Origin of the sequence: Bradyrhizobium sp. WYCCWR 13022, assembly GCF_030435535.1 — a bacterium.
Taxonomy (GTDB): domain Bacteria; phylum Pseudomonadota; class Alphaproteobacteria; order Rhizobiales; family Xanthobacteraceae; genus Bradyrhizobium.
Window position 1 is genome coordinate 1 of the sequence record NZ_JAUIZJ010000015.1, and the last position, 113,354, is coordinate 113,354.

The following is a 113,354-nucleotide window of genomic DNA, read 5'->3' on the forward strand; positions in this document are numbered from 1 at the left end:
CAGTTCATGCCAGGCTGTATCGCAGCTCATTCGCGCGATGCCCAGGTGGGGGGCTCATGCCGGTTACAGAAGGGCAACGGTAGAAAACCGTTCTACCGCACAACACCGCCGATCGATCGGCGGATCGTGCTCGACACCTCCTGGCTCGCGCGTTGCCGCCCGGTGGTGTCGCTAGAGCATGCATACGAACGCGACTGAGGGGGCGAGTATGATCGTTTCCATCCGAGAGCTTGCCTCGCGCCTTGGTTGACTTCGAGATCCGAAGGCCTCCCGGCATGACATCCTGCGGCGCCACGCGACTGCCGTGACGTGACAGGCCTGCATATTAGAGCCCTACGCCCCGATTTCGGTGGCGTGCTCTGCTACTGGAACGGTAACACTGTCACCATCATCCCTGAGCTGAACAATGACATTGCCAGAGGCGTCCAACGTCATGCGGCTCCCGCGCGGCACAACTAGTGTTGATGATTGCTCATCCAAAAGGGCCGGGCCTTCGATCGATCCTGCAATCCCGAGTTCCGATCGTCGAAGAACTGGGACTTTAACCCAAGCGCGAGTTGCATCATCATACACGGGTCGATAGCGAGATCCCTCCGAGCGAGGAGGGTCTTCCATCCGACCAAGTTTCGCGGGTTCTCGTACTTCTTTCAGGGTTACACGGATGTTCATAATCTCAAGATCAAGATCGGGTATGATATCGCCGAAGATACCTTTATAGGTCTGGATGAACGCAGCGCGAATAGTTTCACGTTCGCTCTCGCTGTAGGGTCCAACGGGCAGTCCTGTTACCAGCTCCGACCCTTGGCCCACAAAGCGAATGTCGGCGCGGCGCTCCATCTGAAGTGTACTGTGCGGAGATCTGGCCTGCGCAATCACGCGCCTTGTGTCGTCTTCCAGGCGCCTGAAGGCTGCTTCGAGTTTCTCGATTTCCATCGATCCCAGCAGGGCGCCAAGCGTTCTCGAGCGATCAACACGCGCGGGTGCAATCAACAAGCCGAGTGCCGACGCGACGCCAGCATTCGGCGGACAGATAACCTGTTTGATGCCGAGACGTCTGGCGACGTCACAACCGTGCATCGGGCCGCCACCGCCCGTCACGATGAGCTTGTACTTAGTTATATCGTGGCCTCGCTCAGCAACATGGACACGCGCGGCGGCTGCCATCGTCTCGTTAACAATGGCCTGAATGCCATTCGCCACTTTGATGAATGGCATCTCTATGGCGTGCCCGACGCCTGTGAGCGCCGCCTCTGCAGCTCCGCGGCGCAAAACCATAGTGCCACCGGCAAAGTTATCAACGTCAATCGCCCCCGAAACAACGTTTGCATCGGTAACCGTTGGCGCAGTTCCGCCGTTCGGGTAGCAGGCGGGGCCAGGTCGCGATCCCGCACTTTGCGGCCCCACCTTGAGCATTCCTAGCTCATCAACATGTGCGATGCTCCCGCCGCCCGCACCGATTTCGATAAGCTCAACAGTCGAGATGTTCACCGGCAATCCGCTTCCTGGGGCGAACCGCTTCTGGCGAGCCGCTTCAAACTGATACGCGATCAGGGGCTCGCCGTTCTCAATCACGCCAAGCTTTGCAGTTGTCCCGCCCATGTCGAAGGCAAGCACATTGTCAAATCCGGAGCGTTTGCCGAAATACGCGGCCACCAATGTGCCAGCAGCCGGCCCCGACTCCAACAGTTCGATCGGCGTACGGCGCGCTTCCTCGATATGCGTCAATCCGCCGTTTGAGAGCATCATGAAAAGTGCTCCTGGTATTCCAAAGGCCTTTAGCTGCACCTCGAGTTCACGCAAATATTTGTCTGCAATGGGCTTGATATACGCGTTCGCGGCGGTCGTTGACGTTCGTTCGTACTCCCGGATTTGTGGGCAGACCTCGGACGAGATCGACAGTTGGACTTGTGGGAAATGCCGCTCGATTAGGCTCTTGGCTCGCAGTTCATTTGTCCCATTGGCATATGAATGCAAGAATGAAACTGCCAGCGAAGTGACGCCCCTGTCGAGCAGCCGGCGTGTTTTTATTAGAAGTTCGTCTTCGTTGAGTGGATGCTGGATGTGCCCGTTGAACAAGGTGCGTTCATTAACTTCAACGCGATCATCCTGCTCAATCAATGGTTTTGGCAATTTCAGAAATAGATCATACAGATCGTATTTAAACTCCCGCTGTAAGTCGAGCGTATCCCTAAAGCCGCTCGTTGTGATCAATCCGGTCCTTGCGCCACGACGCTCGATGAGAGCGTTAGTGAACAACGTTGTCGCATGGACCACGCGACCAATCTGATCGGGATCGGTGCCGCTGGCGTTAACGACCTGCTTTACGCCGGCGAGGGCTCCAATTGTTGGATCATGGGGCGTCGTCAGCTCCTTGTGTGCGACAACGCGACCATCATCAGTGCAATAGAGGACAATGTCGGTGAACGTGCCGCCAATATCGATACCAAGCGAGTACATATCGGATCTAACCCTTCTTATACAAAATCTTTGGCGCCATCGGCTTCGGCCAGCGCTTCCTGAGCGCGGATCGGAACACCAAATCCGCCAGCGCCAGGTGTGCGCAGCAGAACGCGGGCACCAAAGTCGATAGTGTGTTGTATCTTGGGATCAACCCGAACGGTGTTGATCTGGATCTCACCGGCAGCGCCGGGATCGCCGCCTGCTAAGCCATTCGCCACAGCTTCTGGCTTAGTTCGTTCAGCCATAAAGGAAATTATGGTAGGCCCTTTATTTAGATTCTCGAAGAGAAACTCCTGCCCAGCCCCCCCTGTGAACCGACCGCTGCCCGCTGTCCGCGATCGGATTCGGCGGTGGCAAATTCTGATCGGCGCGGTTCGTTCCAGCACCTCGACGGGCGTGGAGGAAATGTTGCTCGGCCAAGACAACACGCTTGCGCCGTCCGAGGCCGCGCTGGCCCCATAGCCTCCGTTCAGGAAGAATAAGTTAGCGAAAGTCTTTCCATCCTCTTTGACGCCGGCCAGGTTTACGCACCAGAGAGGTGAGCCGACGTCGGAGATGACTCTCTCCGGCACGACTTGTGACAGCGCACGCAAGACCATCGCCGGCAGGAAATGTCCGATAAGTGCGCGTGCCCCGCCCGCTGCGGGCGGCTTTGAATTAAGAATTGAGCCAAGAGGTGCATGAATATTGAGCGGTTCCAACGCACCGTCATTGTTTGGCGTGTCGGGCGTAAGAACGGCTTTGATTCCATAGGCAGTGTATGCCGTCGTATAAGCAGCGCAGACGTTGATGGAGCGCTGCACTTGAGGATCTGTACCTCGGTAATCAACCTCGATTTCATCACCATGAACTTTAAGCGCCATCCGCAACACGATGCTATTTTCAAATCCATCGCTGACGGCGGTGGCATGATAGACGCCATCCGGTATTGCGGAAATCGCACGCCGCATCGCGGCTTCCGTCCGACCGCGGATCTGTTGAGACACTTCGGAGAATGAACGGAGCTCCCACTCCTTTAGCAAAGAAATGAGGCGCACCTCCATCAGATGCAGTGCAGAAAACTGCGCATAAAGGTCGCCTACCGTCTGATCTGGCGTACGAACGTTCTGGCGAAGCAGGCTTTCAAATGTGCGGTTCATTCGACCCGCCTCAACCACCTTCATCATTGGGATTTGGAATCCCTCCTCGTACACCTCGCGTGCATCGGCAGAACGGATGCGTCCACCAATGTCAGGAGCGTGCGTGACCGACCCAGCGAACGCAACAATATTGCCATTCAAGAAAATGGGCTTGGCTACCGTGATATCGGGCAGATGGCCGGTGCCAAGCCAGACATCGTTGGTGATCAGGATATCGCCCTCGGAGAGGGTCTCATGTGGAAACTGTTTGAGAAAGCCACGAACCGTCCGCGGAACGGTACCGATAAAGGATGGAATGCTGTTAGCGGGTTGCGCTAACGAGCGTCCTTCGGCATCCATGAGAACGCACGCAAAATCATTAGACTCGCGAACGACGGATGAGAAGGAGGTACGCAGCAGCGTCGTAGCGGCCTCTTCAGTCAGAGAAATCAGCCTTCGCCAAATCAATTCAAGCTGGATTGCATCAAGCACGTGTCAGTCTCCTTGGAGCGCCCGCGGCCTTGCCCTACGGTCTTGCACTCGCCCACGAAGCGCTGCGCGACAGTCGCACCAGCTCGGGCATTCTGCGGGACATTAAGTCAGGCTAAACGCGTCAGCCAATTCTTCTTGCTGCACGCTCTATACGCGGGTGATATAGCATTGGGATTGTTTGGCGGGCACGTCGGCCCGCGAGAGTTGCCTAGCTCGATCCGAAATCCCGCTAGGGGGCTTACTCCGTGCAGTCGCCGCACTTCACGACATGGGGGTCGTTGTGCAGGAACGTTTCCTTCAAGCTACGCGTGAAACGCTGCGACAGCGATGACTTCACAAGATGTCCCGGAAAGATTGCGAACATCTTAACCGAGATTCTCGGCGAAATACGAACAAATCGAACGTTATCGGAAATAAGCGGTTTGATGTAGGGACTTACGACGCCGATGCCAAGGTCGGCGGCGGCGAGCGAACAGAGGATCGCCGAATAGGTGACCTCGATCTCGGACGAGGGTTTCACGCCGTGCTGCGCGAGTGTCTGACGCCACAAATCACTTAGATCGTCTCCACGATTGAGAGTGAGCAGCGTTGCCTCTTGAAAATCAGAGACCGCAACCTCCTTCTTCGAAGCAAGCGGGCTGTTTGCGCAGACCGCACATAGGGCCTCAGATTCGTCACACACCTCGATTTCGAACTCTCCTGTTCGGAAATGAGCTCCGCTCGTCGTCAGGCCAACATCATAAATGCCATTGAGGAGCCCGTCTCTGATCTGCAGCGACCCTCCCGTCTGAAGGTTGATGCTCACACCGGGGCTAGACTGCCGGAATGCCTTCATGATCGTTGGAATAACGCCCATAGCCAGGGACGGAGTGGCAGCGATGCGCAATAGGCCGGTGCCGGATGACCTGATACTTTCAGCGGCTTGCTGTATCGTTTCCAAGCCAAGATAGTGCTTTTGGACGATTTCAAAGAGCATTTTGGCTTCAGGGGTTGGAACCAAACGGCCCCGTCGATAATCGAACAGTCGAAATTTCACAGCGTCTTGCGCTTGCGCCAACAGCCGGCTCACCGACGGTTGCGTTGTATTTAGAATTTCGGCTGCGGCAAGCGTTGTCCCACATTGCATCATAGCCCGAAACGCATCGATCTCGCGGGAACTGAGCGCTCTAGCCATATGCCGCCCAAACAAATTTACATTTTAGATGCATAAGCCCGATTCGAATAAATCAAATGGTATTCTCGGCCATGCGTCAAGTCGTTCGACGGATGAACTTCAGCTCCCACAATAAGAAAGGCCGCGGCGCTTTGTTGCACCGCGGCCCTTTTGTATGCGCATTGAAAGGCTCGACAAAGGCGGCGCGCCACGAGATCTCTTATGGAACGCCTGTAGCTGGACGTTTCGTATTGACGTTTTTGGGATAGCGTAACCCGAGGTTTTCGCGAAGTGTCTTGCCGCGGTAGCTTTTGCGCATAAGTCCGCGTTCCTGGAGCACGGGGACTACCATCGACACAAAATCTTCCAGGCAGGTCGGCATGTAAGGGAACGTTATCATAAACCCATCTCCAGCTTCATTGTCGATCCAACGTTCCATCTCGTCGGCGATCTGGCTTGGAGTGCCACAGAAAATCTCGAATCCGCGTTCGTAGCGCTGTGCAATCTCCCTTAGCGTGAATTTACGCGATCGGATCATGTCCGCAAGTATATTGAAATAACCCTGATGAAGGTTTGAGGAAGTCGGGATCATCTGTTCGGGAACGAGTTCGTCCAGTGGCAGCTTCGACAGGTCGACTTCAAGGTCCGTACTGACATACGCGACCTTGGCTTCAATCGGCATCACACTGTTTAGTAGGCGAAGCTTTTCCTTCGCTTCTGCTTCGGTTGAACCGACCATCGCGCGGAAGCCGGCGAGTACCTTAAGTTCGGAAGGATCACGGCGGTACTTCGCCATCCTGCTTTTGATATCCTTGTAGAGGGACGCAGCCTCCTCAAGAGTTGCGCCCGTTCCGAAGACGACCTCAGCGGTTTCTGCGGCAAATTCCCTACCCACCGAGGACGCGCCCGCCTGGATAATGACGGGTTGCCCCTGCGGAGCACGTGCAATATTGAGTCCGCCTTGTACCTTGAAATGTTTCCCTTCGTATCGAACGTGGTGAAATCGGTTCGGATCGAAGTTCATAGCTCTTGCCTTGTCGAAGATGAAGGCATCATCGTCCCAAGTATCCCAGTAAGCTCGGACCACCTCCAGGGCTTCTCTGGCTCTGGCATAGCGCTCGTCGTGTGGCGGCATCGTCTTATAGCCATAGTTGCGGCATGAATACTGGTTTGCAGTCGTCACAACGTTCCACGCTGCTCGCCCTCCCGAAAGGTGATCGAGCGATGCGAATTGCCGGGCGATATTAAACGGCTCAGTGAAGCTCGCAGATACCGTGGCGCCGAGGCCAAGCTCTTCTGTGCTCGCAGCTAGCGCAGAGAGAAGCGTCAAGGGCTCAAGTACGTTTTGCCCGCGTGGCCATTGCGCCATTGCGTGGAGATTGTCGACATCAACGCCCGGACTGTCCGCTAGAAACATCAGATCGAAGCGGCCTGCTTCACATAGCTTTGCGAGCTCTGTGTAGTACTGAAGACTCAACGCCTTCTTTGGATCCGTATCTGGATGGCGCCACGCGGCACTTGCGCTACCGGCTGCATGTATGAGTGCGGCGAAAGCGATTTCCTTTGCCATTTCGTTCCTCAATTCCTCTCTGGTCGTATGTAGAGATGCTGCGTGTTAATCGAGCACCGCCGAAATGAACTCTTTGGTCCTTGCGCCCTTGGGGTGCATAAGAACCTCTCGGGCAGTGCCTTCTTCTGCGATTTGGCCTTGTTCCATAAAGATCACGCGATCTGCGACCTCGCTCGCAAATCCAAGTTCGTGCGTAACGACCACCATAGTCATGCCGGTGCGTGCCAATTCCTTCATCGCCGCGAGGACTTCGGCAACGAGTTCAGGATCGAGTGCAGATGTCGGCTCGTCGAAGAGCATAAGGCGCGGGTGCATAGCCATAGCCCGCGCGATGGCCACACGTTGTTGCTGGCCGCCAGACAGGCTGGAAGGGTACGCGTTACGCTTCTCGGATAAGCCTACGCGTGCTAGGAGGGCTTCCGCCTCACAAACGACGTCAGCCTTATTGCGCTTTAAGACACGCACGGGTCCCTCAATGACATTGTCAAGAGCAGTCATATGGGGAAAGAGATTAAATCGTTGAAACACCATCGCGGTCTTCGTCCGCTGGCGGGCGAGTTCCGCACCGCCTAGTGGCCGCAATTGCGACCCCACTTGGCGATAGCCCACGATTTCGTCGTCTATCCAGATATGTCCTGAGTCGACGGAAACCAGTTGATTAATACATCTCAAGAGCGTCGTTTTGCCTGAGCCTGATGAGCCGATCAAACACACTACTTCATTGGGCATGACGTCGAGGGAGACGCCGTCCAGAACTTGTAGATTTCCATACCGCTTCTTAACTCTTCTCATTGAGAGCAAAGGCTTGGTCATCGGACCCTCACGACAGATGTTCCCCGCGCGAACCGCCATTCGAGCAGCAACTGAAGCGGCGTGAGAATGGAGACAGCGAGGAGATACCAAGCGCCTGCTACGATCAGTAGCTCAATCACGCGCTGATTGACGAAGTACACGTTCTGTGCGCTGTAAAGTAAATCGGTGTACTGGATCACGCTGGCGAGTGACGTCATTTTTACCATTCCAATAAACTCGTTACCAATCGGCGGAACTATCACGCGCATTGCTTGAGGTAGGACGATTCTCCAGAGCGCGTGTAGACGGGTCATGCCAATCGACTGTGCCGCTTCGTGCTGGCCCGCATCAACCGAGAGGATTCCGGCGCGAATGACCTCCGAGGTATAGGCACCCTGATTGATGCCAAGGCCAAGCAGCGCGGCCCAAAAGGGCGTGATGACATCGACAGTCGGGGCCGTCCACAGACCGGGAATGCCGATGACTGGGATGATTAAGGCTAGATTATACCAAATCAGAAGCTGGAGGATTACCGGCGTCCCGCGAAAGAACCATTGGTAGCCAAATGCGACGATGACTAGGAGCGGATTATCCGACATTCGCATAATCGAGATAGCCAAGCCGAGCGCGACACCGACAATCATCGCCAGCACGGACAAGATCATCGTATGCCAGAAGCCCGCGAGAATTGTAGGCGCCGCTAAGTATTTGGCAACAACGTTCCATTCGATCTGCGCGTTAGCGAAGGCCCTTACAATAAGGACCAACAGACCAAGAACTAGTACGCCCATTATCCAGCGGCCGACGTAACGCGGCGGCACGATCTCGACCAACGACAGATCGGGCCGTGAAAAGAGAGTGGAGGAACCGCTGCTCGATCGTACAGGCTTGTTTGACACCGCGCTCATTTTCGCGGTTCCGAATTTAGATATACTTCCGAAATAGCGAGTTTGCTCAACTGATATCTAGCCAGGATCTTTGCATAAGTGCCGTCCTTAATCATCGCATCCAGAGCGTCGGCGATCGCGTCACGCAGCGCGACATCGCCCTTACGCACACCAATTGCCTTGAATTCTGGCGCGAAGGGCTCGCCGATCGTCTTGTAAAGGCCTTTGGACTCCGCAATCATGTAAGGAACCTCGACGAAGCCCTGCAGTGCTGCATCAATTCGGCCTTGCGTTAGCTGCAGCCGCGTATCTGGCGTTGATTCGGTGCCAATCAACTTCACAGCCGGCATTCCCTTCTGAACGCAGTCCGACTCGCTCTTTGCAAGCATCACTTTGTACCAAACAGTGGACCGAATGGCGCCGGCCCGCTTACCGCAAAGATCGGACAACTCCTTTAGCTGAGAATTGGAAAGTGCGTAGACCTGATAGAAATCCCTGAAGTAATCGACCATCTCCATAATGGAATGACGTTCAGGGAGGTCGCTAAGTCCACCCATGATGATATCGATCCGACCGGTCTGCAGTGACGGGATGTACTGCGCAAATAGCATTTCATTGAATTCGGCCTTGACGCCCAAACGTGCTGCGATTTCCCGGCCAATATCTACATTCATCCCTCTGAATTCGCCCGTCTCCGGATCCTTGAACTGCAGCGGTGGCAATGCATTGCTGAGACCCATGCGCAGGACTCCCGCCGTTTTGACTGCGTCGGGCACCTGGATCTCTGCTGCACTCACTACCCTCCAGGAGGCAATGGAAAGCCCTACAATTGCTGATAGGGCAACAACTTTCGCGATTTGACTGGTGAACCCGTTTACTCGCCACGGTCCCATCTATTTCTCCTCCCTATTGGTAGCCCTTGCCTTCAGGGGCACGTGTTTCACTCGGCCGCGTGCTGTTGAGGGTAGGAAATTAGACCTCAATGACGCGGCACCGACGTCTTCCATTGGCCAGCACGGCAAACCGCGAAGCGTGCTTGGGCTCGACACGGGAAGCTGGGCGGCAGTTTCGCAACTCGTAAAGTGTTGCTTTCCTGCCGCCACAGCTCGACGGTGCTAATTAGCAACGCTAAGGGGCGGGCTATTTTGGATCAAATTCATTCTATCAAGGTCAGTATGCATCCAAGGCATAGGCCGACCCTCAGCACAAAAAATGGCCCATGCTAGGACAAAACGCGCCATCCATTGATTGTGCGTTGCGGGGCCTCGCGAACCGCTGAGCGGCAGTCTCGATGGCGGTCTCCATTATTAGAGCTCCGGAGCGGGAAAGGGAGGTGCTCTTTCCGTGACACCTGCGCGATGGCAACGGCATGGGCGATGTCCTCGGAGTTGAAGTGTATCGAACGCACTTAAAGATGCTTGTCGCCACACGACCGGGCGAGATCTCGGTGACGCGAGCGCGAGATCAGTAAAGAACGGGGCTCAGCCCGCGAACGCGCAATACGCTGGCCTTGGTGGCATGATGGCTAGGGATGAAGAAAGCCAGGGCGTTCTGGAAAGGCGTAGTGGCCAGCGACCGACCAGACGTCAACCACGTAGCGGCGCGCATCGGCATTCTTGTCACGATCAGCCGTTTCACGTGCAGTGCCGCGCGCAGATTGACGTCGAGCAGCGCGTGGATTTCGTCAGACGCAAGGTCTAGGATGTTGCTACGCTGCGACTGACCGGCCTTGTTGACGAGAACGTCGAATGTGGTCGTACGCGCTAGCGCTCCAGGACGTCGAGATCGTTAATCTCGCGCCGACAGCCTCCGCATCCGGCTTGGCCGACAGCCTGGCCAGCGGCCGAACCTCGCGCTAGCGAGTAAATTAGAAGCCCTGAGGGCGGAAGCGGCGCCGAACCGTCGCAGCCCTGACTAACTCTACGCCGCCGGGAGAGCGAAGGAGAATATTGCCCCTCCCTCTGGTGCGTTGACAACAGTCAGTTCGGCACCATGTTCGCGCACGATTCCGTAGCTGATCCAAAGGCCGAGCCCGGTGCCCTCTCCAACGCGCTTGGTCGTAAAGAACGGCTCAAATATGCGACCTATGTTGTGCTGTTCGATCCCGGGCCCGTTATCGGACAAACGAATCAGGATCTCGTTCTGATTGCGGCGAGCCGATATCTTTAGCCGTGGCTCCTGAGTGCCGCGCGTCGCGTCAATTGCGTTTTCGACGAGATTTACGATAACCTGGTGGAGCTGCCCTTCATTCCCGCAAGTCCAAAGATCCGCCTCGATGTCCATGTGAATGTCGAGGCGAACCTGCTTCGTGCGGACTGCCCAGAGCACGGCGGTGTTGATCAGAGGCTCGATGTTGACGCGATCAAACTCCCCGAGCTTGCTGAGGGAAAGCCGGCGTAAGTTTTTTACAATTTCGCTAATGCGCACGGCGCCTTCCATTGTCCCGTCCAGGAGCGGGCCGAGATCCTCTAGAATGGCGTCAATGCGGAGGCTTTTCTTCAAGGCTGCAGCTTCGGAGCTTATCGATGTGCCGTGGACGGCATCAAGGTAGGATGTCAGCGCCGTGCGATAGCGCATCAAGGTGTGCACGTTTCCATAGACGAAGCTGATGGGATTATTAAGTTCGTGAGCGACACCGGCCACCAGTCGGCCGAGACTTGCCATTTTCTCCTGTTCTACCAATTGACGCTGCACTCGCTGTAGCTCCTGATGAGCCGTGTGCAATGCTTCATAGGCTCGGCGAAGCTCGCCGATAGGCCTTCCAGTCAGAACCACGCCAATGAAGCGGCCCCGATGGTCGTGTCGGGGCGAGCTGTTGATTGCGAACAGGTCTGAGCTGCCGCCTTCGGTCAAGAAACGGAGTTCGCCATCCACAACCTCGGACGGGCTCCGAGGCTTGAGGAGCGACATGAGCTTGGCGCCATCGGCAGCGTCAATGATGTCTGCCATCCTCCAGCCGACGATTTCGTCATTGGCGCGGTCAAGCGTGCGCTGTAAAGCGGAATTGACTTGCTGGATCTGGCCTTTCGCGTCGCAAACGATGAGGATATCAGAGACAGATTCGATGACGTTGGTGACAAATGCTTGAGCTTCCTCGAGCTCGGCATTCTTGTGTTCCAGATCGACCTCATAACGCAATAGGTCGGAATAAACCTCATCCATCTTGCGGATGACTTCGATCCAAGCGCCCTCACGCTCGTGGTCGAACTCGATAGCACCGCGATCGCTGATCAACTTGAGCAGCGAGTCGGATCCGTCAGGAGAATGCGTCGCCTTTGCCATTTTTTCTCAAATCATACCTGGACAGCTTGTTCCGCAGGCCTACCCGGGACAGGCCGAGCTCGCTGGCAACCCGGCTGATATTGCCCTCATACTTCTCCAGGGAGTTGATGATAACCGACTTCTCCAGATCCTCCACCCTGTCCTTCAGGCTCGCTGCGCCGTTCAGGTTCTGTATGACCCCCGTGGCGGTCCGCCTGCCGTTGCGCCGGCCGAGCAGCGTGGGAGCCTGCAATTCGTCCGAGTCAGCCAGCACGGCCATACGCTGGATCTCGTTCTGCAGTTCGCGCACGTTCCCTGGCCAAAGGTATTTGACGAAGCCCTCAAGAGCAGCGGAGGCAAAGCGCAGACCTGGCCGGTTGAAGGAAGTCTTGACTTGAGACAGTACTCCTTCTGCGATCAAGGGTATATCCATCGGCCGCTCCCAAAGCGCCGGCATGTGAACCGGGAACGCCGCCAGCCGGTAATAGAGATCACGGCGGAAGCGGCCCGCCTCCACCTCGGCCTCAAGATCCCGATTGGTGGCTGCCACCACACGGACGTCGACTTTCCTTACACGTTGCGCGCCCAGCGGACGGATCTCGCTCTCCTGCAGCACGCGGAGCAGCTTCACCTGAAACGCCGGCGAGGTCTCTCCGATTTCATCAAGGAAGATGGTACCGCCATCGGCAACTTCGAACAGACCGATGCGATCCTGGTAGGCGCCTGTGAAAGCGCCCTTCTTACACCCGAACAACTCGCTTTCGAGGAGCTCGTCAGGCAGCGCCCCACAGTTCTCAACGACGAAAGCCTTACCGGCTCGGGCTGAGCCGTAGTGGATCGCGCGTGCCAGCAGCTCTTTGCCGGTTCCGGATTCGCCCGTGATCAGCACGGAGATGTCGTATTCGGCCGCCCGCCGGCCGAGTTCAATGACCGCATGCATCGGGCTGTCCGGGGCGTGCACAATTCGGTTGAAGTCATAGAGATGCTTAGCTGCGCCGCGCTTGACCGAAACGACCCTCTTGATGTGCTCGGGCGTTGCTTTGACGTCGACCCCTGCGGTCTCTGTCTCCTTCTGAAGCCGATAGAGCTGGACCGCCTCCTTGACAATGTCGATCAGCCGGTCCGGCTGCCAGGGCTTCGTGATGTATTGATAGATGCCCGCCTCATTGAGCCCTGCGATGATGTCGTCCGATTCCGAATAGCCGGAGATGATCATGCGAACCGGATCGGGCCAGAGCTCGCGCACCCGCTTGAGGAAACTGACGCCGGATTCGTGCGGCATGCGCTGATCGCAGATGATGGCGTGGACGATCTCCCCTTCGAGCAGCTTTTCAGCGTCTGCTGCGCTGCCGGCGCAGAGTACCTCAAAATCCTCGTTGAGGACGCGGCGTAGCGCCTCCTGTGACCTGACCTCGTCGTCGACTACCAAAATAGTACCCTGGAAGCTCATATGCGCACCGCCATGCGGGTAGATTTGTCGAGCGCGCGAGGCGACCTATGGGGTGCGATTGTGAGTGGCGTGCGCGACTTCGGCACCTTGTGAATGAAGTTGTAGCGGGCGACGTGGTAACTCGGATCGAATCCGTAGAAATTAAGCCGCATCCGCCGCAGCTCCTCGTCGCGATAGGCCTGCAAGGGCTTGTGGGCTTCGTCCGCTGCGCGACGTCGCTGCTTGTCAGCAAGACGCGTCGCAAAGCGTTCATCCGCCGCCATGCTCGCGGCAAGGCTCATGAGGCGGCCCTCCGCCAGCTCCCCGCCCGACAGAGCACGATCGATGATGCCAAGGCGCCCCGCCTCTGCCACGCCCATCGGCAGGCGGCATTGCGTGATCCGGGTGGCGTTCGCTGCACCCGCGCGGCGCGGCAGCAGATAAGTCCAGTATTCCGAGCCGAAGAGATTGCCTATGTCCTTATAATGTGGATTCAGGACGACCTGATCGCTCGCCCAGACCTCGTCGGCAGCGAGACTTAAAAATACCCCTCCCGCCCCGGCGTTGCCGCGAATGACGGAAACGACGAGCCGATCGGTGGTCTCGATGACAGTGTGCGCAAGATCGTCGATCGCATTGATGTTGCGCCAAGACTCGTCCGCAGCGCTGTCAGCCGCCTCGATCTCGGCGAGGTGAATGCCGTTGGACCAGTAATCACGTCCACCGGTCAGGAGAAGCACCTTGGTTGGGCGGGCCAGCGCAGCTCGGTAGGCGTTCAACAACGCTTCGCAGTCAGAGGTCGCCATGGCGCCATTGTAAAAGGAAAACTGCAACTCGCCGACCTCGCCCTGCTCGCGATATCGTATGGGCGCATAGCCGCAATCGGGTCGGTACGGCAGGCGCATCGCCTGCTCCGCAAAGACCTTTGCTGCGGATCGTTTCAGGCTTTTCGGTACAAGCTGCCGCACATGGCCGATCCAGACGGCACCATCGACCGTGGCCCGGGCCAAGGCTCCATCGCAATGCGCCACAATGGTTCCGGGCACACCGGAGATGCCGCGCGCCTCGTGGGCGTCGAACAGCCTGACATCTTTGAAGAACAAGCTGTCGACCAAGCCCGGCATTCCGTCTGCACTGTGGATCTTGCGCAGGACGGTCTCGCTCGTGTCGTGCTGCCAATCGATCATCCGGTCGGCCTGCCGGCAGGGCCCGCGCACCCGAATGCGGGGATCATCGGCAGGCATCGGCGACGGTGTCGGCTGTCCGGCTTCGATTGCTGCAATGGCTTCGAGCACCGCCGCGACCGCGCACGTCGTGACCTCGTTGCGGTAGATGCTGGATTTAGCCGCGCACCGCATCGGGAAGGTTCTGAAAGCCCAGATCGGACCAGCGTCGAACCCGCCGTCGGCCTGAAGCACAGTCACGCCCCAATTGGAAACACCTTCCAGAATCGCCCAGTCGAGCGCCGCCGGACCGCGGTCGCCGGGCGGACCGGGATGGACGATCAGGCAGCGCACGCTACGCCAGACATCTTCGGGGATTGCGCGCTTGAGGAACGGCGCGATCACCAGATCTGGCTGATACAGCGCCACGCTTTCGCGCGTAACGTCGGGGTGGATATCCAGCTCGACCGAGACCTCGTGGCCGCCCTCCCTGAGCTCGACGTGGAGCCGTTGCGTCAGGCTGTTGAAGGAGTGCGTGAGAAGCAGGATGCGCATGACCGGCCTCAGCAGATCCTCGGCAGTTGTTCGCCCGACAGCCAGTCGACGATCCGGCCACCGCCAAAGCTCGTCGCCATCTGCACGAAATGGTGATCGTCGGCCACGGCCTCGCCGATGTCGGCCGCATCACAGCCGAGCGGATGCGCGCGCATCGTCGCGAGCACGGCAGCGGCCGCCTCCGGGGCCACAATTGCAACCAGCTTGCCTTCGTTGGCCACATAGAGCGGGTCGAGGCCCAGCAGTTCGCAGGCCGCGGCCACGCCCGGCTTCACTGGGATCGCCTCCTCCTGCACACGGAAGCCGAGGCCAGACTGCTGGGCGATCTCGTTGAGCGCGGCGGCTAGCCCGCCGCGGGTCGGATCGCGCATCAGGCGGATGCCCTCTCCGCCTGCGGTGACCATCTTTGCCACGAGATCATGCAGCGAGGCTGAGTCCGAGACGATCTCGGTCTCGAAGGCGAGGTTCTGCCGCTTCGACATGATAGCGACGCCGTGGTCCCCGAGCGTGCCGGAGATCAGGACGCGATCGCCGACGCGAGCCTTCTCGGCGGATAGATCGAGGCCATCGGGTACGACGCCGACGCCGGCGGTCGAGATGAAGAGGCCGTCGGCCTTGCCGCGCTCGACCACCTTGGTATCGCCCGTGATGATATGGACGCCGGCCGCGCGCGCCGCCTCGCCCATAGATTCCGCGATCATCTTCAGGTCGGAGAAGCGAAAGCCCTCCTCGATGATGAAGCTCGCCGAGAGGTAGAGCGGCCGCGCGCCGGCCATGGCGATGTCGTTGACCGTGCCGTGCACGGCGAGCGAGCCGATATTGCCGCCCGGGAAGAATAGCGGCGAGACCACGTAACCGTCGGTCGTCATGACCATGCGTCCGGCTGCGACATCGAAGGCCGACTGGTCATTGCCGCGCGCCAGCCATTCGTTGCCGAAGGCCGAGTGGAAAAGACCCGAGATCAGCTGTGCCATCGCGCGGCCGCCAGAGCCGTGGGACAGGTCTACGCAGCCGTTCTTGATGTCGAGCTTGCGTTGATGGGCCTTCATGATGCCCGCCTCTGCTGATGGTCGCGGAAGCGGCCATAGGTCCAGTGCGCAGCGCAGGCGCCCTCGGACGAGACCATGCAAGACCCTATCGGCGTTTCCGGCGTGCAGACCGTGCCGAACAGCTTGCAATCGACCGGTTTCTTCACGCCGCGCAGGATGGCGCCGCATTCACAGGCCGGATTGTCGGCAACGCGGAGCTCCTTCATGTCGAAGCGCGCTTCGGCATCGTATTTCGCGAAAGCGCGCTTCAGCTTCAGGCCGCTATAGGGTACCTGCCCGAGCCCGCGCCATTCGAACTGGTCGCGCAGCTCGAAAATGTCGGAGACCTCCTCCTTGGCGCGCAGATTGCCGTCACGCTTTACAGCGCGGCTGTACTGGTTCTCGACCTCGTGCCGGTTCTCATTGACCTGCCGCACCAGCATCAGGATCGCCTGCATCATGTCGAGAGGCTCGAAGCCCGAGATCACGACCGGCTTGCCGAATTCTTCCGCGAAGAACTCGTAAGGAGCCGTCCCGATAATAGTCGAGACATGCGCAGGTCCGACAAAGCCGTCGATCTCGACCCGGCCGATGTTGCGAATATCCGGGCTCTCCAAGATGTTCTGCATCGCCGGCGGCGTCAGCACGTGGTTGCAGAAGACGCTGAAATTGGCGAGCTGCTTCTTTTCGGCCAAACGGATCATGACCGCAGTGGGCGGCGTCGTCGTTTCGAAGCCGATGGCGAAGAATACGATCTGGCGCTGCGGATTCTCCTCGGCGATCCTGAGCGCATCGATGGTGGAATAGACCATGCGGATGTCGGCGCCTTTCGCCTTTGCCTTCAGCAACGAGGCGCCTTGCGAGCCCGGCACGCGCATCAGATCGCCATAGACGCAGAAGATGATTTCGGGCCGTTCGGCCAGTCGGATCGCCATGTCGATGCGCCCCGCCGGCAGTACGCAAACCGGGCAACCCGGACCGTGGATCATCCGCACGTTTTTAGGCAGCATGTCCTCCAGGCCATAACGCGAGATCGCATGCGTGTGGCCGCCGCAGAATTCCATGAAGCGATAGGGGCGCTGCGGATCTGCTTCGGACTGGATCGCGTTCGCAAGCCCGAGCGCGATCTCCTTGTCGCGGAACTCGTCGGCATACTTCATGGCATGGCTCCCAGGGCCTCGGCGCTAAGCTCGTGCAGCAATTCCAGCGTCCGTTGCGCCTCTTCCGGATCGATTTTGGTAAGCGCGTAGCCGACATGGATGATCACGTAGTCGCCGATGGCGAGATCCTCGATGAGCGCGACGGAGATCTCCTTGCTGACGCCGTCGATGGACACAATGGCCATGTCGTCAGGCAGGAGCTTTGTCACCTCGGCGGGTATGGCAAGACACATCAGGCGGTTCCTTCTAAGCCTTGGTGTTCGAGAAGTTGCAGCCCCGCGATCCAGGCCTGACCCAGGCTTAGGCCGCCATCATTCGGCGGCAGTTGGCGCGGCAAGAGCGGGGTGAGCCCGGCAGCGATGCAACCGCGCGAAATCCCGGTGCTGAGGCGGGCGTTCAGGAAGCAGCCGCCGCTCAAGGCGACGGTCTCAAGTCCGGTCTCACGAGCCGCTTGGGAGATCCAATCGACGCAAGCGGCAGCGAAGGTGCCGTGAAACAGCCCGGCCCCGTCGGTGGGATCCGGCGCATCGACCACCAGACGGTCGAGCAATGGGAGCAGCGACAGCACGCCATTCTCGATCACCCAGCCGCCGGACACAACGCGCGGCTCGCGGACCCGCGCCTCTAGCTTCATGGCAGCCTCGCCTTCGTAGGTTTGTACGGTGCAGACCCCGAGCAGCCCTGCGGCCGCATCGAACAGCCGGCCGGCGCTGGTCGTCGTGGGCATACCGGGTTGTTCGAGCAGAGCCGATAGGCGCGCGGCCTGCGGCTGTGCCGCAAAGCGAGACGCAATCGCATCGCCGCGCCGAAGCGCGTGCAGCACGCTGGCGGCCATCCGCCACGGCTCGCGCGCGACCCGATCGCCGCCCGGCATCTTCAGCGGCGCCAGATGCCCGAGCCGCCGGAACCGCGCGCCTTCACAGGCAAGCAGTTCGCCCCCCCAATTGCCGCCGTCGCTGCCGTAGCCGAACCCGTCAAGCACTAAGGCAAGCACCGGACCTGCGATGCCATGCTCCGCCATCACCGAGGCCGCATGGGCGTGATGGTGCTGGACCGCGATCAGCCTGGTCCCGCGTGCCTCGGCGAAACGGGTCGATGCCATGTTCGGATGCAAGTCGTGGATCAGGGCGACAGGCTCGACGTCGAGGGTAGACAGCAGATGGTCCACAGTTTCCTCGAAGAATCGGATGCCTTCTGCGGTGTCGAGGTCGCCGATGTGCTGGGAGACAAAGGCCTCGTTGCCGCGCGTCACCGCCACCGTCGACTTCAGCGCTCCGCCGACGGCAAGCAGGGGCGCCACCGAGCGCGCAAGCCGGACAGGCTCCGGGACATAGCCTCGCGCACGCCGAATGAACTGGGGCCGTCCGGCGACCACCGCAGCCAAGGAATCATCGGCGCGGGTGACGATGTCGCGGTCATGCGTGACGATGAGATCGGCGATGCCGGCAAGTCGTTGCTCCGCTTCGCGATTATCGATCAGCAGCGGCTCGCCGCTGAGATTGGCGCTGGTCGCGACAATCGCCCAGCTCTCGCCGACCGGCGCATGCGCCGCATTCAGCGCATCGAAAATCAGGTGGTGAAGCGGTGCGACCGGCAGCATGATGCCGATGCGCGCCAGCTCCGGCGCGATTGACTGCACAAGGCGCCCGCGCGACGTCAGCAACACGATCGGCCGCGGCCGTGACTCGAGCAGCGCAAGTTCGACAGCGTCGGCCTCGGCGAACTCGGCGACTGCCTCCAGCGTACCGACCATGACGGCGAAGGGCTTCTGATCGCGCTGCTTGCGCAGGCGCAGTTGCCGCACGGCCGCATCATTGTGAGCATCGCAGATGAGCTGATAACCGCCGAGGCCCTTGATCGCGACAATCTTGCCGCCCGCGACGGCGGCGGCGATCTCGGCGATGCCATGGCTGAGCCGCGGCCCGCATCGCGGGCACGCAATCGCCTCGGTATGGAAGCGGCGACTGCCGGGGTCAGCATAATCAGCGGCACAGGCTGCGCACATCGCAAAGCGCTTCATTGCGGTGGCCGGACGATCATAGGGCAGCCGCTCGGCGATGGTGTAGCGCGGACCGCAATGCGTGCAGTTGATGAAGGGATAGCGGTGGAATCGGCTTGCCGGATCGAACAGCTCGCTCAGGCATTCCCGGCAAGTCGCGGCGTCCGCGACGATGCGCGTCGACACCCTACCCTGCTCGCTGGTGCGAATCGAGAACTCCTCGGTGGCGGCGGCGCCGATCGGCTGAACCGAGATCTCGTCGATCCTGGCAAGCGGCGGCTTTTCCAGTGGCAGCGCGGCGACGAAATCGGACGCCCGCTCGCCTTCGACTTCGATAAGAACGCCGTTCGGATCGTTGGCGACGAAGCCGCCGAGGCGATAGCGGGTGGCGAGACCATAGACGTAGGGACGAAAGCCGACGCCCTGCACGGCGCCACGCACATGCAGGCGCAGCCGCTGTCCGTCCCGCGCTGTGGCCTTGTCGCTCATCCTCACTCCGCTGCCGTCATCTCGGCCGGCTTCGCCTTCGAAGCCCGCTTGCGGAGCCAGGCATAGAAGGCCAGGAAGCCTTCGCCGGTGCGCGCCGACACCGTCAGCACCTCGATCCTGGGATTGACCCGCCGCGCATATTCGATGGTCCTGGCGAGGTCGAAATCGAGCACGGGCGCAAGATCGATCTTGTTGATCAGCATAAGCGCGGAGGCAGCGAACATGTCCGGATATTTCAGCGGCTTGTCCTCGCCTTCGGTGGTCGAGAACACCACGATCTTGCAGGCTTCACCGAGGTCGAATGCCGCCGGACAGACGAGATTACCGACATTCTCGATGAACACGACCCCACCGTTCAGCCAGGGCAGCCGGTCATAGGCTTCACCGACCATGGCCGCGTCGAGATGGCAGCCCTTTCCGGTGTTGACCTGGATCGCCGGCACGCCGGTTGCGCGGATGCGCTCGGCATCGTTGGAGGTTTGCTGGTCACCCTCGATCACGCCGATCGGGAAACTGTCCTTCAGCTCACTGACGGTGCGGACTAGCAGCGAGGTTTTGCCGGCTCCGGGGCTCGAAACCAAGTTGAAGGCGAGCACGCCGTCGGCACGGAAGCGAGCGCGGTTGTCGGCGGCGAGTCTGTCGTTCTTGCCGAGAATATCGCGTTCGATCTGGATGATGCGATCGCTGCTCATGCCCGCGATCTGTTGGCCGGCGGCGTCTGCACTGCAGTCGAGCAGGCCCGTATCGCCAGGCCCATGATCGTGGCTTCCGTCGTGATGGTGGTGGTGATGGTGACCGGGGCCATGGTGGTGATGATGACCTCCATGAGCGTGCTCGTGATCCTGATTATGATCATGCGTATGTTCGTTGGACGCTTTGCCGTCGCTGCAGCCGCAGACCGTACACATCAGTCGACCTCCAGTTCCTTCACACGCATCTCTTCGCCGCCGGTGACCTGCAATTGATAGCTGCCGCAGGATGGACACGGCTCGTAGCGCTGCTTGATCTCGACGTTTTGCGAGCAGGCCATGCACCAGGCCGTGCCCGGCGTCGCGATGATCTCGAGTCTTGCGCCTTGCGCGATGGTCCGCGCCGCGACGGCCTCGAAGCAGAATTGCATTGCGTCCGGCGCGACATGGCTGAGCGCACCGATCTCTAAACACACCGCCTTCACTCGCAAGAACGAGCGCTTGCGCGCCTCTTCCTCGACGATCCCGATGATGCCCTCGCACAAGGCCATCTCATGCATGGCTGGCCTCGCGGAAGCTGACGCTGAATCCGACGCAGGGGTCGAACGCCCCGACAAGTGTCCGCACCGCGTCTTGGCCCTGCCGGCCGGCGGAGAGGAGCGCGCCCTTGAGGCTTCGCACCAGCGGTCCGCGTTCGTGAAAATTCCACTCGGTCGGAGCGATATATTCGAAGCCGACGATACGTCCTTCCTCATCGAGCTTAACCGCGTGATGGAGCCGGCCTCGGGCGCATTCCACTGCCGCTGCGCCCCGGCGCTCGCCGAGCCGATAGCTCGCAACGACGCCATTATCGGGAGCGTCCCGCCTGGCGTCCAGCCAACAGGTGAGCCGGGCGATCTCGTCGATGCGCGCTCTCACGCGCGCGGCGCCGCTAGCACTTAAGGACAAAATCTGTTCGCGCTGCGCCCGCCGCGCCCAGACGCCCGTTTCCGGAACCTTCCCGCAGAGTTCCGGCGCTTCGGAATAAGCCGTCCCTTCAGCCATGAGGCGCGTCACGATCTCAAGATCGTCAGCGGGGGTCAGAAAGAATTGGTCGGCCGCCGGCAATGACATCACCTCACGATCGCAGCGCGTCAGATAGGTGGAAAGTACGCTGCCTGGCGCCGGAGGCTGGTGTTCACCCGAAACTCCGAGCGCGCGGAGCGCAGCCTTGACGTGTGCAATGACATCGCGGCGCACGGTATCTGGCACGGTTTCAACCGCACCACTGAGAGTGGTGCTCGCCTGTATCATGCTTCGCACTGCGGGTGCGCTCTCCTGATCGAGTTCGAGGCCTGCGACGAACAGGCCGCGTATCAATTCAGTTAAGCGCTCGGCGACAACGGCCGTGAGACGATGCATCGCTATCGGCTTGATCGTCTCCAGCCCCTGCGCCGCCTCGATTGCTGAAAGGAAGGCCACTTGGTGGGCGACCGAGCATAAGGAGAACAGGCGCGGCAGCACAGGGATGAGCGCGCTTGCCGGCTTTCCGGCAAACAGCCTCGTCAGGGGAGGCCGGCTCCGTGGCCGGATAGCAACGTCCGAAATTGTGGTACCAGTGAGCCACACCATTATGTCAATTTCGTTTCGAAAGGGGCGACTCATCCCGGCCGCTCCGTCAAGGTACCGCGCAGGAAGCTCCGACGATCAATCGGGGTCGTCGGTGGTTCGCGCCGGCGGACCGCCTCCTCGCTGTCGGCCGGCAGCATCAGCTCGGCAAGAGCGGCGTCAGCCGTTGCTCGCGCCGATGCCATGTCCGCAAATTGGAACATTGGCGAGAACAGCGAGCAGCTAGCGATGCGGCCCATTTGCACCTCGCTGAGGGTAAATTCGATATCACCGGCTGGAAAGCGAATACGCACGGTCGCGCCCGACCTATCCCCAGCGGCGCTCGCCGGCATCACCACGTTCATGAACCAAGGAGTGACCATGATGCCGACAAACGTTCCCTCGAAGCGACGGAAACCAATGGCCTCAACATCGAGGGCCTCGTTGTAGATTGGCAAATCGCGCATCGCGCGCTCGCCGATCTGGCGATACATTCCTGCCAATAGCTCGCCCCATGTCACCGCGTCGGCGTCGCTGGGAGAGCTTGGCGCGCTGGCAGTCATGTTTCGATCGCCATGAACTTCGATTTCGGGGCGTCGCAGTTGGGGCATCGCCACTCCTCCGGCAGAAGTGAGAACGGTGTGCCGGGTGCGATCTGCGCCACCGCATCACCATCGGCCGGATCATAGACGGTCCAACAGATGCCGCATTCAAGCCGCGCAGCCTCAGTGACGTCTTGGCGCACGCCAAAGTTCTCAAAGGCGCTCATTTGAAATATGCCTCAATGATTTCTTGGAGCCGTTCGGCGGAATCCTCGAAATCTTCGTCTGCAGCAAGCGCAACCGTGGGTACCCCGCCAACTTCCAGCGTGTCGAGGATGATGGTGTCCATGGCGTTGAAAAACTGCACCGACCAGACATTGCGAATGCCAGTCGACAGCACCCGACAGGTGCCATAGCCGCGCGAGACAAGCTGGATCGGCCCGTTCCGAATAGTCTCCTGCAAAAAGCTCATATCCACCGGGCTCATCGGCAACAGAGTGAAATTGATGATCTGCGAGCGGATGCCAGGACGCCAGGCTAGCGCCCGCTCGCGGATCTCGGCGAGCACCGGTAGGACGTTCATGGCGCCTTCAGGGGCCTGTCCGATTTCGAAATCGGCGGCTGTCAGATCGGCTGCTGCGCGTCTGACGATCTCGGGAACAGCGCCTACTTCAATATATTCGGAAGCCGCGTCAGTTTCGATCCTGACACGCCAGATCCCTGCGAGCACCGATTCTTGAATCTGCGCCAGCGATCCGTCCGGCAGCGCTACGACGCCGCCGACCTCCCCCTCGCCGAGAACATCGGCGACGAGCTTGCTTTCGAGATCGTTGAGATTGCCGAGCCGGAACAGTTGCGAGGGTGCGTCCGCCCTTTGACCTGCAATGGCCTCCGCGATGTTGGAGAGCAGCGTGACGGCTTTGGGGCAGTTCTTAGCGAGCTCGACACTGTCTAATGTTGCGAGTCTTGCGAGTGCGCCGGCCGCCGTCAGGCTGCCACTTGAGGCATTGAGACTCTCTTCTCCGATAGGGAACACGCTGACGGGTTGCTCGGCGCCTTCCGGCGCATCCCAGAATCCGACCTTCATAGCTCGACACCTTTTGCGCGATGCTGGGGAACAATGGTAACGGCAATGGCTGCGCTTTGCCCGCGCGGGCGGTCGATCAGCTTAGTGATGCGGTCGACATAGACTGACCAATCCTGGATCTTGGCGATCAGCCCCAGCGTCTCGCCCTTGGCCACGAAGATAAGGGTCGGCTGCACTCGCACCCCGAAACGTTCGCCAAGCGCCTCTTCGGCATGGGGTGCAATGATCGCGGCGCGCAGGCGGCCTCCGAACGCCGTAACCAGCTCAGGCAGCACTACGGCGACATCAATGGCCTCCGGAAAACGGTTGGGATTACCCGCCGATAGCAGCACGGCGACAGCACCGGCTTGGTCGGCATGTTTAAGAAAATGATCGACGGTCGCGACATCGACCTCATTGAGGCCATGCCGACTGAGATCATGCCGTCCTACCTGGAATTCCATTTGACCTCCCAAAACAGACTTATCTTTCTGATCGGGATAGTGTTAGCAAGCTGCGTGCCAGGGACAGTCAGGATTTATGTAGTTGAATTCACTGATCTATTTTCAACGCCATCAAGCCGAGTGGATGCGAATGATAAGCTACTTTCCACTACAAACGAAAGCCTTCTTTCCAGACTAGAAACTTGTCTTCCGGCGAGCACCTCGGCCAGCGGCTGAGGTCAGCCGGCCAAGTCATTCTAGGATGACAACCCGCTTAATCAGTCAGGAGGTGCGCAGGCAATTGCGGTTCGCGGTCGATCAGATCGGCGAAGAAGCAGTCGAAATCGTTGCCGTCGAGCGCTGCACCGAGACCGTCGATGGCAGCCGCAATCAGGCACGCTTCTTCTTTCTCAAGTAGGCGGATCGCCGTGTCGATGTAGACCAGCACGTGGGCACCGGCCGGAGGATGCGAGAGCAGAAGCACGGAGACGCGGCGTTGCTCGCCGCGAAACTCGCACAAAGCCGAAATTCCATCGGTCTCGACGATAGTCATCGGCAGTCCAAGGCACATCCGTCTTCTCCGGCACGCTCCGGCGGTCAGGCCGGCCGCATCTCGTAACTCGCATGGTCGATGTCGTTGGCGAGCAGGCGCTCGGAGTCTGCCAACGGCGTATCGCGCAGCTTCACCTCGATGCCCCACTCGGCCAGAACTTTGCAGGCAAGCTCGATGGCCGGTGCGATCTGATCGCGTACGGACGCCGTCAATGGACCTCCCCAGTCTTCGAGATCGAGCGGTTGGCAGCCGATCAGGACGAGGTGCTTCGGGCAGCGGCCGAGCAGGTCGGCTGCGCTGATCACCTCCTGGAAGCCGGTTTGATGCAGACTCATCTTCTTCGCGCCGGTGAAGCGTGGCACCTCGTCGCCGCGCACGAGCTTCAGCTTGCCTGGCGGCAGACCATAATCGATGGCATCGAACACGAGCAAGCGATCAGCGTCCTCCAGATAGTTGACGAGATAGAGCCCCTGCGTTCCGCCATCGAGAATCGTGACATTATCAGGCACGGCGTAGCGGCGGTGGAAGTCCTCCACCGCGCGCACGCCAAAGCCTTCATCGGCCCACAGGATGTTGCCGATGCCGAGCACCAAGATGTGGTCGTCGTTTGGGGCGTTCAACATCGAGATCGTTCCAGTTTCAGTCACGGAATTGCCGTTCGCCCGAGATCATCGAGGAGATGATACTCTGGCGTGACATGATGTCCTCGCGGATCGCAGCGTAGATGTGTACCATCACGAACACGACCAGCGCCCACATGCCCAGATGATGCCAGGTGTGAACGTCCTGGCTGTTCGGCCAGATCGAGAACACCCAGCCGAACAGTTTGTGCTGCCAGCTATCGATGCCTTCTCCTTCCGAATAGAGCGCAAAGCCGGTCACGATCATGAAGGTCACGAACAACGTGAAGCCCGTGAACATCGCGGTCTGCGCCAGCGGGTTGTGCCCGACATACATCTTCGGCTGACGTTCCAGGAAGGCGTACCAGCGGATCTCGTGCCAGACTTCCTTCCAGAATTGCCGGCGATGCACCGGCAGATAGAAGATCTGCCGGGAATGGTGGTTGCCGGTGAAGGCCCACAGGATACGCGCGAGGAAGAACACCGCGAGCACCTGCCCCGCCGCGAAATGGGCGAAGCGCATATAGCCCATCACGAAGTTGGCCGACGCCTCCCCCTCGACCGCCGGCAGCGGCGTCCCGATCAGAAACCCGGTGACCATCAGGATGATGATCGAGAACGCGTTCACCCAATGGCAGATGCGCACCGGCGCTTCGTAGACATAGACGGTGGGCCGGCCCACCGCATGCTCGCCAGCAGCATCGGCCGCGATCGCCGTCAGGTCCGGCTCGCTTTCCACCGGGGGAGCAATTGCATCCATCATGGCCGCCTCCTACCTGACCTTGACCTTGGCGAGTTCCTGGCCGTCCGGGCTCATGACGTGCGTCGAACAGGCAAGGCACGGATCGAAGGAATGGATCGTGCGCAGGATCTCGAGCGGCTGCTCGGGATTAACCATCGGCGTGTTCATGAGCGAGGCTTCGAACGCGCCGATGTTGCCTTGCGGATCGCGCGGCGAGCCGTTCCAGGTCGTCGGTACCACGCACTGGTAGTTGTCGATCTTGGTTTCCTTGATCTTGATCCAGTGCGCGAGCGCGCCGCGCGGGGCCTCGGTGAAGCCAAAGCCCTTGGCTTCCTTCGGCCAGCTCTCCGGTTTCCACTTGTCGACATTCGCGGTCGAGCTGTCGCCGGCTTTGATATTGGCAACGAGCTTGTCCTGGAAATAGCGCATCTGGCGTCCGGCCCAAACAGATTCGAGCGCGCGCGCCGCGGTGCGGCCGAGCGTCGAGAACAGCGCCGACATTGGTAGATCGAGATCCTTCAGGAATTTGTCGACGGGATCCTTGAACTCCGCCTTGTTCTGCGCATAGCCGACGACCCAGCGCGCGAGCGGGCCGACCTCCATGGCATGTCCCTTCCAGCGCGGCGCCTTGATCCAAGAATATTTGCCGCCTTCGTCGAGCTGTTCGATCGCGGTCTTGGTACCCTTTGCATTGGGTCCGAGTTCGTAGTTCGGCTCCGTGATGCCATCCCAAGGATGAAGGCCCTTGGTTTCGTCGGGATACTTGTACCAGGAGTGGACCACGAACTCCTGGATCTCGTCGGGATTGGCGTGATCGACCGGAAGCACCTCGGAGAGATTGCCGTTGATGATGGCGCCTCGTGGCAGCTTCAGGTTCTTGGCTGAATAGTCGTTGGCATGTTCTGGCACGTCGCCATAGGCGAGCACGTTCTGACCCGAAATGCCTCCACCATAGAGCCAGTCCTTGTAGAACGAACCGATCGCGGCCACGTCAGGCAGGTAGACCATTTCGTTGAATTCCATGATGCGGTCGATGATCGAGGAGATCAGGTTCAACCGCTCCATGTTGATGGCACCGACAGCACCTGTCCCATCTACGTTGATCGGACAGGGCACGCCGCCGACGAGCCAGTTTGGATGCGGATTCTTGCCGCCGAAGATGGTGTGGATCTTGACGATCTCCTTCTGGAAATCGAGCGCCTCCAGATAATGCGCGACCGCCATCAGATTGGCCTCGGGCGGCAATCTGTAGGCTTTGCTGCCCCAATAGCCGTTCTTGAACGGACCGAGCTGTCCGGACTCGACGAACTTCTTGAGCCGGGTCTGCAGATCCTTGAAGTATCCCGGCGAGGACAGCGGCCAGCTCGAGATCGACTGGGCTAGCGTTGATGTCGCGCGCGGATCGGCCGAGAGTGCGGAGACGACGTCGACCCAATCGAGCGCATGCAGGTGATAGAAATGGACGACGTGGTCGTGCACCTGAAGTGCGAGCTGCATCAGGTTGCGAATCGAGTTTGCGTTTTCGGGGATGGTGATCCCAAGCGCGTTCTCGACCGCGCGCACCGAGGTCAGCGCGTGCGTGCCGGTGCAGACGCCGCAGATCCGCTCGGTAAATGCCCACGCATCGCGCGGGTCGCGGTTCTTCAGGATCACCTCGATCCCGCGCCACATCGTGCCGGTCGATACGGCATTGCGGATCACGTTGTCGGCGTCGACATTGACCTCGACCCGCATGTGTCCCTCGATGCGGGTCACGGGATCGACGACGATGCGTTTGCCGGAATTGTCGAGATTGAAGCCGTTGGGAGTCTGGATACCCATGATCGTTTCTACCCTAATGTGTCTTTTGATCAGCTGTTGTGGCCGGCGTCTTCGCGCTTGCTGGCAAGCCGCTTTACCGCAGTGACGGCGGCGTGCGCGGCCACCGCCGCACCCACGGCGCCCGCTGCCGCCATGCCGATCTGATCGGCGTTTTTCTCGATGCCGAACTGCTTGATGTTGGTGAGGCGATCGTAGAACGAGCCCTTGTCCCAAAAGCCGTCCTCTGAGCAGCCGATGCAGCCGTGTCCCGATTGGATGGGGAATGAGACCCCCCCGTTCCAGCGCACGGTTGAGCAGGCGTTATAGGTCGTTGGCCCCTTGCAGCCCATCTTGTAGAGGCAGTAGCCTTTGCGCGCCGCCTCATCGTCCCACTCCTCGACAAACTGGCCGGCGTCGAAATGCGGGCGCCGGTAACACTTGTCGTGGATGCGCTGCGAGTAGAACATCTTAGGCCGGCCCTGGCGGTCGAGCTCGGGCAGCTTGCCGAAGGTGGTGATGAAGGTGACGACGCCGGTCATCACTTCGGCGATCGGGGGGCATCCCGGCACCTTGATGATCGGCTTGTTGGTGATGACCTTGTCGATCGGTGTGGCCTGGGTCGGATTGGGCTTTGCCGCCTGTACGCAGCCCCAGGACGCGCAAGCGCCCCAAGCGATGATCGCCATCGCGTCCTCGGCCATCATCTTCAGCTTTTCGACGAATGGTTTGCCGCCGTCGATACAGAACATGCCGCCCTCGTTGAGCGGCGGATTACCTTCAACGGCCAGAATGTACTGACCTTTATGCTTGGCACGGGTCTCCTCGAGGATCGCTTCCGCCTGATGGCCCGCGGCCGCCATGATCGTGTCATCGTAGTCTAGCGAGATCATCGACAGCACCGCATCCTTCACCAGGGGATGCGCGGAGCGGATGAAGCTCTCGGAGCAGCAGGTGCATTCGAGACCGTGCATCCAGATCACGGGCACACGCGGCTTGGTCTCGAGCGCATTGGCGATGCGGCTCGCCGCCAGCGGGCCGAGGCCGAGGCTCGTCGCGGTCAGGCTGCAGAACTTGTGAAAGCTTCGACGCGTGATGCCTTGCCGCCTGATCACGCTGTAAAATGTTTCCGTCGCCGTGCCCATAAATCCTCCCGCCGTCAGCTTTGGCTTTCAATGACGCTTAGGGACAGCAAGAAGCAGGCCAACTGCGTGGCGCAAAATGAAATTAGAGGAATGTCAAAAGGTTGCGAGATCTGAATTGTGCAAGACGCGAAGATCGAGCGGCACTGCACGAAAGAAGCGGAAACAATTCGATTTGCAGGCGGTAACGAGGTTTACGCCGCCGAGCCCGTTTCAATGCGCAGTGCACACCATGCAAGGATCGAACGAGCGCACGACATGCTGAACCGCAACGGAACGTGCGCCAGCCTCGCCCACATCGGTGCCGACCAGCGCCTGTTCCAGAGGGCCTGCCACGCCGAGGGAATCGCGCGGTGAAAAATTCCAGGTGGTCGGCGCGATGATCTGGTAGCGCTCGATCTTTCCACCGCGCACCGCCACCCAATGCCCGAGGCTGCCGCGCGCGGCCTCGACGAGACCGACATATGCCCCGTCGGGCATCTCCTGCGAGGGAGCACAGAACGGTTCCGAAAGTCGTAGCGCGCGGGTCCACTGCTCCATCGCAAGTGCGATGCGCGCAGTCTCGATCAGCCGGGCGATCACACGGTTGCGGACATTGGTGCCGCTTGGGGCGACGAGATCGGCTATCAGCGCTTGCCCGGCCACGGTCTGGCGCGCAATCGCCCCGACCTCGACCGGCTGGCCCGAAAGCCGCGGCGCCTTGCACCAGCTATAGGCGCCTGCCTTGTCGGGATCAGGTACGGTGTTGCTGTGCGCAGGATCGGAGGAGCAATCCCGCATCCATGCATGGGAAACGTCCTCGCTGATCTGACTCAGCGGCAACGGCTCCACAACCATGTCTGGACCAACAATGCCGCGCGGGAACAGTCCGCAATCGGCGCCTTGATAGGCGCCATAGCTCATCAACACGCCCGGTCCCTTGCCGAGCTCACTGAGCGCGAGGCTGTCGGCAAGCCTGAGGAAATGAGCGAAATCACCGCTGCGCCCCGCGCGCCAGCGGTCGAGCTCGTCTGCGGTCGAGAGCGACAGCATGTTCTCTAGAGTATCGGCGAACACTGTACGTTCAAGGAACGTGCGAAATGAGGTCACGATCGACAACAGCCGTACGCGCTCGCCGAGTTCGATCGCGCGCGTCGCGCCGCCCGGCTGGAAGGCAAGGCTGTGTGGCCATTTGCCAGCAATGATTCCCATAGTCTCGAGCAGCCGCGCCCGCGCCGGCAGCGCATCGCGCGCCGCACTGCCGCGGGTGGCCGCAAAGCGCTCGCGAGTCTCCTGGTACCAATCCTGCGAAGCGTAGGCTTCACGGGCGAAGTCAGGCATGAAGAAGATGTAGAAATGCGTAAGATGATCGGCGGCATTCTCTGCCGCGTGCGCGATATTAGTGGCGAGCAGACCGTTCGGCGCCGCCTCGGTTCCCATCGCATGGCGAAGCGCGGCAGCGGCGGCGACCGACTGCGAGACCGAGCAGATGCCGCAGATGCGCGGCGCCAACACCAGCGCATCAAGCGGTGGCCGCCCCTCCAGAATTTGCTCGAACCCGCGATAGAGCGGCGCCGTCACTTCGGCGCGCTGGACCCGGCCGCTTTCGACGTCGAGGCGGACTTCGAGATCGCCCTCGACGCGGTTGAACGGGCCGATCGTAATCCTCGTCATGGCGTGCGCTTGGCCGTGGTGCGGCCGGGCGGCACCACCACATGATCAGCGGTCGCATTCAGCCTCACGCGCCGCGGAGTCGCCGATTTCGACAACGCCGCGAGCGCGACGAACCAGGCTTTTGGCATGTCGGTCGGCAAGCCGACTGGGATGCCGGCAAGCTTGGCGGTCTCCAGGAAATTCTGCGCGTCTTCGAAGCCAGGTGACGTGCAGGCGATGCAGGCATAACCGCCCTTCGTGCAGGAACCGCCGCCGTTCCAGGAGCGCTGGTTGCAATCGCCGACAGCCTGAGTCGCCTTGCAGCCGAGATGCTCCATGAGGCAGCCGCGCTCGGACATGGTTTCGGCGCTGGCCTTGAACTCATAGAACTCGTTGCGGGAGCAGCCGTGATGAGCAAGATGGTTGGCAACGAATTTCGGTCGGCCATAGGTGTCGAGGTCAGTCGCTGACAAGTCCTTGGACGTCAGTGCCAAAATGGTTTCCATCATCCAGCCCGGATGCGGCGCACAGCCAGCCACATTGATCACCGGCAAGCCGAGCCGGGAGCGGAAGCCTGCGCCGAGCGCGCCGCCAGCATCGGCGCCCTCGAATTGCAGCCCGACCGCGTCGGTTGGATTGGCGCCGGCGGCTGGCACCCCGCCATAGGCGGCACAGCTTCCGACCGCAACGACATAGTCCGCCCGCGGCGCGAGATCTAGCATCCAGTGGTAGATCGAGCGGCCCGTGCCCGCGAGCATGTTGAAGCGGCCGCTATCGTTCGGGCCGCGGGCAACGGAGCCTTCGAGGAGCAGTAGGTCGAGCGGCACCCTGCCCTCGCGCACGGAGTTGAGCACCTCGGCCGCTTCCTCGCCTGTCTCCTCGCTGACCGAGGGATGCCACAGCAGGTTGATGCCGAACTGCCTCAGTTCGTCGAACCAGCCGGAAGAGCCGCTTTCGAGGATCGACATGGTGCAACCGCCGCAGCTCGCGCCTTGCAGCCAGAGCAGGTTGGTCATTCCGTTCGATTGGCTCATCACTTGCCCTCCAGCTCCACCAGCTTCGGCCGACCCGGCTCGAATGGCAAGCCCTCGGCGCGAAGGAACTCAGTCATGATCGCCCGGCGCGCCTTCATGTTTAAGGTGCCTCTGGCGGATCCGGTGCGTGATGATCCAAATTAGACCGACGGCAAATGGTACGAACAATGCTGTCGCGAGTGACGGCTCGACATGCAAGCCGCCGTCATGTGCGCCCTTAGCGAGGTAGCCGAACAGGCTGACGACGTAATAGCCGATCGCCGCCACGGAGAGGCCTTCGACGGTGCTCTGCAGGCGCAATTGCAGCTTGGTGCGCTCGTTCATTGAGCGCAGCAGGTCACGATTCTGCTCCTCCAGTTCCACGTCCACCCGCGTGCGCAGGAGATCGGCGGCGCGCGCTAGCTTGATCGATAAGTTGGCCTGGCGGTCCTCCATCGCGGCGCAGGTGCGCATCGCCGGCGCCATCCGCCGGGCAAGGAAGGACGACCAGGTCGGTCGCCCTCCGATCTCGCTTCCTTCGATCACGCCAAGGCGGGCCTGCACGATGTCGTAATAAGCCCGGCTCGCGCCGAAGCGGAACAGGCTACCCGCTGCGCCGCGCTCCAATGAGGCGGCCAATGCGGTCAGCTCCGTGAGGAGGTGATTGTTGAGCTTGAGGTCCTCGGCGCCCTGCATCTCCTGGAGCACTTCGACCAGCCGCCGCCCAATGTGATCGACCGAGGGCGCGAGCTCGAGCGCGGCCGGCAGGCCGAGCAGCGCCAGCGTGCGATAGGTCTCGATCTCCAGCACGCGCTGCACAAGAGCGCCAAGCCGGCCCGGCGACAGGCCGTCGTTGCAGATGAGAATGCGGACAAAGCCCTGCGCATCCGCACGAAAGTCGGAAGCGACGACCGCAGGGCCGCTGCGGACTGTCGCCATTGCGAGGCTGCTCTTATCAAACAGCTCCTCAGCGCGCGCGACGGCCGCTTCGGTCTGCTCCACCTCGAGCCTCACCGCCACAAGCAGCTGTCCCGTTTGCGGCAGTGCCCGGATCAATGCGGTAAGTTCGTCACCGATGGGAGCGAACGCCAGCGCGGATGCCTCATTACTCCAGATCCAGGTGAAAGTCGTGAATTCGGAATGCTGTTCCCAGCGTAGCGAAACTGCTCCGATTGACACCTGGTGGTGCTTAGCCGACACCTCGGGTGCCGCCAAGCCCTGCGCGGTGCAAAAGCCTACAAAGGCCTGCCGGTCGGCGGCCGCCGCTTCTCCCTGGCCCAAAAAAGCAAATCGCAGCACTGCGAGAGGCGCGGAGAGCCGCGTGAACGGACGCGCATGCACCTCACCCAACACTGCACCGCGTTGCGGGTGCAACGCGAATCCGGCCAGATCCAGACCATGCTCCATCGACGATCCCTAGGATACCGGTTTGCCCACGCGAGGGTGCCGGCTTGTCCGTTGACTAGCGCAGGTCTCTGGCACTTGCGCAATGGTAGTCGCAGGCGTCTCGCATTGCGAGCCAGACTACGCCGCGACGACGTTGGCCATGAAACGGTCAAGCTCCGCGCGCAGGCGGTGGCTCGCCTCGGTTAGTCCGCGCGCTGATTGCAGCACGGCGGAAGCCGCCGAGCCGGTCTCGCTTGCTTCGCGATTGACCTGCTCGAGATTGGATGACACCTGCGCGGTGCCAGAGGCCGCCTGCTGCGCGCTCTGTGCGATCGCCTGTGTCGTCGCGGTCTGCTGGTCGACGGCGGACGCGATCGAACCCGAGATGGCGGAGATATCGCCAATGATGCCGGCGATCGACTTGATCGCGGCAATCGAATCTCCGGTCGCTTGCTGCATACCTTCGACGTGAGAGCCGATCTCCTCCGTCGCACGGGCGGTTTGGCTTGCAAGCGACTTCACCTCGGCTGCGACGACGGCAAAGCCGCGGCCCGCCTCTCCGGCGCGGGCTGCCTCAATGGTGGCATTGAGCGCGAGCAGATTGGTCTGCTCTGCGACCGCTGTAATCAGCTTCACGACATCACCAATCCGGTGCGAGGCTTGCGCGAGCGTCGCGATGCGGGCGTCCGTGCTCTTGGCCTGGGCTACCGCATTACCGGAGATCGCATTCGAGTTGCGGACCTGGGTGCGAATATCATTGATCGACAGCGACAGCTCCTCGGCCGCCGAGGCGACCAAACCAATGCTGCTCGACGATTCTCGCGCGGCGCCGACCACCGCGTTGGTCAGGCCCCCTGTCGCCTCCGCATTGCGTGACAGCGTTGATGCTGCTGCTTCGAGTTGCTGAGCAGAACCCGAAATGCCGTTGACGATGTCACCCACCGCGGCCTCAAAGCCGCCAGCGAATTTAGCGAGCTCAGCGCGCCGCAGCTCGGCCGCCGACCTGTTACGCTCTTCGATCTCCGCAGCTTCGCGTTCGGCGCGCTCAATGGCTTGCCGCTTGAAGCTCTCGACCGCGCCAGCCATCTTGCCGACCTCGTCGTGCCGACCGAGCCCCGGCAGCACGATCTCATAGCGGCCGTTTGCCAGCTCGATCATCGAGCTGCACATCGCGATGACAGGTTTTGCGATACCGCGTCCGATCGCAAAGGAGAGCACGAGGCCAATTGCAATCGAGGCGAGCGCAAGGGCAACCACTACCGATTGACCGTGGATGATTTGCACCGCGGTCTTTTTCTCGGCATCAGCCTGCTCCGCCAAAGCCACTCGCTTCAGAGAGGCGGCCGCCCCGGATAGTCCGTGACGCAGCTTCCACATGTCCGCCATCAAACGATCGATCTCTTGGCCTGCGGCCTCCACTCGGGCGAACCCATCTCGGTAAGACGCGACGAGCTCGTCGAGCGCCTGTCCGCCGACGTCCGGCGAGCGACGCTCTCGCACGATCGCACCTTTAAACCCTTCTATTCTCTGTAAGACGTCCCTCGCGAGGACTTCATCGTGGAGCTTCAATTCTGTCGTTACGAGGCGATCGATCGTATCGAAACGCTCAATGATATTTTCTGCTTGAGCGCCCGGCGCCTTCACCTGATCGAGCGCGGTCCGGATGACGTGCGCCTGTCCGCCCATCGTGGCTGCCGAGCGATCGATCCCGGCGCGCAGCGCCAACACTTTGTTGAAGGAATCGGTATAGGCGCGGTAGGCTTCGAACAGTTCCTTTATCGACTGCTGCCAGCTGAGAGTTGCAGTCTCGGTTTTGGCTGCCGTGATCGTTCGCTCGAGCAAGCGTCGCGCCTCTTCCGCGGCAGCTTCCGCCTCCTTTATGCCCGTCAGGGCGTAATAGCGCGCGTTGCTCTGGTATGCCGAGAGCGAGCTGTCGATTTCGCGCGCATAATCCGATTCCGACATGCTGATACGATAAACGTCGAAGCCGTCGAGGATCGCCTCATAGCCAAACCAGGCGCCCGCCATGGTGCCCGCCGACAGCAGCAGAACGATAGCAAATCCCATCATGATTTTCAGGCGAATTGACAGGTTGGCGATGACTGGCTCGCTTTTCGGCAAGCTCATGGCCGCTGCATTCATCCGGCCCTGTGTCTGGAAGACGCCTGCCCGGCGCGATGCGCCGCCGCGCCGAATGAAGCTCAAATCCATATCGCAAATACCCGGTTCGCTGGAGCTGGAAATGAGCAAACGATGTGCCGTCTCTCCTAATCATCGGTAAATTGCAGCGAGCTGCCGCGCAGCAAGTGTCGTGCGCCGGGTAAGGAAGCTCGCTGCTCATGCAGGGAAAAAGACCGCGAACCCACGTGGATGCAGCGGAAAATAGCAAAGAGGTTCAATAAAGATATGAAAGCAGGATTTCCACCTGCGGTTAAAGCGGGTTTCCAATTCTTCGTTGCGTAGGGCCGCTGAAGCGTGAAGAAAAAAATTGCAGGGCGGTGATTTCGCGCCGGCATGCGCGCGATATTCTCGATGGCATGCGCTGATTCGTTTGTTCGCTGCGTCGAATCACTCTCAATGCAGGAGCATGCGATGACGAAAATCTCGGAGATTCCGGGTACGCTGGACGCCGTCGGCGCCGTCGGCACGGATCGCCAATCAATCTATGTCTATGAGGCACCGGTACGGATCTGGCACTGGTTAAATGCGCTAACGATCTCTCTTCTGGCCGTTACCGGTTATCTAATCGCCTCGCCGCTTCCCTCGATGCCTGGTGAAGCTAGCAATTGGTACACGATGGGCTACATCCGATTTGTTCACTTCGCGTCGGGACAGGTGCTCGCCTTCGCGTTCCTTTATCGCGTCTACTGGGCGTTCGTCGGCAACCAGTATGCCCGCCAGTTGTTCGCGTTTCCGATCTACAACCGGATCTGGCGCTGGGGCCTTTTGTACGAGCTGCGATGGTACCTGTTCCTAGTGCGCTACCCGAAAAAATACGTCGGCCACAATCCTTTGGCCAATACTGCGATGTTCTTGTTCGTGATTGTGATGATCCTGATGATGCTGACCGGATTTGCACTTTACGCTGAGGGCGAAGGTCGCGACAGCTTATGGTATGCGCTGTTCGGCTGGTGGTTCTCGATCTTCCCAAACAGTCAAGACGTGCATACAGTGCACCATCTCGGCCTCTGGTTCATTGTGACTTTCGTCATCCTGCATGTATATGCTGCCGTGCGCGAGGACATCGTGTCGCGTCAGAGCATGCTATCGGCCATTATTACCGGCGAACGGACGTTTCGCGACTCGCGACCTGACTGATATCAGAATGTGCCCGCTAGGGTCACTCGGACGGTCAAGGGTTCGACCGGGTGAAGCACATAGTCCATCACACCAATGGCACAGACTGGCGCAGGGGCGGCATTGGCGGCACAGAGATTGTAAAGTTTGTCCGTCTTCAGCAGGGAGCCATAGGCATAGGTGATCTGGTTCGCCTTGCTGTTGAGGAGGTTGAGCAAATCGAGCTGGAGGCGCCAGCCCTTGTCGGTGCGGTAGCCGATCCGCGCGTTGAAGATGCCGGTAGGTTGCGATCGGAAGGCGTTGTCTTCCGTCAGCGGACTGGAGGCGAGATAGCGCCAACGCAGGGCGCCGAACCAGCCCGTCTTCGCGCCGAGCGAGATGCCGGCGGACGCCATCATGGTCGGTGCGTTAGGGATATAGTTGCCGGGCGCGTTGCCGATCTGCGCGGCGGGATAGCCGGCGAGTGAGGCATAAACCTCCGCCTGGTCGCTGTCGTAACCGCGAAAGCGCGCATGGGTCATCGCGAGATCGGCGTCGACGTCAATCCAAGACCGTGGGCGGTAATGGTTGGTCCATTCGAATCCATAGCGGCGGCTCGCGCGCGCCGTCGTGGTATCGCCGGCATCGCCTGAGAACAGGATCTCGGAATCCTGGTCGAGGACGAAGAGGCTGAGCGAGGTGTCGAGATCCGGGACGATCCTCGAACGCACGCCGACCTCCGCGCCCCTGGTGCGGACCAGCAGCGGCGAGCGCGGCAGCTTTGTCCCGGGATCGCTCGGATCTTCCGTCGTCGTCGCACCCCGCGCGTCGTTCGAGTGCATGCCATAGCCGGCGCCGAAAAAGAACTCGGTCTTGTTAAAGGGACCGACCACGATGCGAAGCTTGGGACTTCCGATCGTAGCGTTGGCATGGCCTGAGTTGTTCGCATCGAACAGCGACGTCACGTCGGCCGCGTAATAGTCCCCGCGCCAACCGACCGTGGTCCTCAGCCAGTCCGAAAAGTGCAACGTACTCTCGGCGTAAGCGCCGATGCTGCCTTCCCCGACCTTATCGCTGCGTACGTTGGACAGGAAACTGCGCCGGTGGGTGTCGGTGAGCGCGAGATCGATGGCGTCGTAACGGGACTGCAGGCCGAAGGTCGTCTGCATCGGCAGCCCAGCGAATGAGCCATCCATCGTCCGTGCGATGTTAGCGCCGGCCATTAGGCGGCCGTCGTGCTGGTGAAATTGGTCGCCGACAACGGGATTGGCCAGGAAATAAGTGAAGTTATTGTAGAGATCGAGCTCGCTCTTGACGACATAAGCGTTCGCCTTCCAGGCCCCGGAATTATCGCTCTGCGCCACGCGCGCCGACAGGGCAAAACGGTTTGCGTTGCCGCCGTCAGTCGGGTCTTCAGATCCAAACCGATCCATCAATCCGTCCGTCATGGCGCGCTGCGGCACCTGATCGGTCGAATTCCATCTGTTGGCGTAAGCCATGCCCGTGACCGACACGCCGTCGGTGGCCGTGCCCTGACTGTAGCGCAAGAGCCCATTGAGCTTGCGGAGGTTGTCCGGGTTGTCCCAGGGGCCGTTGTAGGTCCCAGCCTCGCCGGCGAGGAGCAATGTCCCATCGCCGAGCCTCGTCGAATCCATGCCGAGGAAGCGGCGATATCCAAAGCTGCCGGCGGTCATCTGCGCTAGCCCCTTCACCGTGCGGTCGATCAGGCCGATATGCACGGCGCCGGCCGAGGAGAAGTCGCCTTCATCGGCGAAGTAAGGCCCCTTCTTTACCTCCATGGCGGCGATCGCTTCAGGAATCAGCCAATTGAGGTCGGCATAGCCCTGGCCGTGGGCGTGAGTGCGCATGTTGGCAGGCACATCATCAACATAGATCGCGAGATCCGTGCCATGATCGAGATTATAGCCGCGCAAGAAGTACTGGTTCGCTTTGCCCTCGCCGGAATGCTGCGTCACAATGAGCCCCGGTACAGCTTCGAGCACTTCGCCCGGGCGCATCACGGGCCGCGCGTTGACGTCTTCGCCTGATACTGTGATCTGGCTTGCCATGCTCGACGCGGGAGCCAAGGCCGCGCTGCTCTTGGCCGATACCGCTGAGGCTTGCCCGCCCAGCTGGCTACTGGACCCTATGCCGAGCGCTCGATCCGAGCGTGGCGTTGGAGCTCTTCGCGGTCGCCGTGGGATCTCCTCACGAGTGACTATGACTGCAGGCAAGGTGTAGCTAGTCTGGATATTGTCTCCAGAGCTAGGTTCAGCGTCGATCATGAGGGCGCAGATGCTTAGTGCTGCAATGCTCGTCCAGCGGGCAAAGACGGCAGGCTTCGAGCGGCTCGACAGCATCGCTGCAGCCGCTAAGTCGCGCGTGATGTCGGCAAGGCGGTTCGAGTGGTCTTTCCCTTCCATGCAACGCGATACAGCAGGAGAGATGCTAGCCAGGCGAGAGCGAACAATGACATCACGCCGAAGCCTAAGATGGCTTGTGATCCCTTGAGGCGATCGACGAGGCTCGAAAGGGCACCCGTGAGCTCAAGCTGATCGCTGATCAGGCCAAGCGTTTCCACGCTGCCGATGAACAGCGCAATCGCGACTGAGGCACCTGTGATTGTCAGATTGTACCAAAGCTTTCGGGCCGGATCGACGAAAGCCCAGCGATAAGCGCTGGCCATAAATGCTGAATCCAAGGTATCAACCAGGGACATTCCGGCAGCGAAAAGTGCAGGAAAGACTATGGCCTGCCAGAGCGACAGGCCGCGCGCAGTCTCAGAGGCAGAGAGGGAGAGCAGGCCAATTTCGGTCGCCGTGTCGAAACTTAATCCGAACAGGAATCCGAGCGGATACATGTGCCAGCTTTGCGTCACAATTCGGAAGATCGGGCCGAGCAAATGCGAAAGAAGACCGCTTCCGGCTAGGGGCGCATCGAGTAATTGTGCACCGTAGACGCCGCTGGCCTGCGCTGCACGCATTGTGCGCCACAAGTTTGCGAAGATCGCAAAGTTGACGGCGGCCACGCCGAGCAGGAAGACGGCTGAAACCGAGGTTCCGAGAAGGCCGCCCAAGTTTTTGAGCAAACCCTCTCCGCCGAGGGTCATGACGCCGGCGGCAAGCAGGATCATTGAAGCGAGAACGATCGTGGAATGGCCGAGCGCAAAGTAGAGACCTGCAGTTTCGGAGGCGCGGCCGGCATGCATCAGCTTCCGCACGACATTGTCGATTGCCGCAATATGATCGGCATCCACGGCATGGCGCAGACCGAACACCCAAGCGAGCAGCGCGGTTGCCATTACCGACGGCTGACCGGCGAACAGCGCAACGGCCCAGCCCCAGGCTGCAATGTTGGTCAGCGTCAGCCCTGCCAGCAACAAGACAGTTCTCAACTTAAGGCCTTTCAAGAGGCCACTTCGTGACGTGACCTGCCCCATGCGGCGCCACTCCCCTGGTATGATCTTTTTGTCGAACTCTCATACCCTGAGCAATATTCAGGCCAAGTAAGACCATGGCGTAAAAGGGCGCCAAGCGATTGCACTTGCAAAAGAATCCCTGTCGATAGCGAGTTACGCCTTAAAATAGGCGATGCCGCTCGCAAACTAACTAACCATATTCGGCAAGGTACTTCCCATCCCTGAAGAAACGTATTCGTAGTTCAGCAAAGGCTCGCAAGGGCGCAACTGGCTTGGCCAATGGTCCGCCGTGCTTTGACCGGATTTTCTTCAGCTTTGAGGCTTGAGCGGGCCGCAGCAGAGACTGCTGACAGGTGAATGTGGCTCATCGGTGGTTGCAAAGTTCTCATTTGCCGGCCGCTTCCGCCTCACAGCAGAGTGACGCCAAAAGCAAATACATCGAGAGCTTTTGGGGGGAAGGCGTGTTTTACCAAGGCGAAATCGCGTTCGTGCCTATCGGGCAGCGCGGCCTGAGCGCGGATGGCCATCCCCAGAAGACACTCATCTGTTCGTTCGACAGCCCTCCGACGGTGCGGCAGTCGACGTCCAGCATGGGTAACCGGTCGACGCGCCGAGGCAAAAGCTCCGGGGCCACCTTGGCGGCTTAGGATTGCTCAAATGAAGAGGAGGAAGGCATGAAGTTCAGGACATTGTTGGGCGTGGCCGCTATCCTTGCGCTCACAGGTGTATCGGCTCCTGCCGCTGATAAGGATGCCGCCGACATTGCTGTCGAAGCAGCAAAGAAATATGCGGGCACGACGATCAGTATCGTCTGGGAGGCGGGCCTTCAATCGCTCGACCCGCTCAACTATTCGGGTCCGAAATGGGAGAAGCTCACTGGCATCAAGGTGAAGGTGGTCGAGGTGCCGACCGACCAGATGTTCACCAAGATCATGCAGGATTTCAAGTCGGGCGCCGGGGCCTATGACGCACTGAACGTCATTCCATCCTGGATGCCCGACCTGGCCCGGGCCGGAGCGCTCGAGCCCCTGGACAAATATGTCGACAAGTTCGGCTATCGCGACGAGTTGCAGGACATCGCCGCAGCCTATCGCGACAACCAGATGCAGTATGACGGCAAGATCTTCGGCTTCCCGGACGACGGCGATGTGATGCTGCTCTACTACCGCAAAGACATTTTCGAGGATCCGAAGATGAAGGAGGGGTTCAAGGCCAAGTTCGGCTACGAGCTCGCTCCGCCCAAGGATTGGAAGCAGCTTGACGACATCGGACAGTTCATCACTGACAAGATGGCGCCCAAGGTCTATGGCGCCGGCTTCTTCCGAACTGCGCCTTATCCGCAATACATGTTCCAGGAACGTTTCCGCATGGAGGGCGGCAAGTTCTTCAATGCCGATACGATGAAATCGACGGTGAACAGCGATGTCGGCCTGAAGGTCTTCAAGCAGATGTTGGCCGAGAACAAGTTCATGCCACCAGGCGTGGAGCAATGGAATTTCGTCGACAACTTGGCCGCGTTCCTCCAGGGCACCACCGCCATGACGATCTCCTGGCCCCCTTATGGGCGTTGGGCCGCCGGCTACGGCTCGGGCGAGGAAGCGCTGAAATGGGTACCCAAATCGCAAGTCGCCGGCAAGGTCGGGTATGCGCTCACGCCCCTCGGTCGCCCGGAGCTTGGCGTCGGTTTCGACCTGTCCGTCTCGGCCACGAGCAAGAACAAGGAGGCCGCTTATCTCTTCATCCAATGGCTGAACAGCAAGAAGACCAGCCTTGAGCGCGTGCAGCTCCCCTATACGCTCCGCGATCCCTTCCGCCTGTCGCACTACGCGAGCGAGAAATACCGTGCGCTCTGGCCTGATGCTCCTGCCTATCTCGACACGATCAAGACATCTGGCGAGAAGGGCCTGCTCGATCTCTCCCTGCTGCAGCAGGACAAGTACGACGAGGCGATGACCAAGGCCATTTCGAGCCTCTGGGCCGGCGAAGATCCGAAGACCATTCTCGACCGCATGGCGCAGCAGTTTGATGCCATCACCGAGAAGGTGGGCATTGAAAACCAGAAGGCGGTTTATAAGGTCTGGGCAGCAAAACCAGGCGCTTATCCGCAATAGTTGGCTTGGAGGGCGCGCGGGAGGCACCGCCTCCCGTGCGGCGCGATTCCTGGATTGATGATGACGTTCTCTTTAAGCTTTAATGGCACTGAACATCGCCGCCCGAGCCGGCTCGGGCGTGTGCTCGAGGACCGCCTACCCTATCTCATCGTTGCGCCCGCAATATTGGTTCTTCTCCTCGTCGGCCTCTTTCCCCTCATCTACTCGTTGATCGTGAGCTTCCAGCGCATCACGATGACGGACAATGATACGTCTTTCGCCGGCTTGCTGAACTATGCGGAGTTGTTCAGAGATACCCGTTTGTGGGCATCGCTCGGCCACACCGCGATCATCACAGCAATCGCCCTGCCTCTCGAGCTACTGATCGGCTTCCTGATGGCGCAGCTCTTCATCGACCGCATGCCCGGGCGCCAGCTCTTCGTCGCGCTCTTGGTGCTGCCGACGGTGATCTCTCCGATTGTTGCTGGTGCGACCTGGCGCCTGTTGTTCGACGTCCGCTTTGGTCCCATCGGTGAGATACTCAGCTTTTTCGCCGGCGAACCGATCCGGATCCTGTGGACCGTCAACCCTGCTTACGTCTATCCGGCGATCATCATCTGCGAAGTTTGGCAGTGGTCGCCGTTCATGTTTCTGCTGCTGCTCGCTGCGTTGTCCAATGTCGATCAGTCTCAACTGGAGGCTGCTGAGATCGATGGGGCATCGTATCTGCGCGTGCTTCGCGCGATCATTCTGCCGGCGATCGCGCCCGTGATAGCTGTTGCATGCCTTATCCGCGGCCTCGACCTCGTGCGCATCTTCGACATCATCTGGGCCCTCACCGAAGGCGGGCCGGGCTCGATGACCGAGACGATTTCACTCTACACCTATGTGCAGGGCTTCTCGCAATTCGAAACCAGCTACACCGCCGCGATCTCCTTCCTGGTGATTGCGCTGCTCACTCTCATTACCACGCTTGTCCTCAAGCGCATGGAGATTGCGCGATGAGGCTGATGAAGCTGCCCACCAGGAAGGGGCGCGTTCTGGTGCTACGCTATATCGGCGCCGGCGTCGTCACTTTGCTGTTTCTATTTCCGGTTTATTGGCTGTTTATGATTTCGTTCAAGACGCCGGACGAGATCTATCACGTGCCGCCATTGTGGATGCCTGGGCAGATCCAGTTCTCGAATTATTATGTCCTATTCAAGGATGGTGACGTCATGGCCATCCTGAACAGCCTGATCGTCGCCGGCGTTAGCTCCGCCATTGCCATCATTCTTGGTACCCTATGCGCCTACAGCCTCGCCCGCTTCGGCACGGGTGGCGAGAACCTTGCGATGTGGATCATTTCCCAGCGCATGATCCCGCCGATTGCGGTCGTCTTCCCGATCTTCCTCATCTACGTCTATTTCGGTTTGGTTGACGGCTACTTCGGCCTGATCGTGCTCTATACCGCGTTCAATCTGCCCTATGTCATCTGGATGATGCGGGGTTATATCGTTGATGTTCCGCTCGAGCTGGAGGAAAGCGCCCTCGTCGACGGACTGAACCGATGGCAGGTCATCTGGAAAGTCGTCTTCCCGATGGTGCGCCCGGGGCTCATGGCGACTTCGGTCTTTACTTTCGTGTTCGCCTGGAACGACTTCCTCTTCGCGCTGGTGCTCACGCGTACCGAAGTGATCACTTTTCCGGTCATGCTGACGCACTATTTCGGTGGCCAGTCGAACTTCTGGGCCAAAATCGCGGCGATGTCCGTCCTGGGGACTTTGCCGATCTTCGTCGCAGTTACGGTAATGCAGCGCTATCTCGTGCGCGGCATCTCGCTCGGCGCCGTCAAAGGTTGAGGAGATTAGAGTGGCCGACGTCAAGTTGACCGGAGTGCACAAATACTACGGTAACGTGCATGCCGTTCGGGGACTAGACTTAACCATCAGCGATGGCGAATTCGCTGTGCTCGTGGGTCCGTCAGGCTGCGGCAAGAGCACGCTTTTGCGGACGATCGCCGGTCTCGAAGATCCGGACGACGGCACGATCGCGATTGGCGGCGCTATCGTCAACGATCTGCGTCCGCGCGAACGCAACATTGCGATGGTCTTTCAGAACTACGCACTCTATCCCTATTTAACCGTCAATGAGAATATCGCGTTCGGCCTGCGCGCCCGCAAGACGCCAGAAATCGAGATCAGGAAGCGGGTCAGCGAAGCCGCCGAGATGCTCGGCATCGGCAATCTCCTCCAGCGTTATCCACGTCAGCTCTCCGGTGGACAGCGTCAACGCGTCGCGATCGGACGGGCCATCGTTCGCAAGGCGGATCTTTTCTTGTTTGACGAGCCGCTCTCGAATCTGGACGCCCAATTGCGTGACGAAATGCGAACCGAGATCAAGCGTCTGCATCACGAGATCACCACCACAATGATCTACGTTACACACGATCAGGTCGAGGCGATGACGCTGGCGGATCGTATCGTGCTGCTACGCGATGGAAAAATAGAGCAGCAGGGAGCTCCACTCGAACTGTTCGAGCGGCCGCGAACGGGCTTCGTGGCGGGCTTCCTCGGCTCTCCTTCGATCAATCTCATACCGGCAACCCTGACGGCGATGAATGGCGGGCTTTCTGTCGTTTTCGGTTCCGGAGAGTCCCTGACTGTGCCGCCTGCGAAGGCCACTGCCCTTTCTAGCGTGGCGGGACGTGAGGTCATTGTCGGCATTCGGCCTCAGCATTTCGGCCGAGCCGGCGACGGACCATTGCGCGATGGGGTGGTGCCCTATTCAGCGGTCGCCGATCTCATCCAGCCTACAGGTACTCGTACCTTCACGACCATCAAGATCGGCGGAGTAGACGCAGTCGCGGAGCTGCAAGCACATGATGTTCAGAGCCATGGCGAGCGAATCCAGCTCGCCATCGACCTCAATCGGATGGTGCTGATCGATCCGGCCACAGGCTCGGTCATCGCCTAAGCGCAAGAGTTCGCAAACCCAACAACGGGATGCAGGGGGAAAAGCATGGCATCGAGACTTTTTGCTAGCGGAATCGGAGCGCCCGAGGGGCCAATCTGCCTCCCCGACGGATCGATGTATGTCACGGAGATGTCCGCATCGACGTTGTGCATCACGCGGCTCGATCAGCGAGGCAATCGCAGAGTGGTTCGCGCGACGGGCGGCCGCCCGAACGGACTGACGACGGACGGCCACGGCCGCATCTGGATCGCGGAAGCGGGCCTGCGGGCGCTGATTTGCATCGACCAAGCCGGAAACGAGATCCGGCGCATGCAGGGCGAAGGCGCCGATCGCTTTCTATTTCCGAATGACCTCTGCTTCGGCCCCAACGGACTACTCTACATGACTGATTCAGGCATGGCGGCTGAGGATTTCATCAACGGGCAGGCCTTCGTCGAGGGCTATATGGACCTTGATTGGGACGGCCGCGTCTACGAAATCGATCCCGCGGCCATGAAGGTCCTTCGCGTCCTCGATCGCAAGATCCGATTCACCAACGGGATTGCTTTCGGGCCCGACGACCATCTCTATGCCAACGCATCGTTCACAGGCGAAATCTACCGCTATGACGTACTCGGCAAGCCAATGCCTGAACGTGTTGTTTTCGGCAATGTGCTGCAGCCCGACTCCAATCCTGACTTCAAGGGGCCCGACGGGATGGCTTTTGGCACCGACGGCCGGCTCTATTGCACAGTCTATAATCAGAAGAACGTCACTGTGCTCGACCGCGGCGGCAACGTCGTGGACCGGCTCATGCTGGATGGGCCGCAACCGACAAATTGCGCCTTCACGATTGAAGGCAAGAAGTTGCGCGTGACAGAGGTCGGCAAGGGCCAGGTTGAAGAGCTCGATGTGCCCTGCGAAGGGGTGCCTCTACATCTGCCTAAATTCGGTTAAGGTTGGAAACTCGTTTCCGGTCGGCACGCGGCACTTGGCACAGAGCAACTAGCTGGTGCAGGCCGCAGATGAGTTGGCGGCAGCTCGCGGTCTTAGCATTTCGCGACGGCGCGCCTGGGGCGGATACATACGAGCATGAACAGTTCAAAACAGGAGCTAAGACAAGTGGGGCCGCTGGCTTGCCGAGGATTATGGCCACCGGCCCCGGCGTCAGCTACTTGAAATTGCCCTGCCCCAGGTGCAGTAGCGATAGCTGACAGGCACGAGATGGCCCGGCGGCGGCTCCTCCGCAAATCTCGGCTGCAGTTAACGTAAATGGCAGGGCGCGAGGTGATGTTATGTTTTGTTTTGGTCAGCATGGCGGTGCCGCCAGTTGAAGTGCCGTGATCGTCGCCCACCAGGACGGCCTATGTCGCGGAGCCGCGAACGGAAGTTGGGCAATTACTCGTCCGGCTACGACGCGAGTTGAGTGATTGGTTAGGTCGGAACTCCTTGCGAGCCGTTAGTTGATCGCGAGCGGAGCTCAAACTCTAGCTCTGTCAGCTTTTTGATCAGCTGCTCAATAACCGCCTCGTAATCAGAACGCGTGAGTGAGTTCACGCCACGGGAGGCGAGCTCGTGCTGCAGGATTGTTGCCATCACGGCCTTGACGCTCATAGGACCTCATCTGAAATGATTTCGCATCAAATCTCAAACCAAGGAGACAATCAACAAGGAGGAGGATGGAGCTGGAAGTGTCGCTGCATTCCGATCGATTATCAGCCCCAGGGATGCATACGTACCCAAAAGACTTTGAGCCTGGATATTCGATGCTCCTCCACCAGTTGGCCGATTTGCTGACTCCGCTTCCCGTCTTTGCTTTATGAGCTGGTCAAAAAGCCACCATCAGCTAGCACGAGAGCAGCTCTTGTGGTAATTGCAGTCCATAGGTCCATAGTTTGTTTTTGAAGAGTTTCATTTCGAGGACGATTTGTTCGTGACGATGGTTGCCGTGCTTTGCCAATTTGCATCCGCCGATTGCGTTGATAAGATCGTGACGAGCTCTGCATTCGACAGCACGCTTACTTTCCAGGGCTGCGTTATGAACGGCCAGACAGGGCTGGCCCAGTGGAAAGAAGCGCATCCAATTTACCGCTCAGATACTTGGCATATTCAGCGGCACAAATGCATGCCGGGAGATTACAATATCGCTCACCACAAAGCGTAGAGATCAAAGAAGCTACGCAACGCCCGCCACCGCGGTGTCAGCGAGAGCGTATGCGGTTCATCTAATGTCCCCAGCGCAACGCGCGGACGGGGCTTGCCGGGGCTCTGTTCGCTCGGAAGCATTTGAGCTAAGCCGAGTGGCTACAGGACGAAGAAAGTACAGCGAGAGGCCAGGGTTCCGTTCGCAAATCCTCTTTAATGCGTCGGCCTTGATCCAGAAAAGCTCCAAATCGCTGGCCGCTCGAGCAGATTGCGTGCGGCGGCGTCGATCCACGGCGAACAGCCCAACCTCACCAAAAACCTCTCCTGGATACAAGAGCTTGTCTATTTCGGGAAGCTCGACTTGTCCTGATCCGATGAGATAGAGTGCATCGGCGTGATCCCCTTTCTCGAAGATTGTCTCTCCAGCCTTGATCCGCTGTGTGTGCATGAACGGCTGAAGCCAGTTCGGAGAAAGATCTGTATTAGCGGCGAGCTTGGCGCGGCGTAGTACCAAGACCATGCGGACGAAGTAGGCAGCGTTTAGTGGAAGCAAAATAAAGTGCAGAATCAGCACAGGGTAGATACCGGCGCCAGTGGCATAGACGATGAATGCGAGATTGCTGCAGATGGCGACGGCCCGCAGAGTCAGCATGGTGTGCATGCAGAATGTCACGAGGACGAGCGAAGAGGCCAGATAGCCACAAGCTTCTATCCACGTCATGGCAGCCTACTTTGCTGCTTTAGGCGCAATGAATCACCTGCAAAGCGCGGGCCAAGCGTTCATCAGAAGACGAACGGCTGACGTACCGCCTCAGCCGAGCCGGAGCCTGCTTCGCTCTGTTGGTTATCCAAGGCTGCACGCCGCGCATATGAACCAGTTCACACGCTGATCGGGGCGCTTCGCTTCGCCAGCGTTATAAACTGCTGCCGGTGCCAGCAAGTTCTATCCGCTCGCGTCACTTAAGGTGGCAGCCGATCGCGGTCCGGTCACGGGACCGGATAGTCTTATTTCAGGAAGCCGATAGACAGCCAGGGCACCGCGGCGACGATCAGCGTGCCAATGAGCAGCGCAATCATGTATCCCACGATTGGTCTCATACCGTCGTCCGGGTTAATGCGGCTGATAGCGCAGGCCGCGTAGTAGCCGACCCCAAACGGCGGTGCGAACAGGCCGATGCCCATCGCGAGAACCACGACCATTGCGTAATGGACATCGTGGACCCCAACCTGCCGCGCGATCGGGAACAGGAGCGGACCGAACAAGACGATGGCTGGGATCCCCTCCAGCACGCTGCCTAGAATCACGAAAGTTACGATCGTCACCGCTAGGAAGACGGGGACACCGCCGGGAAGGCTGGTCATGAACTTGGCAAGCGAGGCTGAAAATCCCGACTGGGTCAGCGCCCAGGCCATTCCTGTCGCGGCGCCGATGATGAGCAGAATCGCGCCCGACAGGGAGGCCGTCTCGACCAGCATAGGATAGATGCGTCGCCAGTCGAACTGGCGGTAAATGAGGAGACCGGCGCAGGCCGAGTACAAGATGCCGATGGTCGAGACCTCCGTTGCCGTTGCAACGCCTTCGACGACGGCGGTCCGGATCACGAAAGGCAAGGCGATCGCAGGAAGAGCAATGACAAAGGCTCGGCCGATCTCCCGCCCAGTCGCCCTTTTGACGTGAGAGAGGTCCTCGCGCCGGTAGCGCCACCACACGATCGCCCCGAGCATAACTGCGAGCACCACGCCCGGGAGCAATCCGCCGGTGAATAGCGCGGAGATCGACACGCCCGTCACCGAGCCGATCGTGATCAGAACCAGCGACGGCGGAATCGTTTCGGTTTGCGCCCCCGTGGCGGCCAGCAACGCAACGAGGTCGCCGGGTTTGGCGCCACGCTGCCGCATCTCGGGAAACAGCACAGGGGCCACGGCCGCCATATCTGCCGCCTTGGACCCTGAGATACCGGAGACCAGATACATAGCCCCGACCAGGACGTAGTGCAGCCCGCCGCGGACGTGGCCGAGGAGACTTGCGAGGAAACCGACCATTGCGCGAGCCATGCCCGTCATCTCGATCAGCAGGCCCAGGAAGACGAAAAGAGGCACGGCGAGCAGGATCAGATGGCTCATCCCTTCATCCATCCGCCCGATCATCACTACGTCCGGCGTGCTCGTCGTAAGCGTGAGATAACCCACGGTGGCGAGACCGAATGCAAAGGCAATCGGAACGGCGGCAAAGACCATCGCACCGACAACAAAGACGAAGAAGATCAGAAGGTTCAGATTGCCGAGCGGCTTAAAAACCGGCGCGAGCAGCACGAACGCAAGGATGAGACCGGCGACGATCGCTAGAGAGGCCAACAAGCTGCGTAGATTGGCAATTCGGCAGAGCCGGAGGGCCGCGGCGATCAGCATCAGCCCAATTCCGATCGGTAGCGCCGCCGCACGCCAAGTGTTGATGATCTCCAGCGCCGGCGTGGTGACGAAGGCCTCGTCGGCGGCAAATTCATAGGCCGGCCAAACGACGAGCAAAAGAAACGCCAGCGAGGCTGCGGCCGCCACCACGTCCAAAAACGCACGCACCTGGGCACTGAGCACGCCGACGATGGCTGTCATACGCATGTGCTCGCCGCGCTGGAAAGCAATGACGGAGCCGAGCATGGCAAGCCAAAGGAAGAGAATACCGGCGAGTTCGTCGGACCAGACGATGGGGGAGCGGAATACGTATCTGCCTACGATTCCTGCGGCCAGGATTGCGACTTCGGCCAGGACGAGTAGCGCGGCTGGGACCGCGACGAGGTGGCCCAACATCGTGTTCGCTGTTACCGCCCAATGTCGGGGACCCCGTTCAGTCGAGGCGGTCGCTCCACCGTCATCAGCATGTGGAGCGTGGCTCACGCTGCTCATGACAGCTGACCCGCCGCTTTTTCGAGCTGCGACCACGCCTCCTCGCCGAATTTGCCCTTCCAGTCGGAGTAGAAGCTAGTCTTGGACAAGGCTTGTCGGAAGGCGGCGCGATCGACTTCGATAAATTTGAGACCTTTGGCCGACAGATCGGTGCGCAAGGACTGGCTGAGCTTTGCGATATCAGCCCGCTGATCGACGGCGGAGCGATCTAGTTCGCGGGTCACGACCTCCTGAACATCCTTCGGTAAGCGCTCGAATGCGCGCTTGTTGGCGAGGATCCAGTATCCGTCCCAAACGTGCCCGGTCAGGCTGCACGTGCTTTGCACTTCGTAGAGGCGGGCGGTTGCAATGATCGGCAACGGATTCTCCTGGCCGTCCACGACTTTGGTCTGTAACGCGGAGTAGACCTCGTTGAAGTTAATAGGCGTCGGGCCGGCTCCAAGCGCCTTGAAAAGCGAGGTCAAAAGCGGCGCCGGGGGGACGCGGATCTGGAAATTCTTTAGATCGTCAGGGCTGCGGATCTCACGTCCGGAAGAAGTCACCTGACGAAAGCCGTTATCCCACGCTTTGGAAACCGCCATGATCGGAGTTTTGGCAATCTGCGTCCGGATGTAGGTTCCGAGATCTCCGTCCATAGCTTTCCAAACGCTATCGTAGTCAGTAAACGCGAAGCCGGTGTTCACCAGGCCCGCACTTGGGACCAGGGTGGCGAGGATCGAAGAGGACTGATTAAAGAATTCGACGCCGCCGCTGCGGACCTGGGTCATGAGCTCGGTGTCGGACCCGAGCTGGTTGGCCGGAAACAGCCTGATCTCGAGCCGGCCACTGGTAGCCTCTAGAATGCGTTGGATGGCTTCCTGCGCGCGGACGTTCACCGGATGCGTCGGATCCTGGCCGGTTGCAAATTTATAAACGAATTCGGCCGCAGATGCCGGTCGAGTGAGAATTGCGCAGAGAGGTACGGCCGTTGCAGCTTTCAACAGGGAACGCCGGCTGATATCTCTGCGTTTCGATACGCTCATGTCTTCCTCCTCGTTCTATTTACCTAGCGGTGGCGATCTCAGCGCAGGCGGCGCAGCCGTTCCGCTCATTCGTGTGCCCGCGTCTTGAGTGCCGGCATTTGGGCAAAAGCCAGCGTTCGCCGCTGCAAGGTGCGGCGGGCAACGTTGAGTACAGCTTGTTGGACCTCAGCCCAGCGGCGCTAAAGCCACTGTTTGATTTGCCTTGCGACCTCTGCGGTGGAAATCCCGTAACGGTCGTGCAGCGTTGGAAGCGCGCCGGCGTCGAGAAATTCGTCCGGCAATGCGATCTGGCGGAAAGGCGGATGTGCCCCAGAACGCAAGAGGAGTGCGGCAATTGCTTCGCCGAGGCCACCAATGGTCGTGTGATTTTCGGCAACGACGACAAGCCGTGCCGGCTTGCTGGCCTCACGCAGGATAGTCTCTGCGTCGAGGGGCTTGATGGTTGGAACATGCAGCACCGCTGCATCCACGCGGTCATCCTTCAAAGCTTGGACGGCCTCGAGTGCCCGCATGGTCATGATGCCGGACGAGATGATCAGGACGTCCTTGCCATCACGGATCAGCTTGGCCTTTCCAAGCTCGAACTTATAGTCGTATTCATCCAGAACGACAGGCACCTGGCCGCGCAGCAGGCGCATGTAGACTGGACCTTGATGCGCGGCTATGGCTGGCACCACCTGCTCGATTTCACTGGCATCGCAGGGGTCGATCACCGTCATATTTGGCATGGCCCGAAACAACGCGAGATCCTCGGCGGCTTGATGACTTGGGCCATAGCCCGAGGTCAGGCCGGGCAAGGCGCAGACGATTTTCACGTTGCGGTCTTCCTCCGCAATGGTCTGATGAATGAAATCGTAGGCGCGCCGCGATGCGAACACGGCATATGTCGTCGCAAAGGGCATGAAGCCCTCTGCGGCGAGTCCGGAGGCTGCTCCGAACAAAAGTTGCTCGGCCATGCCCATCTGGTAATAGCGGTCTGGAAATTCCTTGGCGAAGATGTGCAGGTCGGTGTATTTGCCGAGATCGGCGGTCATGCCGACCACCTCTGGCCGGCTCCGTGCCAGTTCGACGAGTGCATGTCCGAACGGCGCTGGCTTCGTCTTTTGGCCCTCGGCCGCAATCGAGGCGATCATGGCAGAGGTGGTTAGGCGCGGCTTGCCCGCTTGCGGTGCTGATCTGACGGTCTTCATGCCTGCCTCCCGGCTTCCAGCGCGGCAAGGGCAAGTTGCCATTCGTGCTGCTCGACGCGAATGAAATGGTTCTTCTCGCGCTGCTCGAGGAAAGGAACGCCCTTCCCCATGAGGGTGTCGGCGACGATCATTCGCGGCTTCGGCTCGGGATGCGACTTTGCACGGTCGAATGCTGCGAGCACGGCATCGAGATCATTGCCATCGATACGTTGTACGAACCAGCCGAATGCCTGGAGCTTGTCGACCAAGGGTTCGAAGGCCATGACTTGCGTCGAGGGACCGTCGGCCTGCTGGTTGTTGACATCGACAATGCCGATCAGGTTGTCCAGCTTGTAGTGGGCCGCCGACTGGATGGCCTCCCACACGGAGCCCTCGTCGAGCTCGCCGTCGGAGAACAAGGTGTATACCCGCGCCTCGGACCTTTTGCGTTTGAGGCCAAGGCCCATGCCGACAGCAATGCTGAGCCCGAGGCCGAGCGAGCCACCCGACATTTCCATTCCGGGCGTGTAGGAGGCCATGCCCGACATTGGCAAGCGGCTCTCGTCACTGCCATAGGTCTCAAGCTCTTCCTCGGGGACGATCCCCGCTTCTATCAAAGCCGCATAAAGCGCAATAGCGTAGTGCCCGTTTGAGAGCAGGAAGCGATCGCGTTCCTCCCAGGTCGGATCCTCCGGCCGATAGCGCATCGCGTGAAAGTAAGCCACGGCGAGAACGTCGGAGATATCGAGCGCCTGAGCGATATAGCCTTGGCCCTGAACTTCCCCCATGCGCAGCGCATTGCGGCGAATGTTATAGGCGCGGTCCGCCAGCTTGGGCGTGTTGGTCAACGTTTTGGTCGGCGCTTCCATCGATCTGGACCTTCTCTTGCTGGCTCAGTGGATGAGCATGCCGCCATTGACGTCGATCACGGCACCAGTGACGTACGCGGAGAGATCGGAGGCCAGAAAAGTGTAGATGCCGGCGACATCTTCTGCGGTGCCGAGACGATTGAGTGGAATGCCTTCCAGAATTTTCGCACGCATTTCATCAGTCAGCTTGCCGGCCGTGATATCGGTGCCGATCAGGCCAGGCGTGACGCAGTTGACGCGGATGTTGTCAGGACCGAACTCGCGAGCCATGGCCTTGGCTAAACCAAGAACGCCGGCTTTCGCTGCCGAATAGTGTGGTCCCCCAAAAATTCCGCCGCCACGCTGGGCCGACACCGACGACATGCATGCGATCGATCCGGACTTCCGCGCACGCATATGCGGGATCACGGCCTGGGAGAGGAAGAGAACGCCTTTGAGATTGACGTCTTGAATGCGATCCCAATCGGCGGCTGATATGTCCAGGAGCTTCACCGGCTGGGTAATGCCGGCATTGTTGATCAGTATATCGATACCACCGAATGCCTCGACCGCGCTTGCAACTGCCCGCTCGCAGGACGATTTGTCAGCGACGTCGCAGCGCAAACCGAGGTGTTCCTTGCCAAGAGTGGCTGCTGCCCCTGCCGCGGCTCCGGCATCGATATCGAGGATTGCGACCCGAGCGCCCTCGGAGGCAAACCGCCGGGCGGTGGCGAGCCCGATCCCCCGCGGCGAGGCCGCGCCCGAAATGATGGCTGTCTTCCCGCTGAGCAGCATCAGTTCCTCCCGCAAATTGTTTTCCTTGACAATGCTAGGAATGACCCTCGCTCTCCGCGCCGACAAGCGCACAGTTGTCATGGGTCGATGAATCTGGTTCACTTATGCGATGCTCTCGAATGTTCCGATATCGGCAATTCGCGCCTTTGAGGCGGCGGCCCGCACCGGATCGTTTCGCGATGCGGCGAATGAGCTTCACCTGACGCCAAGTGCAGTCAGTCATGCAATCCGTAAGCTGGAGGACACGCTCCGGACCGTTCTCTTCGAGCGCAGTGCACGCGCGGTGCGGCTCACGCCGGCCGGCGAGAACCTGATGCGACATACCGGCGCTGCATTCGATCAGCTCCGCCGCGGCTTGGAGGAAGTCGCTGCTCGTGGTCCGCAGTTGGTGCGGGTTCACTCCGCTCCGAGCTTTGCAGCGCAATGGCTAACGCCACGACTGGCGCAGTTTCTTGCAGCCCATCCGAAGCTAGAAGTTCGCTTGGCTGCCAGCACAGACTATGCGCGTTTCAGTAACGATGATTTCGATGTCGACATCGTTTACGGTCCGCCGAGGGCGGAGGGCGTCGAGATTGTTCCTCTGCCAGAGGAAACAGTCACTCCCCTATGCTCCCGGAAGCTTGCAAAATCAATCAAGAAGCCGATCGACCTCCTGGATCAGACATTGATCCGTTCAGACGTGAAGCAAGTTCAATGGCATCAGTGGTTCGCCGCCAATGGATTGGAAGCTCCAGCGATTCACGGCATGAGATTCGATCGAAGTTTCCTGGCGATTGCAACCGCCGCCGAAGGACTGGGAGTAGCCTTGGAATCAACGCTTCTAGCGGAGCGCGAATTGGCTAGCGGACGACTGGTTGCTCCATTGGCCGGCCGCGCAACCGATATTCGATACGTCGGTCACAGGCTAATTTATCCGCGCGCCAGCCGGCAACGCTCGGCGGTGCGCGCTTTTGCCGATTGGATCGTCGCCCAGCTCGGAGGCGAAGCTAGCCTTTCCTCCCAGTAAGTATCGCTCGTTGCCGCGATGGTTTGGCTATCCGAAAAAGTGAGGATGGGCCTCGTCAGAACGGCCATGCGCGGTGGCTTATCGCAACAATTGTGTGACTGCGAGAGGGACGAGCAAAGACGTAACCAGCGCGTTCAGGCTCATCGCAATCCCCGAGAACACGCCCGCAACCTCGTCCACCTGAAACGCTCGCGCGGTACCAATGCCGTGCGCGGCGATGCCCGCGGCAAAACCACGCGCACGAAAATCAATGATACCACTCCAATTCATCAATGGCGTGACAATGATCGCTCCCATGATCCCCGTGAGGATCACCGCGACGGCGGTCAGAGAAGGGTCGGCGTGCAGTGTTTCGCTGATCCCCATTGCGACCGCGGCTGTCACGGACTTAGGCGCAAGGGACAGTACAACATCGCGCGGCAAGCCTGCAGCTTTCGCAAGCAGCACAATCGACGCGGCCGCTGTGACCGAGCCCACAACGAGGGCTGCCAGCATTGGCACGATCGAGGCAAGGACGATCCTGCGGTTCTCGTAGAGCGGGATAGCGAGCGCGACTGTGGCTGGGCCGAGCAAGAAATGTACGAACTGCGCTCCGCTAAAATAGACCGGATATGGCGTGCTGGTCACGAACAGAAACACGCCGATGATCCAGACCGCGTGGAGAACAGGATTGGCGAGCGGATGTCGGTGGAGGGCAAGCGACAGCGCTTCCGAGACTGCATAAACCAGTAAGGTGATCGTCAGCCAAAGCAGAGGCGATTGCGACAGATAGACCCAGAGCGAGAATGCATGGTCCTTCATGGCGCCTCATGACCGAACAGCCGGCTGACCAGGCGAAACGTTAGCACGGTCGCGAGAAGGGTCACTACGACGGAAAGGGCAAGAATCAACACAATTGCTATCCCATGAGCATAAATGAGATCGAGTTTTTCCACGACACCCACGCCGGCCGGGACAAACAGGAGAGACAGATTGTTGAGCAGCCCCCTGCTGGCAGTCTCAACGCCGCCGTTTCGCAGCGGTCCTTGAGCGATGATTGCGAAACGGTCACGGACGAGCAGCAAAATCAACAGCAGCAGGAGCCCGACGACCGGACCAGGCAGCAGCAGGCCGAACCCGCGCGTAATGGCCTCTCCGATCAATTGGCAGAGGAGGATAAGACCGAGACTTGCCAGCATGGGGCACCTGAGTAGCACTTTCACACGAGGAGAAGCTGCCGGAAGCTCAATTTTGTTGATTCTTGAGACCGGCGCTGCCCTCCTGCGCTGCAAAAAAGATAACGATTGATAGCCATCTCGATTTGCCGATGGAGCGTCATCGCGGCTGAACACCGGGGCTTGCCTACGACCGGAAGGGTAACTTTGATTCCTGCATCGACAAAGGTCTTTCTCAAGCTTTCCCTCTGCGCGTCGGACATTGGTGTGTCGCTGTACTCCTCGATCCGCCAGATGATCGCCGTGGAGACGCACACCCGCTGGGCCACTTCCTTGACGGACCAGTTCAACAGGCCGCGGGCGGCACGCAGATGCCTGCCGCTGAGGCCCTCATGCCAGCGATACAGCCCGTCTGCTCGCTGCAAGCGGCATTCGACTAAAAAGGCTGTGCGGTTTCGACCGAAACCGCCCATCCGCGCAGAGCTGCCTCGTGGTCGTCAGGCAATGTAAGCTCCTGGCCGGAGTTGCAGCCGGGCTTGGAGCATCTCGTGCACGACCATGCGTAGAGCCTCGCCGCAGTCCGGATCGACATCAAGATGGCTCGACAGACGTTTCAGGGCGAACGGACTGTTCTAGCAGACAGCAACGCGTACGTTGTTTGTCGCGCCTATTTGTCCGAATGGGAGGCCAAAGACCACGACGGCCAAGTCGCCGGACCGCACATAGCCTTCCCGTTGCGCTGCCACGGCCGCGATCCGGGTTATTTCTTCATGGCCGGAGGGATCGCTGGCCACGACACTATGGACGCCCCACAACAGGCACATGCGTCGCGCCACAATGTCGTCTGGCGTCAGAGCAAGAACGGGGATCGGTGGTCGTTTGCGCGAAATGCGGGCTGCGGTCGTCCCGCTCGCCGTGAAGCCGATGATGGCTTTGGCCTCGATCGTGGCGGCAAGATCTGCGCCTGCCGCTGCGACAGCGTGTGGAGGGGTAATCTCTTCGTCGACTTGCGCAGCCCTGATCAAGGAGCGATAGAGACGATGTTGCTCCGTACTCCGGATGATACGATCCATCATGGCGACGGCTTCGGCCGGATAAGCGCCGTTTGCCGTTTCGGCTGATAGCATCACAGCATCGGCTCCATCATAGATGGCGGTCGCAACATCGGAGGCTTCCGCGCGCGTCGGCGTCGGCGCTGCCACCATGGAATCAAGCATTTGGGTTGCGACGATCACGGGCTTTGCGGCCATTCGGCAAGCACGAATGAGCTCTTTTTGTCGGCCAGGCACGTTTTCCGGGGGAATCTCGACCCCAAGATCGCCGCGGGCGACCATGAGGGCGTCGGACAATTTGATGATATCATCGATGTGATCAAGCGCCATTGGCGTTTCGATTTTGGCGACGAGGCCGGCTGCCTCACCGATTAGAGCTCGTGCCTCAATCAGGTCTGAAGGCTTCTGAACAAAGGACAAGGCAACCCAGTCGACGCCCAGCTCTAGGCCGAAGACGAGATCGTCACGATCCTTCTTGGTCAGGGGGTAGATATCAAGCAACGCTCCCGGCACGTTTACGCCTTTTTGATCGCGGATCGTTCCACCGACAATGACGCGCGCTATCATGTCGCCATCGCCTGGCTTTTCGAGGCTTAGGCGAACACGGCCGTCATCGATGAGCAGATTTTGACCTGGATACGCAGCTACAAAGATCTCCGGATGTGGCAGAGGGATCGCCTGCTTTCCGCCTCTTGCTCCGTCCAGAACAAAGCGGACCGTTTCGCCGGCCTGCAGCGTGAGCTCACCCTCTTCAAGCGAACCGATGCGCAGCTTCGGGCCTTGCAGATCTTGTAGCACGCCGATGGGTCGGCCGAATTCGCGCTCGAGCGCGCGAATGGCGGTAAAGGCGCGCGCGTGATCGTCTTTGGTGCCATGACTGAAGTTCAGGCGGAATGTATCGGCACCTGCAAGATCGAGAGCACGGAGTTGGTCGAGCTCGACGGTTGCCGGGCCGATGGTTGCGACGATCTTGGCATGGCGCGAGCGGCGCATCAAAAATCAAACCCCTTGGATGAGCCGCCTTCGAGCCAGCCGCTCCTGGCGAAAGCCAATGCTTCGTCGATCACGCGCTCGCCCCATGCAAACGATGTCAAGCTCCAGAAGCGGCAGCCTTTGTCTTTTGCTGCGTCGCCGATAGGATGGCGTTGACAGCCCGGTACGCGAACACAATCGCAGGCCCGATGGTGATGCCTGCTCCTGGATAGATGCCGCGCATCGGGGATGTCATGTCGTTGCCGCAAGCGTAAAGGCCCGCGATGGATCTTTCCTGCCCGTCTAGGACCTGGCCGCAAGTGTCGGTTGCCAGGCCGGTGGCCGTGCCGAGCGTTGCCGGAACGATTGGAAGCGCGATAAACGGGCCTGTCTTGATGGGTCCGAGATTTGGGTTTTTCTTGCTCACGGCCGGATCGCCGAGCGTGCGATTAAAGGCGGATTCACCGCGTTTGAACAGCGGATCGCGCCCCTCAGCAGCGTGCGTGTTGTGCTCTTCGACGGTCTTTTCAAGCGCAGCCGGATCTAGCCCCAGCTGTTTGGCAAGTTCAGGAATTGTCCGGCCGACCTTGATGTACCCAAGGCGCGCATATTTTCCGATCCTCAAGGTCCAGGGCCAGGGCAGCAGATGTCCCATACCTCTCAACCGTACGAACTCCAGGTCGCAGATGAAGTAAAATCGCTTATCTGCCGGATAGCCGCTGGTGAACATCGCCAGGCAAATGTCGTGATACGAATTGGATTCGTTGACGAAACGCTTGGCATCCGGCCCCACTGCGATGACGCCGGGACGGCCGCGATCGAGCCAGCCATAGGGGACCACTTGGGAGGAGCTGCCGCTCTTGAGAATTGAGACGGGAGTCCAAAAGCCGGCAGAGGCGACATTGTTGTCAATCGCAGCTCCAAGCCTGGACGCCAGGGAAATGCCATCGCCCACAACGTCCACATGGGCCAGCGTGTCATCGTGCTGGTGGGGACCGCTGAGGCTGGCTCTTAACTCTGCGCTGCGAGCAAATCCGCCCGTTGCGAGGATGACGCCATGCGAGGCGCGCACGCGAAGGTCGGAACCGTTCCGCTTGACGACGGCTCCGGTGACACGCCCATCTTCCCTGATCAGCTCTATCAGCGGGGAGCCAGGCCATATCTCGACGCCGTGCTTGCGCAGACTGACGACCAGGCGCGCGATCAGGGCGTTCCCTCCGCTGAGCTCTGTCCCGCGCCTGTGGCCCAGCCGGTCACGCGCGTAGCGACCGACACGCCGCAAGACGTGTCTGAGGGCGGCAAAGGATTGGAAGGGATTGAGGAAGCTTCTGACCTCGCTGGATGAGATCATCATTCCACCAAGCACAACCCGGATGGGATCGCCGATCAGATCGAAATCGGCTCCGAGAAGGCGCCCATCATAGGGAGCCGGGCTCAGTGCCCGGCCCTTGTCGACGCCGCCGATCTGGCTCGAATGATAATCGGGCGCCGAGGCCAGCGTGAAGTTGACCTCTGTCCCGTCCTCAAGGGCGGCAAGTGCAGCTGGGCCGTCCTCGAGATAAGCATCGATGAAGCCTGCCCGGTAATAGGTGCCAAGTTCGTGCTGCAGGTAGGTCCTTGCCTTCGCAAGCGAGTCGTCGATCTTCGCTGAGCGCGCCTGGGGTGAGCAAGGAACCCAGATCATACCATTGGAAAGAGCTGTCGTGCCGCCGAGCCGGGCGGATTTTTCGCAGACAGTGACGCGCAGTCCTGCTTTTGCCGCATAGAGGGCGGCCGAGAGCCCGGCTGCACCACTCCCGACTACGAGAACGTCGGTTGCCCATTCGTGATCCGCCCTTGCGCTTCGGGCGATCGCCACGGTCATGCCCTTGCTTGATTGGCCCATCGGTGTGTCCATTCCAGCCTCGCTGCGATTTCTTGGAACTGAGGTCAGTGATGTTGGGGAAGCGGGACGGCTTTGAATTCCTCGGCTGCCGCCTTTACTGCCCGTTCGATCGGAATTCGTTCGATGGAGGAGGCGCCGACAAATCCGACGCATTGCGTCGACCGGTACACCTCGGCCGTATCCGCGGGCTCTGCGATCGCACCACCATGGCAGAGCAGGACAACGTCGGAGCGCCCGCTCCTGGCCGCGGCGTTGATGTCGTTGATGCGATTGATCGCGTCTTTGACCGACCGCCCTTCCTCATGGCCAACGAGCCCGCCCCGTGTGGCGCCGACATGAGGGATGATGCAGTCGGCCCCGGCGCTTGCCATCGCCTTGGCATCGTCCGGGTTTGCGACATAGGCGAGCGAGAAGATGTTCTTCTTGCGCGCAGATGCGATCATCTCGACTTCGCGTTCGAAGCCGAGCCCGACGCGGCCGCGGCGGTCGCGCCATTTGTCGCCCATGGTCGAGATGGTGGGATAGTTGATCACGCCTGAGAAGCCGGCCGCCCAGAATTTGTCGAGCAACGCATCGAGATCGAGCCGAACGGGATCCCAGGCCTCAACGCCGCCGATCACGGGGATGGAAGAGACAACGTTGCGGATTTCTGCGGCAAGCTCGAGCGTGCGCGCGTTGGAGTCTCCGATCCGGCTGGTCGGAAGCCCCATCAGGCGCGACAGCCCGGTAGAGTAGACCACCAGCATGTCCGCGCCCCCGAGGACAGCGCATTTGGCCACCAGGCCGCAGCTGCTGCCTGCGGCAAGAACCGCTCTGCGCTCGGCCACCTGGCTTGCGATCTTCGCTAGGATTTCGCTTCGCTCAAACATCCGCATCGCAGTCAGCCTTCCTGCGCCAATTGCTCGAGGATCCAACTCGCGGCCGCCTCGGCAAATTCGGGATCGTTGATGTGACAGTTCAATTCGCGCACCGTGATTTTGGGCGGCAGATTGTTCTTGACCGCGTCCAGCCAAGCGCGGTCGGCATTGCAATCACGGAACACGCCGCCGTCGCGGTCGTAGTCGGAGACGCCTTTCGCCGGCCAGAGCACGATGGCTGGCGCTTCGGCCCGCGACAGCCGCTCGGCCGTAAGCCGGCCGATGCTTGCGTTTTCGGACGGAGTTGTGCGCATGAGCGTGGTGTAGCGAGTATGGGAGTAGAACTGGCGGCAGCGAAACTGATCGGGGACGCTGGATGGTGGACCAAAATTGACCATGTCGACTGCGCCTGGCGCGACGACCTGCGGGATTGATCGATCCGCGGCTGCCTTGAGCCGATCCGGTCCGGCGCTGGCGGTGCCACCGACGATTTCGTCAGCAAGCTCGGTTGTGGTCAGATCGATTACAGCGTCAAACTCACCGGCCGCGATTAGCTGTTCCATCTTGCGCCCGCCGGCCCCGTTAGCGGGGAAAACGATCGCATCGAGGCCGGCCTCTCCAAGACGTCTTACGCATTGATTGGCCGCCGGCGTCGTAACTCCGAAGGCCGTGATGGCGACGATTTTCTTCCGTCTCCTCTGACGGGATGGCTCATATTGCATGGCGGCCACGGCGCGGCCGGCATTGTCCAGCACGCGTTGGGTGAAGGCGTTGATCCCGAAGAGGTCGACAAGGGTCGGATAGAGGATGATGTCGTTATGGACGGCCAGTTCGGCGAGCAGTGCGGGCCTGGCGCTACTCACAAGGAGCTTCGGGAAGCCATATGGTAAATCGCGGACGACTTCGCCAAAGACGGCGCTGCCCTTGCCACCCGCAATTCCGACAATTGCGCTGATCGCGCCTGATTGGCGAAGATCATCGACCATTTTGCGGGCCGATTGGGCAATGTCGTTCAAGAGCTCGACGGGAGAAACGGCGCGGCCGCCATCTGTCGGCTCTTTGTCCGACCCTGCCTTGGACGTACCGACGTCTAAGACCACCGTCGTGCGGCCCAGGCCTTCGATGACGTTTCGGAGATAAGATGCTTCTGCGCCCTTCGTATCGAGCGTCGCCACGATTGCAACGGCGCCAGCGGCTCCGACCTTGGGCGAGCGCCCAAGCCTGGCCGACTTCGCGTCGTCGGTGCAATGGTGCGACACGATCTTTCCTCTCCGATCCTGCTTGATACGAATGGTCTAAACGCGGCCGAGACGCTCAATAAGTGCCGCGCCGGGGAGAGTTGGGTAATATTGGGTAGATGTCTCGAAGCGCTCGGGAGCGCACCGGTGGCTCTAGCCAAGGTTGCCTGTCCTGTCTGCGGCGTGTCTTCCCCTCTCCTCTTCCGGCATCTTCTGTCCGGCGTCCTTTCGGGCCCATGAGACGCACGCGGTGCGCAGCAGGCGAAGGTCATCTCCGCCAGCCCTTGGGACGCTGTTTCACCCATTGCAAAAAGTGCCAAGTGGCGGGCGGGTGGACAGCTCGCGCGGTTCAATGCCTGTGAATTGAATTCTAAAAAGAGACCGCTGCTGGAGCTCTCCAACAGCGGCGTAAGTCGAGGGAGGAAGCAGACGAGGCCGGCCTGCCAGCGGATAGATGAGACGTCGTCGGAAGCCTGACGTGCCTAGATGTCGTGCAGATCTCTAGACCGAACTGAAATGCCGTATAAGATCAGTGCGATGTTTAAATGGGTAAGATTGGGTAGAGGCGGTTGAAGCAAAGAGCAGTCGGCGAGCTCATTTCAAGCAGGTCGGACACGCGCGAGGGTTATTGCCTAGCAATCTATGCGCCGGCTTTAGGGAGCCTTCCGGAAGGCTCCATGCTGGTCATGGCGACCTTGCCCGTCGTTGACTGGAACGATTGTCTGTTACGGGATCTGCGCACGTTCCGAAAGGAGAGATCTGCGGGTGTTTACGCCGCGATCGTCATGATCGATCCCTTCGCGTGCTGGGAGGATCTTGCCGATGCGTTGAAAGAGGCCGGGATCAAGGGGATCATCAACTTCCCGCCGGCGTCTCTCATTGAGCGGTCAACGACAGGGACGCCCATTGAAAGCGGACAGGAGATCGAGCTTCGACGTCTGGAATGGTTTGCCAATTTGGACTTCAGGGTGTTGTTCGCGACGGACGACATCTCTAAGACCGCAATGGCCGAGCGGCGCATCGGCTCGCATCTGGCCGGCCTGGTCCAGATGCCGGAAGAAGCGCTCAAGTTCGTGATTGGCGATGGCGTCGATTTGGTAAGCGCCGGGAAGCGAGGAGCGCCGGTGGCGAAGTTCGCGCTTCTGAGCGGCACGAAGCCGCCAGCGCGAAAATAATGAGGAGCAGAGCTACTCCAGGATCCGCAGCTTCTTGATCTTGTTGTAGAGGGTCTTCCTGGAGAGTCCAAGGGACTGGGCAGTTTTTCCGCGGTGGAGCTTGTTTCGTTTCAGCCCTTCGATGATCCACTCGCGCTCGGAGAACACATTTGTCCGTTTCACGGCCGATGACGCGGTCAGCAAAGGCCTTAGGACGTCAGCCGTAATGTGTGACAGTTGCAGCGTCACCAGCTGGTTGACGATTTGGCGCAACTCTCGCAGGTTTCCCGGCCAATCATGCCCGGCAAGCGCCAGGAAGGCAGAATTCTCTATTCCCAACGTCGGCGCGTTTGAATCTCCCTTCGCTTCCACCGTGAAATGCTGGACCAGTTGGGGAAGGTCTTCGAGCCTGTCCGGCAAGGCCGGCAGGGCAATGTCAAGCCCGGTAAACAGGGCAAGAAGCCGAGGACAGAGCACGGTTTGAAGGCTGGCGCTGCGAGCAATTGTCGCTGTTGCAATGATCCGTGCGTTGGACCGCACGACCGATACCCCGTTCAGGGGTGCAAAACCGCCGGTCTCGAGGTAATCAGCAAGACGCTCCTGGCCATCCCGCGGCAGTTGATCCAGATGCAGCAGCAGGACGGCAGTGCCGTTTGCAGCTTCAAGAATCGATAGTTGGCGCTTCCTGGTCTCGTCGCGCTCCGCGCCGAACAATGCACCGATGTTGCCCGCTGCCGGCCCCGCGCGGCACTGGAAGAGCGCAGCCTTTGTATGTTTGCGGTCGCTGAAGCTGTGAACGAGATTCGCTATCCTGCGTTTTCCCGAGCCCGTTTCGCCCCACACGAGCACAGGATTAGGATTGGCAGCCAGGCGTTTGGCGGTCTCGAGCACCCGCTTCATGACTGAGGATTGGGCAATGACGCCGTGCCTGAACCCGCTCAATTGGAGCTGACGCTCGAGCAGATCGACTTTCTCGCGCAAGAGATGAATCGTCTTGAACCCGGATGTGACCTCGAGGACCGACATCTCCAACGGGACCCGGTCCAGCGAAGAGCCGCCTATGAAGCCCTGGACGCCCGTTTCGCGGCAGATATCGAGGAGTTCGTCCGGCTTTGTAATGGGTCCGCCGCCGAGTAGACAGATGACGTTCTTGTCGGTGGAGTGCGCCACCCGTGTCACGGCGCTGGTCCGCGCTGCGAGCTCGGACTGGCTGATCGATGGATCAGATCCGCTTTCGACGCTGCGATTGAGATTGAAGTTGATGCAGATCGCCTCAATGCCTGCCTCGACCATGCGCCGCGCTTCGGCCTGGGAGCGGGTATAGGCAATCGTCATCAAACCGCGTTGACGGGCTTTTGTTAGAAGTTCGATTTCTCGCTCGTAGCCGAGGCCAGATTTCTCGAGCAAGGACCTTCTAAAATCGTCGATGTGGATGACGGAGGGGAAATTGGTAACCCCTGTAAAGCCCCATCGGATGATCCGGTCGAGGAAGCGATCGAGATCGAGGCGCGGATCGAAGGTGCATGCGCCGAAAAAGACCGGCAGTTTGGTGCTGGGCAGGATCTCGGTTCGGCCGAATCCGGCGACGAATTCGTTGCTATCGCGGATGGGCAGGATCGAGGCTGGCGAGGAGCCGCCCATGGCGCGAAAACGGCCAGCGTTGAGCGCAAGGACAAAATCTGCACCCGCCCGTTCGGCCGCCCTTGCGGTCATGCCCGAGCCGATGCCTGCCCCGAGCACGAATGAACGGGAATTGCGGAAGAACTGCCTGATTCCTGCGTTCTTGACCTGCTCTACCCGGTTGTGCATACCGGCCGCCCCTCCTGTGCGGCAGGCCCGAAAATTAGCTCCAATTTGCCGGTGCGTGCAACCGCTGCAGGGCCTTGCCGTTGGCCGTGAACAGGTGGCAATCGGCTGGTGAAGCCGCAAGGCGGACCTTGCCAGATCGTTTGGCTGGCTCGAGCCGTGGCGCTTTGGCGACCACGGCTTCCTTGCCCGCGTTGCCGTAGATGTAGGTGACGCTGCCAAGGTGCTCGACGAAATCGACGTCCAGCTCGAGAGCGATCTCTTTGTCTTCTGCCGGCTGCGAGAAATCATCGGGACGGATCCCGAGCGTGATCGGCTTGCCGACCAGCAATTGATCCGGCCGAACGGGGACCGAGACGGTCGAGCCCGCGTCAAGCCTGACCTCCACCCCTGTCTCGTGCGCGGCCTCGATATGACCGCCCAAAAAATTCATCTTAGGCGAGCCAATGAAGCCGGCGACGAAGCGCGACGCCGGGTAGTGATAGAGCTCGTGGGGGCTCCCCACCTGCTCGATATTGCCGTCCTTGAGCACGACGATCTTGTCAGCCATGGTCATGGCCTCGACCTGATCGTGAGTGACGTAGATCATGGTGTTTCCAAGCTGCTCGTGGAGCTTGGCGATCTGGACCCGCATCTGCACCCGCAGCTCGGTGTCGAGGTTGGACAGCGGCTCGTCAAACAGAAACACCTTGGGCTCGCGGACGATGGCCCGCCCGATCGCCACGCGCTGGCGCTGGCCGCCGGAGAGCTGCCGTGGCTTGCGATCGAGCAAATGGTCGATCTGCAATAAGGACGCGGCCTCAGCGACACGCTTCCCGATCTCCGCTTTCGTCGCTTTGGCCATCCGCAAGGGGAAAGCCAGGTTTTCCCGGACGGTCATGTGCGGATAGAGGGCGTAGCTCTGGAACACCATGCCTAGATTGCGGTCGGCCGCGTCCACGTCGTTGACGAGCTCATTGTCGATGAAAAGCCGTCCTCCGCTAATCGGCTCGAGACCGCCGATCATGCGCAGCAGGGTCGACTTGCCCGACCCTGAAGGCCCGACGAAGACGACGAATTCGCCGTGATCGATGGTGAGGTCGATATTGCGCAGGATCTGGATAGTGCCATAGGCCTTGTTGAGGCCTTCCAGGCGAACATTGGCCATCACGCTCTCCTCTGCCGTACGGTGTCTACACCAGCCTTCACGGCGATTTCTGAAAGGCTGGACACGGTAAAGTCGGCTGGCAGCAGCGCGGCGTCCTTGCGAGGTGGGACGCCTGTCGTGACGAGCACGGCAGGAAGGCCGGCGCGCTTGCCGGCCTGGATATCTGTCTGTATCTGGTCGCCGATCATCAATGTGGATTGACGTGGCGTTCCAAGCCGCGAAAGCGCGGCTTCGATCATGTGCGTCTCGGGTTTGCCGACGATCAGAGGCTGGACTTGAGTTGCGGCTGCAACTGCCGTGATCATGGCCCCTGCCCCTGGTTCGAAGCCGTCCGCAGTCGGCAAGAGAAGATCAGGGTTTGTGCCTATGAACACGGCGCCGCCCAGGATAGCCGCAGCAGCAATTCGCAGCTTGTCATGCGTAATCTGGCGGTCGAGCCCCATCACCACGACTTCAGGCTTCGCATCGGTGACTTCGAGGCCCGCCTCCTCGATCGCTTTGGCAAGGGATGGCGCGCCGATGACAAAGGCCCGTGTCAGTTTCGGGTATTGGGCGCGAATGAGCGCCGCGGCCGTGATGGCGCTCGTCACGACCTGCCTCGGGGAGATCGAAAGCCCGAAACCTCCGACCTTGCGCACAACATCTTCCGGCGTGTGGGTCGAATTGTTAGTGACGAAGCAGAAGGGAAGTTTTGCCCGCTGCCAGCTCTTGAAGGCTTCGATGGCGTCCGCGATCGCGGCGTTCCCCCGGTAGACCACGCCATCCAGATCGGAAATGACACCGGCGATCTCGGGCCATTGAAGCTGAGTGCCGGACTTAGCCATTCATCAGCATCCCGCCGTTCACGTGAACGATCTGGCCGGTCATGTAGGAGGCCGCAGGGCTTGCGAGAAACACGGCAAGGCCGGCAATGTCGTTCGGCAATCCAACCCGTCCCAATGGGATTCGGCCGCTATGGCGGGCTTCCGTCTCCTCACGCGGACGGCCATGCATGGGGGTGTCGATGATCCCCGGTGCGATTGCATTCACATTGATCTTGAGCGGCGCGCATTCATAAGCAAGGAGCTTTGTGATGTCGTGAACGATTGCCTTGGAGAGGCAATAGTCCGCCCCTCCGGCCTGATAGTTGAATACGGCGCCTTGCGAAGACAAGGAGGAACCGACATTGACGATGCGGCCGCCCTTGGTTGTCATGAAGCGCTCGATCGCGAGCTTCGAGCAGCGGAGGATTGCGACCGAGTTGATCTGGATTGTGCGTTCGATCTTGTCGGCCGCCCCGCTGAGGAGCGGCTGGGCAGATTTAACGCCGGCATTGTTGACGAGCACGTCGAGCCGGCCGAATCGTTTTCCGATCTCCTCGAGCACGCGCGCCACGTCCTCTTCGCGCGAAACGTCCATGGCCATCGGCAACACGCCATTGCCATGGGGAAGTCCTACCAATGTCTGCCTGAGGCTTTCGAGATTGGCGTCGGTGGCAACGACGTTGGCCCCTCCTGCCCGAAACGCATTCACAATGGCAGATCCGATGCCGCCCCCTGCCCCTGTCACGAGCACCGTTCTGTCTGAGACTGAGAACTGTTCGGTCATTCCAACTCCAAGATCGTTTGTGATTTGAGGAATTCATCGACCTCTGCTGCCAGCGGCATTGAGGCCTGCGCCCCGCGGCGCGTTACGCACAGGGCAGCAACGGCTAGTGCTCGTCTGACCGAATCCCTCAGAGGCAGGCCTTGAGCGAGCGAAGCGGCAAAAGCGCCATTGAAGGCGTCCCCGGCGGCCGTGGTATCGACGACTTTGACGGGAAAGGCACGCAGCGCAAACGAGTGCGCCGCGTCGGCATAGAAGGCGCCCTGCGCTCCCAGCGTGATCAGTGCGGCTTTGGGTCCGAGGTGCAGAAGCTTGGACGCCGCCACTGCGGCGCTGTCGAAATCGGTCACCTCTACCCCGGTCAGCTCGAAGGCCTCGGTCTGGTTGGGGGTCACGTAATCGACTTGTCGCCATGCCGCCGGCGAAAGCCCGGGTCTGACCGGCGCCGGATTAAAAATGAGTTCGAAGCCCTTCTCGCTTTTCATTTCAAAGAGCCGGTTGAGGGCGGAGATGGGCAAGCCCATTTCGGCAACAACGAGCGCGCCTGGCGCGATGAATGCGGCCGCGCTCTCAACCATGGCCGGCATCACATTCAGATTGGCGCCCGGATCGATCACGATCATGTTCGAACCGTCGTCTCCCACCAGGACGAGGGCCGAGCCGGAGACCTCACCGGCACAAATGGTGATGGCCTCAGCACGGACTCCGGCTTCGCGCAGTGACTGCAAGAGGGACTGGCCAGCCTCGTCCCCGCCAAGACGGGTGTAGAATAGGGGCTTCAGTCCAAGCCGTGCGGCCGCTACGGCTTGATTGGCGCCCTTCCCTCCAGGATTGCGGTTCAATTTGCCCATCAAACTTTCACCCGGCGTTGGCAGCCGCTCGACATTGAAGCAGAGGTCGAGATTGGTCGTTCCAAAGAACATCAAGGGCCTGGGATTCATTTTACTGCCCCGAAAGTGAGACCACGTTCGAGGTGGCGCTGGCCCATCACGATCAAGATCACCGGAATGATCATGGTAACGACCAGTCCTGCAGCCATGACGGGATAGAACTGCACCCCCGGATTGAGCAGCTTGAGTAGCGCGACGGTCACCGGCGCCTTGGTGGAGCTCAGGATCAAGCCGAGCGCGAAGTTGTGCCAGGCCAGCAGAAAGATCAGCAAGGAGGCGCCGATCAGGCCGGGCTTGAGAAGCGGCAGCACGATATGCAGAATGACCCTGACAGGTTTGGCCCCGTCCATCGCTGCAGCCTCCTCGATGTCCTTTGGAATATCCTCGATGTAGGAGCGGCTCAACCACACGATCATAGGCAGCGTGACGACCTGGTAGACCCAGATCATGCCGAGATAGGTGTCGTAGAGTCCGATGGTCTGGAACACGTTGAAGAGCGGGATGACGACGAGCAAGGCCGGGGCGAACCTGAAGCCAAGAATGAAGAAGGCGATGTCCTCCTTCATCGGGATGTCTCGCCTTGCCAGAACGTAACCGGCGGGCACGCCAAGGAGCATTGAGACGAAAACAGATCCGAGCGCGATGGCGACGCTATTTGTCACTGGCGTGAGGAAATCAACCTTGATGGTGCCATAGCTTGTCGCGCCGGCCTGCGCGGCGTCGAACAGCACCCGGAAATTCTCAAGCGTCGGCGAGAAGATGAACTTGGGCGGCCAGGCCATGACCTCGCCCTGCTGTTTCAACGACATCAGCAGGATCCAGATCAGCGGAAAAGCGAGAGTGAGCGCGCAGATGCCAACCAGCAGATTGAGAGCGATATTTGTCGATCCTGAGCGATTTAGGCGCATGTCGCGTCTCTTCAGCTAACGCGTTGTCGGACGTATCGCCACAACTTGACCGTGAGGAACGCTCCGGCCAGGACGATGATCCAATTGACGACCATGAGGGCCGCGCCCCGGCCGAAGGCGAGGTTCTGGAATGCGGTGATGTAGGCGCGCACGGAAAGAACGGAGGTGCTGTTGCCGGGACCGCCTTGCGTCGTTCCGAAAATGATGTCGAATTGATTGAGAGATTCGATCAGACGGAAGACCGCAGCAATCAGGATGTAGGGCGCGATCAACGGCAGCTCGATGTAGAGGAAGGTTGCCCAGCCCTTTGCACCATTGACGCGCGCGGCCTCCCTGATCTCCTCATTGATGCCCTGGAGGCCGGCGAAGATGATCAGCGTGAAAAAGGGGGTGTAAGTCCATATGTCGATCAGGACGAGGGAAATCATCGCTGTCGCGGGATCAGAAATCCATGCAAACCGGCCCATTCCTACAAGCGACAGCAGATAGTTCAGGATGCCGCTCTGCGGATCCATCATCGTCGTCCACATCAAGGCAACGCTCATGGGCGGAAGCACGAGTGGCAACAGAATGACCGGCCGCATCACGCGTGCCAGGAACACTTCGGTGGCAAAGAGCTTGGCGAGGGCAACGCCGAGCACGGCTTCCGCAAGGACCGCTGAACCAGCGTAGACAAGTGTTGCTCGGACGCTATTCCAGAAGTCGTCTGTCTTGATCAACGCGGCGTAATTGGTAAGGCCAATAAAGTGGACCAGTGGCCGGCCGAACTTGAGATCCGTCAGGGACTGAAATACGCCGTAGAAGAACAGGAACAGAAAGCCAAGAAGGATCAAGACCGCCGGCGCGATCGCGGCGATGCTCCACCAGTCAAGGCGCGGCGGGCTGGCACTCTTGGCCGCGCCGTCTTGCGCCGAAGCGAGTTGGCTCACTGAAGACTGCAGCGTCACGATTGCGTCTAATCCTGAAGAATACATTTCAACTGACATCGAAATCCAAGGGGGCGGCATGCAAGCCTACCACCCCCTTTGGGACTTCACATCGACGAACGGATCTCGGAGGCAAGGTCGGTCAGCGTTGCCTTCACATCCGCTCCATTGACCATCTTCTGCATCGCCACCGCCCAGGCATTCATTGCCTCGGCGAAGCCGACGCGGGCCGTAAAGGCGAGTTGCGCCTGGTCCTGCACAGTCTTGAACGTCTCGACGAAGTTGTTGAATTCAGGCTTTGCGGCGTATTCGAGCCAGGCCTTGTCGCTCCAGGTCGATGCGCGCGGAGAGTTGACGAGCTTGCCCGCAACGGCACCGTTCAGCTCGACCTGCTTGGAGGTCGCCCATTGGATGAAGAGCCAGGCCGCGCCCTTCTTCTGGGAGGCGGCGTTCATGGCCAGAGACCAGATCCAGATGTTGGATTCGAAGTTCTTGCCGTTCGGTGCGCGCAACGGTGGTGCAAAGGCGATCTTGCCGGAGGCGGGCTTGCCGGCGACGTCGTTCCAGAAACCGAACATGTTGGAATCGATCGCCATGGCGGTCCGCCCTGAATTGATCCCTTCGACCACCTGGTACCAATTGTCATTGGCAAAGGAGGGAGCAGCGCATTTCTTGATCATGTCGACATAGTCTTTGTGGAAGGCGATCGACTCTGGCGAATCCAGGCCCGTGTCGAGTTTGCCGTCTTTGACGACGAAATCGTGCACGCCATAGGACCTCGCAATCGAGATCGCAGCCGTGTGGATGCTGCTCCAGAACCTTACGCCGCGAACGCCGAGAGGCGTGATGGTGGGATCGGCAGCTTTGAGTTTCTCACAAGCGGCCGACATCTCCGGCGGGGTGCTCGGGACTTTGATACCGTGCTTGTCCAGCACATCCTTGCGGTAGAACAACTGGATGTTCTCGAAGCCATGGGGGATCGCCCAGACCTGCCCGCTGCCGGCCTCGATCTGGCCCTCCTTGACCTTCCATGTCAGCGCTTCGCGCAAGGCTGGGAAGAAGTCCTTGTAGTCGTAGGCTGCAGAGGTGAGCTTTGAATCGTTTAGATAGCGATCGAGCGGTTCGAGCAGTTGGCCCGGGGCAAGGTCCCAGGCGGGCTGGATGCCCGTGCCGACGACATCCCAGCTTGGCGATTTCGTGCTGAGCTGGATCGTTAGCTTATTCCAATAGGCATCATCCGGATAAAGCTCCGGCGTCACCTTGATGCCGGTGAGTTTCTCGAACTCGGGCAGTTGAGCCGCAACAGCGTCAGCATAGGGGTGAATATCGTAGGCCCAGACGATGGACGTGCCTTCGAATTGCCGCCAGTTGATGTCTTCTGCGTAGGCCTGGGTGGCAGCCAGTGCCGCCCCGGCGCACACGGTGGAGTTAATGAGAGCTTTTTTGATAAGTTGAGCCGAATGACCGCAAACAACGGCTAGCGTCCTTGGCATGATTCCCTCCGATGGGCTCTTTGGCCCGCAAACCACGCGCCCTCTCCTCTAGCAGAGGCCGTGGTAGGCGAAGGCTATGCGCCATTCTAACGGGCTAAGCGGCTTTTGACACAGAGTTTGGGTAAGGTTGGGTAAGAGCCAGAAATCGGGGTTTCTAAAATAAGATCGGCTGGCCGCGACGAGGCTACGCAATGCGAAGCGCCAGTGGACGCTTCAACAGCACTTTTGCAGGCATACGAAAACGATCTGAAAAAAGCCTCCGCCAGACATTTGGTCTAGGCAGAGTAGCCTCTCATGCTTGCAATGCTGGCCCGATGACGCTGTTCTCAGTATAAATTGCTTTCAGTCTGGCATTGCCAATTGGAGTTGCAGGATGATCGCGCAAATCGCAAGAGTCGTTTCCAGCACGGTCAGAAAACCAGCTGAGGACGGCGATACTCTCAAGATTCTTGGTATATTTTGTGGAGCAGGCCTTCTGCTCTCTCTACTCGTCGCAATGGCTTTTGCGCTCGACTTGACGCCTTTGTGATGGTTCAGCGGTTCATCACGATGAGGTCGAGCCGAGCAGTTCCCACTAAAGCGCACGGCAGAGGAATTCACCGCGACGGCCCCATCGTCCCTCCGGCATAGCGCCTAGCCGCCGCGTCCTGCGTGTTTGTTGACCCATGCCGAAGTCTAACTCGGGGACCGGCCAACCCTAGTTGCCATTCGTAGGCCCGCGATATTGGTGGCGTACTCGGCAGCGATATTGCCGCCAAACAGGGCTGAACCCGCCACCAACGTGTCGGCCCCAGCCTCCACGACGGCGGCAGCATTGTGGCACGTGATACCACCATCGACCTGAAGGCGGATCGGGCGATCGCCGATCATGGCGCGAATGCGCCTGATCTTGGGGATCTGGCACTCCAAAAACGCCTGGCCACCGAAGCCCGGATTGACGGTCATGACAAGCACCAGATCCAACCTATCGAGCACATATTCGATTGTACCCTCCGGCGTCGACGGACACAGGCTTACGCCCGCTTTCTTGCCGAGCGCGCGAATAGCCTGCAGCGAACTATCGAGATGTGGACCGGCTTCCGCATGAATCGTGATGATGTCGGCACCGGCTTTGGCAAAGCCTTCAAGATAAGCGTCGACGGGCGCTATCATGAGGTGAACGTCAAACGTCTTCGTGGTGAACGGCCTCACCGCCTTTATCACGTCCGCACCGAAACTGATGTTCGGCACGAAGTGCCCGTCCATGACATCGCAATGGATCCAGTCAGCGCCGGCTGCGTCGATCGCCGCGACCTCCTCGCCGAGACGCGCGAAATTCGCCGCCAGGATCGAGGGAGCAATGACGATATCCCTGGTCATGGACATTTGCTCCCGGTCGCCTGCTCGCTGCCAGCTCCGCCGCTGAACACGCGGCTCGCCAATACGTCGGAGGGATCGATGGTTTCGAGATCAGCGATCTCGAGCATCCGGTCGAGATCGGAGACCAGCCGATCGGCCTGGCGCAACCGGATGCGATCGACAGCGTTGCGGACCGAGCGCGCATTGGAGAAGAACGGCTGAGTCCGGCGCAGCACAATGTATCTTTCGAACGACTCGCGTGCCGCGGCCGAGAAGCGGTAGCCGCGCTCCCTCAGCATAAGCTCGGCAATGTAGAGCAGCTCCGCCTCCGAATAGTCGGGAAACTCGATGTGGTGGGCGATGCGTGATCGGAAGCCTGGATTGGAGGCAAAGAAACTGGTCATCCGTTCGCCATAACCCGCGAGAATGACGACGAGATCCTCGCGCTGGTTTTCCATGACTTGCAGCAAGATCTCGATGGCTTCCTGACCATAGTCGCGCTCGTTGTCGGGCCGGTGCAGGTAATAGGCCTCGTCGATGAACAGTACGCCGCCCATCGCCTTCTTCAGGATCTCCTTGGTCTTCGGCGCAGTGTGACCGATATACTGACCGACAAGGTCGTCGCGCGTCACCGAGATCACCTGTCCGCGCCGCACGAAGCCGAGGCCGTGCAAGATCTTCGCCATGCGCAGGGCGACGGTAGTCTTACCGGTGCCGGGATTGCCGGTGAAGGACATGTGCAGCGTCGGGGCCGAGGAGACGAGCCCGGCCCGCTGCCGGATCCGCTCAATCAACAGGAGCGAAGCGATCTGCCGCACCCGCTGCTTGACGGGCTTCAAGCCGATCAACTCTTGTTCGAGCTGGTGCAAGGTCTCCGTGATCCCCGCCGCCTCGGCCTCCTTGCGCAGGTCAAACGCAGTAGGCACCTCATTGACCTCAATGGTCGTCGTGTGCGGCACATCCAGCATCTTGGACCTCGAATAAAGAGGCTTCGCCGCCGCAAATGACGGCGAAGCAGTTGTCCGCCAGGGAGTCGGAGCGGGGAGAAAGAGTCGCTCCGAGCGGAAAGCGACTAAGAGGAAGCCGGCTGAGGTTGCCGGTGTACGGTGGTGTAACGTACCGAGCGTACGGCCATCTCCTGGCGCACCAGCTCGAACTCAGCCTCCTTCGCGGGCCGGTTGACGAGGAACGAGATGCGCACCGACTCCCAGCCATGGCTGGAATCGAATCCCGAGACGCGGATGTAGCGGTCGCCATACACCCTGCGGCATTCGGCGAGCTCCATCATCACGCCGGCAGCGTCCGCGAGATCGAACATCGGCAGACCCCACATCTCCCAATAGGTGTTGCGGGGATGCGGGTCGTCGGTGAACTCGATGTTCACCGCCCAACCCTTGCTCAGGCAATATTGCACCTGCTTGGTAATCTGCTCGTCGCTGAGATCGGGCAGGAAGGAGAAACAGCCTTGGGTCAGTTTCATCTTTGCTCTCCTTTAGACAGCGGCGAGCGCCGTCGGCACGAAGTCCGGCGTGTCGGTGGATTGATAGTTGAAAGTGACGTCTTTCCAGGTCTCCAGCGCGGCCTTCAGCGGCGTGCAGGTCGCTGCGGCCTTGGCCAGGATCTCTGGGCCTTCGTGAACGTAGTCACGTCCCTCGTTGCGAGCGAGGATCATCGCTTCCAGCGCCACCCGGTTGGCGGTCGCCCCGGCCTGGATACCCATGGGGTGGCCGATGGTCCCGCCGCCGAACTGCAGCACGACGTCCTCGCCGAGCAGGTCGAGCAGCTGGTGCATCTGGCCGGCATGGATGCCGCCGGAAGCCACTGGCATTAGCTTATTCAGGCTCGCCCAGCTCTGGTCGAAGAACACGCCGTGCTCGAGCTTCATCGGGTTGAAGTCGTCGCGGCAGATGTCGTAATAGCCGCGCGTGGTGTTGGGATCGCCCTCGAGCTTGCCGACGACCGTGCCGGCGTGGATGTGATCGACTCCGGCGAGCCGCATCCATTTGGCGATGACGCGGAACGACACGCCATGGCTCTTCTGGCGCGTATAGGTCGAGTGACCGGCGCGGTGCAGATGCAGGATCATGTCGTTGCGGCGCGCCCATTTCGCCATCGACTGGATCGCGGTGTAGCCGATCACGAGGTCGATCATGACCACGACCGAGCCGAGCTCCTTGGCGAACTCCGCACGCTCGTACATGTCCTCCATGGTCGCGGCCGTGATGTTGAGATAGGTGCCCTTCACCTCGCCCGACGCCGCCTGCGCGCGGTTGACGCCTTCCATGCAGTAGAGGAAGCGGTCGCGCCAGTGCATGAAGGGCTGCGAGTTGATGTTCTCGTCGTCCTTGGTGAAGTCGAGCCCGCCCTTCAGCGCCTCATAGACCACGCGGCCGTAATTGCGGCCCGAGAGGCCGAGCTTCGGCTTGATGGTGGCGCCGAGCAGCGGCCGGCCGAACTTGTCGAGCCGCTCGCGCTCGACCACGATGCCGGTGGCCGGCCCCTGGAACGTCTTCACATAGGCGACCGGCAGCCGCATGTCCTCGAGCCGCAGCGCCTTCAGCGCCGCGGCGCGGGCGCGATAGAGGTCCTTGTGGAACGTATCGAGCGTCGGCTGGTCGCCGGTGTAGGAGTGGATCGTGGTCATGAACCCCTTCTCGATCCCGACGGCGTCGTCCAGCACCTGAGCGAGCGGCGCGAGGCAGTTGGTCGAGCACGAGGCGTTGGAGACCACGATGTGATCGCCGGTCAGGGCGAGATGATTGACGCCGAACACGACGGTGAGATCGACCTCGCTTGCCGGCGCCGAGACCAGCACGCGCTTGGCACCGGCCTGGATATGTGCGGCGGCTTTCTCACGCGAGGTGAACAGACCGGTGCATTCCAGGGCGATATCGACACCGAGCGCACGATGCGGCAGCTGCGCCGGGTCCTTGATCGCGGTCACCTTGATCGGGCCGCCGCCGACGTCGATCGTATCGCCGTCGACCTTGACTTCGCCGGGAAAGCGGCCGTGGACCGAGTCGAAGCGCAGCAGATGCGCATTGGTCTCGACCGGACCGAGGTCGTTGATCGCGACCACCTCGATGTCGTTGCGGCGGGACTCGGCGATCGCACGCAGCACGTTGCGACCGATCCGGCCAAATCCGTTGATGGCGACACGCAAGCTCATGCTGTTCTTCCCTGGTTCCGACGTGCGACCGAGCGCCTGGCCGCTTCTGCGATGCTCTGCGGTGTGATGCCGAATTCGCGGTACAGCACGGGCGCCGGCGCCGAGGCACCGAAGCTGCGCATGCCGACGAACTCACCGTCGGCACCGATCCAGCGATGCCAGTCGCCGACAACCGCTGCCTCGACGCCGACGCGCGGCGCCGTGCCGAGCACGGTGGCGCGGTAATCGTCCGGCTGCTCCTCGAACAAGGCGAAGCAGGGCGCGGACACCACGGCCGCGCGGATGTGCTCGGTCGCGAGCAGGCGGGCTGCTTCCAGCGCAATCGAGACTTCCGAGCCGGTCGCGATCAGCGTCACGTCACGGCCGCCGTCGGGCGAGACGACGAGATAGGCGCCGCGTGCGACGCGGTTCTTGCCGCGGGCATCGCTGCGGAAAGTTGGCAGCGCCTGACGCGACAGGCACAGCACGGACGGGCGATGCTCGGAGCCGAGTGCGCAGTCCCAAGCCTCCAGCGTCTCGACCGCGTCGGCGGGACGGAACACCAGCAAGTTCGGGATCACCCGCAGCGCGGCAAGGTGTTCGACCGGCTGATGCGTCGGGCCGTCCTCACCGAGCCCGATGGAGTCGTGCGTCATCACGTGGATAACCCGCAGCCGCATCAACGCTGCGAGCCGGATCGCGGGACGGCTGTAGTCGGAGAAGGCGAGGAACGTGCCGCCATAGGGAATGAAGCCGCCATGCAGCGCGAGGCCGTTCATTGCTGCAGCCATCCCGTGCTCGCGGATACCGTAGTGGATGTAGCCACCGGCGAACGCACCGGCTTTAACGGGGGTCTGCGCCTTCGCCTGCGTCAGGTTCGAATGCGTCAGATCCGCCGAGCCGCCGACCAGTCCGGGAATGGTGCTGGCGATGCCGTCAAGCACCTGCTGCGAAGCCTGCCGCGTCGCCAGCTTCGGCCGTTCGGATGCGAAGCGCTCGCGCAACTTCGCCGCGGCGAGCACATAGGCAGCAGGCAGGGCAACCGCCCTACCTTCCACGAACAAATCGCGCTGCTCGGGCGTTGCGCGCTCATAACGATCGAGCCAGGCGAGTCGCTCGACCTGCCCGCGCTGTCCGATCATCCGCCACGCCTTGAGCACCGGGATCGGCACCACGAAAGGCTGATAATCCCAACCGAGCGCGCGGCGCGCCGCCGCGGTCTGCTCGGTGCCGAGTGGCGCACCATGCGCCTTCTCGGTGCCCTGCCGATCAGGCGCCCCATAACCAATGATGGTGCGGCACGCGATCAGCGACGGCTTGGCGGTCTCCCGCTCCTCCGCGATCGCCTGGGCCACGGCTTCTGGATCGTGTCCGTCGACACGGCGCACCGACCAGCCGGAGGCCGCGAAGCGCGCGAGATGATCATCCGATGTCGCGAGCGACGTCGGACCGTCGATGGAGATGCCGTTGTCGTCGAACAGCACGATCAAACGGCCGAGCCCGAGATGACCCGCGAGCGAGATCGCCTCCTGGCTGAGACCTTCCATCAGGCAACCGTCGCCCGCGATCACGTAGGTGAAGTGATCGACGAGGCCGTCGCCATGCCGCGCATTGGCCATGCGCTCGGCAAGCGCCATGCCGACCGCGGTCGCAATCCCCTGCCCCAGCGGACCCGTCGTGGTCTCGACTCCCGGCGTGTGGCCGTATTCGGGATGGCCCGGCGTCTTCGAGCCCCACTGCCGGAACGCCTTGATGTCATCGAGACTGAGGTCGCCGCCGGTCAGGTGCAGCAGCGCATAGAGCAGCATCGAGCCGTGGCCCGCCGACAGAACGAAGCGGTCGCGGTCCGGCCAATTGGGATGCGCCGAGTCGAATTTCAGGAAGCGCGAGAACAGCACGGTCGCGACATCGGCCATACCCATGGGCAGACCTGGATGGCCCGACTGCGCGGTCTCGATGGCATCGACCGCGAGGAAGCGGACGGCGTTGGCGAGATCGTTATGCGCGACTGCCGTGATGTCGGCTTCGGCGTGGACGGAGATATTCATCGGTGTCTCTCCTCGTTCACTTCAGGCTGCGCTTGCGCTCGATCAACTGCATGATCAGCGGCGTCAGAATCAGCTGCATGGCGAGATCGAGCTTCGCGCCGGGACAGACGATCGAATTGGCGCGCGACATCCAGCTCTGCGGCAGCATCGAGAGCAGATAGGGGAAGTCGATGCCGCGTGGATTCTTGAAGCGGATCACGACCATCGATTCGTCCGGCGTCGGGATCCAGCGCGCGATGAACGGATTGGACGTGTCGACCGTCGGCACACGCTGGAAGTTGATGTCGGTCTCGGTGAATTGCGGGCAGATGTAGTGGATATAGTCGGGCATCCGCCGCAGGATGGTGTCGGTGACCGCCTCGGTCGAATAACCGCGCGCGCTGCGGTCGCGGTGCAGCTTCTGAATCCATTCGAGGTTGATGACGGGCACGACGCCGATCTTGAGATCGGCATAGCGCGCGACATTGACCTTGTCGGTGACGACGGCGCCGTGCAGGCCCTCGTAGAACAACAGGTCGGAGTTCTCCGGCAGCTGCTTCCAGTCGGTGAAAGTACCGGGCGCCGTGCCATGCAGCGCGGATTCCTCGGCGTCGTGGACATAGTGCCGCGTCACCGCCGTACCGGTCTCGCCGTAGTCGCGGAACGCGCGCTCCAGCTCCTCGAACAGGTTGGTCTCGGGACTGAAATGGCTGAAATGCTTGTTGCCGCGCTCGGCCTCTTTCGCCATCTGCGCGCGCATCTCGGCGCGGTCGTAGCGGTGGAAGGCGTCGCCTTCGATGTAGGCGGCATTGACCTTCTCGCGGAAAAAAATCTGCTCGAAAGTCTTCTTGACCGAGGTGGTGCCGGCGCCGGAGGAGCCGGTGATGGAGATGATCGGATGCTTCCTGGACATGGGACACCTCGCTCAGAGCCGGAAGAATCCGCGCCGCGCGAACAGCGGCGCAGAGACGCTGGCGACCAGCACTGGATCGCAATGAAGCTCCTCGACGCGCCGCACCTCGTTGCTCGAGCCCATGATCAGGGGCACGCGCTGATGCAGGCTCTGCGCGGAGAGGTCGAGGATGCGCTCGCGTCCCGTGGAGGCGGAGCCGCCGGCCTGCTCGATGATCATGGCCATCGGATGCGCCTCGTAAGTCAGGCGCAGGCGGCCCTCGCCGTAGCCGGGGCGCGCGTCCGAAGGGTAGAGGAAGACGCCGCCGCGGGTGAGGATTCGGTAGGCCTCGGCAACCAGCGAGCCGACCCACCGCATGTTGAAATCATGGTTGGCGGGGCCTTCGACGCCTGCGAGGCATTCGTCGATGAAGGCGCGCACCGGCGGATCCCAGTGCCGACGGTTCGAGGCGTTGATCGCGAACTCCTCGCAGGCCTCGGAGATCTGCACGCCGCTGCGGGCGAGACGGAAGCAGCCGGCCTTGTGATCGAGCGTGAAGATGTCGACGCCTTCGCCGAGCGTCAACACCAGCGAGGTCTGCGGCCCGTAGGTGACGAAGCCCGCCGCAAGCTGCACTGATCCGCGCTGGTGAAAGGCGAGCGAGAGGTCGTCGGGTGCCGGCAGGATCGAGAAGATCGTCCCCACCGTCATGTTGATGTCGATGTTGGAGGATCCGTCGAGCGGATCGATCGCGATGCAGACGCGGCCCTCGCGGTCGCCGATCTGGGGTTCGCGCATCTCCTCCGACGCCAGCGCCGCGATCGGCAGCTTGCTGAGGCAGCGGCGCAGGATCGCATCGGCCTGGACATCGAGGTCGCGCTGGATGTCGCCGTCGCTGTTGCGCTCCGTGGTCAGGCCAGAGGCGTCAGCGAGATCACCTGACGCGATGAGGTCGGCGATTTCGATGGCCGCCGCCGCGATGGCATCGACTGCGGCCGCCACGGCCAGCGCATGCGGCGCGGTCTCGGAATACCGTTGAAGGTGATCGTCCAGCCTGAGTTGCCCAGTCATCTGCGTCCATCCCCTTGGCCGGCGCCGCAGCCATGCCCTCCCCTCTGAAGGTCGGTCGCGGTCAGTCCCAGCACCAGGAGATTGACAGGGACAGATTAATAAGGAAAATTTCTATTCGTAATGAGCACCAAAGAATTTTCTTATAATTGACCCGGACAGGCGGCTGCACAGCTCCGGCATCTGACGATCAGGCAGCTGCGCTCGCTCGCGGCGCTGTCGGCCAAGGGCAGCGTGACGGCGGCCTCCGGCCATCTTGGGCTGACCCAGCCGGCCGTGACCCAGCAGCTGCGGCAACTTCAGGACCTCGCCGGCCTGCCCTTGGTGCAGCGGACCGGCGACGGCATGCAGCTGACCGCGGCGGGCAAGGAAGTGTTGGCGCTGGCCGAGCGGGTCGAGGCCGCGATCGCGGACTGCCAGGGCGCGCTCGACCTGCTCGCCGGACGGAGCGGCGGCGCGGTGCATCTCGGTGCGGTCTCGACCGCTAAATATTTCGTGCCGCATGCGATCGCGGCGTTCTCCAAGCGCTACCCCAAGATCGAGATCAAGCTGACGATTGGCAATCGCGATGAGATCCGCGCAGCCATGCACGGTTATGATCTCGACTTCGCGGTGATGGGCCGGCCACCCGCCGACGTCCACGTCGACGTGCGCCAGCTCGGCCGCAATCCGCACATCATCGTCGCCCGCAGGGGACATTGGCTGGAAAAGGACCGAGGACTCAGTCTGACCGACCTTGTGCACGAGACCTTTCTCACTCGCGAGCCGGGCTCGGGCACGCGAACACTAATGGAGGGCATGTTCCAGAAATCGGATCTCGAGCCAATCATCGGCATGGAGATGAGCAGCAACGAGACCATCAAGCAGGCTGTTATCGCCGGGCTCGGCATCGCCTTCATCTCGGCGCACACCGTCGCGCACGAGCTCGGCGAGGGCCGCCTCGTCGTGCTCGACGTCGCGGGCCTACCAATCGTGCGGCAATGGTACGTGATCCGCCGCAGTGACAAGGTCCTGCTGCCGCCGGCGCAGGCTATGTTCGATTTTCTTGGCTCTGAAGGGTCGAATTATTTGCCGTACCTACCTGAACTCGGCGGGCGCTAAAGCAAGATCCGGAAAAGTGTGAAGCGGTTTTCCCAAAACTCATGCTCAAACAAAGAGCTAAAGCGCCATGACGATTCAACCCATCGCGCTTTTTTCTCGACTTCTTCCAATGTTTTATTGCACGTCGACCAGGCATTGACCCACCGCGTCCAGGAGCCGACGCCGTTTCAACCACCAAGTCTGTCCGGGCCGGTTCTTGGAGGTGTGCCCCGGTGCACCGGTTACGGCAACGGCGTGAACTTAAGTTGGCCGAGCGGCACGACTTTGTCGGTGCGGGTCATCTTGAACTCGGTGTTCGGGCCGAGCCACTTGTCCCAGAGCTGGTTGATCTCACCTGCCTGGTCGAGTGCGAGCAGTGTCTCGTTGATCTTGGCGAGCAGCGCCGGCTCGTCCTTCTTCATGCCGATGCCGATCGGTTGCAAGACCATGGGCTCATCGATCATCTTCAGCGGTTGGCCAGCGGACTTCGATTCGTTGACGAGCTTGGTGATGGTCATGGTATTGGCCACCATTCCGACCGCCTTGTTCTGCTGGACGGCCATGAAAGCCGAGCCGGTGTCGACGAAAGTGAGGGGATCCGACTCATTCAGCTTGATCGCGAGCTCGGAGGTCGAGCCCTTGGTCGAAGCCAGACGTTTACCTTTGAAGTCGGCCTTCTTGGTTCCTGGATCCGAAGCCTTCACCGCCAACATCTCCTTGGCGAGATAATAGGGGTCGGAGAACTGGATCTGCTCGGCGCGGCCCAGCGTATAGGCGAGATTGGCGACTGTGATGTCGACGCGGCCGAGCTTGACCTCGGGCACCCGCGCCTCGACCGAGAGCGGGCTGATCTTCGCCTCGACGCCCCAGCGCTTGGCAATGGCTCTGCAGAGGTCGACATCAAAGCCAACCATCTCCCGCGTTTTCGGATCGGGCGCGGCAAACGGGGGTACGTCGGCGAAGGTGCCGCAGCGCAGCTCTTTGCGCTGCATGATATCGGCCAGCTGATCAGCCATGGCCACGCTGGCAAAGCAACTCAGGCCCGTGGCAACGATGGCGGCGCGGAGCACGCATTTTCCAGTCTTAGTCCCGATCCCGATCGACATTTCGAACTCCCTGTTTTGCAATGATGGCAGGCGTTGTCATCGTGCCCGCAGATCCGACAAAAAGCGCTGCGCACGCGGATGCTGCGGCGAGCCGAAGAACGCGCTCGGCGACGCCGATTCCAGCAGGCGCCCGGCATCCATGAACCAGACACGATCAGCGACATCGCGTGCGAAATTCATCTCATGGGTGACGCACATCATGGTCATGCCATCGCGAGCAAGTCCCCGCATCACCGCCAGAACTTCGCCGACCATCTCCGGGTCGAGCGCGCTGGTCGGCTCATCGAACAGCATCGCCGGCGGCTCCATGGCCAGCGCTCGCGCGATCGCGACACGCTGCTGCTGGCCGCCGGACAGCTGCGCCGGATAGTTCTGCGCCTTGCTGGAAAGGCCTACCCGGTCGAGCAACTGAAGCGCGATCTCCCTTGCCTTGCTCCGTTTGATGCCGTTCACCTTCACAGGCGACAGCATCACATTGTCCAGCACGCTGAGGTGTGGAAACAGATTGAAACTCTGGAAAACGAAGCCGATACGGCTGCGCAGGTGGTTCATTGCCAAGCTGCTAATCTTCGCATGAACATTCTGTCCGTCGAAGCGCAGCACTCCGGATTGGATCTCCTCAAGCCGGTTGACGGTGCGGATGAGCGTCGACTTGCCAGAGCCCGAGGGGCCACATACCACGACCACCTCGCCCTTTTTCACCTCCGCGTTGATGTCGACGAGGGCGGGCAGCGAACCGTAGAACTTGTTGATGCCAATGAATTCAATCATCGGAGTTGCCGTACTGTTCGAGGCCTGGTTTGACATGATCATGTCCTCGATGCGGCTGCCAAAGCCGGCGCTGCAGCACCATCCATCGACCTGGCGCGCCGAACGGCAATCCGACGTTCGAGCGTGCTGGCCAGCTTAGTGAGAGTCCAGCAGACGACGAAATAGATGATGGCGAGTATGAAGTAGACTTCGAACGGCTTGGTCAGAAGCCGGTTGTTGATCTGTCCCGCCGCGAAGGTCAGCTCTGGCACGTTGATGATGTAGCCCAACGTCGTCTCTTTGATGGTGGAGACGAACTGGCTGATGATGCTCGGGATCATGTTGAACAGCGCCTGCGGCAGGATCACGTAGCGCATCGCGCCGAGGTGGCTGTGGCCGAGCGCCCGCGCCGCGTCCATCTGCCCTCGCGGCAATGCCGTGATTCCGGCTCGCACGATCTCACTGAGAAAGGCCCCCTCGTAGATGACCAAGGTGGCGAGCATGGTCACGAAGCCGGGAACGCTCTCGCCGATCAGGAGCGGCAGCAGGAAATAGACCCAGAGGATGATCAGCAGCAGCGGAACGCCGCGCACGACATAGACCAGCGCCGTCGCCGGCCAGCGCAGCACGGGCCAAGGCGATAGACGCGCGAGCGCCATCGCCACGCTGAGCGGGAATGCCAGCGCAATTCCAAGAATCGACAGGATCAGGGTCGCGGCGATCCCGCCGAGCGGGCCGTTCGGAAACTGGCCGACCAGCAGCAGCAGCCAGTTGTCGCTGACGATGCCTATCATGTTGAACAGGAGCGTCATGTCAGAGCGCTCCCGCCATGCGGCTGCGCCGCTCGAAATAATAGCCAAGCCACATCAGGAGCAGCGAGCACACGAGGTAGAAGACGGTCGCGATCAGGTAGGTCTCGAAAGCGCGGAAGCTCTGGTTTTCGACCTCCTTCACCGCATGCGTGAGCTCGGTGACGCCGATCGCCATGGCAAGACTGCTGTTCTTGAACAGCGACACCGTGTGGTTCACCAGCGCCGGCATCGCATTTCGGACCGCCTGCGGCAGCAGGATGTAAGTCATCGCGCCGAGATAGCTGTGACCCAGCGCGCGAGCGGCCTCCCACTGGCCCTTGGGCACGGCGCGCAAGCCCGACCGATGGTCTTCGCTGAAATATGCGGCCTGACACAGTCCGAGCGCGATCACCGCGAAGATTGCCTCGCCGTTCTGATCGGACAGCCAGACCTGGAGCCGCTCGGGCAGCAGGCTGGAGACACCGAAATACCAGAGCATCAGCTGCACCAGTGTCGGCACGTTGCGGTGATAGGCAACGTAGGCCTCGACCAGGGCGTCGGCGATCCGGCCCGGCAGCATTCGAATTGCAAGGAGGGTGATACCGAGGCTCATGGCGAGCAGCCAGGAGCCTGCGAAGATGATGAAGGTCATCTTCACCCCGTGGACGAGCATGCGGCTGAACTCGGGGTTCAGCAGGATCGCCATGAGGTCGAAGCCCTTCATCGCACCCTCCGCTCTAGGTGACGGCTGGAGGGCTGGCGGGGTGCTCGGGACGGACCGTCGACAGTCCGCCCGGCACCTGCAGGGTCGGTGTGATCTCGATATGGCCGATGTTTACCGCCACTGGCGCGGCAATGGCGAAAGCGATCGTGTCGGCGATGTCCTCCGGTTTGGGCAGCTCGAATCCGTCGATGAAGGCAGCGCGGGTCGCGGCGGAGTCGCCGTGGACGTGAGCGAAGATATCGGTCTCGACCCGCCCCGGGCAGATCTCGGTGATGCGAACACGCTTGCCGAAGGCATCGATCCGGAGCTGACGGGACAGCATGCTGACCGCCGCCTTGGTGGCGTGGTAGGTCGAGTTGCCGCCGAAATTATAGGCGCCGGCGATTGAAGTGATGTTCACGACGTGACCGCGGTCGCGCGCCACCATGCCGGGCACGACGAGGCGGCACAGATGCAGGACGGCCCCCAGATTCACGCCGAGCAGTAGCTCGATATCCTCGGCATCCGCCTGCAGGAATTTCTTGGGCCGGTCGACGCCGGCGCAGTTGACGAGAACGTCGAATTCGACGCTGCCGGCGAGCTTGGTAAGCGCAGGCAGATCGCGAACGTCGACGGCATGGGGAATGCAGCCGGTGCGATCTGCCAGCGCCTTCAGTGGATCGGCGCTACGCGCCAACGCGTGCACCTGCAGTCCCTCGCGCGCCAGGCGCTCGACGACGGCGAGGCCGATGCCTGACGAGGCGCCGGTGACGAGAGCCGTCCTGTAGTCGGAAAATGGCATCTGAGTCCTCGCTGTTCTCCAGAGGCTACCGACGGAGCAGTTCCGCCGCCAAGATGGAATCACTTTGGCGGGATAAGGGGCGCTTATGATGGGCCACGCCCGGGGCCGCCGGCGATCAGGTGCGACACCGGCGCGATCTCGCCACCGGCGGTCTCGATCGCCGCACGGATCGTCCGGGCGAACTCGACCGCGCCCGGGGTGTCGCCATGCAGCAGGATCGATGTGGCCTGCATCGGCAGCGCCCGGCCGGTCGCGGTGATGACGACGCCGTCGCAGAGCAGGCGCTGCACCCGTTCGAGCACGAGCGCCGGGTCGTGAATGACCGCGCCGGCCGTGCCCCGTGGCACGAGCAGTCCGTCATCGTCGTAGGCGCGATCCGCGAGGAAAGTGGTGGCGACGCGCAGGCCGCAGGCCGCCGCCGCCCCCTCGATGGCGCGGCTGGTCGACGATACGATGAGGAGCTCTCGATCGAAGGCGGCGACAGCGCGGACCAGCGGTTCGGCGAGTTTGGCGTTGGCGGCCACCATGTTGCCCAAGGCGCCGTGGAAACTCATGTGGGTCATGCGGTAACCGGCTGCGCGGACGATCCCTGCAAGCGCGCCGAGCTGATAGGTGACCATCGCCGCGAGCTCGGTAGGATCGATGTGCATCGCCCGGCGGCCGAAGCCCTGGCGATCCGGGAAGCCGACATGGGCGCCGACATCGACACCCCGCGCCTTTGCCGATTCCACGGTGCGCTGCATGATCAGCGGGTCGCCCGCGTGAAAGCCGCAGGCGATGTTGGCCGACGAGACGAGGCCGAGCAGAGCGTCGTCGTCGCCCATGGACCAGGGACCGTAGCCCTCGCCCAGATCCGCATTGAGATCGATCTTCATTCGGCGTCACTCCCGTGCGGCTGCAATCCGATCAGCGGCGCGCCGTATCCCACCGTCGCGCCATGCTCGGCGAACGTCTCGACCACCATGCCGTCCTCCGGGGCCGGGACCGGAAGCAAGAGCGGTCCGATCTGGAGAAAGGCGAGCGGCGTGCCGGCCGCAACTTCGTCGCCGACGGCGACCGATGGTTGCGAGCGCAATGGATGGCGGTCGAGGTAGAGACCCGGCACCGGTGCCCGAATGATCTGCGTGGGGGAAGAAGACAGCGCCGCCGTCGCAGCCTCGATCATTTCGACTTCGACTCGGGCGCCGTCATGCCGCAGGCGCAGCACCCCGGCTGGGCCTTTCAGCTCGAGCAGGCCGATGTCGGTCGCCGCGAGGAAGGCGCAGAGCTGGTCGACATGGTCGAGCGGGTTGGTCATCGCACCGCTCCCTGGTTGCAGTAGAGCTCGACCAATCGGCGGGCGTTGCTCAGCCAGCGCCGGGTCGCCGCCGACGCGTCCAGCGCCTCGTCCCAGCTGCACAGCACGAAACGAATCCGGCTGCCGATGGGAGCCTGGCCGAGGCGCCAGAGGTCGGCGTCGATGACGGTGCCGATCTTGGGATAGCCGCCCGATGGCTGCGCATCGCGCATCTGGATGATCGGCTGGCCGCCGTGGGGGACCTGGATCACGCCTGGGACAATGCCGTGGGAGCGCAGCTCCATGGGTCGCTGCGGCCTGAGTTCGGGGCCGGCGAGACGATAGCCGTAGCGGTCGCTCTGTGACGTAATCTTCCAAGGCTCGGACCATAGCGCCTCGTGGGAAGACGGCGTGAAGCTATCGTATTCGGCAGCCGGCAGCACCCGCACGGCGGTCAACCCGTCCACCTCCAATGGCAAGGCGAGGCCGGGCGGCGTGATGCCGAAGCCTGTCTTGGCGCGACCGGGGGGCTCGGCAATTGGCAACCGATCGCCGTCGCGCAGCGGACGGCCCTCTAACCCGCCGAAGGCGCCGCGCAGCTGGGTACTGCGTGAGCCGAGCACCGAGGGAACATCGATCCCGCCCGCGATGCACAGGTAGACGCGGCTGGCGCGCCAGGTCGCAGTTGAGGGAACGGCGAGCGAGAGGACCTGGCCGGCATCGGCGCGGTGCGCCCACCATGGTAGCACTGGCGCCTCGTCGAGCCGCGGCGCGCAATCCGCGCCGGTCACGGCGAACACCGTCGAATGGGTGAAGCGGACGCGGAACGGGAACAGCGGTATCTCGAGGGCTGCCGCATTCTCCTCGTTGCGCAGCAGGATGTTTCCAGCGGCGAGCGCCAACGGGTCCATCGCACCCGATGTCCCGACGCCGAGGTTGAGCGCGCCGGTGCGGCCGAGATCTTGCACCGTGGCGAGCGCGCCGGCCGACAGCACCTCGATCATCGCAGCACCCGGATGGTTTTGAAGCGGATGCAGTCACCGGGCTGCAGCAGCGCTGGCGGCGTGCGCTCGACATCGAAGAATGCGACCTCGGTGCTGCCGATCGTATTCCAGCCGCTCGGCCCATCGGAGGCAGAGACGCCGGTCTGACTGCCGCCGATGGAGACGGCGCCGCGTGGGATGCGCAGCACCGGCACCTTGCGCCGCGGCGTCGCGATGCGCTGGTCCATGCCACCGAGATAGCAGTACCCGGGATGGCTGCCGAGGGCGTAGACGGTGTAAGTCGGTGCGCTGTGGATCGCGACGATATCGTCGACGCTCAATCCGGTGTGGGCCACGACATCGGCCATGTGCGGGCCGCCGTCGCCGCCATAGACCACCGGCAGATCAAGGCAGCGCCCGGCGACAGGAAGCGGCTCGAGGGCGTGCCACAGCTCGATCAGTCTGTGCTCGATTTGTCCCCGGTGCCGCGGCGGCTCGGCGAAAGCGATCATGAGGTTGTTCATGCCCGGCACGGCCTCCCGAACGCCGGGCAGACGGCCCGCCTCCAGCGCCAGGGCCCAGATGCGGCACTGCGTCGTCAGCGAGGTCTCGCCCGGAGCTTCGAACAGCAGCGCGGTCGTTCCCAGCAGGCTGAGTTGTGGCAGGTCCGTCGTCATGCCTTGCCGCTCCCGCACAACTGCTGCTCGAGATGGTGAATGCTGACGCCGCCCCTGATGAACGCGGCATCCCTGACGAGCCGCCGGTGCAGCGGCAGGTTGGTCGCGATTCCTTCCACGCGCATTTCGTCGAGGGCGATGCGCAGCCGGTCCAGGGCCTCGGCGCGATTCGCGCCGTGCACGACGAGCTTGCCGATCAGCGAGTCGTAATATGGCGGCACGCGATATCCGCTGCTGGCATGGCTATCGATGCGCACGCCGGGGCCGCCGGGGAGCTCCCAGGCGGTGATCACACCGGGGGACGGCACGAACGTGTCGGGATCTTCGGCGTTGATCCGGCATTCGAAGGCATGACCGCGGCAGACGATGTCGGCTTGCGCGAACGGCAGCGCCTCGCCCTGAGCCACACGAATCTGCGCCTCGACGATATCGATCCCAGCGGTCATCTCGGTGACGGGGTGTTCGACCTGCAGGCGCGTATTCATCTCGATGAAGTAGAACGCGTCATCCTCGACGAGGAACTCGAACGTGCCGACGCCGCGGTATTCGAGCTGCCGGCAGGCCTCCGCGCAGCGCTCGCCGATCTGCGCCAGCACGTCCTGGTCCAGTCCCGGTGCCGGCGCCTCCTCCAGCACCTTCTGGTGCCGTCGCTGCAGCGAGCAATCGCGGCTGCCGAGCCAGACGGCATTGCCATGGGTATCGGCAATCACCTGGATCTCGACATGTCGCGGCCGGCGCAGGAATTTCTCGATGTAGATCGCGCTGTTGGCGAAGCCGCGCCGCGCCTCTTCCCGCGTCACGGCGATCGCATCGATGAGGCCAGCCTCGCTCTCCACCATGCGCATGCCGCGTCCACCGCCGCCGCCCGCCGCTTTCAGGATCACGGGGTAGCCGATCTGCCGCGCGGTTGCGCGCGCGAGATCGAGGTCGTCGCCGAGCGCCGCATCCGGACCGGGTACGCAGGGAACGCCGGCGGCGCGCATCGCCCGCTTGGCCGCGACCTTGTCGCCCATGACGCGCATCACCGCGGCCGTCGGGCCGATGAAGGTCAGGCCGGCAGCTTCGACCTGCTCGGCGAAGCCAGGGTTCTCGGACAGGAACCCGTAGCCCGGATGGATCGCCTCCGCTCCGCTGACCTCGGCGGCGAACAGCAACGCCGTCTGGTTGAGATAGCTCTGCGCTGCCGCGGCCGGCCCGATGCAGATGGCCTCGTCGGCATGATGCACGTAGGGCGCATCGCGATCGGCCTCCGAATGGACGACGATGGTGCGCAGCCCGAGCCGCCGGCAACCACGCTGGATGCGCAGCGCGATCTCGCCCCGGTTGGCTATGAGGACCGAGCCGAACATGTGCCTACCTGATCCGCATCAGTTCTTGCCCGGCCTCGACCTCCTGCCCGGTGGAGACGAGAATTGCGATCACGGCGCCGTCCCGATCGGCACGGACCTCGTGAAACATCTTCATGGCTTCGATGACGCACAATGTCGTGCCGGCGGTGATCGCCTGGGCCACCGTGACGAAGGGCGGCGCGTCAGGATCGGGCTGCAGATAGGCAACGCCAAACAGCGGCGCGACGACGCCATCCGCCGCGGCGTTGACCGGTGCCGGTTGCGCAGGCTCGGGACGGCTCGGGGGGCGCGCCGTGGCGGCGACCACTGGCACCGCCGGCCGCGATTCGGTCGGCTGCGGTCGGCGCACCAGCCGCAATGACATGCCGCCCTGGCTGAACTCCATCTCGGCCAGATCGGAAGCCGCCATGGCGTCAATCAGTGACTTGATACGATCGAGATCCATGCTCCGGCCGTTCGTCGAGGTCGGCGCCCGCGGCGTCGCTACCTACCGACGAACGCTACCGCTGGCGGTCTTCCCCGACCAAGACGGTTTGGCTTTGCCCATATAAGAGAGCGCTATGACGCTTTCTGCGCCCGCTCCTCGGCGACGACGAGATTGCCAGGCAGCCCAGCAACGAGCTCGAGCAGGATTTCCTTGATGGCCTGGGCCGGCTCCGATAGCGGCAAATGATCGGACTGGCACAATGCCAACGGCGCCTCGATGATCGGATCGACGATGCGGGACTGCCAGCCGCCGCAGGAGCCCGCCACCTGTCGGGCCATCGATTCCGGCAGGATCGTCGCGCCGAGCCCGTCGGCGATCACCGCCGTCAATGTGCTCGCCGATTCGATTTCCGCGACGACCTTCGGCGCCTGACCGATCGCCGCAAAGGCTTCGTTCACCATCTTGCGCACGACGTTGTAGGGACGGGCGAGATAGAGATCCATGTCGGCCAGCGCTGGCACGCTGATCTCGCCCGGCGGGGCCATCATGCTGGCGGGGCCGACCACGTAGAGCTGTTCGCGCAGCAGCGGCACGAACGAGAGGCCATGAACGGCCGTCTTGCCGCCGTAGAGCACGGCGAGATCCATCCGGCCGTTCATGACGAGCTCCGAGAGCGTCGTTCCGTAGGTCTCGTTGAGGTAGAGCAGGATGCCAGGGTGGCGGGCGCGCACGGTCCGCAGCAGCGGCAGCGCGAGTCCGGCCGCGGCCGTTCCAGGCGCAAGTCCGACGGCGACCGCACCGGAGATGCTCTTGGCCGCCGCGCTCATATCGGCGCGCGCCTGCTCGCATTGACGCAAGATGAGCTGCGCGTGGCGATACAGCACCTTGCCCGCTTCCGTGGGCACGACGCCGCTTTTGGTGCGCACCAGGAGCTGCTGGCGGACCTCGCCCTCCAAGGTCGCGAGCTGCTGGCTGAGCGCCGGCTGCGCGACATGGAGCACATCGGCGGCCTGCGTCAGGCTGCCGACGTCGACGATCTTCACGAAATACTGAAGACGCCTCAGATTCACCTTGTCCCTCGGATCGATCGGCGCAGCGGCCTTCCCGGCTGCGCGGCATTCAACGGGGCGCCGAGGAGGAATCCAACCATAAGATATGCCTATCAGGCCAGATTGAACTCGTGTTGGTCAGCGCCGGCGGCTGTCTTTAGCGTCGCACCTCTCCAGACCGGGGTCAATTGCCATGAACCGTTCTCGTATTTCCGCGCGCGTCAGACGCATCAAGCCTTCGCCCAGCACGGCGGCTGCGGATCGGGCGAGCGCGCTCAAGCGCGAGGGCAAGAGCATCGTCAGCCTTGTGGTCGGCGAGCCGGATTTCGACACGCCCGCGCATATTCGCACTGCCGCCGTCTGGGCGATGGAGAAGGGAGAGACGCGGTACACGGTGCTTGCCGGCACGCTGGAGCTGCGCCAGGCGATCGTCGCCAAGCTGAAGCGCGAAAACGGCCTCGTCTACGATCCCGCGGAGATCGTCGTCACCAACGGCGCCAAGAGCGCCATTTACAGCGCGCTCGAAGCGACCCTCGAGGCCGGCGACGAGGTGATCATCCCAGCGCCCTATTGGGTGTCCTATCCGGACATGGTGCTCGCCTGCGAAGGAATACCTAAGATCGTGGCCTGTCCGGAAAGCCAGAGCTTCAAGATCTCGCCGGCCCAGCTGGAGGCGGCGATCTCGGAGAAGACGCGCTGGCTGTTGATCAACTCGCCATCGAACCCGACCGGCGCAAGCTATTCCGCAGCGGAATATCGCGGGATTGCCGAGGTTCTCGCCCGCCATCCGCATGTGCTGGTCATGACCGACGACATCTACGAACACATCCGTTTCGACGGCGAGAGTACGCCGCATCTGCTCAACGCAGCACCCGAGCTGCGTGAGCGCGTCCTCGCCATCAACGGCGTATCCAAGACCTATGCGATGACCGGCTGGCGCATCGGCTGGATCGCCGGCCCCGCGGACCTCGTCGGCGCGCTGAATACGCTGCTGTCGCAGGCCTCGGGCAATGCCTGCTCGATCAGCCAGGCGGCGGCGGTCGCGGCGCTCACCGGCGACCAGAGCTTCGTTGGCGAGACCGTTGCGACTTATCGGGCGCGTCGCGATCGCACGCTCGCGCGTATCAACGCGATCCCCGGGCTGAGTTGCCGGCCGCCCGACGGAGCGTTTTATCTCTACGTCAATTGTGCAGGCCTGATCGGCCGGACAACGCCGGCCGGGACTCGCCTCGAGAGCGACAGTGACGTCGTGATGTACTTGTTGGAGGCGGCCGGCGTGGCCGTCGTCCAGGGCACCGCCTACGGTCTGTCGCCATTCTTCCGTGCCTCGATCGCGACATCGCAAGCGGCGCTCGACGAAGGCACGGATCGCATCGCCCGTGCAGTTGCCGAGCTGCACTAACCTGAAATTGATCGAAAGCATCCTCCATGACCAATCCCGGAATCGTCAGAAACCCCTCCGCTCCCCAGGTCGACCCGTCCACCGTCGCCAAGCTGCGGAGCATCGCGGTGGCGCTGCTGAGCGATCAACTGCACCGCAACTGCGGCAGCATCGGTCTTCGCGCCTACCATTCGCCCGCCCCCATGGCCGGCACGGCGGTGACCGTGAAGACGCGTGGCGGGGACAACCTCGCCATTCTGCGCGCCTATGATTTCTGCCGGCCCGGAGACGTCATGGTGGTCGATGCCGGCGGAGACACTACCAACGCTCTGGTCGGTGGCATCATGACCTTCGCCGCCGCTTCGCTGGGTCTCGCCGGCATGGTGCTCGATGGCGCCATTCGGGACGCGGCCGAAATCGGCGCACGAGCTTTTCCCGTTTATGCCCGCGGCGTGAACCACCGCGGCCCCTACAAGGACGGTCCAGGGGAGATCAACGTGCCGATCACGGTCGGCGGTATGGTGGTCAATCCGGGAGACGTGATCGTCGGGGACCAAGATGGACTTCTCGCCTTCCCGCCCGGTCTTGCCGCAAGCGTGATCGAGAAGGCGATGGCTCAACATCAGAAGGAGGAGGCGACGATGCAGGCCATTCGCGAGGGCCGCTGGGACCGTTCCTTTGTCGACGCGCTGGAAGCGCGCTGCGCCAATTGAGCGCGTTTCTGCCTCTGTTAAAGCTTGCTGCGGCGTCTTCACGCCAGAACAACCGCAGAGCCAGGTGAACTCTTGAGATAAGGACACCGGGCGGAGTCACGGATATGCGCTCTTGAGATCATGGCTCGCGGCGCAGCCCGGACAGCGAAATCGCAACCCCGGCCGCTACCAACCAGCCAGTTCGCAGGTACTTCCTGCAGGCTGGAAACGCCGCACCAAAACGTGAAGCGTGCCAATGTCCTGGTTACTCGGCAGCGCTCCCTACTTCACCAACGCACAGCCGCCCTCCACCATTGGCCGGAACGCCTGGTCTGCCGGGATCGTCGAAACAAGCTTGTAATAATCGTACGGATATTTCGTCTCCTCCGGCTTCTTGACCTCGAACAGGTACATCGGATGCACGACGCGGCCATCCTGACGGATCGCGGTATCGCCGAAAAGCCTATCGTGGCCTTTGAACGTCTTCATCTGCGGCACGACGTCCTTGGCGTTGTCGCTGCCAGTAGCGGCGACCGCGTTGAGGTAGGCGAGCGTGGAGGCGTAGACGCCGGCTTGATTGCCGCTCGGCATTTTGCCGTTCATGCCGGGGCGTGCCGCAAAGCGTTTGGCGAAGGCACGGGTGTCGTCGTTCATGTCCCAGTAAAAAGCCTCCATGAGTTGCAGTCCTTGAGCGACCTTCAATCCCATTCCGTGGACGTCGTTGATGAAGAGGAGGAAGGCAACGAGCTTCTGTCCGCTCTGCTGGATACCGAACTCAGCCGCCTGCTTCACCGCGTTGATGGTGTCGCCGCCTGCATTGGCAAGCCCGATCACCTGGGCTTTCGAGCCCTGCGCCTGAAGCAGGAAGGAGGCGAAGTCAGAAGTGCCGAGTGGATGCTTGGAGGAGCCGATCACCTTGCCGCCATGCGCCTCGATATATTTCTGCGCTTCCGCCTCGATGCCTTTACCGAGCGCGTAATCGACGGTGAGGAAGTACCACTCCTTGCCGCCGTGCGACATCATTGCCGCCGCCGTGGTGTTGCCGGTCGCCCAGGTGTCGTTGACCCATTGGATGGTGTTGGGCGAGCAGGCCTTGCCGGTTAGGTCGGCGCTCGCGGTGGAGGACGCCAGGAACGTCATCCGGCTGTCGCGTAGCACATTGTTGATGGAAAGGCCCACCGCCGAGTTCGGCACGTCGACGATGGCATCGACACCTTCAACATCGAGCCATTTTCGCGCAATGGCCGAGCCGACGTCCGCCTTGTTCTGATGATCGGCGTAGACGATTTCAACCTTGACGTCCTTGCCGCCGCCGGCGAAATCTTCCGCCGCCATGCGTGCGGCTTCGACCGAGCCCATGCCGTTGGTGTCTTGGAATATGCCGGAGATGTCGTTGAGCACGCCGATACGCACGACGCCATCCGAAATCTCCGCGTTCGCGGCGCCGACCCAAAAGCTTGCGGCAAGCGCAATGGTCCACCCCAGGTGCTTCATTCTTTGTCCTCCCTCACTCCCGCGAGTCGGTCGTTGCCGAAAACTGGAACCTAGACCTGCCGCTCCGGCAGACGCAGCACGAGACCGTCGAGCTCAGACGTGATCCTGATCTGGCAGGACAGCCGGCTCGTCGGCCGCCGCTCCGCGGCGGTGCCATCGAGCAGCGCGTCCTCGTCGTCGCGGACGGCCGGCAATCGCGCCAGCCAGGGCGTCGTCGACATAGACATGGCAGGTCGCGCACATGGCGTTGCCGCCGCACTCGGCGAGGATGCCGTCGAGGCCGTAGCGGGTTGCCGCCTGCATCGCACTCTCCCCGTCGCTGGCGTCGAGGTGATCGCTATTGCCGTTGGAATGAACGAAAGTAATGGCTGGCATCAAAGGTCCTCGTCAGGCCGGGGTGATGGATATCGGCAGGCTCTCTAGCCCGCGCAGCGTGTTGTTGTAGCGGCGCTCGACGGGACCGGAGATTTCGATCGATGCAACCCTTCGCGCGATCGCGGACAGCACCACCTCACCTTCGAGCCGCGCTACCAACTGGCCAACGCACATGTGAATGCCGGAGCCGAAGCCGACATGGCCCGAAGTCTTGCGGGTGATGTCGTAGCGATCGGACTCGATCCAGCGGCGCGGGTCGCGGTTCGCCGCGCCGAGGAACATCAGGACCTTCTCGCCCTCGCCGACGCGCGTGCCGCCGATCTCGACCTCGCGCGTCGTGGTGCGGAAGAAGGTCTGCACCGGGCTTTCGAAGCGAACGGCTTCCTCGAAGGCGTTGCGCGCCAGCGACGGATCGGCCCGCAGCCGCGCGAATTCCTTCGGAAAGCGTGCCAGGCAATAGAGAGCGGCTCCGATGCCATAGACTGTGGTGTCGAGGCCTGCGGACAGCAGTGAGCGCACGAGCAACGGCGCCTCATCCGACGTGATCTCGCCAGTGTCGGAGAACGCATGGATACAGGCGCCAAAGCCGCCAGGCTTAAGATTCGGTCGCTGGCACTGCTCGGCGACATAGGCCTGGTGCGGCGCCGATCGCTCGATTGCGGTCTGACGTAGCTCGTTTGGCGGGCCGAAGGCATTGAAGACGAGACCAGCATAAGGAATCAGGTGCTCGCGCCCTTCCGCCTTCAGTCCGAGCGCATCCGGAAATACAGACAACGGATAGGCCTCTGCGAGATCGGCGACCGCATCGAATTTGCGCCGCTGCAGCAGCTCGTCGATCTTGGCTTCGGCCGCCAAAGCGAAGCCGTCGCGGATCCGCTTCATGGTCGCGGGCGACAGCACCTTTGACAGCACGGCGCGGGTGCGGGTGTGCGCGGGGGGATCGGCCTCCAGGATCAGGCTCGGCGGCCGCCAGGGCTTTTCCTTCTTGAAGTCGGAAAGACCGACGCCGCGGCTGGAACAGAAGGTCTGGGGATCGTTGAGGACTGAATAGACCTCGGCATAACGCGCCACGCCGTAGACGTTCCATTTATCGAGATAGACGACAGGGCCGGCCTCTCGCAGCCTTTCATGGGTCGGATAGGGATCGTCGAAGAACGAGATCGCGAAGGGGTCGACGTCAAGGTGTGGAATGGCCATTGGACCGGCGGTCGAAGCACAGGCGCTCGGTACAGTCATTGCAGTCCTCGCAAATTTGGGCTTGTGAAGCGTTCGCGCATGTCCTTATTTCTGGAGCAGCGCATGAAGCGAGCCCCGACGTGATGCAGCCACCGACCAGCAAATCGAGACACAACACCGCGACTGAAGGCGATGCGCCGCTGCTCGATCTCGACCGCTACATCCCGGCTCTGATCACCTTCATCGCCAATAAATTGTCCAAGAGCGCGAACGCGTTCTATCAGCCCGCGTTCGGCGTCAACGTCACCGAGTGGCGCATCATTGCCCTGCTCGCAATCGAGCCAGGCATTCCGGCCGCCCGCATCTGCCACGTCATCGGCTTCGACAAGGGGCCGGTGAGCAGGACGCTCGCCGCCATGGAGAAGCGAGGCCTGATCGCGATCCGCATCGACCCGAATGACGGCCGCACCCATTCGATCTCCCTGACAGCGAAGGGGCGCACCACCCACGACAAGGTGATCGCCGTGGCGCTTGGGCGCGAGCGGCGGCTGCTGTCGTGCCTTTCCAGGGATGAGCAGGAAATACTGATCGGGCTGCTGCGCCGTTTGCATGAAAATCTCGGCGCGGTGACGGATACCGATAGCTAAGCCAGGGCGCACAGCACGATGTGCACGCAAGGCTTCGTTACCTTCACGCTTGCGCCGGCGTTTGCTGGCGATACCATCCCTGCCGAACATCGGTCCTCCCAGGAAAGGCGTAGCGGTTGTCCCGCCATCTTCCCTTGCGCGAAGGTTCGCATGAATTAGTTGCCTAGGCAACAAAAAACCTTTGCCTCCGGCTTGAACCCTCCCTTCCTTATTCGCGAACCTCTCCTGGTTCGCGGATAGGCGGCAACCGCTTATAGACCCTTTGTCGATTGCGAGGGGCCGACAATCCGCCGTCTGGCAGAGCATCCTGGCAGCGCGCGCGGCGAGATGCTCAATGTCGAGCCATCGGAAAGGATCGCTACTAACATAGAGGCCAAGTTCGAGACGGCGCTAGCGGTTTAATGTCAACCCGGGACTGCCGAGAGGATGAAGAGATAAAGTCCGTAAATGCGAGAGCGAAGGGAGCCGCCGTCATTGGGAGCTTGCTGGCTCGCGCAGCGTATCTACCGGGTCGCACCCAAGCGGCACGACCGAGGAGAGCAGCGCGCTGCTAGGGGCGGTCGAGACACCCCCGGTATCGATTCTCCGGACCATCCTTAGAAAAAAGACGCATTCAAATGGCGAAGGGTAGCTGACCTCTCGCTAGCCAGCGGCGGCGACTGTTCCATAGATGGTCAAGAGGCCAAGTCCCATCGCGATGTTTCCGATAACGAACTGCAAAGACCGGTTGACCCAAGTTAAGGTTCGGGCTGAGATGACTAAGGGAACCGCAATCAGCGACGACAGTGCGGCCATCCCCATCATCGAGCCCATACCAAATAGTAACACGTAAAGTATCCCCGCTAGATGGTTCGGCGCTTGTGAGACGGTTAAGACGAGGAGCGCGGCTGAGCCTGCCATCCCATGCATGAGCCCGACCGCCAGCGTCCGCCAGCGCGCACCATGGTCATGATCATGCGCGCGCGCCTCAGGGCGCCAAATTTCGCTCTTGTGACTAGGAGCACGAAAATCTGAGATGTGATGGTGAACATGGACACGTTCGCGCCATAAGCGCCATATGACGTTGCTTCCTAACAGAATCAACATGAAGCCGACGGCCGCCTCTAGCGGTTGCGAAACGCCCGGCGGAATTGCATATCCGAGCACCAAAGCCGCCCCGGAGAACAGGAACAAAGTGATGGTGTGTCCAATTCCCCACGTCAACCCATGCTTGACGATCTCGCCCACATCGCTGCGGCGCGCCGCAATGCTCGATACCGCCGCAATGTGATCGGCCTCGAGCGCGTGCTGCATGCCCAGCAGCAGTCCCAGCCCCAATATTCCGAACATGGCAAGATCCAATCATCAAGAGGGAAATACGGTGTCCTTCAGCAACTTGCTTTGCCGTCGTATCCAACCGTACCACTCCTCAAATCCTGCGCCGTTTCTGGCCGAGACCTGCAGAACCTCGATGGCCGGGTTGACGTCTCTGGCGTATGCCACCGCGCGATCGACATCGAAATCCACATGCGGAAGCAAGTCGAGCTTGTTCAAGATCATGAGGTCAGCCGACCGGAACATGTGAGGATATTTGATCGGCTTGTCCTCTCCCTCGGTCACTGAGAGGATGACGACCCTTGCATGTTCGCCAAGGTCGAACATCGCAGGACAAACTAGATTTCCGACATTCTCGATCATCACGATCGATTCCGGCGGTGGACGCAGCTCTGAAAGAGCGCGCGCAATCATGTCGGCCTCGAGATGGCAACCCGTGCCCGTATTGACCTGGACTGCTGGGGCGCCTGCGCGTCGAATTCGCTCCCCATCATTGGCCGTCACCTGGTCTCCTTCGATGACGAAGAGATTGACCTCGTGATGAAGGTCGCCAATGGTTCGCTCCAGCAGCGTGGTCTTGCCGGCGCCGGGCGAGCTTGCGAGGTTCAGGGCCAGGATTTCGCGACCGGCGAACCAGGCCCGGTTCCTTGCTGCCAAAACGTCGTTCTTGGCGAGGATCCGGGCTTCCAGATCGAGCACCAGGCCCGCAGCTTCGTCATGATTGGTATGCCCGTGTTCGTGGGCATGGTCATGCGAATGTCGGCGTCCATGATGTCCGTGATCATGATGGTCATGATGATGGTGATCATGGCCGTGTCCAGCGTGAGAGTGGACGTGGGCGGGATCATGGTCATGCGAATGGGCGTGAGCAACGCCATCCGCGTGGACATGGAAATGATCATGCAGGTGCTCACCGGTCTCCCCACCGCCCAGGCTCGCTTCATGTCCGGTCTGGAGATTGATCACCGTGGCACCCGCCTTGGCGCCGCAACCGCAATGTCCGCACATCAGGCAGCCTCCCCTTCGATCTCCATGCTTCTGATCTTCAATTCCTCGCCCTGAAGGCGCGTAAACTGCCGCGAGCCACAAGGGCACGGCGCAAACAGGCTCGCCTGCTCGAATTCCGAACGACACGTCGCGCACAGCGCTCGCCCGGCCACGCGCCTGATGTCGAGCGCTGTGCCGTCAAGAGGCGTCCCGCGGGCGACGGTCTCGAAGCAGAATGCGATCGCCTCTCCCATCACGCCGGAGAGATCTCCAACATCGACGGTGATGCGGCGGACCTTGCGGCCCTTGGCGGCATCGCTGACGATCGCCACGATGTTACGGGTGATGCCGAGCTCGTGCATGGGTCCTCTCAGCAGATCCGAGGCAGCTGTTCGCCGACGAGCATGTCGACCATTCGGTGTCCGCCAAAGCTCGTCCGCATCATGACGCGGCTATCCTGGTCCGAGGTGATCCGGCCGATACGGGCGGCATCCAAACCCAGTGGATCTCGCCGCATGGCAGCCAGCGCGGCTTCGGCCTGATCGGGGGGAACGATCACGACGATCTTGCCCTCATTGGCGAGATAGAGCGGATCGAGCCCAAGCACCTCGCAGAACGCCTTCACTTCCTCGCGGATCGGCGTCATGCCCTCCTCGATCTCGATGGAGACCCCCGAGCCGTCCGCGATCTCGTTCAGCACCGTCGCGACGCCGCCGCGCGTCGCGTCCCGAATGAAGCGAGTGCCCGGTGCGGCGGCGAGGATCGCGCCGATCAGCTCGTGCAGACAGGCGCAATCGCTGGCGATCGGCGTCTCGAGCGCCATGTCGCCGCGGGCGCACAGGATGGCGGCACCGTGGTCACCCAGCAGTCCGTTCACGAGGACGGCGTCGCCGGCGCGGGCCTTGTCCACGCCGAGCGCGAGCGAGGCAGGGATCGCGCCTACGCCCGTGGTCGTGATGAAGATCTTGTCGCACGCTCCCCGTGGCACGACCTTGGTGTCGCCCGTGACGATCTGCACCCCCGCTTGCGAAGCCGTTCGCGCCATGGAAAGCGCGACCTGTCGCAAGAGATCGATCTGCACGCCCTCCTCGATGATGACCGCGCAGGACAGATACATGGGCACCGCCCCGCCGACGGCGAGATCGTTCACCGTGCCGCAAACCGCGAGCTTTCCGATATCGCCGCCCGGGAAGAACAGGGGATCGACCACGAAGGAGTCGGTCGTAAAGGCGAGCCTGTCGCCATGGGCTGCGAAGACCGCCAGATCGAACCGCGCCTGATCCTCGAGCGGCTCACAGGCGTGCTCGCCGAAGGCCGTCAGAAACACGTCGTCAATCAGGTCCTTCATGGCTTTGCCGCCGCCGCCATGAGCCAGCGTCACCGAGCTGACATTGACTTTGCCGCGCGTGCGCGTCTTGACGAAGGGGACGAAATTCATACGACCTCCGCTTGGCGCTTTTGGCCGCCATACTGGTAGTAGGCAGCACAGGCTCCTTCGGAGGACACCATCAGTGCTCCGAGAGGCGTTTCCGGCGTGCATGAGGTGCCGAACACCTTGCATTGCCACGGCTTGAGTGCGCCCTTCAGCACCTCGCCGCACTGGCACGATTTCGGGTCGGCGATCCTGACGTTGGGAATCGCGAATTTGCGCTCCGCGTCGAAATGCACATAAGCATCGCGCAGGCGCACGCCGGAATGATCGATCGATCCAAGCCCGCGCCACTCGAAGAACTCGCGCAATTCGTATACTTGGGCCACCGCGCGCAGCGCCGCGTTGTTGCCCTCGCTCGGCACGACGCGGGCATACTGGTTCTCGACCTCGACCCGCCCCTCCGCGATCTGCTTCAGCAGCATCCAGATAGACTGGAGGATGTCGAGCGGCTCGAAGCCGGCGACCACCATCGGCTTGCGATAGAAATTGGCGATGAACTCGTAAGGAGCCGTGCCGATCACCATCGACACGTGGCCGGGCCCGAGGAAGCCGTCGAGCTGCAGGCCGGGACTGTCGAGGATCGCCTTGATGGTCGGAACGATCGTGATGTGGTTGCAGAACACGGAGAAGTTCCGGATCCCCTCGCTCTCCGCCTGCAGGATCGTCAATGCGGTCGACGGCATGGTGGTCTCGAAGCCGAGGCCGAAGAAAACGACCTCGCGAGCGGGATTGCGCCGAGCGAGCTGGAGCGCGTCCATCGGCGAATAGACCATGCGCACGTCGGCACCATCCGCCTTGGCCTGCAGGAGGCTCTTCCGCGAGCCGGGCACGCGCATCGCGTCTCCGAAGGTTGTGAAGATGACCTTCGGGTTCTCCGCGATCGCGACGCAATCATCGACCCGTCCCATCGGCAGGACGCAGACCGGACATCCCGGACCATGAACCAGCTCGATAGCCTTGGGCAACATGCCCTCGAGCCCATAGCGGAAGATCGAATGGGTGTGCCCGCCGCAGACCTCCATCAGGTAAAGCGGCCGGCCCTCCGGAAGTTTCATGCCGGAAACCAGCGACTCGATCTCGCCGATGAGTACGCGCGCCTTTTCGCCGTCGCGGAATTCGTCGACATATTTCATGCCACGGCTCCCTTCGTTCGCGCCGATCCCCGGTCGTCAGCCAAGAGCGTGTGAACGAGATCCCAGAGGATGTGGTAGGCGGTTACATGGCACTCCTGGGTGCGATGGATCGACGTCGTCGGGACGACCAGGCAATGGTCGACGACACCCGCGGTTTTCATCTTTCCGCCGTCGCCGCCCGCAAGCCCAATGGTCACGAGGCCCATCTCCTTCGCCTTGGCAAAGGCGGCCATCAGGTTCGACGAATTGCCGCTGGTGGAGATGCCAATGAGCGCATCGCCTTTCCGCCCCTGGGCCACGATCTGGCGGACGAAGACGTGATCGAAACCGAGGTCGTTTCCGACCGCCGAGATCATCGCCAGATCGGCGACGAGGTTGGTTGCGGCCAGTGCGGGCCTGCCCGCCGTGATCGGGTGGACGAACTCCACGGCGACATGCGAGGCGTCGCAGCTCGAGCCGCCATTGCCCATCGAGAATAGCCGTCCGCCGTTGCGATAGACATCCGCGACCGTTTTCGCCGCGGCGATCAGCACCGCGGCGTTCTCGGCAAAGAAGCGCGCATTGGTGTCGCGCGAATCGCGTGCCTTCTCTTCGACCGAGAGCAGGAGGGCGGCATCCAGCCGCGCCGGCTCCTGCTGTCCGCCATGCAGAAACGGATAAAGTTCCTTCAGGTCGCTGTTGCCTGACATGGCGCTACCCTCCCGGCTCAGCTGCCGAACGCTTCATGGCTTCGATTTCAGCCTGTGCTTCACCCAGTTCTGTGAGAATCTTGAGCGTTTGCGCGGCTTCTTCCTCGTCGATCCGGCTCATCGCGAATCCGACATGGACGAGCACCCAGTCGCCGAGGCAGGCCGACGGCGGATGATCCTCGCTGACGATGCAGGCGATGTTGACCTGCCGCTTGACGCCGCTGACGTCGACGGTCGCAAGCTTTCTCGCTTCGTCGTCGATCCTTACGATCCGCCCGGGAATACCGAGACACATGACGGCTTTCCTTCCCTGAAGTCTTTGTTTGATTTCATCAGATGCGCAGCTCCAATGACGGCTTGGCCGAGAGCAAGTCCGCCATCGTTGGACGGAACGCGCGCATGTGACAGCACAGTGAACTGCTCGCGCTCCAGCCGGCGCACCACCTCCTCGAATAGGATGCGGTTCTGGAAGCAGCCGCCGGTGAGCGCGACGGTCGAGAAGCGTCGCTCGCCGTCCTCGGGGGAGCCGGCGAGCTTGCGTGTCATGGCGGCGATGGACTTGGCCAGCCCCTTGTGGAACCGTGCAGCCATCACCGGCGCCGGTGTCTTCAGGATCAGGTCACCCAGCACCGCATGCCACATCGCGAGCGGCTCGATATAGGGCAAACCCGTGCCGGCGAGATTGGGGATCGTCAGCGGATAGGCCAGCGCCTCGTCTTCATCGGCGAGAGTTTTCTCGTCGACCATGGCTTCCAGCCGCGCCGCCGCCTCGCCCTCATAGCTCTGCGCGTCCCGGCAGACATCGAGGGCGGCGGCCATGGCGTCGAACAAGCGCCCGCAGGATGATGCTGGCGGAGCGTTGATGCGGTTGCGCGCCATCGAATCCAGCAGCGCGCGCGGCTTTGCCGCCAAATATGAATGGAGCTCGAGCTCGGCGAAATTCATTGTCAGCTCGGCCCAGCTCATCTCCGCCATGAGATGCGCATAGAGATTGCGCCAGGGCTCGCGCACGGCCTGGACGCCGCCAAGCATCGGGATCGGCTTGAACGTACCGGCCCGCGTGTAGCCGACATAGTCGGCGAGCATGAACTCGCCGCCCCAGAACGTCGCGTCCTCGCCCCATCCGAGACCATCGAGAACGATCCCGAGGACCGGACGGCCGTCGAGCGCATATCCGTTCTCGGCAAGACAGGCCGCCACATGGGCGTGATGATGCTGCACCTCCATCAAAGGCAGCGTCCCGCCCGCCAGGTGCTCGCGCGCGAGCTTGGAGGACAGATATTCGGGGTGCATGTCGGCGATCACTGCCGTAGGCTCGTGCTCGAAGAGCGCGGCATAGAGCGATAGGTTCTTCCTGTAATCGTCGAATGTCGCGACATCCTCCAGGTCGCCCTGATGCTGGGACAGGATCGCAGCGCCGTCCTTGAGCAAACAGAACGTGGCCTTCAGCTCCCCGCCCATGGCGAGCAGATCGGGCGCTTTCGCGAACCCCCTGGGCAGGGCGATCGGCGCCGGTGCGTATCCTCTGGCGCGACGCAGGAGCCGCGGCCCGCCCGCCACCACCCGGACCACAGAATCGTCGACACGGTTGGCGATGCGCCGATCGTGGGTGAGCGCGAACGTCGCAATCCCCGCGAGGCGCTCCGTCATCTCCGTATCGCCCGTCACCTGCGGCTCGCTCGACAAATTGCCGCTGGTCATGACGACCGGCCGGTCCATCCGCCGCAGCAGCAAGACATGCAGCGGCGTCGTCGGCAGCATGAAACCGAGCGTCCGCAATCCCGGTGCAATCTCGTCAGGCAGGTGCTCCGGCCCATTCGCATGCAGGAGCACGATGGGGGCCGCCGGGCTTGTCAACGCGACCAACTCGTGTTCGGCGAGATCGCAGAACCGGCGGATAACGTCAACGTCCCTGGCCATCAGGGCAAACGGCTTGCCGTCCCGCTGTTTCAGTTTGCGCAGCCTCCTGACCGTGTCGGCCTGGGTGGCGTCACAGGCGAGCTGGTAGCCGCCGAGCCCTTTGACGGCGACGATTTCGCCCTTCTGGATCAGGCTGCACGCCGCATCCACATCGTCAAGCATGGAAAACTGCTCGAAGGTAAAGTGACGCCCGTCGAGCCTGACCAGCTTCGCCTTGGGCCCGCAGGCATGGCAGGCGATCGGTTCGGCGTGAAACCGCCGGTCGGAAGGGTCGCGGTATTCGCGGGCGCAGTCGGCGCACATTGCAAACGGCGACATCGCGGTCTTGGCGCGATCGTAGGGGATGCCGTCGACGATGCTCAGCCGCGGCCCGCAATTGGTGCAATTGGTGAAGGGGTAGCGGAAGCGGCGCGCAAAGGGATCGGTGGTTTCGCGCGCGCAATCGGCACAGAGCGCCGCGTCAGGTGAAATCTCGGTATGAGCCCCGCCATGTGCGCTCTCGACTATCGCAAAATCGTCGCGCAGCACGCCCGCATAGGCGGTGATCTCGATTGCCTCGATCTGGCTCAGCGGCGGCGGATCGCCAGCGATGCGGTCGACGAGCATGTCAATGATCGCCCGTTCTCCCTGCACGCGAACCAGAACGCCTTCTCCGTCATTCAGCACCTCGCCGCCAAGCCGCAGTTCCCGCGCGTGGCGCCAGACCGCCGGCCGGAAGCCGACGCCCTGCACACGTCCGCGAAACCGGATTTCAACGACCTCGACAGGGTTCTGCGGCGCGGCGAGGTTGAGCCTGCTCATGGTGTTTTGTCCCAGATCAGGATCCGGTTGTTGCCGGTGTCGGCGATCGCCAGAGTCCGACCGACTGCCGAAGCAGCATAAGGCCAGCACAGGCTGTCGCGACTTGCCGCGCGCCAGCGATTGTCACCTTTGTCGGCAAAGCCGTTCTGGGCCGCCAGCCCTGTGGCCGGCGCATCCATGGCGAGGTCCTGGAGATGGAAGCCAAGCAGCCGCGAATTTGCGGTATCGCAGACCACGAGCTGGCCATCCCAGATGACGAGACCATAGGGCATGCTCATCGCGCTCGAGGATGGATCGTACGAGCTGCGATTGTGATCGACGCCCGCGAAATCGTCCTGGCCCAGCACGAAATCGCACGGCGTCCCGCTGACGGTGGGGAAATGGCGCCATACCATGACGCGATTGTTGCCCGCGTCCGAGATCGCGAGTGCGCCGTCATGGCAGGCGATGCCGTGCGGCCACCGCATGCTGGTGGCACAGACGTCGCCGCCGGCATTGTCATCACGGGTGACGAAGTCTCTTTGGCCGAGGACCAGATCGGCCGGCGTGCCGTTGGCGGTCGGAATGCCGTTCCAGATCAGAACGCGGCGATTTCCGGTGTCGCAGACGATCAGCCTGCCCTGGAAGATCGCGACCCCGTAGCACCAATTCAGTGTGTCGGAGCGAGACACCGCTCTTCCGCGATTGGCTAGGCCTGAGACGAAGTCCGCCTGACCTAGAACCACATCGGCGGGCTGGTTCGAGGCGGATGGATAGCGATTCCAGATCAGGATCCGGTGATTCCATGCATCCGCCACGGCCAGGATGCCGTCTGCGGCAGCGACGCCGGTCGGGAAGTTGAGCGTGTCGGGGCCGATGTCGCGCTTGGCGTTGCGGCCCTCGCGCGAGAAGTCGGATTGACCGATCAGAATATCGGCGGGCGCTTGATCGGAGGACGGACAGCGGCTCCAGATCAGCAGCCGATGATGGCCACTGTCGCAGACGAACATGGGCCCGTTCTTGTCGAGACACACCCCACGCGGGCCGAACAACGTCTGGGCCGACGGAACGATCGATTGCACAAGTCCGTCCGGCGTGACCTCTCCACCCAGAATCACGCGGGCGCCGGCCGGCGAGAGAAACCGGCGTGGCACGTGGTTGTCGCGCATCCTAGCGCGCGGTCGGTCCAAGCGAATGGTTGCGGCTGAAGTGATCATGGCTATGCCGTTATCCTCACTTCAACCCTGGTTCCGATGATCCTGACCGCGTGCGGCTGCAGTTGCACCTCAGGCGCGGTCAGGCATTCGCCACTGGCGAGGTCGTATCTGAACCCATGATAGGGACAGGTGATGATGCCGCCCTGCACCTCGCCATCATGGATCGGAAGGCCGAGATGCGCGCAGGCATTCTCGAAACAGGAGATCGATTCCCCACTACGTGACAGGATGATCTTGCGTCCGCCCAATTCCATCGCGCGGACCAAGCCCTCCGGAAAATCCGCCCAAGCTCCCGCCGGTATCCACTGTCCTTCCGCATTCAGCGCGAAGGGGCTGATGAACCGAACGCCGCCTTCGCTCGCCGCGGCCAGCCCCTTGACCTGAATAACGTCGGTGATCTCGGGGCAGACATCCTGAAGCGCCTTCTTCACGCCGGCATGGAATGTCAGCGCCGAGGCGGGACAGCCGTCGCAGGCTCCCTTGAACCGAACCTCCACTGCCGGCGGGCGAACCGAGACGAGTTCGACATCCCCACCATGCGATTTCAGCATCGGCCGGACGCTTTCGAGTGCCTGCTCGACCCGCTCGTTGAGGGCCGCCCTCAAGAGGTTGTAGCGCCGCAGCACCGCGTAGACGAGCTCGTCCGAAGCTGCGCTCTTCATGGCGGCCAGCGCGGCGGGATCGGCCTTCAAGGCACGTATCAGGCGCCGGAACGCTTCCGCATTGAGCGCTTCGATCGCGATCTTGTAGGCGGAAACGACGCCCCGCTGCGTTTCATCCCAGGTCGCCACGACCGTTTCCAACCGCTCGATATCGCCGACAAAGCCGGCGAGATCCTCCCGAAGTGTTGGTGTCGATTCGTGAGCGTTCATGCGATCTCGCGCCGGCCGCGCTCCTCACCTATAGCGGAGGTTTCGGAAGAGATAAGGCTGCAAGCCCCCACCAATTGCTGCTGCCAGGGCTGAAGCCGCCCATATCGGCGCCCCGACCAGCGTAAGAATGATGAGCAGCATGGCTGTGACCGCCACCCCGATCGCAATTTGCCGGTAAGCCTTGGCTGGGTCTGCGAAAAGCTTTCCGCGGAAGAACAACAAGATGGAGTTCTGTGTCATTGCCCACATGTCATCTTCCTCAAGCGATGATCGAAAGAGCGATAAGGCCGACGAAAACGCCGGCAATTCCAGCCAACGGGCCGTAGAAACCACCGAGCAGCGCTGCGAGCTCATTTCCGAGCACTTTTCCGCCGACGATGAGGCCGCCGACCATTCCTCCTGCGATTGATGCAATCATCGCCAGACCGAGACTTAAGGCGAATATTGCCGGAGTAAGTGACACGCTCATTTGCAAGAACTCCTTCGATCCAGATTTGCTAGGAATGCAGGGTGGTAGGTCGATCGAGAAGCGCCGACAGCTCCATCAGCTCGCGCTCGATCTGCATGGAGGCCTCGCTGACGATCTGAGCGCGACCGGGATCTCCATGGGCCAGGAATATTTCGCGCGCCTCTCTGTAATAGACGAGGGCCATTGAGAGATTGATGCCCCTGCCGGTTTCCGAGTTCGAGGCATGACCGGGCAGATTCCACAGGCAGTTTGCCTTGTTCGAGATGGTGTTCGCGTACTCGATCGGCATCGTCTCGCGGGTGCGGACCTTAAGTGCCTCGTCATAGGCCTCAAGCGCGCGAAGATTATTCTCGAGCACGTGGCTCGAGGCGACATATTGGAGGGCATTGCCGAGGTTGTTCTGCAACATCGCGTATTCGACAGGATCATCGACGAGAGTCACGACTTTGAGCGCTTCCTCGAAGGCTTGAACAGCAAGAGCCTCTCGCATTTTGCCGCGCTGATCGGTCATCGGCATGGAGAGAAAGGCCGTCGCCAAATTGTTCTGAAGAATGGCGTACTCTTTGGGGTGGCTCGTTCGAGTGAAGGTACGAAGGGCGCGTTGATAGGCTGCTATCGCCTCAGAGATCTTTGCGCGGCCAACGGCAGCGAGGCTTTGGATGCACAGCCCGAGATTCATCTCGGCTTCCGCGGTTTCTTCAAGCGTTGCGAGTTGAGTGAGCTCTGGCATGATGGCTTCGAAGATGGACCGAGCGAGCTCGATTGACTTTGTGCCCTGCTCGGGCATCGCCTGCAGCGCCGTTGCTTTGCGCGCCAGAATACGAGATCGCAGCAAAGCCAGCTCACCGGGACAGACGGTCAGGGCTTTGTCGTAGAGTTCTATTGCGGAGTTGATCTCATCCGGCGACTTGGGCCTCGTTTGCAGCCCTATTCCGATCTCCATGAGCATCTCGGCTCGCTCGGCCGGCGTAGCCGTCTCGGCCTCCGCTGCTTGCAAGGCTGCGCGTACCTGTTCGCTCAGAAGGCCTGCCGCCAAGGTGTCCTCCCGGACCGAGCGCTTGATTTGCCGCGCGTCATTGATGCGGATCAATCTTGCAGCCAAATTTTCAGTCTGTCTACTCAATAAGCGAAATGTAAAGAAAGTTTACAAATCGAACGCATGCGCGATGATGAGAGCTTGGTCAGCGGAGGACCATTCGGCTGCGAACTCGCGGACGTCTATCGGGACATTGTGCTCGCTGAAGAAGTCGGGTGCATGCACCACGCGATCACCAGCGATGTTGCGCATCTTCAACAGATATCCACCGCCCGCCTGGTGACGGACTGGCAGGATGCAAAGATCGTTGTCTCGTCGGAGCAGGATGACGCATTGAAGGCCATCGAAGAAGCGTCTGCAGAGCGCGGCAGAAAAGTAGAGCGAGCCGTCTTTGATGGTGACCGCAAGATTTGGCATCAGCCCACCGGCACGGCCTCCTGGGGCGTTCGCAGCAACTCTTCGATCCTAGCGGCGACCTTCATGACCGCCTGCGATACACGACAAGATAGCGACAGACCAAGATCGAGTTGCTCTGCCTCGATCAGAAATACGATGACATCGTCGGGAAACGCATCGCGAAATATCGCCTTTCCGGCGAAAAGTGCGTGCTCCCAGCGAAAGTCGTGCAGATTAAGTCCACCTCCATAAGGTTTGGTCAATTCGTGTCCTGGGACCTCGAAGATTGCGCCCGGCTCGGAGCCGGATCTGCAGGCATCGACGATAATCAGCGTTCGGCAGCCCCGCGCAGCGAACATCGCCGCCATCCCGTCGGTGCCAGCGTCGAGCAGACGAATGTCAGCATTCTGTCCGAACCCCCGATCTTTGAGCTGCCCGAGAACAGCAAGACCGGCGCCGTCGTCGGAACGATTTGGATTTCCACAAGCAACCACGGCAATCACGGCGTGCCCTTTCCATGAGGCGCATCAGATGCGCCAGAGCTTACAGGACCAATCGGGTTCGACCGGCACATTCAGTTCCGGCAGCTCGCAGAAGCGCTGGTGCACCTTGTAGTACATGCAAGTTTCGCAAAGCTGCGTAATGCCGGCGTGCTCAATCGGATATGAGGTAAACCCCGCGAGCTTGAGCTTAGCCTCCAGATCATCGCCTGCAAGGCGAAGGTCGCAGACAAGCCGCTGAACTTGCTCATGGCTGTCTGCGCGCGGATACACGTCCGTGGCAAGACCAGAGGTCAGGAGACCGATGATGCGGGAACGTAAGCTTTCATCGCTGGCGGAGGCCATGACGAGCGCCTCGGGTGAGAAGCTAGATGCGCCATAGCCGGCACCACCAGTCCGGCTCGACAGGCACAGACAGCTCTGGCAGATCGCACCATTTGCGGTGCACGAGATAGTACATGCATTCCAGGCAGCGTTGCCTGTCAGGTCCGTAAGGATGGTCGAGGAACCCCGAGATCACGAGTTTGGCCTTGAGGTCCTTCGTATCGAGCTGACGCAGCTGCAGCAAAATTTCCGCAAATTCCTTGTCCGTCTCGGGAAAGGGCTCGACTTGCGTTTCGAGCCCATCCGCAAGCATATCGGCGATGGCTTTCAGGGTAGCCCCGTTTTCGGACGCCATTGTGCGACGCGCCTTTTGACGTAGTGATCCACCGTGGTTCGCTCGGCCTGCGAGAATGACCAAACGAAGCCTGTTGATGCAATCCAGTGACTCGAGCGAGTTTGCGGTCAGGCTGTTCTAAAGCGCGCCAGTTCCTCTCCTGTCTTTGCGTCGTGCGCGTGGACCGTGCAAACCAAGCACGAATCATAGGAGCGGCAGACATGGCCGACTTCAACGGGATCGCTCGGATCCTTGATAGGCGAGCCGATCAAGGCCTGCTCCATCGGTCCTCGGGTGCCGTCCGCCGCCCGCGGTCCAACATTCCAGGTAGTCGGCGCAATGATCTGGTAGTTCTTGATCTTGCCGTCCTTGACGTCGATCCAATGGCACAGCGCTCCTCGGATTGCCTCTGTGGCGCCCCAGCCGCGCCCGTCGCGCTCGTTGGGCTTGATATACCACGGGTCGTTCAGCCGAAACTCACGAAGCGCGTGTTCAGCTTGCCGGTATAACTTGACACCTTCGTGCATGCGGGCGAAGTGCCTGAGCATGACGCTGGCGCCCCCCAGCTTCTTGTACATATCAAGGACCAGCGGATCGTAATGTTGCCAGCTCTCGCCGTGCTTGCCGCCTGCGATCAGCTGCCGCGATAGCGGCCCAGCTTCGAGCCGGCCGCTTTCATCGTGACACACGGCGGTGGCCCAGGAATACTTTCCACCCATGTCGACGGCGTTCTTCTGGGTCGGTACAGTCTTGCGGTCAAACGGATGCAGCCCACCCGGCTCATCGTACCAAGCATGGGCTGTGTCTTCGCGCGTAAAGTTCTGGTCCATGAGCTTGAACGTATCGCTACGGCCATCGTAGACGCCGCTCTTCATGATGACCGCGGCGTTGCGGCCTTCGATCGTCGGTTTCTGATACTTGTCCTCGTGGGGAAGGTATCCCCAGGACACGAAGCGGCCGTGACCTTGACCATACTTGTCCATGCCGCAATCGATGCTCATCCGCCAGAACATGCCCAGATCAGAATTGGCGTGGTGCGGCGTTTCATCAAGCCAGGCCATGAAATCGTCATAGCTTTTGATTTGTTCGTACCGCTCGAGCGAGCAGCCTAGCCATATCTTTTCCATCCATTCGCGGCGGAAATACTCGAGGATCGACCAGGCGCGCGTCACGTCGGTGAGCGTCGGGGCACACATCACCCCGCCCGGTACCATGTAGCTCGAGTGGGGCCATTGCCCGCCCAGCAGAGCATAGATTTCGACGGGCTTGCCAGAAATCGTCACGCCGATTTCGTAATTTGCGCCGGTGAAGGGAGCGTAGCGCCTCACCGCCTCTTTATAATATTTCGAGCTCGAATAATTCTTGTGAGTGTAGTCGATCATGAAGAGCCCGTAGTGATGGCGCGGAAGGCTCTGCAGACTCTCGACGAGCTGGCCGAGATTTCGGGCCAGGATGGCGTTGCGTGGCACCTCGGTCTGCCAGGCCGTATCGAGCGCCCATGCGGCGCAGGTCAGATGCGAGGCGCCGCAAATGCCGCAGGCGCGCGGTGTGACAACGAGGCCGGCTTGGGGATCCTTGTCACGCAGAATGATTTCGAAACCGCGAAACAGCTCCGCTTGGGTCCAGGCGTCGACCACGACCCCATCCTGGATGTTGACACGCACGTCGAGATCGCCTTCGACCCGGCCGACCGGCGAAATGTCCAGAGTTTGCACTGCGCTTGGCATGTGAATCGGTTCCTGATGACTGATGGTTGAGCGACAGGTCTGTGAGCAGGACACTCGTCAGACGACGAAGATGTCTTCCTCGGCCCATGCTGGTGAGGCGGCTTTCGCGGCCGCGGTCAGCTTGACGTAACCGGCTTTGTCAACGCCGGACGGCAGATCCTTGGGCACGCCCATCAGAGTCTGGGTCTTGAATACCGTCCCGGGGGCCAGCTCAAAGAACGGAAATTCCGGCTCGGTACAGCCCATGCACGGCATGCCTGCTCGGGTCTTCGACGATTGCCGATTCCAGAGAATGCGGTTGCAGGGTGAATGCGTCATCGGTCCACGGCAGCCGAGATCGTAGAACAGGCACCCCTTTCGCTGGCCATATTCCGTGGCTGAGACCTTATAGGCAAAATGCATGTTCCGCGTACAGCCGGTCTGGGTGAAGCTCGTGAAAAACGTCTTTGGGCGTTGAAACTCGTCGAGCGAGAGTTCAGCACCTCTGCCGGTCGCCACCGCGACGACAATTTGCGTGATCCAATCCGGATGGGCTGGGCATCCCGGTATGTTGATGACGGGCAAGCCTGCCTTTGATCGGTAGCTTGTGCCGAGATAGCCACCTTGCTGACGTTTGAGAAATTGTAGTCCTTGGCTTTCTGACGGATTGGGAGCAGTCGCGGGAATACCGCCATATGTTGCACAGTCGCCAATCGCGACAGTATAGCCGGCGACCTTGGCAAGATCGGTGACCCAATCTTTCATCGGGCGGCCCGCAAAGCGATTCCATTCGCCAGTGCCATTCGGCGCGTTGACCACCGTGCCCTCGAACACGAAAATATCGAGCGGCATCTGTCCTGATGTCAGCGCGTTGAGAAGCTTCTTCAGATTCTCGCCGAGCTCAAGGCCGAGCGATGGGTGCCATAGGACGTTGATGCCGAAATCTGTGACGAGATCACAGGCGCTTGGCTCCTCGGCATTGAGAAACGACATCGTGTTGCCGGAGCACGCTCCCCCCTGGAGCCAAAGAAGATTAGTCATCTATTTCCTCCACCAAATCAGACGCGCTGGCATGGCATCTTTGTCGGAAGGAGGTAGCAAGGACCATGCCGAGCGGCTCGTACCTTGCAATTTTCAAAAAGCTCAAGGATTCTAAGCGTCAGCTGACTTCGCAGGGCGATCTACGGTGTGTGACGCCGCGCATACTAAGTTTGCTATGCATACCAGCTTGTCAATGTAAGCAATGATCGTTGCAGCGCATCAAATATTGCAAGGGTTGGCATTAGTCCTTGTTACGGGGTGACGGTGCCCAAAGCTCCTTCCCTGAGGCAGGCTGAAGTATCGCTCGTTCGGTGCTGATTTTTTGAAGACGAGCAGCGGTACTCAGCCGTGACGATTGCCACATGCAGGACAATCGACCTCGAGCAGATAACCGTACCAGATGCCCTCGCAGCGGCTGCACCAATGTCCAGTCAATTGGCGCTCCGGCAGACCGAGCCTTCTGGAAAGCAGGCTCAGCCCGAGATCCTTTGCTGGCGTCCTGCGAGCAGGCGAAACTCGCGACTGGGGGAAGCGC

General features: G+C 61.1%; 109 protein-coding genes and 4 pseudogenes. 16 read left to right on the plus strand and 97 right to left on the minus strand.

Features of this window, described 5'->3' with window-relative positions:
* Positions 1-198: hypothetical protein (locus tag QY049_RS21435; RefSeq protein ID WP_301269961.1), on the plus strand; the 198-nt coding region annotated here is incomplete at its 5' end.
* 135 nt (positions 199-333) lie between these two features.
* Here QY049_RS21435 and QY049_RS21440 read toward each other — a convergent pair.
* From QY049_RS21440 to QY049_RS21585, 31 genes and pseudogenes are all read right to left on the minus strand, one after another.
* Positions 334-2,457 (minus strand): hydantoinase/oxoprolinase family protein, encoded by a 2,124-nt coding sequence (locus tag QY049_RS21440; protein WP_128929537.1) that lies wholly within the window; start codon positions 2,455-2,457, stop codon positions 334-336.
* Between the two features lie 17 nt (positions 2,458-2,474).
* The gene (locus tag QY049_RS21445; protein ID WP_128929536.1) at positions 2,475-4,070 is read right to left on the minus strand and encodes a hydantoinase B/oxoprolinase family protein; all 1,596 of its coding nucleotides are present in this window, start codon (positions 4,068-4,070) and stop codon (positions 2,475-2,477) included.
* 238 nt (positions 4,071-4,308) lie between these two features.
* Positions 4,309-5,244, minus strand: coding sequence for a LysR substrate-binding domain-containing protein (locus QY049_RS21450; protein ID WP_128929535.1), 936 nt, complete (start codon positions 5,242-5,244; stop codon positions 4,309-4,311).
* Between the two features lie 199 nt (positions 5,245-5,443).
* Positions 5,444-6,793 (minus strand): LLM class flavin-dependent oxidoreductase, encoded by a 1,350-nt coding sequence (locus QY049_RS21455; protein WP_128929534.1) that lies wholly within the window; start codon positions 6,791-6,793, stop codon positions 5,444-5,446.
* Positions 6,794-6,838: 45 nt separating this feature from the next.
* Positions 6,839-7,606 (minus strand): amino acid ABC transporter ATP-binding protein, encoded by a 768-nt coding sequence (locus QY049_RS21460; protein WP_128929533.1) that lies wholly within the window; start codon positions 7,604-7,606, stop codon positions 6,839-6,841.
* Positions 7,603-8,493 (minus strand): amino acid ABC transporter permease, encoded by an 891-nt coding sequence (locus tag QY049_RS21465; RefSeq protein WP_128955168.1) that lies wholly within the window; start codon positions 8,491-8,493, stop codon positions 7,603-7,605. The genes QY049_RS21460 and QY049_RS21465 overlap by 4 nt, the downstream gene beginning before the upstream one ends.
* Positions 8,490-9,365 (minus strand): ABC transporter substrate-binding protein, encoded by an 876-nt coding sequence (locus tag QY049_RS21470; RefSeq protein WP_128929531.1) that lies wholly within the window; start codon positions 9,363-9,365, stop codon positions 8,490-8,492. The genes QY049_RS21465 and QY049_RS21470 overlap by 4 nt, the downstream gene beginning before the upstream one ends.
* A gap of 571 nt (positions 9,366-9,936) precedes the next feature.
* A pseudogene (locus tag QY049_RS39125) lies at positions 9,937-10,227 on the minus strand (hypothetical protein); the annotation flags it as partial.
* A gap of 165 nt (positions 10,228-10,392) precedes the next feature.
* On the minus strand, positions 10,393-11,754 hold the full coding sequence (locus QY049_RS21475; RefSeq protein ID WP_128929530.1) for a sensor histidine kinase: 1,362 nt from the start codon (positions 11,752-11,754) through the stop codon (positions 10,393-10,395).
* The gene (locus QY049_RS21480; RefSeq protein WP_128929529.1) at positions 11,729-13,183 is read right to left on the minus strand and encodes a sigma-54 dependent transcriptional regulator; all 1,455 of its coding nucleotides are present in this window, start codon (positions 13,181-13,183) and stop codon (positions 11,729-11,731) included. Before QY049_RS21480 ends, QY049_RS21475 begins: the two co-directional genes overlap by 26 nt.
* Complete coding sequence (locus tag QY049_RS21485) at positions 13,180-14,880, minus strand: hydrogenase maturation protein (protein ID WP_128955167.1); 1,701 nt, start codon at positions 14,878-14,880, stop codon at positions 13,180-13,182. The genes QY049_RS21480 and QY049_RS21485 overlap by 4 nt, the downstream gene beginning before the upstream one ends.
* 8 nt (positions 14,881-14,888) lie before the next feature.
* Entirely contained in the window at positions 14,889-15,929 is a 1,041-nt protein-coding gene (gene hypE / locus QY049_RS21490) for a hydrogenase expression/formation protein HypE (protein WP_128929527.1), read from the minus strand.
* Complete coding sequence (gene hypD / locus QY049_RS21495; RefSeq protein WP_128955166.1) at positions 15,926-17,068, minus strand: hydrogenase formation protein HypD; 1,143 nt, start codon at positions 17,066-17,068, stop codon at positions 15,926-15,928. Before hypD (QY049_RS21495) ends, hypE (QY049_RS21490) begins: the two co-directional genes overlap by 4 nt.
* Entirely contained in the window at positions 17,065-17,301 is a 237-nt protein-coding gene (locus tag QY049_RS21500; protein WP_128929525.1) for a HypC/HybG/HupF family hydrogenase formation chaperone, read from the minus strand. The genes hypD (QY049_RS21495) and QY049_RS21500 overlap by 4 nt, the downstream gene beginning before the upstream one ends.
* Entirely contained in the window at positions 17,301-19,556 is a 2,256-nt protein-coding gene (hypF, locus tag QY049_RS21505; protein WP_164933597.1) for a carbamoyltransferase HypF, read from the minus strand. The genes QY049_RS21500 and hypF (QY049_RS21505) overlap by 1 nt, the downstream gene beginning before the upstream one ends.
* Before the next feature lie 2 nt (positions 19,557-19,558).
* Positions 19,559-20,464 carry a hydrogenase nickel incorporation protein HypB gene (gene hypB, locus QY049_RS21510; RefSeq protein ID WP_128955165.1) on the minus strand — a complete coding sequence of 302 codons (906 nt, stop codon included), beginning with the start codon at positions 20,462-20,464 and terminating at the stop codon, positions 19,559-19,561.
* The gene (gene hypA, locus QY049_RS21515) at positions 20,464-20,805 is read right to left on the minus strand and encodes a hydrogenase maturation nickel metallochaperone HypA (RefSeq protein WP_128929522.1); all 342 of its coding nucleotides are present in this window, start codon (positions 20,803-20,805) and stop codon (positions 20,464-20,466) included. The genes hypB (QY049_RS21510) and hypA overlap by 1 nt, the downstream gene beginning before the upstream one ends.
* Positions 20,798-21,889: a nickel-dependent hydrogenase large subunit gene (locus tag QY049_RS21520; protein WP_128929521.1), complete on the minus strand. Its 1,092-nt coding sequence runs from the start codon at positions 21,887-21,889 to the stop codon at positions 20,798-20,800. The genes hypA and QY049_RS21520 overlap by 8 nt, the downstream gene beginning before the upstream one ends.
* Complete coding sequence (hybE, locus tag QY049_RS21525; RefSeq protein WP_128929520.1) at positions 21,886-22,395, minus strand: [NiFe]-hydrogenase assembly chaperone HybE; 510 nt, start codon at positions 22,393-22,395, stop codon at positions 21,886-21,888. The genes QY049_RS21520 and hybE overlap by 4 nt, the downstream gene beginning before the upstream one ends.
* On the minus strand, positions 22,392-22,601 hold the full coding sequence (locus QY049_RS21530; protein ID WP_128929519.1) for a rubredoxin: 210 nt from the start codon (positions 22,599-22,601) through the stop codon (positions 22,392-22,394). The genes hybE and QY049_RS21530 overlap by 4 nt, the downstream gene beginning before the upstream one ends.
* A complete protein-coding gene (locus QY049_RS21535; RefSeq protein ID WP_128955164.1) occupies positions 22,598-23,461 on the minus strand; it encodes a hydrogenase expression/formation protein in 864 nt (287 codons plus the stop codon). The genes QY049_RS21530 and QY049_RS21535 overlap by 4 nt, the downstream gene beginning before the upstream one ends.
* Positions 23,458-23,904, minus strand: a complete 447-nt coding sequence (locus tag QY049_RS21540) for a hydrogenase accessory protein (RefSeq protein WP_128929517.1) — start codon at positions 23,902-23,904, stop codon at positions 23,458-23,460. Before QY049_RS21540 ends, QY049_RS21535 begins: the two co-directional genes overlap by 4 nt.
* A 253-nt stretch (positions 23,905-24,157) precedes the next feature.
* Positions 24,158-24,454 (minus strand): HypC/HybG/HupF family hydrogenase formation chaperone, encoded by a 297-nt coding sequence (locus QY049_RS21545; protein WP_128929516.1) that lies wholly within the window; start codon positions 24,452-24,454, stop codon positions 24,158-24,160.
* 26 nt (positions 24,455-24,480) lie between these two features.
* Positions 24,481-25,059: a HyaD/HybD family hydrogenase maturation endopeptidase gene (locus tag QY049_RS21550; protein WP_128955163.1), complete on the minus strand. Its 579-nt coding sequence runs from the start codon at positions 25,057-25,059 to the stop codon at positions 24,481-24,483.
* A 16-nt stretch (positions 25,060-25,075) separates the two neighbouring features.
* The gene (gene cybH, locus QY049_RS21555) at positions 25,076-25,819 is read right to left on the minus strand and encodes a Ni/Fe-hydrogenase, b-type cytochrome subunit (protein ID WP_128929514.1); all 744 of its coding nucleotides are present in this window, start codon (positions 25,817-25,819) and stop codon (positions 25,076-25,078) included.
* A 9-nt stretch (positions 25,820-25,828) separates the two neighbouring features.
* The gene (locus tag QY049_RS21560) at positions 25,829-27,619 is read right to left on the minus strand and encodes a nickel-dependent hydrogenase large subunit (RefSeq protein WP_128929513.1); all 1,791 of its coding nucleotides are present in this window, start codon (positions 27,617-27,619) and stop codon (positions 25,829-25,831) included.
* 29 nt (positions 27,620-27,648) lie between these two features.
* Positions 27,649-28,740, minus strand: coding sequence for a hydrogenase small subunit (locus QY049_RS21565; protein WP_128929512.1), 1,092 nt, complete (start codon positions 28,738-28,740; stop codon positions 27,649-27,651).
* Between the two features lie 210 nt (positions 28,741-28,950).
* Positions 28,951-30,390 (minus strand): nickel-dependent hydrogenase large subunit, encoded by a 1,440-nt coding sequence (locus tag QY049_RS21570; RefSeq protein ID WP_128929511.1) that lies wholly within the window; start codon positions 30,388-30,390, stop codon positions 28,951-28,953.
* Entirely contained in the window at positions 30,387-31,403 is a 1,017-nt protein-coding gene (locus QY049_RS21575) for a HupU protein (RefSeq protein ID WP_128929510.1), read from the minus strand. Before QY049_RS21575 ends, QY049_RS21570 begins: the two co-directional genes overlap by 4 nt.
* Before the next feature lie 69 nt (positions 31,404-31,472).
* Complete coding sequence (locus QY049_RS21580; RefSeq protein ID WP_128929509.1) at positions 31,473-32,789, minus strand: DUF3422 domain-containing protein; 1,317 nt, start codon at positions 32,787-32,789, stop codon at positions 31,473-31,475.
* A 117-nt stretch (positions 32,790-32,906) separates the two neighbouring features.
* Positions 32,907-34,979, minus strand: coding sequence for a methyl-accepting chemotaxis protein (locus QY049_RS21585; protein ID WP_128930142.1), 2,073 nt, complete (start codon positions 34,977-34,979; stop codon positions 32,907-32,909).
* Positions 34,980-35,360: 381 nt separating this feature from the next.
* On the opposite strand from QY049_RS21585, the gene cybH (QY049_RS21590) reads away from it, so the two are divergent.
* Positions 35,361-36,086 carry a Ni/Fe-hydrogenase, b-type cytochrome subunit gene (gene cybH / locus QY049_RS21590; protein WP_128929508.1) on the plus strand — a complete coding sequence of 242 codons (726 nt, stop codon included), beginning with the start codon at positions 35,361-35,363 and terminating at the stop codon, positions 36,084-36,086.
* A gap of 2 nt (positions 36,087-36,088) precedes the next feature.
* Here cybH (QY049_RS21590) and QY049_RS21595 read toward each other — a convergent pair whose 3' ends face one another.
* Both QY049_RS21595 and QY049_RS21600 read right to left on the minus strand, forming a co-directional pair.
* A complete protein-coding gene (locus QY049_RS21595; RefSeq protein ID WP_128930141.1) occupies positions 36,089-38,113 on the minus strand; it encodes a TonB-dependent receptor in 2,025 nt (674 codons plus the stop codon).
* Between the two features lie 302 nt (positions 38,114-38,415).
* On the minus strand, positions 38,416-39,483 hold the full coding sequence (locus tag QY049_RS21600) for a HoxN/HupN/NixA family nickel/cobalt transporter (protein ID WP_128929507.1): 1,068 nt from the start codon (positions 39,481-39,483) through the stop codon (positions 38,416-38,418).
* Positions 39,484-40,136: 653 nt separating this feature from the next.
* Between QY049_RS21600 and QY049_RS21605 the strand changes: the two genes are divergently transcribed.
* The 5 genes from QY049_RS21605 to QY049_RS21625 all read left to right on the plus strand — a co-directional run bounded on the left by QY049_RS21605 (position 40,137) and on the right by QY049_RS21625 (position 45,443).
* On the plus strand, positions 40,137-41,573 hold the full coding sequence (locus QY049_RS21605) for a sugar ABC transporter substrate-binding protein (RefSeq protein ID WP_128955162.1): 1,437 nt from the start codon (positions 40,137-40,139) through the stop codon (positions 41,571-41,573).
* A gap of 57 nt (positions 41,574-41,630) precedes the next feature.
* Positions 41,631-42,557, plus strand: a complete 927-nt coding sequence (locus tag QY049_RS21610) for a carbohydrate ABC transporter permease (protein WP_128969536.1) — start codon at positions 41,631-41,633, stop codon at positions 42,555-42,557.
* The gene (locus QY049_RS21615) at positions 42,554-43,393 is read left to right on the plus strand and encodes a carbohydrate ABC transporter permease (RefSeq protein ID WP_128929504.1); all 840 of its coding nucleotides are present in this window, start codon (positions 42,554-42,556) and stop codon (positions 43,391-43,393) included. The genes QY049_RS21610 and QY049_RS21615 overlap by 4 nt, the downstream gene beginning before the upstream one ends.
* Positions 43,394-43,403: 10 nt before the next feature.
* Complete coding sequence (locus QY049_RS21620) at positions 43,404-44,507, plus strand: ABC transporter ATP-binding protein (protein ID WP_128929503.1); 1,104 nt, start codon at positions 43,404-43,406, stop codon at positions 44,505-44,507.
* Positions 44,508-44,816: 309 nt separating this feature from the next.
* Complete coding sequence (locus QY049_RS21625) at positions 44,817-45,443, plus strand: SMP-30/gluconolactonase/LRE family protein (protein WP_347338575.1); 627 nt, start codon at positions 44,817-44,819, stop codon at positions 45,441-45,443.
* 477 nt (positions 45,444-45,920) lie between these two features.
* Here the strand turns inward: QY049_RS21625 and QY049_RS21630 are convergent, their stop codons facing one another.
* Positions 45,921-46,100: a hypothetical protein gene (locus tag QY049_RS21630; RefSeq protein ID WP_128929501.1), complete on the minus strand. Its 180-nt coding sequence runs from the start codon at positions 46,098-46,100 to the stop codon at positions 45,921-45,923.
* Positions 46,101-46,419: 319 nt separating this feature from the next.
* On the opposite strand from QY049_RS21630, the gene QY049_RS21635 reads away from it, so the two are divergent.
* Positions 46,420-46,650 carry a hypothetical protein gene (locus QY049_RS21635; protein WP_128929500.1) on the plus strand — a complete coding sequence of 77 codons (231 nt, stop codon included), beginning with the start codon at positions 46,420-46,422 and terminating at the stop codon, positions 46,648-46,650.
* Positions 46,651-46,707: 57 nt separating this feature from the next.
* Here QY049_RS21635 and QY049_RS21640 read toward each other — a convergent pair whose 3' ends face one another.
* The 6 genes from QY049_RS21640 to QY049_RS21665 form a co-directional block, all read right to left on the minus strand.
* Entirely contained in the window at positions 46,708-47,292 is a 585-nt protein-coding gene (locus QY049_RS21640) for a cyclic nucleotide-binding domain-containing protein (RefSeq protein WP_237864935.1), read from the minus strand.
* A gap of 344 nt (positions 47,293-47,636) precedes the next feature.
* Positions 47,637-49,436: a TRAP transporter large permease subunit gene (locus tag QY049_RS21645; protein WP_232995568.1), complete on the minus strand. Its 1,800-nt coding sequence runs from the start codon at positions 49,434-49,436 to the stop codon at positions 47,637-47,639.
* 92 nt (positions 49,437-49,528) lie between these two features.
* Positions 49,529-50,554 (minus strand): TRAP transporter substrate-binding protein, encoded by a 1,026-nt coding sequence (locus tag QY049_RS21650; RefSeq protein WP_128929497.1) that lies wholly within the window; start codon positions 50,552-50,554, stop codon positions 49,529-49,531.
* Between the two features lie 179 nt (positions 50,555-50,733).
* Positions 50,734-51,744 carry a transketolase family protein gene (locus tag QY049_RS21655; RefSeq protein ID WP_188637396.1) on the minus strand — a complete coding sequence of 337 codons (1,011 nt, stop codon included), beginning with the start codon at positions 51,742-51,744 and terminating at the stop codon, positions 50,734-50,736.
* Positions 51,741-52,592, minus strand: coding sequence for a transketolase (locus QY049_RS21660; RefSeq protein WP_128929495.1), 852 nt, complete (start codon positions 52,590-52,592; stop codon positions 51,741-51,743). Before QY049_RS21660 ends, QY049_RS21655 begins: the two co-directional genes overlap by 4 nt.
* A gap of 24 nt (positions 52,593-52,616) precedes the next feature.
* Positions 52,617-53,366 carry an SDR family NAD(P)-dependent oxidoreductase gene (locus QY049_RS21665; RefSeq protein WP_128955190.1) on the minus strand — a complete coding sequence of 250 codons (750 nt, stop codon included), beginning with the start codon at positions 53,364-53,366 and terminating at the stop codon, positions 52,617-52,619.
* A 109-nt stretch (positions 53,367-53,475) separates the two neighbouring features.
* Between QY049_RS21665 and QY049_RS21670 the strand changes: the two genes are divergently transcribed.
* Positions 53,476-54,372: a LysR substrate-binding domain-containing protein gene (locus QY049_RS21670; RefSeq protein WP_128929493.1), complete on the plus strand. Its 897-nt coding sequence runs from the start codon at positions 53,476-53,478 to the stop codon at positions 54,370-54,372.
* A 78-nt stretch (positions 54,373-54,450) separates the two neighbouring features.
* On the opposite strand, the gene QY049_RS21675 is transcribed toward QY049_RS21670, so the two are convergent.
* The 7 genes from QY049_RS21675 to QY049_RS21705 form a co-directional block, all read right to left on the minus strand.
* A complete protein-coding gene (locus QY049_RS21675; protein ID WP_128929492.1) occupies positions 54,451-55,173 on the minus strand; it encodes an LrgB family protein in 723 nt (240 codons plus the stop codon).
* Complete coding sequence (locus tag QY049_RS21680; RefSeq protein ID WP_128929491.1) at positions 55,170-55,550, minus strand: CidA/LrgA family protein; 381 nt, start codon at positions 55,548-55,550, stop codon at positions 55,170-55,172. The genes QY049_RS21675 and QY049_RS21680 overlap by 4 nt, the downstream gene beginning before the upstream one ends.
* 20 nt (positions 55,551-55,570) lie before the next feature.
* On the minus strand, positions 55,571-55,951 hold the full coding sequence (locus tag QY049_RS21685) for a helix-turn-helix domain-containing protein (RefSeq protein WP_128929490.1): 381 nt from the start codon (positions 55,949-55,951) through the stop codon (positions 55,571-55,573).
* A 207-nt stretch (positions 55,952-56,158) separates the two neighbouring features.
* Entirely contained in the window at positions 56,159-57,571 is a 1,413-nt protein-coding gene (gene pyk, locus QY049_RS21690; protein WP_128929489.1) for a pyruvate kinase, read from the minus strand.
* 97 nt (positions 57,572-57,668) lie between these two features.
* The gene (locus QY049_RS21695) at positions 57,669-59,447 is read right to left on the minus strand and encodes an FAD-dependent oxidoreductase (protein WP_232995567.1); all 1,779 of its coding nucleotides are present in this window, start codon (positions 59,445-59,447) and stop codon (positions 57,669-57,671) included.
* A 32-nt stretch (positions 59,448-59,479) separates the two neighbouring features.
* Positions 59,480-60,304, minus strand: a complete 825-nt coding sequence (locus tag QY049_RS21700; RefSeq protein ID WP_232995566.1) for a phosphoenolpyruvate hydrolase family protein — start codon at positions 60,302-60,304, stop codon at positions 59,480-59,482.
* Positions 60,305-60,315: 11 nt separating this feature from the next.
* On the minus strand, positions 60,316-61,551 hold the full coding sequence (locus QY049_RS21705; protein WP_232995565.1) for a Tm-1-like ATP-binding domain-containing protein: 1,236 nt from the start codon (positions 61,549-61,551) through the stop codon (positions 60,316-60,318).
* Between the two features lie 656 nt (positions 61,552-62,207).
* Here QY049_RS21705 and QY049_RS21710 point away from each other — a divergent pair.
* The gene (locus QY049_RS21710) at positions 62,208-62,705 is read left to right on the plus strand and encodes a hypothetical protein (RefSeq protein ID WP_232995564.1); all 498 of its coding nucleotides are present in this window, start codon (positions 62,208-62,210) and stop codon (positions 62,703-62,705) included.
* Positions 62,706-62,717: 12 nt separating this feature from the next.
* On the opposite strand, the gene QY049_RS21715 is transcribed toward QY049_RS21710, so the two are convergent.
* Genes QY049_RS21715 through QY049_RS21750 form a run of 8 tightly spaced genes read right to left on the minus strand, consistent with a single transcriptional unit; the run spans position 62,718 to position 71,366 of the window.
* Positions 62,718-64,493 carry a phosphoenolpyruvate hydrolase family protein gene (locus tag QY049_RS21715; protein WP_128929487.1) on the minus strand — a complete coding sequence of 592 codons (1,776 nt, stop codon included), beginning with the start codon at positions 64,491-64,493 and terminating at the stop codon, positions 62,718-62,720.
* 34 nt (positions 64,494-64,527) lie between these two features.
* Entirely contained in the window at positions 64,528-65,640 is a 1,113-nt protein-coding gene (locus tag QY049_RS21720) for an ABC transporter ATP-binding protein (RefSeq protein ID WP_206733110.1), read from the minus strand.
* Positions 65,637-66,461 (minus strand): HAD-IIA family hydrolase, encoded by an 825-nt coding sequence (locus QY049_RS21725; protein ID WP_128955161.1) that lies wholly within the window; start codon positions 66,459-66,461, stop codon positions 65,637-65,639. Before QY049_RS21725 ends, QY049_RS21720 begins: the two co-directional genes overlap by 4 nt.
* Complete coding sequence (locus QY049_RS21730; protein ID WP_128929484.1) at positions 66,454-67,224, minus strand: SDR family NAD(P)-dependent oxidoreductase; 771 nt, start codon at positions 67,222-67,224, stop codon at positions 66,454-66,456. The genes QY049_RS21725 and QY049_RS21730 overlap by 8 nt, the downstream gene beginning before the upstream one ends.
* Entirely contained in the window at positions 67,221-68,162 is a 942-nt protein-coding gene (locus tag QY049_RS21735) for a ribokinase (protein ID WP_128929483.1), read from the minus strand. The genes QY049_RS21730 and QY049_RS21735 overlap by 4 nt, the downstream gene beginning before the upstream one ends.
* Positions 68,159-69,019 (minus strand): carbohydrate ABC transporter permease, encoded by an 861-nt coding sequence (locus QY049_RS21740; protein ID WP_128929482.1) that lies wholly within the window; start codon positions 69,017-69,019, stop codon positions 68,159-68,161. The genes QY049_RS21735 and QY049_RS21740 overlap by 4 nt, the downstream gene beginning before the upstream one ends.
* Before the next feature lie 11 nt (positions 69,020-69,030).
* The gene (locus tag QY049_RS21745; protein ID WP_245478029.1) at positions 69,031-70,005 is read right to left on the minus strand and encodes a carbohydrate ABC transporter permease; all 975 of its coding nucleotides are present in this window, start codon (positions 70,003-70,005) and stop codon (positions 69,031-69,033) included.
* Between the two features lie 47 nt (positions 70,006-70,052).
* The gene (locus QY049_RS21750; protein ID WP_246755941.1) at positions 70,053-71,366 is read right to left on the minus strand and encodes a sugar ABC transporter substrate-binding protein; all 1,314 of its coding nucleotides are present in this window, start codon (positions 71,364-71,366) and stop codon (positions 70,053-70,055) included.
* Between the two features lie 445 nt (positions 71,367-71,811).
* On the opposite strand from QY049_RS21750, the gene QY049_RS21755 reads away from it, so the two are divergent.
* Positions 71,812-71,967: a hypothetical protein gene (locus tag QY049_RS21755; protein WP_164933596.1), complete on the plus strand. Its 156-nt coding sequence runs from the start codon at positions 71,812-71,814 to the stop codon at positions 71,965-71,967.
* A 146-nt stretch (positions 71,968-72,113) separates the two neighbouring features.
* Here the strand turns inward: QY049_RS21755 and rpe are convergent, their stop codons facing one another.
* The 8 genes and pseudogenes from rpe to QY049_RS21795 form a co-directional block, all read right to left on the minus strand.
* Positions 72,114-72,797, minus strand: coding sequence for a ribulose-phosphate 3-epimerase (gene rpe, locus QY049_RS21760; protein WP_128929480.1), 684 nt, complete (start codon positions 72,795-72,797; stop codon positions 72,114-72,116).
* On the minus strand, positions 72,794-73,744 hold the full coding sequence (gene cbbX, locus QY049_RS21765) for a CbbX protein (protein WP_128955160.1): 951 nt from the start codon (positions 73,742-73,744) through the stop codon (positions 72,794-72,796). The genes rpe and cbbX overlap by 4 nt, the downstream gene beginning before the upstream one ends.
* 104 nt (positions 73,745-73,848) lie before the next feature.
* Positions 73,849-74,256 (minus strand): ribulose bisphosphate carboxylase small subunit, encoded by a 408-nt coding sequence (locus QY049_RS21770; RefSeq protein ID WP_128929478.1) that lies wholly within the window; start codon positions 74,254-74,256, stop codon positions 73,849-73,851.
* A 12-nt stretch (positions 74,257-74,268) separates the two neighbouring features.
* A pseudogene (locus QY049_RS21775) lies at positions 74,269-75,336 on the minus strand (ribulose-bisphosphate carboxylase large subunit); the annotation flags it as partial.
* Positions 75,334-75,945, minus strand: a pseudogene (locus tag QY049_RS21780) (type I glyceraldehyde-3-phosphate dehydrogenase); the annotation flags it as partial. The pseudogenes QY049_RS21775 and QY049_RS21780, both read right to left, overlap by 3 nt.
* On the minus strand, positions 75,942-77,972 hold the full coding sequence (gene tkt / locus QY049_RS21785; RefSeq protein WP_128955158.1) for a transketolase: 2,031 nt from the start codon (positions 77,970-77,972) through the stop codon (positions 75,942-75,944). The gene tkt and the pseudogene QY049_RS21780, both read right to left, overlap by 4 nt.
* Positions 77,973-77,988: 16 nt before the next feature.
* Positions 77,989-78,864, minus strand: coding sequence for a phosphoribulokinase (locus QY049_RS21790; RefSeq protein ID WP_100233973.1), 876 nt, complete (start codon positions 78,862-78,864; stop codon positions 77,989-77,991).
* A gap of 12 nt (positions 78,865-78,876) precedes the next feature.
* Positions 78,877-79,914, minus strand: coding sequence for a class 1 fructose-bisphosphatase (locus QY049_RS21795; RefSeq protein WP_128955157.1), 1,038 nt, complete (start codon positions 79,912-79,914; stop codon positions 78,877-78,879).
* Between the two features lie 180 nt (positions 79,915-80,094).
* Between QY049_RS21795 and QY049_RS21800 the strand changes: the two genes are divergently transcribed.
* Positions 80,095-81,012, plus strand: a complete 918-nt coding sequence (locus tag QY049_RS21800; RefSeq protein ID WP_232995648.1) for a LysR family transcriptional regulator — start codon at positions 80,095-80,097, stop codon at positions 81,010-81,012.
* Positions 81,013-81,233: 221 nt separating this feature from the next.
* Here the strand turns inward: QY049_RS21800 and QY049_RS21805 are convergent, their stop codons facing one another.
* From QY049_RS21805 to nac, 12 genes are all read right to left on the minus strand, one after another.
* Positions 81,234-82,007, minus strand: coding sequence for an ABC transporter substrate-binding protein (locus QY049_RS21805; protein ID WP_232995647.1), 774 nt, complete (start codon positions 82,005-82,007; stop codon positions 81,234-81,236).
* A gap of 126 nt (positions 82,008-82,133) precedes the next feature.
* Positions 82,134-82,868, minus strand: a complete 735-nt coding sequence (locus QY049_RS21810) for an amino acid ABC transporter ATP-binding protein (protein WP_128930135.1) — start codon at positions 82,866-82,868, stop codon at positions 82,134-82,136.
* A 38-nt stretch (positions 82,869-82,906) separates the two neighbouring features.
* On the minus strand, positions 82,907-83,659 hold the full coding sequence (locus tag QY049_RS21815) for an amino acid ABC transporter permease (protein ID WP_128930134.1): 753 nt from the start codon (positions 83,657-83,659) through the stop codon (positions 82,907-82,909).
* Position 83,660: 1 nt separating this feature from the next.
* The gene (locus tag QY049_RS21820) at positions 83,661-84,362 is read right to left on the minus strand and encodes an amino acid ABC transporter permease (protein WP_128930133.1); all 702 of its coding nucleotides are present in this window, start codon (positions 84,360-84,362) and stop codon (positions 83,661-83,663) included.
* Between the two features lie 13 nt (positions 84,363-84,375).
* A complete protein-coding gene (locus QY049_RS21825) occupies positions 84,376-85,143 on the minus strand; it encodes an SDR family oxidoreductase (protein ID WP_128930132.1) in 768 nt (255 codons plus the stop codon).
* An 83-nt stretch (positions 85,144-85,226) separates the two neighbouring features.
* Complete coding sequence (locus QY049_RS21830) at positions 85,227-86,018, minus strand: LamB/YcsF family protein (RefSeq protein WP_128930131.1); 792 nt, start codon at positions 86,016-86,018, stop codon at positions 85,227-85,229.
* The gene (locus tag QY049_RS21835; protein ID WP_128930130.1) at positions 86,015-86,440 is read right to left on the minus strand and encodes a biotin/lipoyl-containing protein; all 426 of its coding nucleotides are present in this window, start codon (positions 86,438-86,440) and stop codon (positions 86,015-86,017) included. The genes QY049_RS21830 and QY049_RS21835 overlap by 4 nt, the downstream gene beginning before the upstream one ends.
* Positions 86,437-87,423, minus strand: a complete 987-nt coding sequence (locus QY049_RS21840) for a biotin-dependent carboxyltransferase family protein (RefSeq protein ID WP_128930129.1) — start codon at positions 87,421-87,423, stop codon at positions 86,437-86,439. Before QY049_RS21840 ends, QY049_RS21835 begins: the two co-directional genes overlap by 4 nt.
* Positions 87,420-88,079 carry a 5-oxoprolinase subunit PxpB gene (gene pxpB, locus QY049_RS21845; RefSeq protein WP_128930128.1) on the minus strand — a complete coding sequence of 220 codons (660 nt, stop codon included), beginning with the start codon at positions 88,077-88,079 and terminating at the stop codon, positions 87,420-87,422. The genes QY049_RS21840 and pxpB overlap by 4 nt, the downstream gene beginning before the upstream one ends.
* Entirely contained in the window at positions 88,076-89,428 is a 1,353-nt protein-coding gene (gene accC / locus QY049_RS21850; RefSeq protein WP_128930127.1) for an acetyl-CoA carboxylase biotin carboxylase subunit, read from the minus strand. The genes pxpB and accC overlap by 4 nt, the downstream gene beginning before the upstream one ends.
* 4 nt (positions 89,429-89,432) lie before the next feature.
* On the minus strand, positions 89,433-89,873 hold the full coding sequence (locus tag QY049_RS21855; protein ID WP_128930126.1) for an acetyl-CoA carboxylase biotin carboxyl carrier protein subunit: 441 nt from the start codon (positions 89,871-89,873) through the stop codon (positions 89,433-89,435).
* A 113-nt stretch (positions 89,874-89,986) separates the two neighbouring features.
* On the minus strand, positions 89,987-90,925 hold the full coding sequence (gene nac, locus QY049_RS21860; protein ID WP_128930125.1) for a nitrogen assimilation transcriptional regulator NAC: 939 nt from the start codon (positions 90,923-90,925) through the stop codon (positions 89,987-89,989).
* Between the two features lie 172 nt (positions 90,926-91,097).
* Between nac and QY049_RS21865 the strand changes: the two genes are divergently transcribed.
* The gene (locus QY049_RS21865) at positions 91,098-92,306 is read left to right on the plus strand and encodes an aspartate transaminase (RefSeq protein WP_128955156.1); all 1,209 of its coding nucleotides are present in this window, start codon (positions 91,098-91,100) and stop codon (positions 92,304-92,306) included.
* A 26-nt stretch (positions 92,307-92,332) separates the two neighbouring features.
* Positions 92,333-92,998 carry an RraA family protein gene (locus QY049_RS21870; RefSeq protein WP_128930123.1) on the plus strand — a complete coding sequence of 222 codons (666 nt, stop codon included), beginning with the start codon at positions 92,333-92,335 and terminating at the stop codon, positions 92,996-92,998.
* Between the two features lie 261 nt (positions 92,999-93,259).
* On the opposite strand, the gene QY049_RS21875 is transcribed toward QY049_RS21870, so the two are convergent.
* The 3 genes and pseudogenes from QY049_RS21875 to QY049_RS21885 form a co-directional block, all read right to left on the minus strand.
* Entirely contained in the window at positions 93,260-94,471 is a 1,212-nt protein-coding gene (locus tag QY049_RS21875) for an ABC transporter substrate-binding protein (protein ID WP_128930122.1), read from the minus strand.
* Between the two features lie 50 nt (positions 94,472-94,521).
* Positions 94,522-94,846 (minus strand): annotated as a pseudogene (locus QY049_RS21880) (2Fe-2S iron-sulfur cluster-binding protein).
* Positions 94,847-94,858: 12 nt separating this feature from the next.
* A complete protein-coding gene (locus tag QY049_RS21885; RefSeq protein WP_128930121.1) occupies positions 94,859-96,082 on the minus strand; it encodes a cytochrome P450 in 1,224 nt (407 codons plus the stop codon).
* 83 nt (positions 96,083-96,165) lie between these two features.
* On the opposite strand from QY049_RS21885, the gene QY049_RS21890 reads away from it, so the two are divergent.
* Entirely contained in the window at positions 96,166-96,669 is a 504-nt protein-coding gene (locus QY049_RS21890) for a MarR family winged helix-turn-helix transcriptional regulator (RefSeq protein ID WP_128930206.1), read from the plus strand.
* Between the two features lie 642 nt (positions 96,670-97,311).
* Here QY049_RS21890 and QY049_RS21895 read toward each other — a convergent pair.
* Together QY049_RS21895 and hypB (QY049_RS21900) are read right to left on the minus strand one after the other, a co-directional pair.
* Positions 97,312-97,998: an urease accessory protein gene (locus QY049_RS21895; protein ID WP_128930120.1), complete on the minus strand. Its 687-nt coding sequence runs from the start codon at positions 97,996-97,998 to the stop codon at positions 97,312-97,314.
* Between the two features lie 15 nt (positions 97,999-98,013).
* Entirely contained in the window at positions 98,014-98,682 is a 669-nt protein-coding gene (gene hypB, locus QY049_RS21900) for a hydrogenase nickel incorporation protein HypB (RefSeq protein WP_308421687.1), read from the minus strand.
* Between the two features lie 18 nt (positions 98,683-98,700).
* Here hypB (QY049_RS21900) and QY049_RS39130 point away from each other — a divergent pair, with 18 nt between their 5' ends.
* Entirely contained in the window at positions 98,701-99,045 is a 345-nt protein-coding gene (locus tag QY049_RS39130) for a hypothetical protein (RefSeq protein WP_308421686.1), read from the plus strand.
* On the opposite strand, the gene QY049_RS21905 is transcribed toward QY049_RS39130, so the two are convergent.
* The 17 genes from QY049_RS21905 to QY049_RS21985 all read right to left on the minus strand — a co-directional run bounded on the left by QY049_RS21905 (position 98,991) and on the right by QY049_RS21985 (position 112,819).
* Positions 98,991-99,332 carry a hydrogenase maturation nickel metallochaperone HypA gene (locus QY049_RS21905; protein ID WP_128930118.1) on the minus strand — a complete coding sequence of 114 codons (342 nt, stop codon included), beginning with the start codon at positions 99,330-99,332 and terminating at the stop codon, positions 98,991-98,993. The genes QY049_RS39130 and QY049_RS21905 overlap by 55 nt on opposite strands.
* A gap of 8 nt (positions 99,333-99,340) precedes the next feature.
* Entirely contained in the window at positions 99,341-100,408 is a 1,068-nt protein-coding gene (gene hypE, locus QY049_RS21910; RefSeq protein ID WP_128955154.1) for a hydrogenase expression/formation protein HypE, read from the minus strand.
* The gene (hypD, locus tag QY049_RS21915; RefSeq protein ID WP_128930116.1) at positions 100,405-101,535 is read right to left on the minus strand and encodes a hydrogenase formation protein HypD; all 1,131 of its coding nucleotides are present in this window, start codon (positions 101,533-101,535) and stop codon (positions 100,405-100,407) included. The genes hypE (QY049_RS21910) and hypD (QY049_RS21915) overlap by 4 nt, the downstream gene beginning before the upstream one ends.
* Complete coding sequence (locus QY049_RS21920) at positions 101,532-102,224, minus strand: SIS domain-containing protein (protein ID WP_128930115.1); 693 nt, start codon at positions 102,222-102,224, stop codon at positions 101,532-101,534. The genes hypD (QY049_RS21915) and QY049_RS21920 overlap by 4 nt, the downstream gene beginning before the upstream one ends.
* 4 nt (positions 102,225-102,228) lie before the next feature.
* On the minus strand, positions 102,229-102,519 hold the full coding sequence (locus tag QY049_RS21925) for a HypC/HybG/HupF family hydrogenase formation chaperone (protein WP_128930114.1): 291 nt from the start codon (positions 102,517-102,519) through the stop codon (positions 102,229-102,231).
* On the minus strand, positions 102,489-104,945 hold the full coding sequence (hypF, locus tag QY049_RS21930; RefSeq protein WP_128955153.1) for a carbamoyltransferase HypF: 2,457 nt from the start codon (positions 104,943-104,945) through the stop codon (positions 102,489-102,491). The genes QY049_RS21925 and hypF (QY049_RS21930) overlap by 31 nt, the downstream gene beginning before the upstream one ends.
* Positions 104,942-106,078 (minus strand): NHL repeat-containing protein, encoded by a 1,137-nt coding sequence (locus QY049_RS21935; RefSeq protein WP_232995560.1) that lies wholly within the window; start codon positions 106,076-106,078, stop codon positions 104,942-104,944. The genes hypF (QY049_RS21930) and QY049_RS21935 overlap by 4 nt, the downstream gene beginning before the upstream one ends.
* 65 nt (positions 106,079-106,143) lie before the next feature.
* A complete protein-coding gene (locus QY049_RS21940; RefSeq protein ID WP_128930111.1) occupies positions 106,144-107,013 on the minus strand; it encodes a NifU family protein in 870 nt (289 codons plus the stop codon).
* A gap of 24 nt (positions 107,014-107,037) precedes the next feature.
* Positions 107,038-107,262 carry a hypothetical protein gene (locus QY049_RS21945; protein ID WP_128930110.1) on the minus strand — a complete coding sequence of 75 codons (225 nt, stop codon included), beginning with the start codon at positions 107,260-107,262 and terminating at the stop codon, positions 107,038-107,040.
* Between the two features lie 10 nt (positions 107,263-107,272).
* Entirely contained in the window at positions 107,273-107,482 is a 210-nt protein-coding gene (locus QY049_RS21950) for a hypothetical protein (protein WP_128930109.1), read from the minus strand.
* 28 nt (positions 107,483-107,510) lie between these two features.
* Positions 107,511-108,572, minus strand: coding sequence for a hypothetical protein (locus QY049_RS21955; RefSeq protein WP_232995559.1), 1,062 nt, complete (start codon positions 108,570-108,572; stop codon positions 107,511-107,513).
* A 54-nt stretch (positions 108,573-108,626) separates the two neighbouring features.
* Positions 108,627-108,935 carry a hypothetical protein gene (locus tag QY049_RS21960; protein WP_128930108.1) on the minus strand — a complete coding sequence of 103 codons (309 nt, stop codon included), beginning with the start codon at positions 108,933-108,935 and terminating at the stop codon, positions 108,627-108,629.
* Positions 108,935-109,417: a hydrogenase maturation protease gene (locus QY049_RS21965; RefSeq protein WP_128930107.1), complete on the minus strand. Its 483-nt coding sequence runs from the start codon at positions 109,415-109,417 to the stop codon at positions 108,935-108,937. Before QY049_RS21965 ends, QY049_RS21960 begins: the two co-directional genes overlap by 1 nt.
* A gap of 24 nt (positions 109,418-109,441) precedes the next feature.
* Positions 109,442-109,759, minus strand: coding sequence for a hypothetical protein (locus QY049_RS21970; protein ID WP_128930106.1), 318 nt, complete (start codon positions 109,757-109,759; stop codon positions 109,442-109,444).
* Positions 109,760-109,781: 22 nt separating this feature from the next.
* On the minus strand, positions 109,782-110,093 hold the full coding sequence (locus QY049_RS21975; protein WP_128930105.1) for a hypothetical protein: 312 nt from the start codon (positions 110,091-110,093) through the stop codon (positions 109,782-109,784).
* Between the two features lie 107 nt (positions 110,094-110,200).
* Entirely contained in the window at positions 110,201-111,799 is a 1,599-nt protein-coding gene (locus tag QY049_RS21980) for a nickel-dependent hydrogenase large subunit (RefSeq protein ID WP_128930104.1), read from the minus strand.
* A 57-nt stretch (positions 111,800-111,856) separates the two neighbouring features.
* A complete protein-coding gene (locus tag QY049_RS21985) occupies positions 111,857-112,819 on the minus strand; it encodes a hydrogenase (protein WP_128930103.1) in 963 nt (320 codons plus the stop codon).
* Positions 112,820-113,354: the final 535 nt, after the last annotated feature.

Excerpts from the sequence above, each read along its gene's own strand:
- QY049_RS21440 (WP_128929537.1), bottom strand. The coding sequence starts at position 2,457 with ATGTACTCGCTTGGTATCGATATTGGCGGCACGTTCACCGACATTGTC.
- QY049_RS21450 (WP_128929535.1), bottom strand. The coding sequence starts at position 5,244 with ATGGCTAGAGCGCTCAGTTCCCGCGAGATCGATGCGTTTCGGGCTATG.
- QY049_RS21455 (WP_128929534.1), bottom strand. The coding sequence starts at position 6,793 with ATGGCAAAGGAAATCGCTTTCGCCGCACTCATACATGCAGCCGGTAGC.
- QY049_RS21460 (WP_128929533.1), bottom strand. The coding sequence starts at position 7,606 with ATGACCAAGCCTTTGCTCTCAATGAGAAGAGTTAAGAAGCGGTATGGA.
- QY049_RS21465 (WP_128955168.1), bottom strand. The coding sequence starts at position 8,493 with ATGAGCGCGGTGTCAAACAAGCCTGTACGATCGAGCAGCGGTTCCTCC.
- QY049_RS21470 (WP_128929531.1), bottom strand. The coding sequence starts at position 9,365 with ATGGGACCGTGGCGAGTAAACGGGTTCACCAGTCAAATCGCGAAAGTT.
- QY049_RS21475 (WP_128929530.1), bottom strand. The coding sequence starts at position 11,754 with ATGGCAAAGGCGACGCATTCTCCTGACGGATCCGACTCGCTGCTCAAG.
- QY049_RS21480 (WP_128929529.1), bottom strand. The coding sequence starts at position 13,183 with ATGAGCTTCCAGGGTACTATTTTGGTAGTCGACGACGAGGTCAGGTCA.
- QY049_RS21485 (WP_128955167.1), bottom strand. The coding sequence starts at position 14,880 with ATGCGCATCCTGCTTCTCACGCACTCCTTCAACAGCCTGACGCAACGG.
- hypE (WP_128929527.1), bottom strand. The coding sequence starts at position 15,929 with ATGAAGGCCCATCAACGCAAGCTCGACATCAAGAACGGCTGCGTAGAC.
- hypD (WP_128955166.1), bottom strand. The coding sequence starts at position 17,068 with ATGAAGTATGCCGACGAGTTCCGCGACAAGGAGATCGCGCTCGGGCTT.
- QY049_RS21500 (WP_128929525.1), bottom strand. The coding sequence starts at position 17,301 with ATGTGTCTTGCCATACCCGCCGAGGTGACAAAGCTCCTGCCTGACGAC.
- hypF (WP_164933597.1), bottom strand. The coding sequence starts at position 19,556 with ATGAGCGACAAGGCCACAGCGCGGGACGGACAGCGGCTGCGCCTGCAT.
- hypB (WP_128955165.1), bottom strand. The coding sequence starts at position 20,464 with ATGTGTACGGTCTGCGGCTGCAGCGACGGCAAAGCGTCCAACGAACAT.
- hypA (WP_128929522.1), bottom strand. The coding sequence starts at position 20,805 with ATGCATGAGATGGCCTTGTGCGAGGGCATCATCGGGATCGTCGAGGAA.
- QY049_RS21520 (WP_128929521.1), bottom strand. The coding sequence starts at position 21,889 with ATGAGTCGCCCCTTTCGAAACGAAATTGACATAATGGTGTGGCTCACT.
- hybE (WP_128929520.1), bottom strand. The coding sequence starts at position 22,395 with ATGACTGCCAGCGCGCCAAGCTCTCCCAGCGACGCCGACGCGGTGACA.
- QY049_RS21530 (WP_128929519.1), bottom strand. The coding sequence starts at position 22,601 with ATGAGCGCCTTTGAGAACTTTGGCGTGCGCCAAGACGTCACTGAGGCT.
- QY049_RS21535 (WP_128955164.1), bottom strand. The coding sequence starts at position 23,461 with ATGAAGGTCGGATTCTGGGATGCGCCGGAAGGCGCCGAGCAACCCGTC.
- QY049_RS21540 (WP_128929517.1), bottom strand. The coding sequence starts at position 23,904 with ATGGAATTCCAGGTAGGACGGCATGATCTCAGTCGGCATGGCCTCAAT.
- QY049_RS21545 (WP_128929516.1), bottom strand. The coding sequence starts at position 24,454 with ATGTGCCTTGGACTGCCGATGACTATCGTCGAGACCGATGGAATTTCG.
- QY049_RS21550 (WP_128955163.1), bottom strand. The coding sequence starts at position 25,059 with ATGTTGAACGCCCCAAACGACGACCACATCTTGGTGCTCGGCATCGGC.
- cybH (WP_128929514.1), bottom strand. The coding sequence starts at position 25,819 with ATGATGGATGCAATTGCTCCCCCGGTGGAAAGCGAGCCGGACCTGACG.
- QY049_RS21560 (WP_128929513.1), bottom strand. The coding sequence starts at position 27,619 with ATGGGTATCCAGACTCCCAACGGCTTCAATCTCGACAATTCCGGCAAA.
- QY049_RS21565 (WP_128929512.1), bottom strand. The coding sequence starts at position 28,740 with ATGGGCACGGCGACGGAAACATTTTACAGCGTGATCAGGCGGCAAGGC.
- QY049_RS21570 (WP_128929511.1), bottom strand. The coding sequence starts at position 30,390 with ATGACGAGGATTACGATCGGCCCGTTCAACCGCGTCGAGGGCGATCTC.
- QY049_RS21575 (WP_128929510.1), bottom strand. The coding sequence starts at position 31,403 with ATGAGCCAATCGAACGGAATGACCAACCTGCTCTGGCTGCAAGGCGCG.
- QY049_RS21580 (WP_128929509.1), bottom strand. The coding sequence starts at position 32,789 with ATGGAGCATGGTCTGGATCTGGCCGGATTCGCGTTGCACCCGCAACGC.
- QY049_RS21585 (WP_128930142.1), bottom strand. The coding sequence starts at position 34,979 with ATGGATTTGAGCTTCATTCGGCGCGGCGGCGCATCGCGCCGGGCAGGC.
- cybH (WP_128929508.1), top strand. The coding sequence starts at position 35,361 with ATGACGAAAATCTCGGAGATTCCGGGTACGCTGGACGCCGTCGGCGCC.
- QY049_RS21595 (WP_128930141.1), bottom strand. The coding sequence starts at position 38,113 with ATGGCAAGCCAGATCACAGTATCAGGCGAAGACGTCAACGCGCGGCCC.
- QY049_RS21600 (WP_128929507.1), bottom strand. The coding sequence starts at position 39,483 with ATGGGGCAGGTCACGTCACGAAGTGGCCTCTTGAAAGGCCTTAAGTTG.
- QY049_RS21605 (WP_128955162.1), top strand. The coding sequence starts at position 40,137 with ATGAAGTTCAGGACATTGTTGGGCGTGGCCGCTATCCTTGCGCTCACA.
- QY049_RS21610 (WP_128969536.1), top strand. The coding sequence starts at position 41,631 with ATGATGACGTTCTCTTTAAGCTTTAATGGCACTGAACATCGCCGCCCG.
- QY049_RS21615 (WP_128929504.1), top strand. The coding sequence starts at position 42,554 with ATGAGGCTGATGAAGCTGCCCACCAGGAAGGGGCGCGTTCTGGTGCTA.
- QY049_RS21625 (WP_347338575.1), top strand. The coding sequence starts at position 44,817 with ATGCAGGGCGAAGGCGCCGATCGCTTTCTATTTCCGAATGACCTCTGC.
- QY049_RS21630 (WP_128929501.1), bottom strand. The coding sequence starts at position 46,100 with ATGAGCGTCAAGGCCGTGATGGCAACAATCCTGCAGCACGAGCTCGCC.
- QY049_RS21640 (WP_237864935.1), bottom strand. The coding sequence starts at position 47,292 with ATGCACACCATGCTGACTCTGCGGGCCGTCGCCATCTGCAGCAATCTC.
- QY049_RS21645 (WP_232995568.1), bottom strand. The coding sequence starts at position 49,436 with ATGTTGGGCCACCTCGTCGCGGTCCCAGCCGCGCTACTCGTCCTGGCC.
- QY049_RS21650 (WP_128929497.1), bottom strand. The coding sequence starts at position 50,554 with ATGAGCGTATCGAAACGCAGAGATATCAGCCGGCGTTCCCTGTTGAAA.
- QY049_RS21655 (WP_188637396.1), bottom strand. The coding sequence starts at position 51,744 with ATGAAGACCGTCAGATCAGCACCGCAAGCGGGCAAGCCGCGCCTAACC.
- QY049_RS21660 (WP_128929495.1), bottom strand. The coding sequence starts at position 52,592 with ATGGAAGCGCCGACCAAAACGTTGACCAACACGCCCAAGCTGGCGGAC.
- QY049_RS21665 (WP_128955190.1), bottom strand. The coding sequence starts at position 53,366 with ATGCTGCTCAGCGGGAAGACAGCCATCATTTCGGGCGCGGCCTCGCCG.
- QY049_RS21670 (WP_128929493.1), top strand. The coding sequence starts at position 53,476 with ATGCTCTCGAATGTTCCGATATCGGCAATTCGCGCCTTTGAGGCGGCG.
- QY049_RS21675 (WP_128929492.1), bottom strand. The coding sequence starts at position 55,173 with ATGAAGGACCATGCATTCTCGCTCTGGGTCTATCTGTCGCAATCGCCT.
- QY049_RS21680 (WP_128929491.1), bottom strand. The coding sequence starts at position 55,550 with ATGCTGGCAAGTCTCGGTCTTATCCTCCTCTGCCAATTGATCGGAGAG.
- pyk (WP_128929489.1), bottom strand. The coding sequence starts at position 57,571 with ATGCGCCGCTCGCGCCATGCCAAGATCGTCGCAACCATCGGCCCGGCA.
- QY049_RS21695 (WP_232995567.1), bottom strand. The coding sequence starts at position 59,447 with ATGGACACACCGATGGGCCAATCAAGCAAGGGCATGACCGTGGCGATC.
- QY049_RS21700 (WP_232995566.1), bottom strand. The coding sequence starts at position 60,304 with ATGTTTGAGCGAAGCGAAATCCTAGCGAAGATCGCAAGCCAGGTGGCC.
- QY049_RS21710 (WP_232995564.1), top strand. The coding sequence starts at position 62,208 with ATGCTGGTCATGGCGACCTTGCCCGTCGTTGACTGGAACGATTGTCTG.
- QY049_RS21715 (WP_128929487.1), bottom strand. The coding sequence starts at position 64,493 with ATGCACAACCGGGTAGAGCAGGTCAAGAACGCAGGAATCAGGCAGTTC.
- QY049_RS21725 (WP_128955161.1), bottom strand. The coding sequence starts at position 66,461 with ATGGCTAAGTCCGGCACTCAGCTTCAATGGCCCGAGATCGCCGGTGTC.
- QY049_RS21730 (WP_128929484.1), bottom strand. The coding sequence starts at position 67,224 with ATGACCGAACAGTTCTCAGTCTCAGACAGAACGGTGCTCGTGACAGGG.
- QY049_RS21735 (WP_128929483.1), bottom strand. The coding sequence starts at position 68,162 with ATGAATCCCAGGCCCTTGATGTTCTTTGGAACGACCAATCTCGACCTC.
- QY049_RS21740 (WP_128929482.1), bottom strand. The coding sequence starts at position 69,019 with ATGCGCCTAAATCGCTCAGGATCGACAAATATCGCTCTCAATCTGCTG.
- QY049_RS21745 (WP_245478029.1), bottom strand. The coding sequence starts at position 70,005 with ATGTCAGTTGAAATGTATTCTTCAGGATTAGACGCAATCGTGACGCTG.
- QY049_RS21755 (WP_164933596.1), top strand. The coding sequence starts at position 71,812 with ATGATCGCGCAAATCGCAAGAGTCGTTTCCAGCACGGTCAGAAAACCA.
- rpe (WP_128929480.1), bottom strand. The coding sequence starts at position 72,797 with ATGACCAGGGATATCGTCATTGCTCCCTCGATCCTGGCGGCGAATTTC.
- cbbX (WP_128955160.1), bottom strand. The coding sequence starts at position 73,744 with ATGCTGGATGTGCCGCACACGACGACCATTGAGGTCAATGAGGTGCCT.
- QY049_RS21770 (WP_128929478.1), bottom strand. The coding sequence starts at position 74,256 with ATGAAACTGACCCAAGGCTGTTTCTCCTTCCTGCCCGATCTCAGCGAC.
- tkt (WP_128955158.1), bottom strand. The coding sequence starts at position 77,972 with ATGAATATCTCCGTCCACGCCGAAGCCGACATCACGGCAGTCGCGCAT.
- QY049_RS21790 (WP_100233973.1), bottom strand. The coding sequence starts at position 78,864 with ATGTCCAGGAAGCATCCGATCATCTCCATCACCGGCTCCTCCGGCGCC.
- QY049_RS21795 (WP_128955157.1), bottom strand. The coding sequence starts at position 79,914 with ATGACTGGGCAACTCAGGCTGGACGATCACCTTCAACGGTATTCCGAG.
- QY049_RS21805 (WP_232995647.1), bottom strand. The coding sequence starts at position 82,007 with ATGGCTGATCAGCTGGCCGATATCATGCAGCGCAAAGAGCTGCGCTGC.
- QY049_RS21810 (WP_128930135.1), bottom strand. The coding sequence starts at position 82,868 with ATGATTGAATTCATTGGCATCAACAAGTTCTACGGTTCGCTGCCCGCC.
- QY049_RS21815 (WP_128930134.1), bottom strand. The coding sequence starts at position 83,659 with ATGACGCTCCTGTTCAACATGATAGGCATCGTCAGCGACAACTGGCTG.
- QY049_RS21820 (WP_128930133.1), bottom strand. The coding sequence starts at position 84,362 with ATGAAGGGCTTCGACCTCATGGCGATCCTGCTGAACCCCGAGTTCAGC.
- QY049_RS21825 (WP_128930132.1), bottom strand. The coding sequence starts at position 85,143 with ATGCCATTTTCCGACTACAGGACGGCTCTCGTCACCGGCGCCTCGTCA.
- QY049_RS21830 (WP_128930131.1), bottom strand. The coding sequence starts at position 86,018 with ATGAAGATCGATCTCAATGCGGATCTGGGCGAGGGCTACGGTCCCTGG.
- QY049_RS21835 (WP_128930130.1), bottom strand. The coding sequence starts at position 86,440 with ATGACCAACCCGCTCGACCATGTCGACCAGCTCTGCGCCTTCCTCGCG.
- QY049_RS21840 (WP_128930129.1), bottom strand. The coding sequence starts at position 87,423 with ATGATCGAGGTGCTGTCGGCCGGCGCGCTCGCCACGGTGCAAGATCTC.
- pxpB (WP_128930128.1), bottom strand. The coding sequence starts at position 88,079 with ATGACGACGGACCTGCCACAACTCAGCCTGCTGGGAACGACCGCGCTG.
- accC (WP_128930127.1), bottom strand. The coding sequence starts at position 89,428 with ATGTTCGGCTCGGTCCTCATAGCCAACCGGGGCGAGATCGCGCTGCGC.
- QY049_RS21855 (WP_128930126.1), bottom strand. The coding sequence starts at position 89,873 with ATGGATCTCGATCGTATCAAGTCACTGATTGACGCCATGGCGGCTTCC.
- QY049_RS21865 (WP_128955156.1), top strand. The coding sequence starts at position 91,098 with ATGAACCGTTCTCGTATTTCCGCGCGCGTCAGACGCATCAAGCCTTCG.
- QY049_RS21870 (WP_128930123.1), top strand. The coding sequence starts at position 92,333 with ATGACCAATCCCGGAATCGTCAGAAACCCCTCCGCTCCCCAGGTCGAC.
- QY049_RS21875 (WP_128930122.1), bottom strand. The coding sequence starts at position 94,471 with ATGAAGCACCTGGGGTGGACCATTGCGCTTGCCGCAAGCTTTTGGGTC.
- QY049_RS21885 (WP_128930121.1), bottom strand. The coding sequence starts at position 96,082 with ATGACTGTACCGAGCGCCTGTGCTTCGACCGCCGGTCCAATGGCCATT.
- QY049_RS21890 (WP_128930206.1), top strand. The coding sequence starts at position 96,166 with ATGCAGCCACCGACCAGCAAATCGAGACACAACACCGCGACTGAAGGC.
- QY049_RS21895 (WP_128930120.1), bottom strand. The coding sequence starts at position 97,998 with ATGTTCGGAATATTGGGGCTGGGACTGCTGCTGGGCATGCAGCACGCG.
- QY049_RS39130 (WP_308421686.1), top strand. The coding sequence starts at position 98,701 with ATGATTGGTATGCCCGTGTTCGTGGGCATGGTCATGCGAATGTCGGCG.
- QY049_RS21905 (WP_128930118.1), bottom strand. The coding sequence starts at position 99,332 with ATGCACGAGCTCGGCATCACCCGTAACATCGTGGCGATCGTCAGCGAT.
- hypE (WP_128955154.1), bottom strand. The coding sequence starts at position 100,408 with ATGAATTTCGTCCCCTTCGTCAAGACGCGCACGCGCGGCAAAGTCAAT.
- hypD (WP_128930116.1), bottom strand. The coding sequence starts at position 101,535 with ATGAAATATGTCGACGAATTCCGCGACGGCGAAAAGGCGCGCGTACTC.
- QY049_RS21920 (WP_128930115.1), bottom strand. The coding sequence starts at position 102,224 with ATGTCAGGCAACAGCGACCTGAAGGAACTTTATCCGTTTCTGCATGGC.
- QY049_RS21925 (WP_128930114.1), bottom strand. The coding sequence starts at position 102,519 with ATGTGTCTCGGTATTCCCGGGCGGATCGTAAGGATCGACGACGAAGCG.
- hypF (WP_128955153.1), bottom strand. The coding sequence starts at position 104,945 with ATGAGCAGGCTCAACCTCGCCGCGCCGCAGAACCCTGTCGAGGTCGTT.
- QY049_RS21940 (WP_128930111.1), bottom strand. The coding sequence starts at position 107,013 with ATGAACGCTCACGAATCGACACCAACACTTCGGGAGGATCTCGCCGGC.
- QY049_RS21945 (WP_128930110.1), bottom strand. The coding sequence starts at position 107,262 with ATGTGGGCAATGACACAGAACTCCATCTTGTTGTTCTTCCGCGGAAAG.
- QY049_RS21950 (WP_128930109.1), bottom strand. The coding sequence starts at position 107,482 with ATGAGCGTGTCACTTACTCCGGCAATATTCGCCTTAAGTCTCGGTCTG.
- QY049_RS21960 (WP_128930108.1), bottom strand. The coding sequence starts at position 108,935 with ATGCCAAATCTTGCGGTCACCATCAAAGACGGCTCGCTCTACTTTTCT.
- QY049_RS21970 (WP_128930106.1), bottom strand. The coding sequence starts at position 109,759 with ATGGCCTCCGCCAGCGATGAAAGCTTACGTTCCCGCATCATCGGTCTC.
- QY049_RS21975 (WP_128930105.1), bottom strand. The coding sequence starts at position 110,093 with ATGGCGTCCGAAAACGGGGCTACCCTGAAAGCCATCGCCGATATGCTT.
- QY049_RS21980 (WP_128930104.1), bottom strand. The coding sequence starts at position 111,799 with ATGCCAAGCGCAGTGCAAACTCTGGACATTTCGCCGGTCGGCCGGGTC.
- QY049_RS21985 (WP_128930103.1), bottom strand. The coding sequence starts at position 112,819 with ATGACTAATCTTCTTTGGCTCCAGGGGGGAGCGTGCTCCGGCAACACG.